The sequence below is a fragment of the Streptomyces sp. NPDC093109 genome (genome assembly GCF_040701725.1).
Lineage (GTDB): Bacteria > Actinomycetota > Actinomycetes > Streptomycetales > Streptomycetaceae > Streptomyces.
Window position 1 is genome coordinate 57672 of the sequence record NZ_JBFBEZ010000024.1, and the last position, 82213, is coordinate 139884.

An 82213-nucleotide genomic window follows, 5' to 3' on the forward strand; every position below is an offset into this window, starting at 1 on the left:
ACGCGAAGGCGAGCTGCGCCGCGTCGAAGCACAGGTTCTGGACGAGCACCTGCACCGGGAGCATCGGCAGGAAGGGCAGCAGCAGCCCGGCGACGAGCATCGCTATGACGTTGCCGAGGTTTGAGGAGAGAGTGATCCGCAAATAGGTGGCGATATTGCCGCCGGCGTGCCGTCCCGCGGTGATCGCGTGGTCGATCGCGGTCAGATCCTTCTTCGCGAGCACCACATCGGTGGACTCCCGGACGACATCGACGGCGTCCCTCGGGCAGATCCCGACATCGGCCGCGTACAGCGCGGGCAGATCGTTGACGCCGTCCCCGAGGAACCCGGTGGTGTGCCCGGTGGCCCGCACCACGGCGACGATACGGGCCTTGTGCTCGGGGGCGCAGCGCGCGAAGACGGTGGTCCGCGCGGCGAGTTCGGCGAGTTCGGTGTCGGTGAGGGCGTCGATACGGTCCGCGGTGACGACCTCGCCGGGGCCGAGCCCCAGGTCCAGACAGGCGCGGGCCGCCGTGCCGGGGTGATCGCCCGTGAGGATCTTGACGGTCACCCCCCGGTCCGCGAAGACCTTCAGCGCGTCGGCGGCGGTCGGGGCGAGCGCGTCGTGCAGGGCGACGAAGCCGAGGAAGTCGAGCCCGTACTCGTCGGCCGGCGTGTAGTCGCGGTGCCTGGCCGGCCGCTCGGCGCGCGCGACCGCGAGCAGCCGCAGCCCGCTGTCCGCCTCGCGCGCGGCCAGCGCGGCCAGCCGCGCGCGCTCGTCGTCGTCGAGCGCGCACCGCTGGAGTACGTCGGCGACGGCGCCCTTGACGACCAGCGTGTGGGTGCCGAGGCGGCCCGGCCCGCGTACGACGGCGGTGGACAGCCGCCGTACCGGATCGAAGGGCAGCGCCGCGACCCCGTCCGCGCCCTCGGCGGCGGCGTCCTCACCGACCGCGCCGAGAATCGCCTCGTCAAGAGCGTCGGGAACGGGCAGATCAGCGAGTTGCAGCGTCCACCAGGCGTTGACCGCGGCCCAGCGCAGCACCTCGGGATCGGCCGCGCCGTGCGCGTCCATCGCGCGGGCGACCACGGGCCGGTCCTGGGTGAGCGTGCCCGTCTTGTCGAGGAAGAGCACATCGACCGCGCCCAGATCGTGCAGCGCGGGCAGCCGTTTGACGATGACGCTGTGGGCGCGGGCGAGCCGCGCCGCGCCCCTGGCCAGCGCGGTGGTGACGATGACGGGGAGCATCTCGGGGGTCAGCCCGACGGCGACCGCCACCGCGAACGGCAGCGTCTCCAGACCCCGGCCGCGCAGGGCGGCGTTGGCCATGAGGACGAGCGGCGGGGTCAGCAGCATGAAGCGGATGAGGACCCACGAGATCCCGTTCACCGAGCGGTCGAACGCGCTGGGCGAGCGCCGTCCCGGCCGCCGGCGCGCGGCGCCGAAGCGCGTGCGCGCCCCGGTCGCGACGACGACGGCGGTGCCGCTGCCGGAGGCCACGGAGCTGCCCTGGAAGCACAGATGCGGCTGCGCGAACGCCCCGGCGAAATCCCCCACGGCACGGACGGCTTTCACGACACCCACTACGTGGGTGTCGGGCCCCGGCCCCGGGCCGTCCACCGCGTACTTGACGACCGGCGCCGACTCCCCCGTGAGCGGCGCCTGATGCACGGTCAGCCCGCTCGCGCGCAGCAGCCGTACATCGGCCGGTACGAGATCCCCGGGCCCGAGACGGATCACATCCCCCGGTACGAGGCCGTCCACCGGGATGTCCCGGGGCTCCGGCGCGTCCCCGGCCTCCTCCCGGCGCAGTACGGTCGCGGTCGTCGCCACCAGCTCGCGCAGCCCGGCCATGGACCGGTCGGCCCGGTGCTCGCCGAACGAGCGCAGCAGACAGCTGACGGCCACCAGCGACAGGATGACGAGGGCCGTGCCCCAGGCGGCGACGGTGGCGGACACCAGCCCGAGGCAGAGCAGTACGGCGGTGAACGGGTCCCGCAGGCTCCACAGGAACCGGCGCGGCCACGACGCCGTCCGCCACTCGGGCACCGCGTTCTCGCCGTACCGGAGCAGCCGCTCCTCGGCCTGTGCCTCGGTGAGGCCGCGCGGTCCGCTGTCCAGGTACCGCAGCAGCTGGAGCGTGGTGAGCGCGCCCGGATCCGGGTGACCGCCGGAGGACGGAGCACCGGAGGACGGAACACCGGACGCCCGGACGCCCGCATCGGCCCCCGGTACCGCGGGTTCGGGCACGGCGGACTCGCGCACGGCAGACTCAGGCGCCGACGTCGCTGATGCTGATACGGCGTGGTCCCGGGGTGCGCGCGGCGACGGCCGCGGGCCCCACGGCGTGCGCGGCGCGGTCGGTGAGCTGCCCCACCATCAGCCGGACCACGGTCACCACATCGGGATCGTCCACGAAGTAGACCTGCCGCCGGCCCTCGCGCCGCGACCGTACGAGTCCGGCCAGCTTGAGCTTGGTCAGATGCTGGCTCACCGCGGGCAGCGCGCCGCCCACCCGCTCCGCGAGCCCGGTCACATCGCTCTCGCCCTGGGCCAGCACCCATACGATGTGCAGCCGCGCGGACGACGCCAGCAGCCCGAACGCGGCAGCCGCCTCCGCCAGCACCTCGGCGGGAGGATCCCCGAAGCCGCCGACATCTGCCGTCACATCGCTCTCCTCGTCCCGCGATCGTCCCGCGAAAATACGTTCGCCCAGCCGCCCTCAGCGGCTCAGTGTAGGCGCAGCATCACGGGCCGCAGTAGCGAGCGGCGGGGGCGGCCGACGAGGTCAGAAGGCCGGGAGGTCGGAGAGTCAGGAGGTCGCGGGCGGCTCGTCCCGGTTGATGATCGTGCCGGTGACGACACGGCCTCCGCTCCCCGGCGCGGCGCTCGGCGCGCCCGGCTCGTCGCGCCCCTCCTCCTTGAGCGCCCGCTTCTCACTCTTGAGGATGCGCGAGGCCTTGCCCGCCGAGCGGGTCAGCTCGGGCAGTTTCTTCACCCCGACGATCACGGCGATGACCAGAAGGATCAGGGCCAGCTCACTCATGCCGAACATCGGGTCTGCTCTCTGCCGGGGGCGGGCGGTCTACAGCGCTGTAGAAGTATCCAGTACGGCACGACCGGCCAACAAGCCCCCGCTATGGACTGCCCCGCTTCGGACAGCCGGTCCTGCCTGGCCTGCCTGGGCCTACCTGGCCTACCTGGCCCCCTCCAGCACGGAGACCCCGAGCGCCCGCTTGACCGAGCGGTAGCGCGCCAGCAGCACCGGGCGCAGCCAGCGCACCGACGGCGGGAAGTTGTTCATGAGGGCCGTGTGCCCCGGCAGCCGCTCCGGGTCCTCCATGAGCCCGAACACCAGATGCGGAGCGGCACGCGGGGCGGCTTGGCCGATCGCGCCGCGCAGCCGTGCGACATCGCGGTCGGGGACGCGCGGGAACAGCTCCAGCAGAACCGGTTCCTCCGTGTCGAAGTGCTTGTTCAGCAGGGACTGGACGCGTTGCGCGGACGGCAGCCCCGACATCGCCGCCTCGCCGACGACCTCCAGCGTCGCGGCGGGTCCCCCGCCGAGCTGCCTGGCGGCGAGCGCGTCGACCGATCTGCCGAGCGCGTGCAGCTCGGCGTCGAGCGCCTCGTGCTCGGCCGCGCCGCGGTCGAGGCCGGCGACCGCGGTGGGGAAGAGGTCGCGCATCACCGGCCAGAAGAGCTGGACCTCGTTCGTGTGCTGGCCGCCGACGAAGGCGATCAGCCAGCGCGCCGTGCCGATCAGTGTCCGGACGTCGACGGGCTCGCCGTCGACGAGCCGGGTGAATCCGGCGACGACCAGGGCGGCGCCGCGACGCATGATCGCGTGCTCGACCAGCAGCTCCTCGTACATCCGGGAGCGCTCGGCTCGAAGCGCGGGGGAAACAGCCATCTGAGTCCACCTCTCCTGGAACGATGCCCGGTGGGCGATCACCTCACACCTCCGGGAACCTCACGGCCCGAACCGGGCGCAGGTCGGAAGCCTGATCGCCGAAGTTATCCACAGGCTGTGGCCGACTCCGACGCGATGTCAGGAGTGGGGCGCAGAATGGGGCCATGACGCAGACCACCGATGCCACCACGACGCCTGATCCGACGCCCGAATGGGAGAAGCGCTTCCGCGCGCCGCGGGTCTCCCTGCCCGACTGGGCGGAGGACGCCCCGCAGCGGTCGCTCTTCGTGTCCAACGCGACGGGGACGTACGAGCTGTACGCGTGGGACAGGACGACCGGCGAGCAGCGCCAGGTGACGGACCGGCCGAACGGGACGACGGACGGGGTGCTGTCCCTGGACGGTGCGTGGATCTGGTGGTTCTCCGACACGGACGGGGACGAGTTCGGGGTCTGGATGCGGCAGCCCTTCGCGGCGGGCGGCCGGGACGAGCCGGCGGCCCCCGGTCTCGACGCCTCCTACCCGGCCGGGCTGGCGCTCGGGCGGGACGGCACGGCGGTGGTCGGCCGGTCGACCGACGAGGACGGGTCGACGATCCATGTCGTACGGCCCGGGGAGACCCCCGTCGAGATCTACCGGCACCGGGAGTCGGCCGGGGTCGGCGATCTGTCCCACGACGGCACCCTGCTGGCGATCGAGCACACCGAGCACGGGGACGCGATGCACTCGGCGGTCCGGGTGCTGCGGCTGGACGGCTCGCTGGTGGCGCAGCTCGACGACACCGAGGGCGGCACCCGCGAGCTGGGCCTTGAGGTGCTCGGTTTCGCGCCGGTGGCCGGTGACGGCCGGCTGCTCATCGGCCACCAGCGCCGGGGCCGCTGGGAGCCCGTCGTCTGGAATCCGCTGACCGGGGAGGAGACCGACCTCGCGATCGAGCTGCCCGGCGATGTCAACGCCGAGTGGTATCCGGACGGGTCGGGGCTGCTGATCGCGCACAGCTTCGAGGCCCGCAGCGAGCTGTGGCGGTACGACTTCGCCAAGAGCGCGCTGATCCAGGTGGACACCCCGGTGGGGACGGTGTCGGGGGCGACGGCCCGGCCGGACGGCAGCGTCGAGTACCTGTGGTCGTCGGCGGCGACCCCACCGGAGGTCCGGTCCACGGCGGGCGGCGTCGTCCTCGACCCGCCGGGCATGAAGGCGCCCGCCTCGGTGCCGGTGACGGACGCCTGGGCCGAGGGTCCCGGCGGCCGGGTGCACGCGCTGGTGCAGCGGCCCGCGGGCGAGGGCCCCTTCCCCACCGTCTTCGAGATCCACGGCGGCCCGACGTGGCACGACAGCGACGCGTTCGCCGCAGGACCGGCCGCCTGGGTCGACCACGGGTTCGCGGTCGTCCGGGTCAACTACCGCGGCTCGACCGGGTACGGCCGGGAGTGGACGGACGCGCTCAAGCACCGGGTCGGGCTGATCGAGCTGGAGGACATCGCTGCCGTCCGTGACTGGGCGGTCGAATCCGGTCTCGCGGACCCGTCGAAGCTGGTCCTCGCGGGCGGCTCGTGGGGCGGCTATCTCACCCTCCTCGGCCTCGGCACCCAGCCGGACGCCTGGGCCCTGGGCCTCGCGGCGGTCCCCGTCGCCGACTATGTGACGGCGTACCACGACGAGATGGAGGCCCTCAAGGCGATGGACCGGACGCTGCTGGGCGGCACCCCGGAGGAGGTGCCGGAGCGCTTCGAGGCATCGTCCCCGCTGACGTACGTGGACGCGGTGAAGGCCCCGGTCTACATCTCGGCGGGGGTGAACGATCCCCGCTGCCCCATCCGCCAGGTGGAGAACTACGTGGACCGGCTGGCCGCCAGGGACGCGGTCCACGAGGTGTACCGGTACGACGCGGGGCACGGCTCGCTGGTGGTGGAGGAGCGGATCAAGCAGGTCAGGCTGGAGCTGGACTTCGCGAGGAGGCACCTGGGCATGGCGTAGGGGCACCGCGCGGCGGCACGGCACAGGGGCGGAAAGGCGCCCCCGGGACCGGGCGCCGGGTCGGCGTTCCGTACCGTGGAGGGGTGTACCGGTTTCTGGTGACTCCGCGTTGGTGGGGGATCAACCTCTTCGTCCTGCTGGCGATCCCCTTCTGCATCTTCATGGGGACATGGCAGCTCGGGCGTTTCGAGGACCGTGTCGCCACCCATGAGGCGGCCAAGACACGTCCCGACCCCGGGGAACAGGCCACCGTCGCGCTGACGAAGCTGCTGCCGGTCGACCAGGAGACCTCGGGCCGCCACGCCACGGCGAGCGGGCGGTACGAGGACCAGTTCCTGGTGCCCGGCCGAAAGCTGGACGGCAGGACCGGTTCGTATGTGCTGACCATGCTGCGTACCGACGGCGGCAAGGCGCTGCCCGTGGTGCGCGGCTGGCTCGCCGAGGGCGAGCGGGCCCCGGCGCCGCCCAAGGGCGAGGTGAGCGTGACCGGATCGCTCCAGGCGTCCGAGTCCGTCGGCTCGAACGGGGTACAGGCCGGCGGCGGCCTGCCCGAGGGGCAGCTCGCCATGATCAGCGCGGCGTCCCTGGTCAATGTCGTGCCGTACGGCGTGTACGACGCCTGGGTGACGCTCACCCAGGCGTCGGACGGGCTGCGCGCGGTGCCGGCGACGGCACCGCAGAACACCGGTCTTGACCTGAAGGCGTTCCAGAACCTCGGCTACACCGGCGAGTGGTTCGTCTTCGCCGGCTTCGTGGTCTTCATGTGGTTCCGGCTGGTCCGCCGCGAGGCGGAGACGCTGAAGGACCGTGCCCTGGGCCTGGAGACGGCGGCGTAGAGCCGGTCGCCACGGCCGATCGCCACAGCCGGTCGCCACGGCCGGGTGACGGCCGGTCCCCCGGAGCCGGTCCCGGGAGCCCACTGACGCCCGGCCCCCGCCCGCCCCTGCACCCGCCCGACCGGCTACGACGCGCTGAGAAGCCCGGTCCTGTAGACCGTGCCCGCGCAGGCGTTGGAAATGGTCGCCGACGCCGTGGTCCCCGCCGGGGCCGCGTAGAACACCGAGACGCTGCCGTCCTGCGTACCCTCGTCGCCGCCGAGCTGCGGGTCAGCGACCGAGCCGCCGTCCTGGCCGGTGCCGGCGCTCGTTCCGGTGCCGCTCGACGTACCGGCCGAGCTGTCCTCGGAGGGGCTCGGATCCGGCGAGGGGCCGGAGGTCGGACAGGTGTCGGAGGGCACCCAGGCGAACTTGACCTCGTACGAACCGTTCGGGGCGAGCACGAGCGACGCCACCGCCAGCGAGGGATCGGGCAGCCCGCCCGCCGCGTCACCCGCCATGTGGGTCGCCACGGCGACCCGGCTGCCGTCCGCCGCTCCGGCGGTGGAGAAGTTGAAAGAGCCGCTGCCGTTGACCGTGCAGCTCGTACCGGAGATGTTGGTGACGCGGAAGGTGCCGTACACCTTGCCCGAGGTGTCCGGGGCGCCGGTCTGGCCGGTGGCCGTGAGCTGGCCGGACGAACAGTTCGTCGAGACCGGGGCGGTCTGGAAGTTCTTGCCGGTGTCCGAGCCGGAGCCGCTGTCTGAGCCGGAGCCGCTCGTGGCACCGCCGCCGCCCGTGGGGCCGGACGGCTTGCCGGAGGGCTTCGGCGCCTTCGCGGGGTCGTCGTCCTCGGCGGCTGAGACCTTGTCCGAGGGCCGGTCGGCGTCCTTCTTGCCGCCCTCGGCCCCCTTGTCGGTCCCCGTACCCCCCTGTGCCTCCTCGCCGTGACCGGCGGCGACGGACTGCTGGTCGGCCGTACTCGTCGAGTTCGCGACATGGATGAAGGCGGGCACGGCCGTACCGCAGAGAAGCGCGGCGGCGGCCATACCCACGACGGCCTGGCGCTTGCGCGCCTTGCGGGTCGGCACGGCCCTGCGCAGATGGTCGAGCGCGCCGTCGGATGGCCGCAGCTCGCTCACGGCGCCGTGCATCAGACGGCGCAGCGCCAACTCGTCCTCGCCGAGAGCGCCGTTCAGATCGCTGCCCGCGTCGTCATGGGCGTCGCCGTGCACCGCGCCGCGCGGGCCGCCGAAGAGGGCCGCGGTCAGCGCGCTGGTCACGTCGCCGTCGGGCACCCGCGTCTCAGCGGCGCCACCCTCGGCGGCCCTGCCCTCACCGCCACCCTTGCCGACGTCCTTGCCGCCGCCCTCACCGCCGCCCTTGCCGGCGTCGTCCTTGCCCGCGCCACCGAGGCCGTTCAGCTCATTCTCCGGCCCGTTGTTCACAATTCCGTTCCCAGTCACGTCACGCGACGGCCCGGTATCCGGTCCGTCCTGCTGCTCGTCCTCGCGGTTCTCGGGTTGCCGCGCGTCGTTCGCCTCGTTTGCCCCGTTCACCCCGTTCACCTCGTGCGCGTCCTCGGGCCGGCTCATGCGGTGGCCTCCATGGCGACACGCAGCGCCGCGATGCCCCGAGACCCGTACGCCTTCACCGAGCCCAGGGATATCCCCAGTGTCTCGGCGACCTGCGCCTCGGTCATGTCCGCGAAGTACCGCAGCGACAGCACCTCGCGCTGCCTGCGCTGCAATCCGCGCATCGCCTTGATCAGCGCGTCCCGCTCCAGCAGGTCGTACGCGCCCTCCTCGGCGCTCGCCATGTCGGGCATCGGCTTCGAGAGCAGCTTGAGCCCGAGGATGCGGCGGCGCAGCGCGGACCGGGACAGATTCACCACGGTCTGCCGCAGATACGCCAGCGTCTTCTCCGGCTCGCGCACCCTGTTGCGCGCGGAGTGCACCCGGATGAACGCCTCCTGGACGACGTCCTCGCACGAGGCCGTGTCGTCCAGCAGGAGCGCCGCGAGACCCAGCAGCGACCGGTAGTGCGCCTGGTAGGTCTCGGTGAGGTGGTCAACGGTGGTACCCGCCGCCACCGTGTCCTCAACGCCTTCGCGCTGGGACGGTATACGGGTGGGTCTGGCCGCAGGCATGGGAGCGATCACCGGCATCCCACCGCCGCCGGACGCACGAGGACGCCGCACGGGGCGTACCGCCGTGCCGCGCACCGGGCCAATCGCTGTGATGTCGAGAACCTCTGCCACGCCTGTTGGACACGCTTCCCCCCATCAGGGTTGTACGCGCACGCCACCCCATTTGACGCTGCACTAATTACCCTCATGCGTACCCGATCTCCCCCTATGCCCCATTCATGCGGCACCGCACAGGGGCGACCGCAGAGACGCTTCCCGGCCGGCCGGCGGTTGCAGTGCTGTCACAGAAAGGCGCACATGCATCGTCGAACAAGACAACGCCCCAGTTCAAGTGGCATAGACAGCTGACTTGCTCACAGGGCGTTCACAGGATCCTACAAACATTTGAGGTGCCGCGGTTTTCGATTTCCGCCGACAGCCGTGCCACGGACCGGAGTTACGGAACGAGGACGGGTTACGGCCCCGCCGGCCCGGACGGTCCCGCAGGCCCCGCGGGCCCCGCAGGCCCCGTAGGCCCGGACAGCTCGGCGGCGACGGCCTCGGCGATCTGCACGGCGTTCAGCGCGCCGCCCTTGCGGAGATCGTCACCGCAGACGAACAGCTCCAGCGCCCGGGGATCGTCGGGAGACCGCCGTACGCGCCCGACCCAGGTCGGATCCGTGCCCACCACATCGGCGGGCGTGGGGAATTCGCCCGCCTCCGGATCGTCGAACAGCACCACGCCCGGCGAGGTCGCCAGCACCTCGTGCGCCCGCTCGACGGTGACCTCCTGCTCGAAGCACGCGTGCACGGACATCGAGTGCGCGGTGATCACCGGAACCTGCACGCAGGTCGCCACGATCCGCAGCTCGGGCCGGCCGAGAACCTTGCGGGTCTCGGCGCGGATCGCCAGTTCCTCGGCGGACCAGCCGTCGCGCTGCCCCTGGAGCGGTCCGGTCCACGGCACGACATTGAGCGCCAGCGGCGCGGGGAAGGGCCCGGTGGCATCGCCGACCGCGCGGCGCACATCGCCCGGACGCGTACCCAGATCCGTACCGGCGACCAGGGAGAGCTGCTCGCGCAACGCGAAGACGCCGCCCTGGTCCACCCCGTCGAGCCCGTCCACCGCGCTCGCCGCCTGGTACGAGGAGACCACCAGCTCGCGCAGACCGAACGCACCGTCCAGCGCGCCCACCGCCACGATCATCGACAGCGTGGCGCAGCCAGGACTGGCGAGGATGGAGCGCGGCCGTACCCGTACGGCCTCGGGATTCAGCTCGGGAACCACCAGGGGTACGTCCGGATCCAGCCGGAACGCGGCCGACCGGTCGACGACGACCGCGCCCTGTTCGACGGCGACGGGTGCCCACTGGGCGGACACCTCGTCCGGTACGAGAAACAGCGCGACGTCGACCCCGTCGAAAGCGGACCTGGTGAGCGGGGTGACGGGGGTCGCTTCACCCCGCACGACCAACGCGCTGTCGCCCTCACCCTCGCCCTCGGCCGGAACCCGACCGGCCTCAATCCGACCGGCGTCAATCCGACCGGCCTCAACCCGACCGGGCGCGGCGCCGAGCAGCCGGATCTCACCCCAGACATCCGCGTGCTGGGACAGCAGCTGGAGCGCGACAGAGCCGACGGCCCCGGTCGCACCTACGACCGCGAGCGTCGGCCTGTCGCCCATAACTGCTCTCCCTGCTGCTCTCCCTCTACCGACTACCGCCTACCGGCGACTACCGCCTATCGGCCGGTGCCCCCATAGACGACAGCCTCGTCGGAGTCGCTGTCGAGCCCGAAGGCGGTGTGCACGGCGCGCACGGCCTCGGTGACTTCGTCCGCGCGGGTGACAACCGAGATACGGATCTCGGATGTCGAGATCAGCTCGATGTTCACACCCGCGTTCGCCAGCGCCTCGAAGAATCCGGCCGTAACGCCCGGGTTGGTCTTCATCCCAGCGCCGACCAGCGAGATCTTGCCGATCTGGTCGTCGTACCTGAGCGAGTGGAACCCTATCGACGGCTTCAGCTTCTCCAGCGCGTCGATCGCCTTGCGGCCCTCGGTCTTCGGCAGCGTGAACGAGATGTCGGTCAGACCGGTCGACGCCGCGGAGACGTTCTGCACGATCATGTCGATGTTGATCTCGTTGTCCGCGATGGCGCGGAAGATCGTGGCGGCCTCGCCCGGCTTGTCGGGAACCCCGACAACCGTGATCTTCGCCTCGGAGGTGTCATGGGCGACACCGGAGATGATGGCCTGCTCCACCTTGCGGTCCCCTCGCGGTTCGTTGCTGACCCATGTGCCGGGAAGCCCCGAGAAGGAGGACCGTACATGGATCGGGATGTTGTATCGGCGTGCGTACTCCACGCACCGGTGCAGCAGCACCTTGGAGCCGGAACTGGCCAGCTCCAGCATGTCCCCGAAGGAGATCCAGTCGATCTTCCGGGCCTTCGTCACGACCCGGGGGTCGGCGGTGAAGACACCGTCCACATCGGTATAGATCTCACACACCTCGGCATCCAGCGCCGCCGCGAGCGCGACGGCGGTGGTGTCCGAACCGCCACGCCCCAGGGTGGTGATGTCCTTCTTGTCCTGGGACACGCCCTGGAACCCGGCGACGATGGCGATATTGCCCTCGTCGAGGGCGGTACGGATCCGGCCCGGCGTGACATCGATGATGCGCGCTTTGTTGTGGACCGAGTCGGTGATGACGCCCGCCTGGCTGCCGGTGAACGACTGGGCGTTGTGCCCCAGGTTTTTGATCGCCATCGCCAGCAGGGCCATGGAGATCCGCTCTCCGGCGGTCAGCAGCATGTCGAACTCACGCCCGGCGGGAATCGGGGATACCTGCCCGGCGAGATCGATCAACTCGTCCGTCGTGTCGCCCATCGCCGAAACCACGACGACCACCTGGTGGCCGTTCTTCTTGGCGTCGACGATTCGCTTGGCGACCCGCTTGATGCCTTCGGCATCGGCTACGGATGAGCCTCCGTACTTCTGCACGACAAGGCCCACGTGCGCTCCTCGCTCAGTCCATAGTCACTGTCGGCTCAGTTTAACGAGCGGTCGCGAAACACCCGCTTAATACCACATCGTGAGATGTCCCGCTCACTCCGTGATCATCACGTACGTCCGCGCGACCACCCGAAGACCATGCATGCCCCACCCGGCCCGGCGCACGCAGAAACGTGGCCCACGTCACGACATCCGCCCGTACGGTACGAGCCGAATCACGCCTCGGCGCTACGCGCCGGCGCCGGTTGCGCCGGTTTCCACGTCCCCGTCGGAGAAGACGTCCTCGACTTCGGCCACGACGATCGCCCGGTCCAGCCAGCGGCTGAGGGTGTCGGGGTCGGAGCACCCGTTGACGCGCTCACGGACGTCCTCCGACACGGGCCCCAGGCGCAATTCGAGAACACGCAGGATGAACGCGGTTCGCTCTTCGACTTGGCCCTCCACCTTGCCTTCCAGATACGCCTCCTCACGGAACGTTCCCCGGCCCGGAAAATAGGTGATGGGTTTCATCAGGTCTGCTCCACAACTCTTGAGTGGAATGAAGAGCCGGAGCCCCGCCCCGCTCCGGCTGGCGGTCAGCTCTGGCCAAGCTCGGGGGCGCCGGTGAAGACGGCCTCGGCTTCGGTCACGACGAACGCGCGGTCCAGCCAGCGGCTGAGGGTGTCGAGGTCCGAGCACCCGACGACGCGCTCGCGGACTTCCCCCGACACAGGACCCAGGCGCGATTCGAGAACACGCAGGATGACCGCGGCTCGCTCCTTGACTTGGCCCTCCAGATACGCCTCCTCACGGAACGTTCCCCGGCCCGGAAAATAAGTAATGGGTTTCATCAGGTCCCTCCACGTGTCGTGAGCCTGACCTTGTCCCAGGCCCATGTCCAGCAACTCGGCGTAGTACAAGCCGGTTTCTTCATCTGTTGCCCGCAAGGCTCCGGCCAGCGCCTCCAGTATGGCCGGAGCGTGACGGCTGTCGCTGTGTGTCATGGCCGAGAAAGCGGCCATTCCGAGATCCCGCGCCGCCTCCGCGACATCGGTGATCATGGGCACGTTGTCCGGCCCCAGCACCAGCGGATGCGTGCTGAGCGCCGTCCACCCCCTGGCCCCGCACCGGAACGGACCTGCCGCCCACTCGGCGGTCGTCCGGTTCCGGCAGACCACGAGCAGCAGCACCGGAAGCTTGTACTTCGCCTGTAAGTACGCGACGTAGTACGACCAGCTCGCGGCCTTGTCCTCGTCCCGTCGCCCCTGCGCCTCGATGGCGAGCATGAAGCTGTCACCGTCCGACGGCTCGACGCGCAGCACACTGTCCACCCGGCGCTCCAGCGGCCGTATCTCCGTGCTGTCACCGCCGACCACTTCGATGATCGCCTTCGTCGGCATGGGTACACCCAGGAGGTCGAAGACAGGGCTGAGGATCTCGGGCCGCTCCTGGAAGATCCGGTGAGAGACCTCGTGAACTGATGTGACCATGCGTCACAATCTAGGGAGTGCCTGTGGCAAATACCAAGCCAAATGGGTGAAGATCACCCGTTCGAGCGTCGGGATTATGTCTGGTTGACCGGCCCCGAAACCTGCCCCACCCCGGCACGCCCCCCGCCCCGCCCCGGCCCCGCCCCGGCACCACCCGCTCAGACGTAGTCCTTGAGCTTCTCCGTCTCCAGCGTGATCCCAACCGGATCGGGAAGTTCGACCACAGCGCCGAACGGACGGGTGGTCATGCTCCGGTACGCCACACCGTCGGAATCGGCCCACTCCCCGGCGCCGACGAAGTGCTCCTCCGGCGCGAGAACCCCGTCGGGACGAGCCCGCCCCCTGCGGTACGAATGGATCTTCAACCCCTGCCCCGGAAAGAACGACAGTTCCGGACGCCACCGCATGCACTGCTTGAGCAGCCACATGACGATCTGCCCGTGGTTACCATCCGGCACCGCTTTGACCTGGACCTTTCCATTGAGGAACTCAAGCCGCACCATCTCGGGCGCACGACGCTCAAGCTCTTCGAACTCCTCGATCGACATCTGGGGCTGGGGCCGGTCAGCGGTCCTGGGGGTCATGGCATTGCCTCCTCATCTCCAGGGTGCCCCGGCCGGGGCTTCCCGCACGCTCACTCGCCCCGCCGCGAGCGCAGCCCACCCGCCGCGCGGACCTCGGCAGCTCGGGCGGCGACATCGACGCCGGCAGACAGGGCGTCAGCCGGGGCAGCGGCAGGGGCCGCACGGAAGGTGTCGGGGATGAAGCCGGGGACAACGCCGACGGCCGAAGACGACGGCGGATCGTCGCTCGCCTCGTACGTCTCCATGTCCTCGCGGCACTCGACGCACACACCCCGGATGATCTCCGTGGTCCGCTCGTCGGACTCGCAGCTGATGCAGACCATCCACGCCTCGTCGGTGCACGCGGGCGGCGGGCTGATCGGTTCGGGCGGCATCTTGGTCTCCAGTCGTTTACGGGCGAGCGCTCCCGGACTGTGCAGCGGATGCGGCAGCCCGTCGGTGAGCGTGCGGATGAGCTGTTCCGGTACGACGCCACGCGCCAGCCACTCGGCGGCCAGCGCTTCGAGGGCCCCGCACTCGGCGGCGGACAGGGTCATACGGGGTGCGGTACGGCCGAGGCCGGCGAGCAGGCGGTACGCGGGGGAGGGCGCGGCGGTGGGCGCGGGCGCGAGGTCGGGGGCGAGGTCGGGCGCGAGGCCCGGCTCCGGCTCGGGTCCGAGCCCAGGTCCGGACCCGGCGTCGGGCGTCGCCTCCGTACGCGCGGCACTCGCGGCACTCGCCGCACCCGCTGCGCCCACGGCACCCGCCGCACCCGCCGCACCCGCCGCACCCACGGCCGCTCGCTGCGCGCGCTCGCGCGCGGTGAGGTCGATCCCCAGCAGCCCGTCCACGAACTTCTTCCACCAGGCGTCGTCCCGCGCCGTACGGGAGAAGTAAGTCCGCGTCACCCAGCGGAAACTGTTGTCCTCCACCATCAAGTGCTGCTTCACATGCCGCAGATGCCCAGCATCGGAGAGGAAGCGCAGCGCCTTGGCACACGCCTGCTGCCCGTACGCGGCGATGTGCGCGGCCAGCGGCTTGTAACCGATCGCAGCCCCCTCGGGCAGACGATCGATATACGCGGCGATCGCCGCTTCCCTGGGGCGCAGATGTACGAAGTCGGCCTCGCCACGCGGCTGCTGGCCGGAGGCGGAGCGTTTTCCGTACCCCGGTTTGGCGTGGGGGTGAGCGGAAGCGGACAGGGCGGGACTAGAATCCGTGGAAACCACGATCGACCTTTCTTCGATTCGCTGGTGAGGCCCCGGAGTTGGTGTTGTCGCACCGCCGGGGCCGCTTTATGCGGCAAGTGATGCGAAGGCTAGAGCTTCGCCACGCTGTGCAGCAAGTCGACCACGGATAGTCATACTGTCAGGTCGCGAGGGGGCCAGAGGGGGACGGTAGGGGGGTTGGTTTCACCACCCACCAACCAAACCCAAGGAAGAACTCGAAGCCCGAAACCCGGCCCCCGAAACCCGGAACCCGGAACTCAAGCCCCGGGCCCACCAGCGACGACCGGCCAATCCGCAGCGCCCCCACGGCATACTCGCGCCATGCCCGACAGCGCATTCGTCATCGTCTCCGGACTGCCCGCCAGCGGAAAGAGCACCCTGGCCCGCAGCCTCGCCGCCAAACTGAACCTGCCGGTCATCGACAAGGACGCGATCCTCGAATCGCTCTACGACTCAATGGGAGTTGGCGACCACGCCTGGCGCCACCGCCTCAGCCGCGCGAGCGACGACGTTCTCTTCACGCTCGCCGCGCACGCCCATCGCGCCGTACTCGACAACTGGTGGCACCACGACACGGCGCCGGACCGCCTGCGCGAACTGAGCCCCCGCCTGATCGAGGTCTTCTGCGACTACGACCCCGCGTTGGCCGTCAAGCGCTTCCAGTCCCGCACCCGACACCCCGGCCACCTGGACGCCCAACTCCCCCCGGCCCGGCTCGCGGAACGCGTACGCACGATCCGGGAAACCTACCCGGCCCCGCGCTCAGCAGCCCTCCGCCGGGAACAGGTGTCGGCATCCGCCGCTTCCAGCAGCTTCGGCGTCGGCATCCGCACGCCCTGCTCCATCGACTTGATCGTGTCCGGCGCGTACCCGGTGGCGGAGGCCGTTGGGCGTGGGGCCGCCCCTCCAGCTGTGAGTATCGCGCCTCCAGGACAGGAGTAAAGGGCGCTCCTGCGTCGCGTCGGCTGCGCCGATTACGCTTCGCTACACCCTTGACACCTGCCCTTCCGGCGCAAGTGCGGCTTTTCGGGAGGGGCGGCCGGGGGGAGGGGGTTGCCCGGGGGGTCTGCTGTTCTGGCGGTCTGTTCAGGGGGCGGCGGGCCGGTGGGCCCTGCGGGGCTGCGCGGTAGTGGCATGGGGTGACTCGGCACCGGCTCGGCGACCGACCGTCCGTTGCTGGTTGCTACTCATGCCCCGCTGGTCACCGTTGCGCTGTGGTGCCCGGAAGGTGGGCGGCGACTGCTGTCCGGCCGGGGCCTCGAGTCGATCGGGGGCCGGGGATCTTCGGGCGGTGTCCGAGAGCGGGGAGTGCGACGTTAGAGCCACATCCGGCCCGACAGGGCCGCAGCGTCACCCTCGTCGGGATCAAGCACCCCACCACCCGCCGACCTGTCCCATATATGGCGATTTGGAAGGCAGTTAAGGGGCTCCCCGGGCGGCACATGTGTCCTGAGGTGCGTTAGACGCACTCCTCGGCGCGAAGACGGCCTTCGGGAGCCCACTTGGCGCCACACACGTCCCACCAGCCCCTCCCCCACCCAGAGTGACCGGCGGGGCATGAGTGCCGGCCAACCGGCGGCCGTCGGCCGCCGAGACGAGCCCCGCTGCCCCACTCCTCTGCCGCGCAGCCCCGCAGGGTCCACCGGCCCGCCGGACCCTGAACCGAGTGGCAGAACAGCAGACCTCTCGGGCCCCCCTCACCCCCCGGCCGCCCCTCCCACACCCGCACTTGCGACTCCGGGACAGGAGTCAAGGGTGAGCGAAGCGAAATCGGCGCAGCCGACGCGACGACAGGAGCGCCCTTTACACCTGGCACGGAGACGCGACACTCACACCAGGAGGGGCGGCCCCCATCCCAACAACCCCCGCCACGGAACCACACCACTCAGCGTTGCTCTGACGCGTAAATAGCAGCAGTTCAGGGTGAGTGGGGGCAGGGTTGGGTTGGGGAGAGTCTTTCCTTCGGGTTCTTTGAATACTTTCGCGTCGAGCCGTGTACGACGGGCAATGACGATGTAGCGCGCGGCAGCGCTCAAATCGCCGGCCCCTCGGTGCGCGAGGGCATGTTTCTGATGAGCCACCGACCAGTCGTCCGGCTCGGGCAGCTCCTCGAACTCCCGTGTAGCCGCCGCTCAGTCGGTCTGCTTCACCTTGATGACCTTGACTTCCTTGCCGTTGATGACACGCGTCTCCACGCTGGTCATCGTGAACTTTCCGTCGCGCGGAATGAGCACCTCCGACTCCTTCCCCCGGTAGCGGGACAGCGGGTCGATATTGCGGCCGTTGCTCGTTTCGACTTCCAGCAGCACGTTCTCGCCCTTCATGTCCCCGCCGTTGGCCCGGCCCAGAGCGGATTCCGCCTTGCCGAGGTCCGTGGACGTACTCAGGTACTCGGGGAAGGTGACTTCCTGGCCCCCCAGGAACTGCTGGAGGATGGTGTCCGGCATGAACGTTCCCCGGTAGACGGTGAGGTTGGGTACCGGAGGAAGATGGCTCAGCGCCTTGTCCATCAACTCCACCTTGCCGGCGGGGTTCTTGAACGATCCGGGCACCTTTCCGCCCCGCAGGTACTTGTTGAGGTCGGCGGCCCAGCTGCCGGTGTAGTTGGCGATGACCCAGGCGTCCTCCGCGGTGAGGTCCTTGGTCAGGGGATTGCTCTTGGCGATCTCCTCGACCTTCCTCGCCCAGTCCTTGCTCGCTTGGAGGCCCGGTGTGTAGTCCGGGATGCCGTCCAGAGCGTGCATGGCGTCGTATGTCTTTTTGTTCGTCCCGTCGTTGGGGGTGCCGCCCTGGTGGCAGTTGCTGCCCGTGCTCGGGTTCTGGCCGAGGTCGCGGCCGGCGCTCGGGTCCAGGTCGGTTTTGTCGCCGGCCTTCGAGTCCAAAGCGTTCCTGGCGGCCTCTTCGGCCTCCTTGTACGTGTCATAGCCGGGGACCGCGGTCCCACTGGCGGACAGTGCGGCGGCGGCAAGCTCGGCCATGGCGGCCTGCACCTGCTGCGTGGTGGAGCCGACGCCTCCACCGGGGCCGGCGGCCAGGGTGACCCGACCGTCGGAGTACGGCACCGATGAGGGGAGACCGATGTGGTGGCTTCCGATCTTGCCGGGCTGACCGCAATCATCGTCCGGGTCGTCGGGGTCGTCGTCTTCCTTGTCGTCCGGGTCGGGGTCTCCGTCGGTCTTGCCACTGGCGCTGGAACCGCCCGAGGATCCGCCCGAGGATCCGCCGGACGAGCCGCCGGAAGAACCGCCCGAAGAACCGCCGGATGAACCACCGCTGCTGCCACCCGAGCTGGAACCGCCCGACACGCCTCCTACGGCACCGCCCACCGAGCCGCCCGAGTCGGAACCGCCGGACGAGCCACCGGACGAACCGCCGCTACTGCCGCCGCTGGAACCTCCGGAACTGGACCCCCCGGAGCTGCCGCCCGACACGCCACCGGAGCTCGAACCGCCGGACGAGCCACCGCTGCTGCCGCCGCTGGACCCACCGGAACTGGAACCGCCGGAGCTGGAACCGCCGGAGCTGGACCCACCGCTGCTACCGCCCGACGAGCCGCCCGAGCTCGATCCGCCGGACGAGCCGCCCGAAGCACCACCGCTACTGCCACCCGAGCTGGAACCGCCCGATGCGCCGCCGGACGAACCACCGGACGAACCACCGGACGCACCACCCGACGCGCCGCCGCTGCTGCTACCGCCGGAGCTGGAACCTCCGGAGGCCCCGCCCGCCGCCGCACCGCCGCCGTTGTCGCTCCCGCCGCTATTCCCGCCGGAGCTGCTCCCACCAGAGCTGGAACCACCGCCCGAGCTGGAGCCGCTGCTGCCGCCGCCCGAGCTGGAGCCGCCGGAAGTGGAGCCGCCTACAGCGGCAGCGCCTCCGTCGTCGTCATCGTCATCGTCGTTTCCACCGCTGCTGCCACCGGAGTTGCCGCCAGAGTTGCCGCCGGTGTTGTTACCTCCCGTGTTGTTACCTCCGGTGTTGTTACCTCCGGTACTGCTGCTTCCGCCGTTGCTCCCACCGTTGCTGGAGCCACCCGAAGCGCCACCGGACGCCCCACCGCTACTGCTGCCCCCGGAGCTGGAACCTCCGGAGGTTCCGCCCACGACGGCACCTCCGCCGTTGTCATCACCGTCGTCGTTACCGCCGTTACTCCCGCCGTTACTCCCGCTACTACCACCTGAGTTCGAGCCGCCCGAGTTCGAGCCGCCCGAAGCAGCCCCGCCGGAGTCGTTTCCGCCGGAGTCGTTTCCACCGGAGCTGCCGCCGCCCGAGTTGGTGCCGCCGGAGGCCGTGCCCTCGTCGTCACCGTCACCGCCGCCGCCCGAGTTGTTGCCACCGGAGGCCGTGCCCTCGTCGCTGCCGCCGTTGGAGCCGCCGCCCCCATCCGTGCCGCCGCCCCCATCGGTGCCACCCCCGCCATTGGCGCCCCCGCCGTTGTCGCCCCCGCCCGTACCGCCGCCACCCGCACCACCGCCACCACCGCCGTCTCCTCCACCGCCCGTACCGCACTCGGCGTCGACGATGTTGCAGACCACCGTCCTGAGCCCGTCCCCGACGCGGTTCGACACGCCGCCGGTGACCAGGGCAGCGATGATCAGCGCGACGAGCACGATCAGCCCCACGTACTCCACGGCCGCCTGCCCCCGCTCGCGTCGCCAGACGCGCAGGCGGGAGAGGGATCGCCGGGTGAACATCTCGCGGAGGGTCGCCTTCTCCACCGGCACCCCGAACCACTGAAGGCTCTCGGGCCGGGAGAGGAACGTCAGGATCATCACCGGCAGCAGCAGCTGGCTGAGGCCCAGATACGAACCGGCGGCGAGATTGAGCAGGCTGCTGACAACCAGCCATATCTGGAGGGCGCCCAGAACGCCCCAGACTCGTCGGCCACGCCCCGGGATACGCCACGTGAGCAGCCAGGACAGCACCCCCGGCGCAGCCGCGTACGCCGCGATACCGGCGAGCCCCGGAGACATCACCCCACCCGCGACCGCCCCGGCGATCACACCGAATCCGCCCAGGCAGGTGAGCGCGAACAGTACGTGCAACAGCACCCGCGCGGCCTTGAGCGACGTCGGCAGCGCGCGCCGATCGCCCTCGTACGGCGCCTGGTTGCCGGTGTACGCGGCACCGCCGGCATGCGTATGGAGACCGAGTCCGGACAAGTGCCCCACCCAACGTGGCTCGCCTGCAACTGAATTGATCAGCACACACGGCACTCGCGCGTCGGGCCTGCGGCGGTCGAGTCCGTTCGCCCAGGCCGCCGCACTGCTTCTCGAACCGCTCGTGCCTTGCATGTTCGCTCGTGTTCGCTCACATACGTTCCGGCACGTTAGGGCCTGCCCGGCTCCGAAGACAGGGCCCGTGGGCCCATGTGTGGGCCCAAAACACCAACCCGGCACGCCAAAGCGGGGCCGGACACATTCATGTCCGGCCCCGCGCACGACAGTTCAGCCTTTCAGGCCGTGGCTCAGGCCGTGGCTCAGGCCGTAGCCCAGCCCGCGGCTCAGGCCGTAGCTCACGCCACCGGCTGCTCGGCCGATGCGGTCTCGTCCGACTTCGGCTCCGCCGCCGCCTTCGCCGCCTCCCGGCGCGTGGTGATCGCGCTGCCCGCGACCACCGCCACCAGCGAGGCCAGGATCAGGACGATGACCGCCGTGTGACCCCAGCGGACCGCGCTGCCCAGGAGGAAGCCGGAGACCCCGAAGTCGGCGTCGGAGAAGGTGGAGTTGGCGAGGCCGACGTCGCCCAGGAAGGGGAGGACGAGGAGCGGGAGGAAGGTGATCATCAGGCCGTTGGTCATGGCGCCCAGGACCGCGCCGCGCCGGCCGCCCGTCGCGTTGCCGATGACACCGGAGGCGGCGCCCGTCATGAAGTGGGCGACGATGCCCGGGATGATGATCGTGCCGCCGACCGCGACCAGGATGCCCATCCCGATCAGGCCGCCGACGAAGCTGGCGAGGAAGCCGATCAGGACCGCGTTCGGGGCGAAGGTGAAGACGATCGGGACGTCGAGGGCGGGCTTGGCGTTCGGGACCAGCTTCTCGGAGATGCCCTTGAAGGCGGGGATGATCTCGGCCAGGACGACACGCACACCGGCCAGGATGATGAACACACCGGCGGAGAACTTGCCGGCCTGCATGACCGCCCACAGCAGGTACCACTGGCCGCCGCTCAGCTTGGACTCGACGTAACCCGGGCCCGCCACCAGCGTCACCAGCAGGTAGATGATGCCCATCGACACCGCGATGACGACCGTGGTGTCACGGAGGAAGCCGAGGTTCTTGGGGATCTTGAGGTCCTCGGTGGACTTCTTCGTGTCACCGACCAGCTTGCCGACCAGACCACTGGTCGCGATGCCGAAGTTGCCGGTGTGACCGAGCGCCACGTTGTCCTGCTTGGTGACCTTGCGCATCCAGGGCTGTACGAGGGCCGGGGAGAGCGTGGTGACCAGGCCCTGCGCCAGGGCGCCCCAGAGGATCGCCTGCCAGGTGCTGAAGCCGTTGGCGATGAGGATGACGGCGATCATCGCGGAGAGGTAGAGCGCGACATGGCCGGACATGTAGATGAACTTGAAGCGGGTGAACCGCGCCAGCAGCACATTGACGACCATGCCGAAGAAGAAGATCAGCGCGGCCTGCGAGCCGTAGTCCGTCAGCACCTTGCCGACGATCGCCTCGTTGTTCGGTACGACGCCCTGCACCCCGAAGGCGTGCTGGAACATGTCGCCGAACGGCGTCAGCGCGTCGGACACGACCCCCGCGCCGGCGGCCAGCACCAGGAAGCCGACGAACGCCTTGATCGTGCCCTTGAGGGTGTCCGACAGGGACTTGCGCTGGAGCACGAGCCCCAGCAGCGCGATCAGTCCGATGATCACGGATGGCTCGCGGAAGATGTCCACGAAGGTATTCAGAACGCTGTTCACGGGGATACGCCTCTCTGCGGGCACGACTGCGCCCGGCGGGACGCGGGCGTGGGCGTGTGTCTACGGGCACGACTGGGGGCAGGACGTCGGCGGGCAGGGGGATCCGCGCTCCCGCCCCCCGTCTCCGTCGGCCTCGTACAGCGGGTGCTGGCGAGAGGGTCGGACGCTGGGGCGGGTCAGGACGTTCCTTGAAAGTGGTGGTGCGGTGGGGACGGGGACGTACGTAATAAGGGGGGATCGGGAGGGCCGGGGAGCGCTTCTCGCGCCGGGCGCGCGTTCAGAGCGCTCCGTGCCGCACGGCCGCGGCCTTCACCGCTTCGCGCAGCTCGTCCTTGTCGATGATGCTGTTCAGTACGACGACATCGCCGAGCCCGGCCGCCGCCTCCTCCAGGTCCTTCGCGACGAAGAAGACGTCGGCGCTGTCCGGGCCTGCCGAGCTGATGTCGCAGTGCTCCACCGTGACATCCGGGAGCTGAAGCTCACGGACGATGTCCTCGATGTTCATCCGCACCATAAAGCTGCTGCCGAGCCCGGTGCTGCACATGGCCAGGAACCTCATCGGTCCTCCTCGAATCGCTTGATCAACGTGGTGACTTCGGCCGCCGAGCCCGCGGCGCGCAGGGCCTCGCGGGTCTCCGTGTCCGAAAGAATGCGGGCGAGCGACGACATCGCCTCGGTGTGCGCCGTGGCGTCGACCGCCGCGAAGCAGAAGTAGAGGTCGACGGAGTGCTCCGGCAGGTCCAGCAGCGGGGCGGGGCCCGCGGTGAGCCGCAGCATCGAGAGGGACGTCCGTACGGCACCGGACTCGGGCCGCGCGTGGGCCAGCGCGATCCCGTAACCGAGGTGGATGTACGTGCCGCCCGCGGCGATCGACTCGATCATCGCGTCGACGTAGCCGGCGGTGATGTCACCGGCCGCGAGGAGGGGTTCCGCGACCTGGGTCACGGCCTGCCGCCAGGTCAGGTCCTCGCTGGAGAAACGTATCTTCTCCTCGGTCAGCAGTTCGCTGAGCATGTCTCTGTACTCCGTACGTTTACGTTGAAGAGGTCCGCTGAACCCGCTGGACGGTTACTCCGCGTCCGCGATGATGTCGAACGACAGCTCCGCCGTCTCCGGCAGAAACTTCGACGTCCCGTGGATCACCGGTTTCCGGTTGAGGTCGAACACCCGCGACGTCGCCAGCAGCAGGGGCGAGCCCCCCTCCACCCCCAGCAGCTCCGCCTCGCGCCGGTCGCACGCGTGCAGCCCGACGACGATCTCGTTCCGCGCGAGGAGCACATCGTGGTGCGCGCGCAGATACGCGTAGAGGGAGGTGGAGGAGAAGTCCGCGGTCAGGACGGACTCGAACCGCTCCGCCTCCACATACGACTCGGCGAGGTGGTGCACCGCCCCGTTCACCCGGCGCAGCCGCTCCAGCCGGATGACGTACGCGGCCGGGCTGATGTCGAGCGCGGCGCCGAGCCGCGCGCCGGCCCGTACCCGCTTCTGGGCGAGCACCTCGGAGGTGACGGTGTGCCCCTGCCGGCTCATCTGGGTGAAGAAGCCGGTGACCTCGCTGACGAACCGCTCCCGGTGCTTCAGCGCGTAACGGGGGCGGGTGACGAACGTACCCCGGCCGTGCTCGCGGATGAGGTGGCCGTCGTTGACCAGCTCCTCCACCGCGCGGCGCAGTGTGATGCGGCTCACCGCGTACTCCTCGCAGAGCGCCGCCTCCGGAGGGAGCCGGCCACCCACGGGGATATCACTGACCCGGCGCAGCAGATGGTCGCGCACCTGGGCGTACTTGTGCTCGGCCATCCGGGGTCTCCTCGTCGAGTCCTTGTGTCGTCAAGACGTCATAATGACCACAACCCCAGAAGACGTCAATAGGCAATTTGCTCGTAACACTCCGGACGCCCGAAAGGGCCCGGAACCCCTGTGAGATCAGCCCCCAAGCACCCCCGCACGCGGAATCAGCGGTGAGTTACGTTGTCCTGAGTCATCATGACGACATGATCTCTTAGGAGCCGCCGTGACCCGCCCCGCCCCCGGTACGACCGTCCCCGCGCCCGGTACGAGCACCCCCGCGCCCGGTACGAGCACCCCCGCGCTCGGTACGAGCACCCCGGCGCTCGGTGCGCTCGACCGCCGCGCCATCGCCACCGCCCGCGCCCTCGCCATGGACGCCGTCGAGACGGCCGGCTCCGGCCACCCCGGCACCGCGCTGGCGCTCGCGCCCGTCGCGCATCTGCTCTTCCAGCGGCACATACGGCACGATCCGGCGGACGCAGCGTGGGAGGGGCGCGACCGGTTCGTGCTCTCCTGCGGGCACGCGAGCATCCTCCAGTACACCCAGCTCTACTTCACGGGGTACGGGCTCGGCCTCGACGACCTGCGACGCTTCAGGCAGCTCGGCTCCCTGACGCCCGGTCACCCCGAACTCGGGCACACCACCGGCGTCGAGATGACGACCGGGCCGCTCGGGCAGGGCGTGGCCACCGCCGTGGGCATGGCCATGGCGCTCAAGCGGGACGAGGGCCGGTTCACGGGCGGCAGCGACAGCGGTAACGGCAACAGCAACAGCAACAGCACCGGGATTCCCGGCCGTACCGTCTGGGTCGTCTGCTCCGACGGCGACCTCCAGGAAGGCATCTCGTACGAGGCCGGCGCGCTCGCCGGGCGGCACCGCCTCGACAACCTCGTCGTCGTCTGGGACGACAACAGCATCCAGATCGAGGGCCCCACCGATCTGACCACCCGTGAGGACACGGCCGCCCGCTTCGCCGCGCAGGGCTGGTACGTCCAGACCGTCGGCCTCGGCGCGGACGGCGACATCGACACCGACGCGCTCGACGCCGCGCTGTCCACCGCGCGCGCCACCGAGGGCCGGCCCAGCCTGATCGTGCTGAAGTCGCAGATCGCCTGGCCCGCGCCGAGCGCCGTCAACACGCCCGCCTCGCACGGCGCGCCGCTGGGTGCGGCCGAAGTCGCCGCCACGAAGGCGCTGTTGGGGGTGGCGGCCGAGCCGTTCACCGTACCGGCCGACGTCCTGGAGCACACCAGGGCCGCGCTGGGGCGCGGTGCCGAGCTGCACCGCGCCTGGGACAAGGCGCTGGCCGAGTGGACGGCGGCGCACCCGGAGCGGGCCGCCGCGCGCGAGCGCGCGATCCGGCCGCTCGACGCGGCGGAGGTGGCCGGCGCCGAAGCCGCGCTGCCCGTCTTCGAGGAGGGCGCCTCGATCGCTCCCCGCGACGCGTCCGGCCAGGTCATCCAGGCACTCGCCGCGCGGCTGCCGCGCCTGTGGGGCGGCAGCGCCGACCTGGGCGACTCCAACCGTACGACGATCAAGGCCGGCGGCTCCTTCCTCCCCGCGAGCGAGCACGGTCTCGACGGGCGCAACATCCACTGGGGCGTACGCGAGCACGCCATGGCCGCCGCGCTCAACGGCATCGCCATCGTCGGCTACGACACCCCCTTCGCCGGTACGTTCCTCGTCTTCAGCGACTACGAGCGCCCGTCGCTCCGCCTCGCGGCCCTGATGCGGCTGCCCGTCGTGCACGTCTGGTCGCACGACTCGGTGGCGCTCGGCGCCGACGGTCCGACCCACCAGCCGATCGAACACCTCGCGTCGCTGCGCGCGATGCCGGGCCTGTCCGTGGTCCGTCCCGCCGACGCCGCCGAGACCGCCGCCGCCTGGCTGAGCGCGCTGGCGCGGCCGGGCGCGGGCAGGCCGGGGCCGGTCGGGCTGGTGCTGGCGCGCCAGGGGCTGCCGGTGCTGCCGACACCCGTCGAGGCGGTACGGGAGGGTGTGGCGCGCGGGGCGTACATGGTGGCCGAGGCTGATGTGACAGCCGAGCAGACGGCCGGGCAGACGGCCGGGCAGACGGCCGGGCAGACGGCCGATGTCATTCTGCTGGCCAGCGGCAGCGAGGTGGCGCTGGCGCTCGCCGGGCGGGCGGTGCTCGCGGAGCGCGGGATCGGGGCGCGCGTCGTCTCCGTACCGTGCAAGGACTGGTTCGCCGAGCAGGACGCGGCGTACCGGGACGCGGTGCTTCCGCCTTCGGTCCGCGCTCGCGTGGTCGTCGAGGCGGCGTCGGTGTTCGGCTGGCACGACCTGATCGGCGACGCGGGACGTGCCGTGACGATCGACGGGTTCGGTCTTTCGGCGTCGGCGTCGGACGCGATGACGGCGATGGGGATGACGGCGGACGCGGTGGTCGCGGCGGCTCTGGAGTCACTGGAGTCACTGGAATCGCAGAAGTCGGCGTAGTTGGCGTAGTCGCGGGTCTTCTCGGTCGCTGTCGCGGGTCTTCTCGGTCGCTTTGGCCGCCGGCACCGTCGCTAACCGGACAGCCGACCCCGGCAGCCGGGCGGGCCCCGGTCCGCCATGGGTTACGTTCGGCGGGACCGGTCCGACCAGGGGCCGGCGACCAGCGACCGGGGGCATACGCGTGACAGTCGGAACCGGCAGCGGCGGCGCCGGCGCGGGGGACACGGACGGCGGCTCGGGTAACGGAGCGGGGACCGCCGCCCCCGGCGAGCACGGCATACCCGGCGAGTATCTGGAGGGGTACGCCTCGATCCTCATGGCCGCCTCGCTCACGGGACGCCGGCTCACCCGCGCGGAGATCCTCTCCCGCCGCACCCTGGGCGAGCAGGCCGCCGAGGCCGGCCTCCAGCTCCGCGCGCTGGTCGGCGCCCACCTCGCCGCCGCCCGCGCCGACTGGCCCGAGGCGGGCGACCCCGACAGCGTCCTCGCCGCCGTGGAACAGGCCGTCGACGCGTTCGCCGAGGGGTACGAACGCGCGCAGCGGCTGGCCGTACGGCAGGAGACCGCCGCGCGCCGGGAGTTCATCGACGACCTGCTGTACGGGCGCAGCGACCTCGGGCGGCTGGCCGAGCGCGCCGAGCGGTTCGGGCTGCGCCTCTCGTACGAGCACGCCGTCGCCGTGGCCGAGGGCTTCGTCGCGTACGACGAGGAGGACGCCGTGCCGCGCGCGGTGGAACAGGCGCTGCTCGGGCGGTTCGGTGATCGCAGCGTGCTGCTCACCACGAAGGCCGGCCGCATGGTGTGCGTCGCGCCGGGCGACCAGGCCGAGGTGCTCTCGTACTTCGCGAAGCGGGCGTACGCGGCGACGGACGGCGGCCGGGTCGCGGTGGGCCGCCCGCAGCCCGGCGTGGGCGGGGTCGTCCAGTCGTACGAGGAGGCGCTGAACGTGCTCGACCTCGCCGACCGGCTGGACATGGACGAACCGGTGCTGCGCGCCGCCGACCTGCTGGTCTATCCGGTGCTCACCCGGGACCGGCACGCCATGACGGAGCTCGTCCTCAACACCCTGGGCCCGCTGGAGTCCGCCCGGGGCGGTGCGCAGCCGCTGCTCGAAACCCTCACGGTCTACTTCGACGCGGGGTGCGTGTCGGCGGAGGCGGCGCGGCGGCTGGCGCTGAGTGTGCGGGCCCTGACGTACCGCCTGGAGCGGATCCACAAGCTGACCGGCGCGGATCCGGCGGATCCCACACACCGCTACACCTTGCAGACGGCCGTCATCGGGGCGAGGCTGATGGGCTGGCCGGAAAAAACGTTCTGACAACGGATGACGCGGGATATTTGGCTTCCGTGCCGGGTCGGCATCAAGAGCGCGTTAAGACTGCCGGGAATCGGCAGTGCCGAATGTCAGACCGGGATGTCACTATGGAGTCCTGGCCGAGGAAGCTGCGGCGTAGGGGGAGGTGGATCCGATGACCTTGTTTCTGGGAATCGGCATCGCGGGGCTTGTCCTGCTCGTCCTGTCACTGATTTTCGACGGGGTGATCGAGGGGCTCTTCGGTGGCGTCAATGTGCTGGACGGCCTGTTCGACGGCTTGTTTTCGCTGCCGGTGATCGCCGGTTTCATGTCGATGCTCGGCTTCGGTGGCGCGATAGTCCTCGGGACCACGGATCTCGGCACCGCACCGGCCACCGCCGCGGGGGTGGCGGCAGGTGTCGTAGCCGGGTGGCTGACCTGGAAGTTCAGCAAGATCCTGATGCGCGACCAGACGGCGACGACCCCGCGCGGGTCCGACCTGGTGGGCAGCGCGGGGACCGTGGTCACGGCGATTCCGGCCACCGGGTACGGCGAGGTGCTGCTGCGGCTGGGCGGCCAGCCGATGAAGTTCTCGGCGAAGAGCGCGGAGGCCGTGCCGTACGGCGCGGAGATCTGGGTCGAGGAGACGCTGTCGGCGAGCTCCGTCAAGGTGCGCAAGGTAGAACGCTGACGGACGCGCCGACGGATGCGCCGACCGGCGCACTGGCCGGCGCACTGGCCGGCGCACTGGCCGACGCACTCGCTGACGGTCGTGTCTCCGGGAGCGTATGTCCCCCTCCTTACTCGTTAGCTGCGACTCGGTAGCTCCGACTCGGTAGCTCCGACATATCGACCTGCACGTTGCGCGGGGGATCCCGCGCGAACCGTTCCAACTGCCATCCCCCCGGGAGGCAAGGGAGAGAGCCCCATGAGTCCAGTTGTCATCGCAGTGCTGGGGGTCGTCGTACTCGTCGTCCTGCTGGCTCTTGTCGTCATCACGCGCTACAAGGTCGCGGGGCCCAGCGAGGCGTTCATCGTCACCGGGCGACGCGGCAAGAAGTCGACCGACCCGACCACCGGTCAGGTCTCCGTCGACAACAGCGGCCAGAAGGTCGTCGTGGGCGGCGGCGTCTTCGTCGTCCCGTTCGTCCAGCAGAAGTTCACGCTGGACCTGTCCAGCCGGCACATCCCGATCGCCGTGCGCGGCGCGGTGACGCTGCGCGGGGTGAAGGCCAACCTCGAAGGCGTCGCCATCGTCAAGGTCGGCGGCACGGACGACTCCATCCGCGCGGCGGCCCAGCGCTTCCTCCAGCAGCAGGGCGGCATCGTCGGCTTCACGCAGGAAGTGCTCTCGGGCGCGCTGCGTTCCATCGTCGGCCGGATGTCGGTCGAGGACATCATCCGTGACCGTGCCGCGTTCGCCGGGCAGGTCGCCGAGGAGGCCGAGGCGAGCCTCTCCGGGCAGGGCCTGGTGCTCGACGCGTTCCAGATCCAGGACATCACCACCGAGGGTTCTTACCTGGAGGACCTCGGCCGCCCCGAGGCCGCCCGGGCCAAGCAGGAGGCCGACATCGCGGAGGCCGTCTCGCGGCGGGCCGCCGAGCAGGCGCGCCTCAAGGCCGAGGAAGAGATCGCGATCGCGCAGCGGACCTTCCAGCTCAAGCAGGCCGAGATCAAGGCCGAGACGGACGAGGCGTCGGCCCGCGCCGCCGCCGCGGGACCGCTGGCGCAGGCCGCGCGTGAGCAGGACGTCCTCATCGAGCGGGAGAAGGTCGCCGAGCGCCAGGCCGCGCTGACCGACCGCGAGCTGGACACGAAGGTCCGTAAGCCCGCCGACGCCGCGCGCTACCAGGCCGAGCAGGAGGCCGAGGCGCGCCGTGTCGCCCTGGTCAAGGAGGCCGAGGCGGACGCCGAGCGCTCGCGTCTGACCGGTGAGGGCGAGAAGGCGCACCGCGCCGCGCTCGCCGCCGCCGTGCAGATCGAGGGTGAGGCGGAGGCCGCCGCGATCGGCGCCAAGGGCGCGGCCGAGGCGGAGGCCATGCACAAGAAGGCGGACGCCTTCGCCCGTTACGGCGACGCGGCCGTCCTCCAGATGCTGGTCGAGGTGCTCCCTTCGGTCGTCGCGAAGGCCTCGGAGCCGCTGAGCGCCATCGACAAGATGACGGTCATCTCCACGGACGGCGCGTCCCAGCTGTCCCGTACGGTCGCCGACAACGTCGCGCAGGGCGTCGAGCTGCTCAGCTCGACCACCGGCGTCGACCTGGCGGAGCTGCTGAAGGGCATCACCGCGGGCAAGGGCACGGCGGTCGTCCCGTCGGCGGCGTCCGCGCCTGCGGCCGAGACGACGAGCGGCGCGGCCGTGAACAACGGCCGGGTCGAGGTCACGGACTGACCTGCACGTGTACGGCGGAGGGCCCGCTCGGTGACACTGGTGTCACCGATCGGGCCCTCTCCCCGTTTCACCACGGGTGCTTCCCCGCGATCGTCGGCCCGACCCACGGCCAGGACTCAGGTGGAACACAGGATTCACCCAGCCGGCCGGGCCACGATCGGTCCATGGACCGGTATACGGATCGCGACACGCACAGCTCCGTCGGGACGGCGACGCGCCCCCGTACCCGCGACCGGGTGCGCGTGCTGATCGTCGACGACGAGCCCGGACTCACCGAGCTGCTGTCCGTGGCCGTCACCGAGGCGGGCTGGCGCCCGTACCCGGCCGGTGACGGCGAGAGCGCGCTGCGGACCGCGCGCGGCTGCGCACCGCATGTCGTCGTCCTCGACGGAATGCTGCCCGATCTGGACGGACTCCAGGTGCTGCGGCGGCTGCGGTCCGAGAACCCGAAGCTGCCCGTCCTCATGCTCACCGCCCGCGACGCGCTGGAGCACCGCATCGACGGGCTCTCGGCGGGCGCGGACGACTACGTGACCAAGCCGTTCTCCCTGGAGGAGGTGGTGCTGCGGCTGCGCGGGCTGCTGCGGCGGACCGGCGCCGAGGAGGTACGGGCGGACGATCCGGTGCGGGTGCTCGGCGGACTCGTACTGACCGAGCGGACCCGCGAGGTGCACCGCGACGGCGCCCGCGTCGGGCTCACCGCGAAGGAGTTCGACCTGCTCAGCCTCTTGCTGAGCCATCCGCGCCAGGTGCTGAGCAAGGCGCAGATCCTCGACCGGGTGTGGAGCAGCTCGTTCGACGGCGGCGGCAATCTCGTCGAGGTCTACATCTCCAGCCTCCGCCGGAAGATCGACAAGGGCCGGGCGCCGATGATCCACACCGTGCGCGGGGTGGGGTACGCGATCCACGCGGCGGAGGACGGGAGATGAGGGCCCCCGGCGGCGGTCCGACCCGGCCCCCGAGCCGTCCGGGACCCCGCCCCCGGCCAGGGCCCCGGACCCGGCCCCGCGCCCTGCCCCGGCCCCTGACCCGCGCCCTCACCCGAACCCGCGCTCTCGCCCTCACGCAGACCCGGACCCGGCCGCGTAAACACTCGCCACGCGGACGCTCGCCACGCGGACGCTCGCTGCGCGTCCGGCTGGTGCTCTCCATCGGCGCCACCCTCGTCGCCGTGTGCGCGGCGATGGCGCTCACCACCGTCTGCGTACAGCGCGCCTATCTGCTCGGGAATCTGGACGAGCGCGTCACCAACGCCGCCGCGCGCGGTCTCGGCGGCGTCAAGGTGGGGCCGCGTACCGCCACCGACCTGGCGTTCCTCAACGAGCAGGGACAGGCAGCCGGTACGCTCGCCGCCCGGCTCGACGCCACCGACGGGACCGTCACCGCCGCCGAGGTCATCGGCCACGACGGCAGGCCGTCGCCCGTCACCGCCGCCCAGCGGGCCGCCCTCGCCGGCATCGCCGCCGACGGCTCCCTGCACACCCGGTACGTCCCGGGCCTCGGCACGTACCGGATCGCCGTCCTCGGCGGCGACGGGCTCTACGTCCTCACCGGGCTCCCCATGGACGACGTACAGGCCATGCTCAACGGTCTGGTCGTGGTCGAGGCTGCGGTCGCCGCCGCCGGGCTCACCCTCGCCTGCTGCGTCAGCGCCGTCGTCGTCCGCCGCCAACTGCGCCCGCTGGGCCGGGTCGCCGCCACCGCCGTCGCGGTGTCCCGCTCGCCGCTCGGCAGCGGCGAGGTCACCGGCCTCATCCGGGTCCCCGAGCGCGACACCGACCCCGGCAGCGAGGCCGGCCAGGTCGGCGCCGCGCTCAACCGGATGATCGGCCACGTCGAGTCCTCGCTCGCCCGGCGCCAGCGCAGCGAGGAGCGGATGCGCCGGTTCCTCGCCGACGCCAGCCATGAACTCCGTACCCCGCTCGCGTCGATCGCCGGCTACGCGGAACTCATGAACCGCGGCACCCGCAAGATCGAACCCGACCTCGCCTGGCGCCGCGTCTCCGCCGAGTCCGCCCGCATGACCGGGCTCGTCGAGGACCTGCTGCTGCTCGCCCGGCTGGACGACGGACGGCCGCTGGAGTCCGCCGAGGTGGATCTCGCCGCCCTGGTCGCCGAGGCGGTGTGGGACGCGCGGGCGGCGGGCGACGGGCACGACTGGCAGCTCGTACTGCTCCTCGACGGCCCGGCCCTCGTCACCGGCGACGAGGCGCGCCTGCACCAGGTGGTGGCCAATCTGCTGGCCAACGCCCGCGCGCACACGCCCGCAGGGACGACAGTCGTCGCCTCCGTGGAGACCGCGGTGGCGACCGCACCGGAATCCACGCCGGAGTCCACACCGGAGTCCACGCCGGAGTCCACGCCGGACCGCTGCGTCATCCGCGTACGGGACAACGGCCCCGGCATCCCGCCGCAGTTGCTCCCCACCGTCTTCGAACGCTTCACCCGCGCCGACGCCTCCCGCTCCCGTACCTCCGGCAGCGCGGGCGGCGCCGGCCTCGGTCTCGCCATCGCCTCGGCCATCACGACAGCGCACGGTGGCCGGATCAGCGCGGAGAGCGAACCGGGCCGTACGGAGTTCACCATCGAACTTCCCTGCGCCGAAAGCGCGTTGACAACCACTGCCGCTCATGGCCACCCCGAGCCTCTGAACGACGCCCCGCCTGAGCTTTAATCTCGCTGAGGGGGGTGCCAACAGAGAGTGGGCGCGATGATCGGGACCGTGTTCCGGACCGAGGACATGCCGGCGGAGGACAGGTTCGACTACTGGCGGGAACTGCTCGGCCGAACGCGCACGAGCGACACCATCAGTGCCCACCACTCCGACTTCCGGGCGGAGATACGGGTGATGGAGCTGGGGGCGACGACCGTGTGGCCGGCCTCGTTCCCGCCGACCCGCTACCGGCGCAGCCCGAGAATGGTGCGCCAGTCGGACCCCGGGCTGTACCACCTGACACTGCTGCTCGACGGCGGACTGGCCATCGACAGCGCCGGGCGGACCGGCACGATCGGCCCCGGTGACCTGCATATGACCGACAGCTCGCATCCGTACGACGTCCGGTCGGCGGACCACGAGGAGTGCGGTGCGGTCAGGGGGGTGGGCGTCGACTTCCCACAGGCGCTGCTGCCCCTGCCACCGCACCGGATACGGGAACTGCTGGGGCGGAGGCTGTCGGGACGGGAGGGCATGGGCGCCGTGCTCGCCGACTTCCTGATCGGTCTGGAACGGCAGGCCGACGCCCTCCAGCCGTCCGACGCGCCCCGCCTGGGTACGGTCGTACTCGACCTGGTGTCGGCCTGGCTGGCCCACGCGCTGGAGGCCGAGGCCGCCCTGCCGCCGGAGACCCGCCAGCAGGCCCTGGCGGAATGCATCCGGGCGTTCATCCGGCAGAACCTGCACGATCCCGAGCTGAAGCCGCCCATGATCGCCGCCGCGCACCACATCTCGCTCAGCTATCTGCACCGGATCTTCGAGCAGCGGTCGCCGGGCGAGACGGTGGCGGCCCGGATCCGCCGCCAGCGACTGGAGGGCATCCACCGCGACCTGGAGAACCCCGCGCTGCGTACCACCCCGATCCACGCGATCGCCGCCCGCTGGGGCATCGTCGACGCCTCCGTCCTGACGCACGCCTTCCGGGCCGCGTACGGGCTCTCGCCGAAGGAACACCGGCTGCGGGCACTGTCCGAACCGAGCTGACCCCCGCGCTCCCGCGCGCCCCTTGATCCCCCTCTCCCCCCTCTCCCCCCATCGGCTTCAGGTGGGACTCAGGTTCCTGCCGCACAGTCGTCTCGCACGGCCGTCCACGATGGACGTGCCCATGACGAGAGGGAGCCGGCCACGATGACCGAACTCGACACCGGGGACGCTGGGGACACCGCCGAGTCCACCGCGACCGCCGCCGCGCACACACCCGCCGAGACCGGACGCCGCGCCCACGCGAGCCGCCGCGGCTTCATGCGGAAGGTGTTCCTCGCCGGTGGCGCCACGGCCGTCGCGACCATGGGCGGCGCCGGCGCGTGGACCGCGCTCGCCGACGACGACACCACCACGGCCGACCCCGACCCGTCGGCCACGGCCACCACCGACCCGAGCGGCGCCCCCAGCGGCGGCCCGGGCGGTCCTGGCGGCGGCGCCGGCGGCCCCGGCAGCGAGGAGATCACCGAGGAGTTCTTCGGCGTCACCACCGACGGCAAGCGGATCGACGACCTCTACACCGTCCACTCCCAGGGCGTGAAGACCGCCCCGGTGATCGCCGCCGCCACGGCGTTCCTGGCCGGACTCAGCGACACCGAGCGGTCCGACGTCCAGTTCTCCCTGCACTCCACCGAGTGGCGGCTGTGGAGCAACATCGACGGGTACACCCGCCAGGGCGTGTCGATCGAGGACCTCTCCGACGAGAAGAACGCGCTCGGCGAGGCCCTGCTGACGGCCGCGCTCAGCGCGCAGGGCCTGGAGACCACCCAGCTCACCCGCCGGATCAACAAGGCGGCGTGCGAGGCGATCAACCAGACCCAGTACGCGGAGGCCTACTACTGGACGGTGATGGGCACTCCGTCCGCCACCGAGCCCTGGGGCTTCCAGTTCGACGGCCACCACCTGGTCATCAACTACTTCGTCCTCGGCGACCAGGTCGTGATGAGCCCGTGCTTCTGGGGCTGCGAGCCGACGTCCATGGAGATCGACAACAAGACCGTCGACGTCATGCAGGACGAGATCAAGGCGGCGCTCGCCGCCATCAACGCCCTCGACACCACCCAGCGCTCCGCCGCCATCCTCAAGTCGACCAAGGACAACGAGGAACTCATCGCGGGCGCGTTCTCGGACAACGCCGTACAGGCGTACACGGGCATCCAGGCGAGCAAGCTGACGTCGGCGCAGCGGACCAAACTGCTGGCGCTCATCGAGCTCTTCGTGGGCAAGGCCAAGAACGACGTGGCCAAGGTCCAGATGTCCGAGATCCGCAAGCACATCCAGGACACCCACTTCGCGTGGATGGGCGGCACCGCCGCCAAGTCGGCGTTCTACTGCCGCGTCCAGAGCCCGGTCATCTGGATCGAGGTGGACTGCCAGTCCCCGTTCGCGTTCGGGTCCCTCTACGGCGAAGAGAACGGCGGCGCGCCCACGCAGCAGCACCTCCACTGCGTGGTCCGCACGCCCAACGGCAACGACTACGGAAAGGAGCTTCTTCGACAGCACCTGCTGACGTCGCCTCACCACCGCTGAGGTACTGAGGCACACAACTCACCTTCACCACACACTCTTTCTCTGTCATAGCGAAGGCCGCACCCACCCGGGCGCGGCCTTCGCGCTGCCCGCGCTGCCCGGTCGGTCTCAGGCGGCCCCGGCCTCGACCCTGGCTGTTGTGGCCAGCCGCAGGCCGACCTCCACGAGCCTCCAGCCCAGCCGGGCGCGGAGGCCGCGGGGCCGCTGGGCCGCGGTGGTGGCGGTGGCGGTGACAGCGGCGGCGGCGGCGAGGTGACGCGCGCTCGCTTCGGCCTGGAGTCCGGCGGCGTGGACATGGTGCAGGGCCAAGTAACTCTCGGCATGCATGGACGGGGCCTCTCACTCCGTAACGAGGGGGAACGCTCGGGTATGAAGGCGCACCTGCGCGGCGTCGGCACTGTCCTCGTCCAGCGCCCGATCGCGGTACGTCTCGACGAGCGCGTGCATTTTCCCGACGAGTTCCTGGGTGAGCTCGGGAGTCAGCCGTAGCGTCTCGCTGCTCATGTCCCAGGCGCTGTTCCACTCCGGCCGCGACTGGCGGTTGCCCAGCCAGGTCGACAGGTCCCGGGTCTGGGTGGTCGCGATCTGATGGAGGTACAGGTCGGCGGCTCCGCGCACTTCCGGGTTGGCGTCCGTGAGCAGGGCGTCGTCGAAGCGCATGCCCCGGTGGACCGCCTTCCACCACCGCTCACGGCCCTTGCCCTGCTCGGGGGCGTCCTCGATGAAGCCATGGGCGGCGAGCTGCCGCAGGTGGTAGCTGGTGGCACCGCTCGACTCGCCCAGCTTTTCGGCGAGTCGGGACGCGGTGGCCGGACCGCCGAAGCGCAGGGCGTCCAGCAGCTGCATACGCAGCGGGTGCGCGAGCCCGCGCAGGGAGCGGGCGTCGAGACTGTGGACCCGTGGGTCCTGGTCCGGGCCCGGCTCCTGGTCTTGTTCCTGGTGCTGGGGCTGGGGCGCGTTCATGCACACAAGAGTAGCTATCCAAAGAACCCTTTGCAACGCTCTGTTTGCAACGACTTCTTTGCGGAACGCCCGCCCGCCTCCGCCCGCAGGGCGCGCCCCCGCCCGCCTCCGCTCACAGGGCGTCGCGGAAGTCCGCCAGGATCTCCTTCGTACGGCGCGCCGACTCCGCGTGGGCCACCATGCGGTCCATGGCCTCGGCGTGTGCCGCAACCTCCGCCGGCCGGTCGAGGTAGAGCGCGCCGGTCAGGTGCTCCACGTAGACCATGTCGGGGAGTTCGGGCACGGCGAAGCGGAAGAGGACGAAGGGGCCGTAGGTGCCGGGGTGGTGGCCGGCGGCGAACTCGGCTATCTGGAGCGTCACATGGGGCAGGTCGGCCGCGGTCAGCAGCCGGTCCAGTTGGGCCCGCATGACGGCCGGCGTACCGACGCGGCGGCGCAGAACCGTTTCGTCAAGGACCGCCCAGAAGTGAGGCGCGTCCGCCCCCGTCAGCAGCGACTGACGCGCCATCCGCAGCGCGACCAGGCGCTCGATCCGCTGCGGGTCGTGCGCGCCGATCTCGCCGTACGTGAGAATCGCGCGCGCGTAGTCCTCGGTCTGGAGCAGCCCCGGCACGAAGTGCGGCTCGTACCCCCGGATGGTCCTGGCCGCCTCCTCCAGGCTGACGTGGCCGCCGAACCACTCCGGCAGCACATCGTGGAACCGCTGCCACCAGCCCGGCTTGTTCGCCTCGTCGGCGAGCCGCAGGAAGACGGCCGCCTCGTCCTCGGGCAGACCGTACGCCCGGAGCAGCACCCCCACGTACGGGATCTTCAGGCCGACCTCGGCGGTCTCCATCCTCCGTACGGTCGCGGGCGCCACCCGGAGCAGCTTCGCGGCCTGGCCGCGGCTGAACCCGGCGCGCTCGCGCAGCGCCTGGAGCTGCCTGCTCAGGACCAGTTGGCCAATCGTCGCGGCAGGCCGCGGTTCACTCACACCTGCCCCCGAGCACCAGCATGTGCCGCAGTGTGTCACAGGGAACACGGAGCCGGACATAGCTCTCGGTCGCGGACCGATCACGGAATCGTGCGGGCTTGGCAAAGATCGTGAGGTACGGGCAGAGACCGTGACGTACGGGCAGCGACACCCGGGCCCAGATGAACCACGGACGTCACCCCGGACATCTTCCGATGACAGGAGGGCGACAACCGCCGGATAGCATCGATTTCCCGCTGAGGCACCGCTCTCCGCTCTGCCGACAGCGCCCTACTGATTGCTGGAGTGATCTGGACGTGTCCCGACCGCGTGTGGGTGTGGCCGTGCTGACCATGGGGAACCGGCCCGTGGAGCTGCGGGCCCTGCTGGATTCCGTGGCCAAGCAGCAGGAGGCCGCGACGCGTGTCGTGGTGGTCGGCAACGGCGCGCCGCTGCCCGAACTGCCCGAGGGCGTCATCGGCGTGGACCTCCCGGAGAACCTGGGCGTCTCCGGCGGGCGCAACGTCGCCATGGAGAAGCTCCGGGAGACCGGCGACGTGGACGTGCTCGTCGACCTCGACGACGACGGGCTGCTCATCGAGGCCGACGTGATCACCCGTATCGCCGACCTGTACGAGGCCGACCCCCGGCTCGGCATCGTCAGCTTCCGGATCGCGGACGAGACCGGGCTGACCCAGCGCCGGCACGTACCCCGGCTCCGCGTCGGCGACCCCATGCGGGGCGGCGAGGTGACCACCTTCCTCGGCGGCGGGCACGCGCTGTCCATGCGGATGCTGGCGGGCACCGGCGGCTGGCCCGACGCGTTCTTCTTCACACACGAGGAGACCGACCTCGCGTGGCGCGCGCTGGACGCCGACTGGCGGATCCTCTACACGCCGGAGCTGGTCCTCCAGCACCCGAGGACCTCACCCGCCCGGCACGCCGAGTACTACCGCATGACCGCCCGCAACCGGGTCTGGCTGGCCCGCCGCCACCTCCCGGCGCCGCTCGTTCCCGCGTACCTCGGTACGTGGATCCTGCTCACCCTGGCCCGTACGCGCTCGGCGAGCGGGCTCAAGGCGTGGTTCGGCGGGTTCTTCGAGGGCGTACGGAAGCCGTGCGGGCCGCGGCGGCCGATGCGGTGGCGGACGGTGTGGAGGATGACGAGGCTGGGCAGGCCGCCGGTCATCTGACCCGCTGCCGCCCTGCCACCTGCACGTGCCGCCTGCCGACCAACCGACCGCCTGACAGCGCCTGAGCCGGAGCCGGTGCCTACGTCGATATCGACGTGGGCACCGGCTTTTTCGATGTCCAGTTAGAGGCTCTAGCGAAACGTATTGACACTCACCCTGCCCGTACGTTAGAACTTATAACGAACACGAGGGCACGTAACGAAGCGGAACCAAGCGGAATCAAGCGGAGGTCGTCATGAACGCCGAGGGACTCGTCGAGGTCGTCCTGCCGGGCAAGGTCGAGCCGGAAGGGCTTCAGCTCCGGCACGGATCCGTCCCCACCCCGGGCCCCGGGCAGGTCGTGATCCGGATGGAGGCGACCGGCGTCTCCTTCGCCGAGCAGCAGATGCGCCGCGGCCGGTACTACGACCAGCCGGCGTTCCCCTTCGTGCCCGGTTACGACCTGGTCGGCCAGGTGGCGGCGGTCGGCACGGGCGTCGAGCCCGGACTGGCCGGCACCCGGGTGGCCGCGGTGGTCAAGGTCGGCGGCTGGGCCAGCCACGTGGTCGTCGACGCGGCGGACGCGGTGCCGGTGCCCGACGGGATCGGCGCGGCGGAGGCGGAGACCATGGTGGTCAACGGCATCACCGCCTGGCAGATGCTGCACCGCAAGGCCCGGATCCGCGCCGGACAGACGATCCTGGTGCACGGAGCCAACGGCGGCGTCGGCTCGGTCCTGGTCCAGCTCGCCCACCTCGCGGGCGTCAAGGTGATCGGCACGGCGTCCGCACGCCACCACGACGCCCTCCGCGCCCAGGGCGTCACCCCCATCGACTACCGCAACGACGACATCCCGGCCCGCGTCCGCGAACTCGCCCCCGACGGGGTGGACGCCGTCTTCGACCACGTCGGCGGCAAGAGCACCGCCGACTCCTGGCGCCTCCTCGCCCCCGGCGGCACGCTCGTCTCGTACGGCAGCGCGTCCACCAGGGACGACGAGGGTTCGAAGCAGCTGCCCGTGATGAAGATCCTCGGCCAGGTGTGGCTGTGGAACACGCTGCCCAACGGCCGGCGGGCCTACTTCTACAACTTCTGGGCCGGCCGCGGCCTGGCCAAGAACGGCTTCCGGGCCCGGCTGCGCGCCGACCTGACCGAGGTCTTCGGCGCCGTCCAGCGCGGTGAGATCACCGCCAGGATCGCCGCCCAACTGCCGCTCAGCCGCGTGGTCGAGGCCATGAAGCTGGCCGAGTCCGGCACGGCCGCCGGAAAGATCGTGCTCAACCCGTAAAGAGCACCCCTCCTCCTGCCCTTCCCCTCTGCCCTTTCTCTCTCCCCACTCCCACGAAACGCGAGGATCCACCATGACCGACAACAAGACCGCCATCGCCGCCGCCACTGCCGCCACCGCCACGGCCACCACCCGCCGCCGCCGGGCACGGCTGCTGATCCCCGCCGCGCTCGCCGTCCTGGCGCTGACGGCCACGGCCACCGTCACGGCCAACGCCGCGAGCAACGCCGCGAGCAGCTCGTCGAAGACCACGCACGTGGCCACGGCCCAGCAGATGGCCGGCGCGCAGGAACACCGAGGCGGCGCGAAGCAGCTGAAGCCGAAGGCGATGCTCGACTCGTGGCTCCGGCTCTGGAACGGCGACTACACCCAGGCCCAGCGCATCGTCTCCCCCGACTTCCGGATCCACGCCGCGATGATGGACGGCAGCGACAGCGGTGCCATCCGGGGACCCGAAGGCGTGGTGGGCTGGATAGCCCAGACCCGCGCGGCCTTCCCCGACATGCGGTTCAGCATGGAGGTGCGCCCGCTGATCGACGGCGCGTACGCGTCCGTACGGTGGACGGTGACCGGCACCTACGCGGGCGGCTTCCCGGGCGCGAAGGCGGAGCCCGGGACCGTGGTGACCTTCACCGGCACCGACACACTGCGCATGAAGAACGGCAAGTTCGTGGAGTACTGGGTCAACAGCGACACGCTGGACCTGCTCACCCAGCTCAAGGTTGGCTGAGCGGCGGGCCTCCGGCCCGGAAGACCTCGCCGTTCGCCGGAACGCCGATGCCACGCCAGCTGAAGGGGATCCCGGCCGCAACGTCCAGGTCGGGATCGTCCATCAGCTGGAAGTGGAGATGGGGTTCGGAGGAGTTGCCGGAGTTCCCGCAGCGGGCCAGAAGCTGCCCCTCCCGCACCCGGTCCCCCGCCCGCACCTGGAGAGAGCCGCGCTGGAGATGGGCGTACATCGCGTACGTACCGTCACCGAGATCGAGGACGACATGGTTGCCGACGATGAGACCGGCCCCTCCCATCTCGCGCACGGCGCTCTCCAGGAGCAGCAGATAGGCAACGGCGGGAAGGGAGTTACGGCTGAGATGGTCACGCCGGTGGTCGGCCGCGCGAACGACGGTCGCGTCGGCCACCGCGTACAGCGGCTCCCCGAAGGCGGGAAAGTCCTCACTGCGCCGGGCGACCGGCCAGAACCGGGCGAAGGCCGGACGGGCGCCGGGGGCCGGCTCGGCGATGATGTCGATGGCGTACGTCTGGCCGTAACCGTGCGTACCGTGGCTGGGCACCTTGTCCGCCGGGCTGTTGAGCACCGACCACCGCCCGGCAACCGGCACGGCCACCTCGACGGCCGGAACCGGATTCGCCCGCAGAGCCCGACTCCGGCGGCTCACACCGCTCTGACCGAGGCCCAGGGCGAGCAGAACGGCCAGGGGCGCGAGAACCACCCACCAGGCGAGGGGCAACCCGGCCAGCCGGCCCACGATCAGCCCGGCGTAAACCACCCAGGTCACCCGGAGAGCCACCATCATCACCTTGCGCACGGACATCGTCGCCGCCTTCCCCCGCTCCGACCTTACGTAGGTACGGAATTCCCCTTCAAGGAGTGGGGGTGGGAGCGGGAGTGCGAGGGTGCGGGTCAGAGCGGTGTTGAGTGGGGTGTGTGGGTGGCGCGGGTTGTGGGGGAAAGGGGCCGCCCCTCCTGCTGTGAGTGTCGCGCCTCCAGGACAGGTGTAAAGGGCGCTCCTGCGTCGCGTCGGCTGCGCCGATTACGCTTCGCTCACCCTTGACACCTGTCCCGGAGTCGCAAGTGCGGGTGTGGGAGGGGCGGCCGGGGGGTGAGGGGTTGCCCGGGGGGTCTGCTGGACTGCCGGTCGGTTCAGGGTCCGGCGGGCGGGTGGGCCCTGCGGGGCTGCGCGGCAGAGGAGAGGGGCGGTCCGACACCGGCTCAGCGGCCAACGGTCCGCTGCTGGTTGCGACACATGCCCCGCCGGTCACCGTGGAGTGGGAGCAGAGGCTGCTGGGACGTGTGTGGCGGTAAGTGGGCTCCCGGAGGCGGTCTTCGCGTCCAGAAGGGCGTCTAACGCACCTCAGGACACATGTGCCGCCCGGAGAGACCCCCAACCACCTTCTAAACCATCCCATATGGGACAGATCGGTGGGGGTGTGGGAGCTTGATCCCAACAACTGCGACGCTGTAGCCATCTGACGGGCCGGAGGCGGCTCTAACGTCGCACTCCCCGCCCCCGGACACCGCCCGGAGACCCCGGACCGGCCCGAAGACCCCGGCCGGACAGTAAACCCCGCCCGCCTTCCGGGCACCACGACGCAACGGTGAACAGCGGGGCATGAGTCTCAGCCAGCAACGGACGGCCGGCCGCTGAGCCGGGGCCGAGTCCCCCCATACAACTGCCGCGCAGCCCCGCAGGGCCCACCCGCCCGCCGGACCCTGAACCGAGCGGCAAAACAGCAGGCCCCTCGGGCAACCCCTCACCCCCCGGCCGCCCCTCCCGCACCTGCACTTGCGACTCCGGGACAGGTGTCAAGGGCGGAACGCAGCGCAGTCGGCGCAGCCGACGCGACGCAGGAGCGCCCTTTACACCTGTTCCGGAGTCGCGACACTCACAGCAGGAGGGGCGGCCCCTTTCCCAACAACCTCCGCCACCCACCCACACCACTCAACACCGCCCTGACCCGCACGCACCCCACAACGGCGACAACCAACAACGCCCCCCAACACAACGCAAAAGCGCGGGCCCCCGAACCTCCGGGGACCCGCGCCCTCACACCCGCGTGGTCACATCCACACCCGCGCGTTCACACCCACACCCGCTACACCCGCTACGCCAGCAGCGCCGGGATCGTTCCCTCGTGGGCTTCCTTCAGTTCGGTCAGCGGGATCGAGAACTCGCCCTGCACCTCGACCTCGTCGCCGTCCACCACGCCAACCCGCGTCGCCGGCAGTCCGCGTGCGCCGCACATGTCCGTGAAGCGGAGCTCCTCGCTGCGCGGTACGGAGACGATCGCGCGGCCCGCCGACTCGCTCAGCAGGAAGGTGAACGCGTCGAGCCCGTCCGGGACGACCAGGCGGGCGCCGTGTCCGCCGCGCAGGCAGGACTCCGTCACCGCCTGGATCAGACCGCCGTCGCTCAGGTCGTGCGCCGCGTCGATCATGCCGTCGCGGGAGGCCGAGATCAGGATCTCGCCGAGCAGCTTCTCCCGGTCGAGGTCCACGGCCGGCGGCAGCCCGCCGAGGTGGTCGTGGACGACCTGCGACCAGGCCGAGCCGCCGAACTCCTCGCGCGTGTCGCCCAGCAGGTAGAGGAGCTGGCCCTCTTCCGCGAAGGCGATCGGCGTACGACGGGTGACGTCGTCGATCACGCCAAGCACGGCCACGACCGGCGTCGGGTGGATCGCCGTCTCGCCCGTCTGGTTGTACAGGGAGACGTTGCCGCCGGTGACCGGGGTGCCCAACTGGAGGCAGCCGTCGGCCAGTCCGCGCGTCGCCTCGGCGAACTGCCACATGACCGCAGGGTCTTCGGGCGAGCCGAAGTTCAGGCAGTTCGAGATGGCGAGCGGCGTGGCGCCGGAGGCGGCGACATTACGGTAGGACTCGGCCAGCGCGAGCTGCGCGCCCGTGTACGGGTCGAGCTTGGCGAACCGGCCGTTGCCGTCCGTCGCCATGGCCACGCCGAGGTTGGTGTTCTCGTCGATGCGGACCATGCCCGCGTCCTCGGGCTGCGCGAGCACCGTGTTGCCCTGTACGAACCGGTCGTACTGGTCGGTGATCCACGCCTTCGACGCCTGGTTCGGCGACGAGACCAGCGCCAGCACCTGCTCACGCAGCTCGGCCGCCGTCGCCGGGCGCGGCAGCTTGCCCGCGTCGTCCGCCTGGAGCGCGTCCTGCCACTCCGGGCGGGCGTAGGGCCGCTCGTACACCGGGCCGTCGTGCGCCACCGAACGCGGCGGTACGTCCACGATCTGCTCGCCGTGCCAGAAGATCTCCAGCCGCTCGCCCTCGGTCACCTCACCGATGACGGTGGCGATGACGTCCCACTTCTCGCAGATCTCCATGAAGCGCTCGACGTGCTGCGGCTCGACGACCGCGCACATGCGTTCCTGCGACTCGCTCATGAGGATTTCCTCGGGCGAGAGGGTCGCGTCCCGCAGCGGTACGGTCTCCAGCTCGACCCGCATGCCGCCAGAACCGGCGGACGCCAGCTCGCTCGTCGCGCAGGAGAGGCCCGCGCCACCGAGGTCCTGGATGCCCGCGACAAGCTTCTCGGCGAAGATCTCCAGGGTGCACTCGATGAGGAGCTTCTCCTGGAACGGGTCACCGACCTGGACGGCGGGCCGCTTGGCCGGGCCCGTCGACTCGAAGGTCTCGCTCGCCAGCACGGAGACGCCGCCGATGCCGTCGCCGCCCGTGCGGGCGCCGTACAGGATCACCTTGTTGCCGGGGCCCGACGCCTGCGCGAGGTGGATGTCCTCGTGCCGCATGACGCCGATACAGCCGGCGTTGACCAGCGGGTTGCCCTGGTAGCAGGGGTCGAAGACGACCTCGCCGCCGATGTTCGGCAGGCCCAGGCAGTTGCCGTAGCCGCCGACGCCCGCGACGACGCCCGGCAGGACGCGCTTGGTGTCGGGGTGGTCGGCCGCGCCGAAGCGCAGCGGGTCCACGACTGCGACCGGGCGGGCGCCCATCGCGAGGATGTCGCGGACGATGCCGCCGACGCCGGTGGCCGCGCCCTGGTAGGGCTCGATGTACGAGGGGTGGTTGTGCGACTCGACCTTGAAGGTGACCGCGTACCCCTGGCCGACGTCCACGACGCCCGCGTTCTCGCCGATGCCGACGAGCATGGCGTCGTTGGCCGGGACCTTCTCGCCGAACTGCTTCAGATGCACCTTGCTGCTCTTGTACGAGCAGTGCTCGGACCACATGACCGAGTACATCGCCAGCTCGGCGCCGGTGGGACGGCGGCCCAGGATCTCGCGGATCCGCGCGTACTCGTCCTCCTTGAGGCCGAGTTCCTTCCAGGGCTGGTCGGTGTCCGGGGTACCGGCCGCGTGCTTGACCGTGTCGAGGTTCTTGATGGTCATGAGGCGCTTACCAGCTTCTTCAGGATCGAGGTGAAGAATCCGAGGCCGTCGGTACGGCCCGTACCGATCAGCGGCTCCACGGCGTGTTCGGGGTGCGGCATCAGGCCGACGACATTGCCGGCCGCGTTGGTGACACCGGCGATGTCGCGCAGCGAGCCGTTGGGGTTGCCGTCCAGATAACGGAAGGCGACCCGGCCCTCGGCCTCCAGCTCGTCGAGCGTGCGCTCGTCGGCCACGTACCGGCCGTCGATGTTCTTGAGGGGGACGGAGATTTCCTGGCCCGCCGAGTAATCGGCCGTCCAGGCGGTGTCCGCCGTCTCCACCCGGAGTTTCTGATCGCGGCAGACGAAGTGCAGATGGTTGTTCCGCAGCATCGCGCCGGGCAGGAGATGCGACTCGGTGAGGATCTGGAAACCGTTGCAGATGCCGAGGACCGGCAGACCGGCCTTCGCCTGCTCGATGATCGTTTCCATCACCGGCGAGAAGCGCGAGATGGCGCCGGCCCGCAGATAATCCCCATAACTGAAACCACCGGCCAGGACCACCGCGTCGACCTGCTTGAGGTCCTTGTCGCGGTGCCACAGCGATACAGGCTCGGCGCCGGCGATGCGAACCGCCCGCAGACTGTCCTGATCATCGAGTGTGCCGGGGAAGGTGACGACTCCGATACGAGAGGTCACTTCGACTCCTCGGCCTGGAACTCCTCGGCCTTGGACTCCTCGGTCTTCGACTCCTCGACCTTGATCACGAAGTCTTCGATCACGGTGTTGGCGAGAAAAGTTTCGGCCATCTCATGGATACGGGCGAGAGCGGCCTCGTCGACCGGCTCCGCCACCTCCAGCTCGAAGCGCTTTCCCTGACGGACGTCGGCGATGCCCTCGAAGCCCAGGCGAGGCAGCGCGCGCTGCACGGCCTGGCCCTGCGGGTCGAGGATCTCCGGCTTGAGCATGACGTCGACTACGACGCGTGCCACTGGCACTCCCGGTGGTGTGGTGCGGCTGGTTCTCGCTGCTGCGATCGGGGAATCCCCCAGACCCCCCGAGGTACCTCAGCGTACCCGCCCGGAAAATCTACGCGAGTAGATATCTTCCGGCGCACACCAGGGAAAATCCAGGAAAAAATTCGCGCACCCCATTGCCGCGTGACACGCTGGCGCAATTGACTGGGCTTCACAATATGCGGTCCACCGCTGTACAAAGGAATACAGCGGAAAACAGTATTGCCCCATAACAGCCGGAAGGCCGGTATCCCGCACGCCGCCAGTGCGGTACCAGGAAAGGACCGACATCCGTGGCGCAGCGCGTAGTGGTCACGCTCTCCGACGACATCGAGGGCGGAGAGGCGTCGGAAACGGTCATCTTCGGCCTGGACGGGAAGTCGTACGAGATCGACCTCAATCCCTCCAACGCGAAGAAACTGCGCAAGGCCCTGGCGCCCTTCATGGCGGCCGGCCGTAAGCAGACAAATGCCAGCAAGAACGGCAAAACCCGCATCACCTACCGGCACACCGCCCTCGCCCCCGACGCGGCGGCGGTCCGCGCCTGGGCCCAGGCGCACAAGCTGGAGGTGCCGGCCAGGGGGCGGATTCCCAAGAGGGTCTACGAGGCGTTCCACGCGGCGAGTTGAGCGGCGCGGAGCCCCGGGGGGTGCCACACGCACCGAGTTGCCAAGCACCCCCCTGGATCCGCTAGAGTTTGGATCACGCCGAGGGGCTAGGCCGAAAAGCCGGAACCCCGGCAGCGTGCGGGTGTAGTTCAGTAGTAGAACGCCCCCTTTCCAAGGGGGAGGCGCAGTGTGCAATTCCTGTCACCCGCTCTACATCGCTCTTCCTCCGATCGTCTTGATGGTCGATCGCCGTGGTCATTCCGGCCCGGTGGATCAGGTAGAGTGGTGGCCGCACCGGTCGCCCGGTGCAATGCGGACGTAGCTCAGTTGGTAGAGCGCAACCTTGCCAAGGTTGAGGTCGCCAGTTCGAACCTGGTCGTCCGCTCAGTGTGAGAAGCCCCCGGTCTTTGCGACCGGGGGCTTCTTCGTGTGCGCCTCCCTGCCCCTGGCCCCGCCCCATCTCCGTCGCCGTCGATGACATTTGTCATCGGGAGCCGTGACAGCCCGCACTGCCCGGCGGCCCCGACCGGCGGGAAGCTGAGGGCATGACGGAATCAACGGGCGGAACGGCACCAACGGGCGGACACGTCCTCGACGTCGCTGACCTGCGACGTACCTACGCGGGTGGCTATACGGCGGTCGACGGCATCTCCTTCTCCGTGGCGCGCGGCGAGCTGTTCGCGCTCCTCGGCACGAACGGCGCGGGCAAAACCTCCACCATGGAGCTGCTGGAGGGCCTCGCCCGGCCCGACGGCGGCACGGTGCGGGTGCTGGGCCACGACCCGTACACCGAGCGGGCCGCCGTACGGCCCCGGGTCGGCGTGATGCTCCAGGAGGGCGGCTTCCCGTCCGACCTGACGGTCGCCGAGACGGTACGGATGTGCGCGGGGTGCACCAGCGGCGCCCGGCCGACCGACGAGGCGCTGGCCCTGGTCGGGCTCGCCAAGCGGGCCGACGTACGGGTCAAGCAGCTCTCCGGCGGCGAGCGGCGGCGCCTCGACCTGGCGCTCGCGCTCCTCGGCCGGCCCGAGGTGCTCTTCCTCGACGAGCCGTCGACCGGGCTGGACGCCGAAGGGCGGCGCGACACCTGGGAGTTGGTGCGCGAACTACGGAACGAGGGGACCACGGTGCTGCTGACCACGCACTATCTGGAGGAGGCCGAGTCGCTGGCCGACCGGCTCGCGATCATGCACCAGGGCCGGATCGTGGTCACGGGGACCCCGGCCGAGGTGACGGCGGCACGGCCGGGACGCATCCGCTTCACCCTGCCCGAGGAGGTCCCCGCCGGCCGGCTGCCGCTGTCGCTGGAGGCGGCGGCTGACGGCCGGCGCGTCGAGATCCGGACCCGGCGGATCCAGCACGACCTGGGTGAACTCCTGCGCTGGGCCGAGGAGTCGAACGTACGGCTGGAGGCGCTGGACGCGCGGGCGGCCACGCTCGAAGAGGCGTTCCTGGACATCGCGGCGCAGGGCGAAGAGACGGTCCGCGACCAGAAGACGGTAGGTGCCCGATGAGTACGACGCCGACACACACCACCAGGACAACCGGCGGTACCACCGGCGGGACAACCGGCGGTACCACCGGCGGGACCACCACCCCGGTCGGACGCCTCAAGGCGCTCGGGCGGGCCGAGTACACGCTGCTCATCAGGAACAGGACCGCGCTCTTCGCCGCGCTGGTCGTGCCCGTCGCGATGATCGCCGCCATCAAGGCGTCGATCCAGCAGGTCGACCTCGCCGGCACCGGGCTCAGCGGCATCGAGGTGGCGATGGTCGGCAGCATCGGCATGGTGCTGGTCATGGCCGTCTACGCCAACCTCACCGCCGCGTACACCTCCCGGCGCGAGGACCTCGTCCTCAAGCGGCTCCGTACGGTCGAGGCCGCCGACCACGAGATCCTCGCCGGCACCGCGCTGCCGGCGGTCGGGCTCGCCTTCGTACAGTCCGTGGTCATGATCGCGGGCGGGGTCGTGCTCCTCGACGTCCGCGCGCCCCGGCAGCCGCTGCTGCTGCTCGTCGGGCTGCTGGCCGGGCTGGTCCTGCTCGCCACGCTGGCGGCGGCGACCTCGGCGGTCACCCGTACCGTGGAGAGCGCGCAGCTCACCACCATGCCGCTGTTCCTGCTCTCGGTGATGGGCTCGGGCCTCTTCGTCCCGCTGGACGTCTTCCCCGACAACCTCGCCAGGGTCTGCGAGCTGCTGCCGATGACCGGGGTGATGACCCTGATCAGGGCGGGCTGGCTGGGCGGGATCGACAGCGGCGACGTACTGCGCGGGGGCCTGACGGCCCTGGTCTGGATCGGGCTCTCCCTGTTTGCTGTACGGAAGTGGTTCCGCTGGGAGCCTCGGCGGTAGCCGTTCCCCGTACCCGGACGCAAACGGCCCACGAGAGGAGTGAGATGTCCGGACTGACGGACTGGTGGCGGCGCAGGAGCCGGCTGGCCATGGCCAAGGTGCCGAAGACCAACACGGCGAAGGTCCATGTCTACACCCGCTGGACGTTCTCCGCCCTGGGCGGCGCCGAGGTCGGTATGAACATCGGCACCCTGCTGCCCCTCGACCCGCGGTCGGTGAAGGCGGCGCTGTTCCTGATGGTCGTCGTCCACGCCTGGCTCTGCGTACAGCTGTCGAACCGGGCGCTGGACTGGCGGCTCGGCCGGGCCGAGCGGCCCGTACGGATGCTGCTGACCGTGGCCGGCTACTCCGCCGCCGGGCTCGCCACCCTGCTGGCGCTGCGCGGGACCCTCGTACGTGACGAGGACTTCGGTGTGCTGCTGATGGCCGTCTCCGGCTTCGGTCTGGGCTCCGTCGCGCTGGGGCTGCGCACCTCGCGGCACGGGGTGCGCGCCGTGCTCGGCACCGCCGGCGGGACGGTGGCCGTGGCCCTGCTGGCCGGGAAGGGCTGGGGTGTGGCCCTGCTCTGCGCCGCCGGGGTCACCGCCATGGGCTCCCTGTTCACCTGCGCGTATCTCTTCTCGGCCTGGCTGGTCTCCGTCGTCTGGCAGCTCGACGCGGCGCGCGAGACACAGACCCGGCTCGCGGTCGCCGAGGAGCGGCTGCGCTTCGGCCGCGACATGCACGACGTCATGGGCCGCAACCTCGCGGTGATCGCGCTGAAGAGCGAGCTGGCGGTCCAGCTCGCCGAGCGCGGCAGGCCGGAGGCGATCGCGCAGATGACCGAGGTGCAGCGGATCGCCCGCGAGTCCCAGCGGGAGGTACGGGACGTCGTACGCGGCTACCGCGAGGCGAACCTGCACACGGAGCTGGACGGCGCCAGGAGCGTGCTGGCGGCGGCCGACATCGACTGCCGGATCGAGGAGGAGGAGACCGGCGCCGCGCTCCCCGCCGAGGTGCAGTCGGCCCTGGGCTGGGTGGTGCGCGAGGCGACGACGAACGTGCTGCGGCACGGGGACGCGCGGCGGTGCACCGTACGGCTGTCGGTCCTGGGGCACGCGCCGGAGGGCGGTGCCGAGGCGGTACTGACCGTGGAGAACGACGGCGTGCCGGACCCCGCAGAAGGAGAGTCGGCCCGCCACGGCTCCGGTCTCGCCGGGCTGCGGGAGCGGCTGGCGGCGCTGGACGGGACGCTGGAGGCGGGGGCCGTGGCGGACGGCTGCTTCCGGCTGACGGTACGGGTGCCGCTGCCGGTACGGGTGCCGCTGCCGGGGCCGGTCGCCTCGTCGGCCCCGGGGCCGGCGTCCGGGTCCGCGTCCGGGTCCGGGGCCGCGCCTCTTCTGTCCCCCTCCGTCTCCCCTTCCATCTCCCCCTCCGTATCCGCGCTCCACGACGAGATGACGCCATGACCACACCACCCGTTCGGGTCCTGCTCGCCGACGACGAGCATCTGATCCGGGGCGCGCTCGCCGCGCTGCTCGCGCTCGAAGACGATCTGCTCGTCGTCGCAGAGGCGGCCTCAGGACCCGAGGCCCTCGCGATGGCCCTGGCGCATCGGCCGGACGTAGCCGTACTCGATCTCCAGATGCCGGGCGCCGATGGTGTGAAAGTCGCCACATCGCTCCGTAACGAACTGCCCGGCTGCCGGACGATGATCGTGACGAGCCACGGCCGGCCAGGCCATCTGAAGCGGGCGCTGGCGGCGGGCGTGCGGGGCTTCGTGCCCAAGACGGTCTCCGCGCGGCGGCTCGCGGAGATCATCCGTACCGTGCACGCCGGAAGCCGTTTCATCGACCCCGAGTTGGCGGCCGACGCGATCTCCGCCGGGGACTCGCCGCTCACCGCGCGCGAGGCCGAGGTGCTGGAGCTGGCGGCGGACGGCGCGCCGATCGCGGAGATCGCGGAGCGCGCGTCGCTGTCGCAGGGGACCGTACGGAACTACCTGTCGTCCGCCGCCGCCAAGCTGGGGGCCGAGAACCGGCATACGGCGGTGCGTCTCGCGCAGCGGCGGGGTTGGGTATAGTTGGCCTCGCGCCACGGCGCAGCGCGGACGTAGCTCAGTTGGTAGAGCGCAACCTTGCCAAGGTTGAGGTCGCCAGTTCGAACCTGGTCGTCCGCTCAGAGCAAGAAGCCCCCGGTCGGAAGACCGGGGGCTTCTTCGTCGTGCGATGTGCGTTACCGCCAGGTGGTGCCGGTGAGGAGTTCGTACGCCTCCACGTACTTCGCGCGCGTCGCGTCCACGATCTCCTGCGGCAGCGCGGGCGGCGGCTGCTCGCTGCGGCGGTCCCAGCCGGAGGCAGGGGAGGTCAGCCAGTCGCGTACGAACTGCTTGTCGTACGACGGCTGCGCGTGGCCGGGCTCCCAGGTGGCGGCGGGCCAGAAGCGCGAGGAGTCGGGCGTCAGCACCTCGTCGGCGATCACCAGCCGGTCGGTGCCGTCCGCATCGCGGTCGAAGCCGAACTCGAACTTCGTGTCGGCGAGGATGATCCCGCGCTCGCGGGCGATGTCGCGGGCCCTGGCGTACACGTCGAGGGTCGTCCGGCGCAGCAGTGCTGCCTCCTCCGCGCCGACCTGGCGGGCCACTTCCTCGTACGACACGTTCTCGTCGTGCTCGCCGACGGCCGCCTTGGTGGCGGGGGTGAAGATCGGTCCTGGCAGCTCGGAGCCGTCCGTGAGGCCCTCGGGGAGCGCGAGCCCGCAGACGGTGCGGGACTTCTCGTACTCCACGAGCCCCGAGCCCGTGAGGTAGCCGCGGGCGACGCACTCGACCGGGACCATCCGGAGCGAGCGGCAGACGAGCGTACGGCCCGCCCAGTCGGCGGGGGCGCCGGCGGGGACTTCGGTGGAGATGACGTGGTTCGGTACGAGGTCGGTGAGCTGGTCGAACCACCAGAGCGAGAGCTGGGTGAGGACCCGGCCCTTGTCGGGGATTTCGCTGGGCAGCACCCAGTCGTACGCGGACATGCGGTCGCTGGCGACCATCACGAGGTCGCCCGCCTCGTCGCGGTACAGATCGCGCACCTTGCCGGTGTGGATGTGCACCAGACCCGGCACCTGAAGGGGCTCGGGCTTTTCTACGAATCCGGACACGGTTCCTCCCCGTGGTTCTGTCCGATCTGAGAGATCGCGTTGATTCTCCCGTATGCCGGAAGTACCGGTCGCCAGGGGGCGCCAGTGGGGGCCGGTGCTGGCCGGTGCTGGCCGGTCAGTCGCGTTTGCAGATCCGGTCGAGGAGGTTGGCGGTGGCGCGCTGGATCCGGGCGTCCACATGGCCGGGGCGGTCCAGCGCCGGGGACCAGGCGAAGGTGCCGGACGCGAAGACGAGCGCGCCGGAGGGGGCGCGGTAGAGGGAGGTCTCCTGGTGGCGCCGTACGCCCTCGCCGTCGCGGTACGGGGAGTGGGCGAGGAGGATGCGGTCCTGGTGCTCGGGCAGCGCCGTACGCGGGAAGTAACGGTCCGCCTCCCCGGCGACCAGCCCCTCGATCTCGTCGCCCTCGGCGGCGCCGGTGGCCTCCCAGAGCCAGTGGCCGACGTTCCGTACGACCATCGGGCGGGGCTCGGGGACGCGGCCCGCGTACTGGATGCCGAGGAGATGCTGCTCGGGCCGGTCGACCTCGCGCCAGAGGGCGGGGCGGCTGCTGCTGCCGTACGTACCGCTGCGGGCGCGGGGTGCCCGGGGCGCGCCGCGGGGTGCCCGGGGCGGGGGGCGGCGCTTGCGGCAGGTGAGGAGCCGGTCGGGGACGCCGGAGGCCGAGGGGCCCAACTCCACTTGCCAGTACATGGTGTTGGCGGAGAGGAAGACGAGGGAGGTGCCGTGGTCGCGCGCCTGCTCGACCGTACGGCGCATGGGAACGGACCAGTACTCGTCGTGGCCGGGGAAGATCAGGCCCCGGTAGCGGGTGGGGTCGACGCGGCCGGCGTGCAGATCGCGGGCGTCGGCGTAGGCGAGGTCGTAGCCGTACCGCTCGGCCCAGCGGATGAAGTCGTAGGCGTGGCCGACGTGGAGGGGCAGCCCCGCGCCCGCGTAGGGGCGATCGAAGGAGACGGTCGACGCGGCGTCCTGCTCGCCGAGGAGCCGGCCCTCGTCGTCCCAGGCGTGGTAGAGGCTGGCGCCGGTGTGGCCGTCCTCGGGGTAGAGGTTGTACGCCTGCCAGGTGATGTCGGGGAGCAGGAGGAGCAGATCGGCGGGGCGGCTGTCGCGGATGGTGAAGGGGACGTGGGAGCGGTAGCCGTCGGCGGTGGTGAGGACGGCGACATGGGCGCCGAGCGCCCAGTGCTCGGGGATCTGGAGCCGCCAGGACTGCCACCAGTTGTGGCACGAGACCGTACGGTCGGCGGTGAGCGGCGGGGGCTGCACGATGCCGGAGATCCGGGGGCCGGTGCTGATCTTGCGTGCGCCCTCGCCGCCGTAGTGGCCGATCCGGTAGATGTCGACGGAGAACTGCTGGGGCGGGTCGACGGTGATGTGGAAGTCGATGGCCTCGCCGGGGGCGGCGGCGCCTGTGGAGGAGAAGCCCTTGATCTGCCGGCGCACGTCGTCGGCGTTACGGAGACCACCGCCGGTGCCGCTGACGCTGCTGATGCCGGTGCTGATGCCGGTGCCGGTGACGCCGTGACCGGTACCGCCGTGACCGGTGCCAAGGTGGTAGGGGTCGGCGTACCAGGGCACGAGATGGCCGGTGTCGTCGAAGTAGTTCTCGTTGCCGCGCAGCCAGGGCAGCGGCCCCTGCCCGAAGGGATCGCTCACCGCGTGGGCGAGTGCGCCCGACTCCCACCGCCGGATCTGGTCCGCCCCCATGTGCGCCCCTCCTCCGAGCCCCCGCGCCCTCGGGTGGCACGGCCATTGATGCAACGGTCGATTCACGCGCCGACGCGCCGCTGATACGACCGTTTGGCCGCCCGCCGACGCGCCCTGATCCCGGCGCCGAACTCCAGCACATCACACAACGCGCGCGATCGGTCACCGTTCGTCGCGAATTGAAGTAAACGGAAGACACGCGATCCGGATGCCGGGCGTCATACCGGGCGGCGGGGACTGGCGAGGAGGCGCGGGAGGAGGGGTGGGGTGTGGCGGGACTCACACGGCGGGGCGGTCCTGGCGGGGGCCGGGCGGGGCACGGCCGGACGGTCCCCACCGGGACGGCCTGCCCGCCCAACTCGGCGGCGGGGGCCGGGCGGGGGTGGCCGGGCGGGGCCCGGCGGGGGCACCTCGCGGCGGCCCGGCGGCGGGCTGCTCCCTGCCACCTGGCTGTTCCCGGGCCGCCCCGGTTGGCCGGGGTGCGGCCAGGTACGGATGGCCGGTGGCCGGGTTTGCTGCCGGTACGGGCGGCGGGACGCGGCCCGGGGCACCTCGCCGGACCCGGCGCGCTGGTCGGCGTCCGGCCGGCGTCCGGCCGGCGTCCGGCCGAGGTGTGGCTCGGGAGCACGGCCGGAGTGCGGTTGGTGCAGGCGAACGAGCTGCCCTGGCGAGGCAGCCGGGCCCGACAGGAGCCGACCGAGGGCCGAGGCCGCGGGCGACCGGGGGTGGTCAGACCAGGCGTACGGGCTTCTCCGGGCGGACGCCCAGCGTGGTGAGCCAGGCGCGGAGCGGTTCGGCGTCGCCGTCCTCGACCAGGCTGAGGACCCGGCCGCTCAGCTCGGCGCGGCGTTCGCCGTCGACCAGGAGCGCGGGGCCGTCGAGCCAGTCGAGGCCGGGCGCGGCGCCCGCCGTGTCCACGGCGGAGCAGCAGACCATGGCCGTGACGTGGTCCGCGAGCAGCTCGCGGCCGGTGCGGGGCGGCTGGAGCGGGAAGAGAGGCAGCGGGTCGCCGCCCCAGAGCGCGCGGGCGTCGCCCGTCGCCTCCGCCGGGGGCTGCGGGGCCGCCGCCGCCTCGCGGGCCAGCTCGGCGCTGATCCCGGCGGCCAGCGCGTCACCGATCTCGCCGATCTCACCGGCGCCACCACCACCGCCACCCCCACCACTGCCGGCGCCGGTGCCGTCGACGCCACCGCCGGGTCCGGCGAGGTGGTCCAGGACACGGGCCAGGTTCGGCCCGGGGTCGGGACCGGGGTCGGGGTCGGGGTGCCCGTTAGGGTCGGCGGCGGCGCCGGGGCCCGCTCCTCGTCGTACCCCCATGCCGTCCAGGACGCGGTGCAGCCGGGCCGCTTCCGTACGCCACTTGCGGTCCACGACCTCCTCCGGATACTGCTGCCAGTCCACCGGGGACCAGTCGGGGCCCGCGTCGGCCGGACCGCCGTGGAAAAGCCGGGCGGCCAGCAGGGAGGCCGCCTCGTCGACCGCTCCGGGCTCTTCGAGCAGATCGCAGGCGGGGCGCTCGCCGAGCCGGGTGGCGAAGCCCTCGGCGAGGCGGTCGCGGCGGGACAGCTCGGTGAGGGCGGAGACCACCCCGGCGTCCAGCCGGGCGGGCCAGCGCCCCATCCGCCAGGCGGGCAGCGCGACCCGCGTGAGCAGCCGGTCCCAGCCCGCGAACGCCAGGCCCACCTGCTCCTGCGCGACGATCCGCAGGCCGTAGTCCACCGTCTGCGCGCGCTCGGACGCGGCCGCCGCCACCCCGCGCTCCATCAGCGCGGCGTGCTCACCGCACGCGCGCAGTATGACGCGGGCCACCCGGCCGATCACGCCGAGCGCGGCGGCCCGTATCCACCGCTGCCCGGGGCGGGCCGCGACGGCGACCGCCGCGTCGAGCCCGCGGACAAAGCGGCGGGCCGCGGCTATGTCCGGGTGCGCGGCGGCCCCCGTACCGGCCACGACCGGGGCGAGCACGGCGCGCAGTTCCGCGACGCGCATCCACCACAGAAAGGGCGACCCGATCACGAGGACGGGCGCGGTCGCGGCGGCGCCGGGCCCCGGCATCCGGCGGCCCGAGCCCAGGGGCCGGCCACGTCGCCCAATGCCCTGGCTCTGGCCCTGGCTCTGACTCTGCCCATCGTCCTGGGCGTGCGCCGGGTGGGTGCGGTCCTCCAGCCAGCTGTCGCAGTCCGGCGTCAGGGCTATCGCGGAGGGCGCGGGCACATCGAGCCGGTCCGCGAGGTCGCGCACCAGCCGGTAGAGATCCGGCGCGGACTTCTCCACCACAGGAACGGTCGGGCTGAGGGCGGGCTTGGCGCGGGTCACCACGGCGGCCACGGCAGCCGCCAGCAGCAGCACGACCACCGCGAGGGCCGTCACCCCCCAGCGCGCCGCGTCCCAGCCCGCGCCCCGGAGATGGCCGGTGACGCCCCCGGCCAGGAGCACGACGGCGACAGCGGCGGGCAGCAGGGCCACGGCCAGCGCCCTGCTCCGTACGCGCAGCACGGCGAGAGCCCGGACGCGGGCGCCCCGGGCCCCCAGCCCGTCGCCCATGCCGGGACCGGGGCCCGTGCCCGAGCCGGAATCCGGGCCGACGCCCGAGCCGAAACCGGTGCTGGAGCTGGAACCCATACTGGAACCCGTACTGGAACCAGAGCTGGAACCGGACATGTGGACCTCACCCCCTCCGCCGTGCGGCTGTGTTGCTCACTCCCCCACTGTGGCACCCACCACTGACATCGCAATGCCGGTGGGCCAAGTGCCGGAACGCTTGCGCCGCACCCTAGTTGGGCCCCGGAGACCCGTCATCCGGATGGCCCAACCGTCACTCGATGGAATGGCTCTGGTCAAAGCTGCTGACGCGGCGGGCCCGGATGGTCCACCCGGAACCGGACATGGCACTGGGCCGGGCGATCAACGCCCGGCCCAGTGCCATGCAGTGCGCATGTGCCGTCAGACCCCGGCGGCCTCCGCCGCTTCCGCCGCCGCCAGGGCGATGTCCGTACGGTGCTGGGAGCCGGCCAGCCGGATGCGGCCGAGCGCGGTGTAGGCGCGTTCGCGGGCCTGCGTGAGGTCCTCGCCGGTCGCCGTCACGGACAGCACGCGCCCGCCCGCGCTCAGGACCGTACCGCCGCCGTCAGCACCATCGTCAGCGCCACCGCCTTCGGCGGCGCCGTCCAGGCGGGTGCCGGCGTGCAGGACGTACGCGTCGGGTCCATCCTGTGCGGCGACCTCGTCGAGACCCTCGATCGGGTCGCCGGTACGCGGGGTGTCCGGGTAGTTGTACGAGGCGATGACGACCGTGACCGCGGCGTCGTCGCGCCAGGTCAGCGGCGGCAGCGCGGCGAGGTCGCCCTCGGCGGCGGCCAGCAGGACGCCGGCCAGCGGGGTCTTCAGCCGGGCCAGGACGACCTGGGTCTCGGGGTCGCCGAAGCGCGCGTTGAACTCGATGACCCGTACGCCCCGGCTCGTGATCGCGAGGCCCGCGTACAGCAGCCCGGAGAAGGGCGTGCCGCGGCGCCGGAGTTCGTCGACGGTCGGCTGGAGGACGGTCTCCATGACCTCGTCGACCAGCTTGGGGTCCGCCCAGGGCAGCGGGGAGTACGCGCCCATGCCGCCGGTGTTGGGGCCCTCGTCGTTGTCGAGCGCGCGCTTGAAGTCCTGCGCGGGCTGGAGCGGGAGGACGGTCTCGCCGTCGGTGATGGCGAAGAGGGAGACCTCGGGGCCGTCGAGGAACTCCTCGATGACGACACGGCCGCCGCAGGCGAGGGCGTGCGCGCGGGCGGCGGCGAGGTCGGGGGTCACGACGACGCCCTTGCCGGCGGCGAGCCCGTCGTCCTTGACGACGTAGGGCGGGCCGAAGGCGTCGAGCGCGTCGTCGATCTGCTCGGGCGTGGTGCAGACGTAACTGCGGGCCGTCGGGACGTTCGCCCCGGCCATCACGTCCTTCGCGAACGCCTTGGAGCCCTCCAGCTCGGCCGCCTCACGGGACGGGCCGAAGCAGGGGATGCCCACGTCCCGTACGGCGTCGGCGACCCCGGCCACCAGCGGCGCCTCGGGTCCGACGATGACGAGGCCGGCTTCCAGCTCGGTGGCGAGCCGGGCCACGGCCGCGCCGTCCAGCGCGTCCACCGGGTGCAGCTCGGCCACCTCGGCGATCCCGGCGTTGCCGGGGGCGCAGTGCAGAGCGGTGACCTGGGGGTCGAGGGACAGAGAGCGGCACAGGGCGTGTTCGCGGGCGCCGCCGCCGATGACAAGGACCTTCACGGGAGGCAGCCTAGCCCGGACGGGCGGGCGGTCCGCCTACGGGCCTTGGACGCGCCTTGTACGGGACGCCGAAAAGCCGCCGGCTACTCGTTCGTATATTCCTCCACAATCGTGGCTCCCAGCTCGCGGACGATCAGTTCGTGGCCGGAGAGCGCGGAGTCGACGAGATCCGGATCGTCCTCCTCCGGGGTGTCGTCCTCCGGGGCCACGGTGTGCGGCGGTGGGGCGGTCGCGTCCGCCCTGCCGCCGCCTCCGGGCCCCTGCCCCTCGGGCCGGCCGCCGGAGCCCGCGGGAGGGGACGACGGGCGCGAACCGGCTCCGGCTCCAGCTCCGGTTCCGGAGGCGCCACCCGGGCCGGTCCGGGCCTGGGCGGGGGCCGGAGCGGAGTTCGACGCGTAGCTCGGGGCGTTCGGAGCGGGAGCGGCGGGAGCGCCGCCGTAGCCTCCTCCGCCACCGCCACCGCCACCACCGTTCCCGTATCCGCCGCTGCCGCCGCCGTACCCGCCCCCGCCGTACCCACCACCGCCGGGGCCGCCGTTTCCGGGGCCGCCGGGGGTGGCGGGCGGCGGGGTGCCGCCCGACGGGTCGACGATCGCCTCGATCTTCCACTGCACCTGGAACTGCTCGGAGAGCGCCTGCTTGAGCACCGCTTCGCTGCCGCTGCTCGTGAAGTTGTCGCGGGCGCCGGCGTTGATGAAGCCGACCTGGAGCGTCGTGCCGTCGAACCCGGCGACCTGCGCGTTCTGGCTGAGCAGGATCCAGGTGAAGCGCCTGCGGTTCTTGACGGCCTCCAGGATGTCGGGCCACATGTGCCGCACCTGCCCGGCGCCCTGTGTCATCGCGGGACCGGCCGCGGCGGGGGCGGCGGGAGCGGGGGACGAGGCGGGCGCGGCAGGGCCCGGTGCGGCAGGGCCCGGTGCGGCCGGACCGGGAGCGGACGCCGGTACGGGCGCGGGCGCGGCTCCCTGGCCGGGCGCCACCGCGGTCGGCCAGCCACCGGGGCGGCGGGCCCCTTCGCCGGGCGCCACGGCACCGGGCCAGGCGCCGGGCCGCTGGGGCTCGGCGGGCACGGCAGCAGGCGCGGGAGCAGGAGCAGGAGCAGGAGCGGAAGGAGCAACGGGCTCATGCGCAGGCCCAGCCACGGGCCCAGGCCCAGGCACATGTACGGGCCCATGCGCTCCGGGCTCGGGTACGTAAGCCATGGCGATCCCAGGCGCAGGCGCAGGCATATGACCACCCCCAGCCCCCACCCCGGCCCCCACTCCACCCGCGGGCCCGGGACCGCCGGAGAACACGGCCCCGGCGGTCGTGGCGGCTGCCGCCGCGCCCCGCTCCAGCCGGTCGAGCCGCGCTTGGACGGAGCGTTCGTCGTCGAAGGCGGCGGGCAGCAGCACGCGCGCGCAGATCAGCTCCAGCTGGAGCCGGGGCGAGGTGGCGCCGCGCATCTCCGTCAGCCCGGTGTTGACGAGATCGGCCGCCCGGCTGAGCTCGGCCGCGCCGAAGACCGAGGCCTGGGCGGTCATCCGCTCGACGACGTCGGTGGGCGCGTCGATCAGCCCCTTCTCCCCTGCGTCCGGTACGGCGGCGAGGATGACCAGGTCGCGCAGCCGCTCCAGCAGGTCGGCGACGAACCGCCGTGGGTCGTTCCCGCCCTCGATGACCTGGTCCACCACGTCGAACGCCGCGGCCCCGTCGCCCGCCGCGAACGCGTCCACCACGGCGTCGAGCAGCGATCCGTCCGTATAACCGAGCAGGGACGTCGCCATGGCGTACGTCACACCGTCACCGGCCGTACTGGCGAGCAGCTGGTCCATCACGGACATCGAGTCACGCACGGACCCCGCCCCGGCCCGTACGACCAGCGGCAGCACCCCGTCCTCGACGCCGGTGCCCTCCTTCGCGCACACCTCGGCGAGGTACTCCCGCAGCGTCCCTGGCGGGACGAGCCGGAACGGATAGTGGTGCGTACGCGACCGGATCGTGCCGATGACCTTCTCGGGCTCGGTCGTCGCGAAGATGAACTTCAGATGCTCCGGCGGCTCCTCGACCACCTTCAGCAGCGCGTTGAACCCCGCCGAGGTGACCATGTGCGCCTCGTCGATGATGTAGATCTTGTAACGACTGCTCGCCGGCCCGAAGAACGCCTTCTCGCGCAGATCACGCGCGTCGTCCACGCCACCGTGCGAAGCGGCGTCGATCTCGATGACGTCGATCGACCCCGGCCCGTTCCGCGCCAGGTCCTGGCAGGACTGACACGTCCCGCACGGCGTCGGCGTCGGCCCCTGCTCACAGTTCAGGCAGCGGGCCAGGATGCGCGCGCTGGTCGTCTTCCCGCAGCCGCGCGGCCCGCTGAACAGGTACGCGTGATTGACCCGGTTGTTCCGCAGGGCCTGCTGCAGCGGGTCAGTGACATGCTCCTGCCCGATGACCTCGGCGAATGACTCGGGGCGATAACGGCGGTACAGCGCAAGGGACGACACACCTACGACGATATCGGCCCCCTCGGACATCGCGCCCGTAAGACCACCCCCAACGCAAGCGCCCCCCACGCACCCGCCAGAGCCAACCTACCCTTGCTGCCTTCCGGCCCTGGGGGAGTTCAGTCAGATAGCGCCACGTGAGGGGCTCCGCACACAGTACCCGATCCCCACCCCCGCGAACGAGTTCGCGAGCACTCCCCAGCGTCTTGTATTGTTTGCCGCGGAGGATTCGCCTAGTGGCCTAGGGCGCACGCTTGGAAAGCGTGTTGGGGGCAACCCCTCACGAGTTCGAATCTCGTATCCTCCGCCATTGCTCTCACCGGGCAATACGTCGAAGGCCCCCGCAGCTCGCTGCGGGGGCCTTCGACGTTGGTGGTCACACGCCGATGGCCGCAGCGATCAGGCCAAGACTGAGAATCACGCTGCCTGCGAACGCCGAGCCTGCCACGAAGGCAGCGTCGGCTGCTCGTGTCCCGGTGCGCGTCTTCAAGATGAAGGCCGCTAACGCGACGACGACAGAGAACAGCAGGACGACGAGGAGCCACGCGAACCTCGCGGCGGGGGGCAGGCCACTCATCGAGAGGTCCTTTCGGGGAAGGTGTCGACCGAGGAAGGCGCAGTCGGGCCTTGGAGGGCGACAAGCCCGACCAGTTGCTCAGCCAGCTCCTTGTGCACCTGGGTGGCTGCCCGCGCGACCTCCAAGTGCCTGGCGATCTGCTCGTCGAGCGCCCCGAGTGCCCCGGCAATGCGCTTCTGCTCGGACCATGCGGGCAGATGCACCGGCAGCGCCTGGAGGTCGGCTTTGCTGATTGAAGGGACTGTGGTCTTCTCGGAGCGGCTCTTGATCCACTCGGTGGTCCGAGAGAGCGAGAGGTAGACCAGAAGGTAAGCGGGGCAGACCTCGGGCGCGAACCGGTGAAGACGGATCAGGGTGCGGTATCGATCAGCACACCGCGCCCGCCGTCGCCGTGCCGGAACTGCGCATTGCAGTGCTCATAGATGCACAGCAACCCCTCGATGCAATCCAGCACGGAGGACATCGATGGATCAGTCCCATGTATCGGTGAATAAACCTACATAACAGCCACGATCACCTCCCTCGCATCTCGAACCTATGACTCGTCTTGTGAAGCCCATCAACATAGATCGGTCACTGCCCCGCCAGGGCCCTCGGTCTGGCATCACGCAGCGATACCTCACCTGCGATATACTCAATGCCATAGTTGATATCTCAGGAGGTCACCGATGAGTCGTACAGTGATCGATCTCGACGACGAACTGCTGGCCGACGTGGCTCAGGCGCTGGGGACAGGCACCAAGAAGGAGACGGTCAACACTGCCCTACGCGAGGTGCTCGATAACCGCCGACGGGCTCTCGCTCTCACTCGGCTGCGGGCCGCAGCTGGCGAGGGCGCGTTCGATCTGAACGCCTTCGAGGACAAAAAGGACTACCGGCGGTGAGCGCGGCACAGTTCCTGATCGACACCAGTGCGCTCGCCCGGTTCTTCCGCAACGACGCCGAACAGTACGGATGGGATCAGGCCGCCACAGCGGGGCTCATCGCGACCTGCCCTGTTACCGAGCTGGAGTTCTTCTACAGCGCCCGCTCCGCCGCGGACCGTGCGCGCGGCATCGAGGACATGCGACTGCTGTTCGGCTGGGCGCCCGTCGATGACCGCGCTTACGACCGCGCCTGGCAGGTTCAGGAACGGCTGACCCAACGCGGTCAGCACCGTAGTGCGGGAGCGGTTGACCTCGTCGTCGCCGCCACAGCGGAACTCCAGGGACTGACCCTCCTGCACCGCGACCACGACTTCGAATGTGTCGCCGCAATCACCGGTCAAGCTATGCAGTGGTACGGCCCGGTGTCTGGTAAGTGAACGAGCGCCTGGTCTCAGTTCCGGTCTCATTCGCAGGTGTTCACCACAGTTCACCGAGCCTGTAACCGCCGGCTCCGCCGCAGGTCCAGACGCACGCGACTGTTCCCGAACGGCCAAGCGAAGACTTGGAAAGCGTGTTGGGGGCAACCCCTCACGAGTTCGAATCTCGTATCCTCCGCCATTGCTCTCACCGGGCAATACGTCGATGGGTCCCGAGAACCGGCCACGGGAGTGGCCGAGTCGCGTTCTGGCTGTGCACTTGCCTTCCTGTTCCCATAGCAAGGAAACGCCATCAAGCCGAAGGGGTTGGTTGGCATGGGCACATCTACGCGTTGGCGGGGCCCGGGCGGCCGGTCGGGCATTGCCGCCGACTGGAGCCGCGCGAGCAGACGGCTCTCCCTATGGGACAGCGAAGGTCCGCGGGCCGAGCGACTGCTCGATGAGATCTTCGATGACTACCTGGATGTGCTGCACCGGACCATGCGCCAGGAGCAGTCCGCCTTCGGCCTCGTCGACGCCGCGACCGAGGCCGGCTACCGCCTCGCCGACGCGATGGCCTCGCTGGCTGACGACGGCCTTGACAGCCTGAAGGACGCGGACGGCTTTCTGACCCGTTTCACCAACGAAGTGGGTGGGAACGGCGCCACGATCACCGACGCGGCGATACGACGGGCCGCGACGGACTCTGCCGAGCGGTTCCTGAAGCGGCGGAGCGAAGAACCGGGAGGCGGGGAGGGCACGGGAGGCGGTCTCGCCGGGGACCTGCTGTGCCTGCTGTACCAGTGGTTCTTCGCGGACATCGTGAGCGAGTTCCTGCGGTCGATCATTGCCGAGAAGGTCAAGCTCGTTGCCCCGGTCCTGTCTGTTCTCGACCCTGGTGATCACATCGCCGACTGGGCCGCCTGCAAGGTCCTCTCACTCGTGCCGAATCCCTGCGAGGAGGCGGCCGAACTCGTGGAAAGGGCCAAGTCCGCGGAGTCGGCGATCGGGGACCCGGTCGGTTCCCTGCCCGAGATCGCCAGGAGTCTGGTCCCCGGCACCGTGGGCAAGGTGCTGGGCCTGGCCGTCGGTGACGTACGGGAACGCCAGGAAGGTGCCGAGGGGGAATCCGCATGACAACCGCCCATCGCCCCTTCTTCTGGCTTGAGTCCGCCGGGGTGAAGCCGCCGCCCGGATGGCAGCCTCTGAGCGACCGGAACTACTGGGAGGCGAAGCCCCGCGCCCCGCAATGGCAGTCGCTCATGGGCTCTGCCCCTCCCTGGGCGGACGACCTGCACCGGATCGGGCGTGCGGTCTTCGCCGCGGACAAGCACGCCCGCCGAGATGCCGCCTTCGACCGCTGGACCCGCCACATGCGGCTCTCCGTGCCGGTCGCCGCGTACGAGCGCTGGCCGGCCGCCCGCCCGCTCCTCACCTCTCTGCTGCGGACCCTCACCGGTGACCACTGGGAGGTGGAATTCCGCGGCCCCGGCCTGGCCACCAACGTGCCTTTCACCTTCGACCGCGGCTCCCGTGCCGCAGAGGTGTGCCTGTTCTCCGGGGGCCTGGACTCACTGAGCTGGGCGGCTCGGCGAGCGACTTTCCGTACATCCGAAGAGCTGCTGCTCATCACCTTCGGTGAACAGAACTTCGGGCACCTTCAGGAGTCCGCGTATGCCGCCGTCCACCGGCGTCGGTCCCGTCCGGTCCGGCGTATCACGCTGAGCCAGACCGTACGCGTCCAAGACAGGGGACAGGCTGCCCCTGAGCGCTCCACCCGGTCCCGCGGCTTCCTCTACGCAGCCACCGCCGTCCGCGCCGCAGCCGCCGAGGGCGCCCCCGTCGCACACATCCCCGAGAACGGCCAGCTCTCCATCAATCCGCCCCTGACCCCTGCCCGTGCCGGAGCGTGCTCCACGCGCTCCGTCCACCCCTGGACACTGCACCTGCTGAACCGGCTGATCGCCGCTGTGGCCGACGGCCCCGTCGTACACGTCCACAACCCGCTGGCCCACCTCACCAAGCGGCAGGTCTGCCACTCCGCCCTCGATGCCGGCCTCACACCCGCCGACCTCGCCGCCACCCTCACCTGCGGCACCCCTCCACAGCACCGTCCGCACGGTTCCGACCTCGCCAACTGCGGCCTGTGCTACCCCTGCTTGGTGCGTCGCGCGGGCCTGCTCGGCATGGACGACACCCCTTACGAGTCCGACCCCTGGGATCCACGTCTCAACAGGGGCCAAGCGGAGCACTGGCGTGCCCTGCTGAACTGGCTCGACGTCCCCTACACCCTCCGAGATCTGATCGCCGACACCCCGCTCCCTCCGGGGGTGGATCCGCAAGCAACGCTGGCCGTCATCATGAAGGGACGCGAGGAGCTGTCCGGGTTGAGACCTACGCAATCCAGTGCTCTGTGGCAGTAGTTGATCGCTGCTTGCGGTACGGCTTTGCCACTGGCCCGTCAGTTCCAGCTCGGGGTATGAGACTGGCGCGTCGCTGCTCTCTCCGTACGGACACGGTCCGCCGGCGAAGACGGCGACCGAGTCCGGCCCTCTGTTCGTCGGGCACGCTTGGTGATCGGCGTTGTTGCTCGTCGGGTCGGCGGTCAACAGGTTCCTTGACGTGGGGATATGATGCTGCGTTGCACACAAGTCGCTGTCCAGCCAGGTGCGTTGACGCGTCATCTTCGAAAGTTGTCGGACTGACGGGAACTGTCGGGGTGCTACGGGACGCGCTTCGCGGCGTGGGCCGCCGGTGTCGGTGTACCGCCTCGGGGCGGAGAGACAGCGCGGCGATCCGGCGGATGTATTGACGGTCCAAGGGCGACATCCGCGCTTCGACGAGCGGCTCGCACGACGAAAGGAAGAACCGCCCCGATGACCAGTGAGGACACCGTGTCCGAAGAGCCGGGCCAACCGCGTGTGATCGCCGGGCGCTACACCCTGGTGTCGGCCCTCGGTGAAGGCGGCATGGGCACCGTGTGGCGCGCCCGCGACAAGGTGTTGCACCGCGAGGTCGCCGTCAAGGAGGTCCGGGCGCCTGTTGGGCTGGCCGCCGCTGCCGTCGAGCGGATGTATACGCGGCTGGAGCGTGAGGCGTGGGCCGCGGCCCGGGTGTCGCACGGGAATGTGGTGACCGTCTATGACGTGGCCATGGAGGAGGGCCGACCGTGGATCGTCATGGAGCTGGTACGGGGAAGGTCGCTGGCCGATCTGCTCAAGGCCGAGGGCCCGCTCACCGCGCGGCGCGCAGCGTCCATCGGTGGTGAGGTGCTCGCCGCGCTCCGCGCCGCCCACGAGGCCGGCGTGCTGCACCGCGACGTCAAGCCGGCCAACGTACTGATGGCCGCGGACGGCCGGGTGATACTCACCGATTTCGGTATCGCCGTGGTCGAGGGCAGCACCGCGCTCACCTTGACCGGCGAGGTCGTCGGATCGCCCGAATTCCTTTCCCCGGAACGTGCGTTGGGCAAGGACTTCGGGTTCGCCTCGGACCTCTGGTCGCTCGGGGTGCTGCTGTACGCGGCAGTCGAGGGCAGCTCGCCCTTCCGCCAGAACACCCCGCTGAGTACCCTGCGGGCCATCGTGGACACCGAATTGCCGCCCCCTCGCCGGGCCGGTGCCCTCGCCCCCGTCATCGAAGGACTGCTGCTCAAGGATCCGGACGTACGCCTCGGTGCCGAACAGGCCGCGCGCGAGCTGCGGTTGGTCAGCGAGGGTGGCGCCAGCAGTGCCGAAGGTACTGGAGATACTGGAAGTGCCGGAAGTGCCGGAAGTGCCGGAGGTACTGGAGGCGCCGGAGGTCTCGGCGGCGCTCCCGATGCGTCCACCGTCCAGCAGGCTCCTCACTCACCCGGCACCGCGGCCGAGCCCGAAACGCAGCTCACGACGCAGCCGACCACACAGGCACAGCCGCCTCTCACCCAGACCGAGACCCAGCCAGCGGCCACGCTTCCCTCTGCTCCCTCCGCTCCTTCTGCTCCCTCTGCTCCCTCTGCGCCACCGACCGTCGCTCAGCCCCCGGCTCCCCCTCTTTCCCCGGTTCCTCCACGCCGCGACCGGCGCAACACCGCCTTCATAGCGGCGGGCGTGACAGTGTGCGCTCTCGTTCTCTCGGGGACCGGCTACGCCCTCCTGAGTAGCGGGAGCGACGAGGGCGACGACGGTGGGGCGGGTGGGCAGGGCGCCTCTGCCTCCGAAGGCGTCCAGATGAAGGTCACCGGTGCGCGGACGGTGTATTCCGGGCAGTGTCCGCCCCCCGCTGGGCAGGCGCCCACCTTCACCGCGACGTTCACGGTGGACCGGCTCCCGGCGCAGTTCTCCTACCGGTGGGTGTCCAGGGACGGTTCGGTCACCGACGACGCGTGGCGGACCTTGTCGTTCCCCAACGGCGGGAGCCTCACCAAGCAGGTCAGCGTCAGTCTGACCACGTGGGCGAAGGCCGGCACGTTCGAGAGCGCGATCGGCGTGGAGCTCAACGCCCCTCTTCAGGGCACGTCCAACCTGGTGCCCCTGTCGCTCACGTGCGCTGCGGAGACCGGCTGACCTGCTGCCACCCCCCTGACCGGCACACCGCCTGAGGCTCCTCGTTCGGTCCGGATGCCCGGTCACCGCATGCCCGGCCGGCCGCATCACGCGGCTGCTTCCCCCCTGTTGTTCTTCCGTGTTGTGAGTGTCGTCCGCTAGGAGTAGCACAGTGCCATCGGTCATCGTGGGGCAGACAGGTCCCTTCACCGGTCAGAGTGTGGTGCTGAGCGCCGCTCCCCTGACGTTCGGCCGCAACAGCGACAACGGGGTCGTGATCGTCAGCGTCGTCGCCTCCCGTCTGCACGCCGAAATCGTCGAGGAGGACGCCGGCTTCGTCCTGTACGACCGCAGCCGCAACGGCACCTTCGTCAACAACGAGCGCATCGCACAGCGACACGTACTGCGCGCCAACGACTGCATCCGGATCGGCGAGGAAACCTTCCTCTTCGAGTCGCAGGACGCCATGGAGACGGTCATGGACCTCTCCCTCCTCGACATGCCCCGGGCCAAGGCGTCCGCGGATCCCGGTCTGCTCCGCGTCACGATCACCGGCGGAGGGCCGGTCGGCCTCGCCTTCGCGCTGATGCTGGAGAACATGCTGCGCGGACGCGTCGCCATCAAGATCTACGAAGGCCGGTGGATCAAGAACGGCCCCTCCGTGGTCTGGAAGGACGAGAGCCACGGAAACACCCGCCGCCAGCAGGTCGTGACCGTCCAGAGCCGGCAGTACCTCGCCCTGCCCGAGGACGTGCAGTCGGCGCTCTTCGGCTCGGGCGACTTCGCGGAGATGTGGCCCGTAGGACCGGACTCGGTGGAGGGCCGGCCGCCGCGCAACATCCGCATCGCCCACATCGAGGACCGCCTGCTGGAACTCGCGAACAAGAACACCGCGATCCGGCTGGTCCCCCAGCGCTTCGACCCGGCGGACCACCAGGGCCGCCTCTCGCAGGAACACATCCTCGTGGTCTGCGAAGGCGGACGCTCCCGCACCCGGGAGCACTACAACGACCGCTTCGGCGCCGCCGACGCCTCGATCTACTCCCTCGAAGGCGACCACCTTCAGGACGTCGTCCTGGGACTGCGGGTCAAGTCCCCGCTGCCGGACCCGATGAGCGTCCTGCTGACCGTCTCGCAGAACAGATTCCTCCTCAACTCGCTGAACGGCGAGGGCTTCCTGAACATGCGCCTCACCCGCGAAGAGGCCAAGAACGTCGTCGGTATCGACCCGGTCCGCCAGGTCTTCGAGGAGTGCATCGCCGCCCGCCCCTGCGTCATGAGCCGTGAGGAGGACAACGAGTTCCGCTGTCCGTCGCACGGCACACTCTTCCTCCCCGCCCTCCTGCGCAGCTCACCCCTGTGGAAGCGGATCCTCGAAGGCCTGAAGCTGTACGGCATGACCGAGGACGCCCTCACCGCGGTCACCTCGTTCCGCCTCGACATGGTGCAGCGCCCGCGGTTCACGGCGCAGCTGACCCGCCCGACCTCGACCAGCCCAGGCACGTACGGCTTCCTGCTGGGCGACGCGGCCAACGCCATCCACTTCTGGCCCGGCCGCGGCCTCAACAGCGGCTTCGCCTCCGCGACTTCGCTGGCCCGCTCCCTCAGCCGCGCCTGGCAGGGCAAGCCGCTGCGCGACGCCGACTTCATCCGGCACGAGGCGGCGATGTCCATGCTTCAGTACCGGCACAAGAGCCGGGCCTGGAACGCCATGGTGACCACCGACGAACGCGGCGCCACCCGCGCCATCAAGGACGTCATCGCCCACAGCATGGAACCCGCCCCCGGCGACGACCGCACCGAAGCCCCGCAGGCCCACCTCGACGCCCTGCTGGAGAAGATGCGCGCGATACGCGACCGCCTCGCGCCACGCCTCCCCGGTCTGCCCACCGACGAGGAACTGCGCCACCACCTCTCAGCCCTGGCCCCCGCCACACTGCGCACACTCCAGGAGAGCGGTGCGTGGGACACCCTGATCGTCGGCGGCGAAGAGGCCGACATCGACCTCTTCTACCAGACGGACTCCCCCGTCTACGTTCCCCGCCCCACCGACCCACGAGCCGTCCCGGCCGGCCTCGCACCGCAGGGGGCGGCCGGGCCGCGTCCATGAATCACGCCCGCCCGAGCGGGGACGAGCCGACGTGCCGGCCTCAGCCGATGGCCACGGTACGGGCCCAGGCCGGCGGTGTGTCCGGGACATAGCTGGGGTCGTCCTCGTCCACCGGCCTCGCCGGACGGGGGAAGAGGCCGACGACGGTACGGCAGGGAGGCGGCGCGGAGGGCCAGGGCGTCTGGCCGTCCGTCAGCGCCACGATGACGTCCGGGCGCGGCCGGGAGCGGAGCGCCCGGGCGAAGCCGGAGCGCAGATCCGTCCCCCCGCCGCCGACCAGTTCGATATTCTCGGCGCGGCAGAGCGGGACGGCGACCCCGGCCGCCGCGTCGCAGGAGATCACCGACACCAGGTCGCGCCGCCCGCCCACCGCCCGCGAGATCGCCGCCACCTCCAGCAGCGCGATACCCAGCTCGGCATCGCTCACCGACCCCGAGGTGTCGATCACCACACAGACCCGCGGCGGCATACGGCGCAGGCTCGGCAGCAGCACCCCGGGCACGGCGGCCGACCGGCGGGACGGACGCCGGTAGGTGTGGTCCTCGCCCGGCCCGGACGCACCCACCGCGGAACGCACCGCCGCCCCGAGCAACTGCCGCCACGGCTGCGGCGGTTGGAACGCCTCGTCCGCCCACCGGCGCCATCCCTCCGGGGCGTCGCCCGGCCTGCCCCTGATCCCCTCGGCGACCCGGAAGCGGACCGCGTCCCGCTGCTGCCTGCTCAGCCCGTTCGCCCCCTCGGGCCCCAGTTCCCACGGCCGGTGGTGTCCGTCGGCCCCACTGCCGCAGTCCAGCCAGGCCAGGTCCGCGGCGAGCCCGTACATCGACGCCTTCCGCAGGTACTCCTCCATCAGCAGCCCGGCGTCCAGCCGCAGCAGTGACGGCAGCACCGCCCCGGCGGGCAGGGGCAGGCCGTCGCCGTAGATGTCGTCGTTGATCTCGAAGTCGGCGGCGATGTTCCGTCGCAGCCGCTCGCCCGGCCCGTACTCCTCGTGCTCCCGCGCGTACCGCTCACCCCGCCCGTGGTGATCCCTGAGCAGGTGGGACACCTCGTGCACCCAGACGCCCGCCAGCTCCTCCACCGGGGTGCGCGCCACAAAACCGGGGGAGACGTAGCAGCGCCAGTGCGCGTCCACCGCCATCGTCAGCACCGACCGGTCCTCCACCACATGCAGCGCGAAAAGCGCGCCGGCCAGGTAGGGGCGGACCTTCACCGCGTACAGCCGGGCGGCCAGCAACTTCTCTAGGTCCAGAGTGAGTTGGGGCGTGGGGTACGGACCCCCCGAGCCGGCCGAGCCGGCCGGGGGCCCCGGTACGGTGGCCCGCACCGGGCGCGGCGGCGCGGGCCGGGGCACCGGGCGGGGCACCGGGCCCGTCATCGGCGCGCTTCCCTCTTACGCCTGGCGTCGACCGCCTCCGCGGCCCGCTCCACCGACTGATCCGCCAGCCGGGCCAGACCGATCACCCCGGCGAGCCGCTCCAGCGCCTCCGGCACCTCCCAGTCGTCGCGCCGCAGCGCGGCCAGCGCCGTCGCCGGGGCGACCAGCAGGTCGGGAACGCCGGTCTCCAGCGCCCGGACGAGCACCGCCCAGCCCGCCTCCCACCTCGCCCGCTCCGGCCGCGCCCCCACAGCGGCCACCACCGCCTCCAGCGCGGCCTGCCGCAGATCGCCCCGCTCAGGCAGCTCGGCGGAGGCCGGTTCCGCCAGCAACGACTCCGGGTCCGGCAGCTCCATCCGGTCCAGATGGGCGAGGAGTTCGAGCCCCGGCCCGTCCCCCACCGCGCCCCGTACCAGCAGCGCCAGCACCTCCCTGGAGGCGGACGCCGCCGTGCCGAAGGCCAGCAGGGTCAACGCGGCCTCCCAGCTCCGGGGCGACGGCCACGCGCCGCCGCGCCGCGTCTCGGTGTTCGGCAGCCGGTGGATCAGCGTCGGCCGGGCCGCCAGGAAACCGCAGACCGCGCGCCGGGCGTAGGCCGCCGCCTCCGCCAGCCGCTCCGGCGCCAGCCGGGGCAGCTCCGCCCGGGGCCAGACCCCGCCCAGCCCGCGTACCACCACCTCCTGGTCGTGCACCCAGTACAGATGGACGAACCGGTTCGCCAGCGGCGGGCTCAGCTCCCACCCGTCCGCCGCCGACGCGCGCGGATTGGCGGCGGCCACGATCCTTACTCCCGGCGGCAGTTGAAGTGCGCCGACCCTCCGCTCCAGGACGACCCTGAGCAGCGCGGCCTGAACGGCCGGGGTGGCGGTGGAGAGTTCGTCCAGGAAGAGCAGTCCCCGCCCGGCCCTGACGAGTTCCACGGCCCACTGCGGCGGCGCCATCGGCACCCCACGTACGGCCGGGTCCTCGCCGACAATCGGCAGCCCGGAGAAGTCGGTGGGCTCGTGGACGCTGGCGATCACGGTCGTCAGCGGCAGGTCGAGTGAAGCGGCGAGCTGTGTCAGGGCCGCGGTCTTGCCGATACCCGGCTCGCCCCACAGCAGCACGGGCAGATCGGCCGCGACAGCCAGGGTGAGCGCTTCAAGCTGCTCGTCGGGGCGCGGCTCGGTGGTGGTCGTCCGCAGGAGAGCCAGGAGGTCCTGGGCGACGGCGAGTTGGGGGCCGGTCACGGATGTGCGGACGGGACTGGGGGCGGGACTGAGGACAGAGGGCATGGGCATCACCTGGGGGGAGTAGGAGAACGGAACGGAACGGAACGGAAGGGAACTGGACGGTTCGGGACGGGGTGGAGCTGGACAGGGCAGCCCGTTCCTGGGGCAGTGGGGTCGTGCGGTACGGGCGCGGGGCGCGGTGGGGCGGCCGGTCAGGCCATGCCTGTACGGGGCCGTGCCCGGGTGCTCAGCTTGAGGAGCATCGCAGCGGGCGTACGGCGGTCGAGCCTGGGCCGGTGGCCCGGCTTCGCGTACCCCTTGCCGGAGGCGTTCCCGCCCCCGTTCCCGCCCCCGCCCCCGCCCGTACCGGCGGCAGGGTGCACGGCGACCAGCCCCGAGCGGAAGAGTCCGTGGTCGACGCGGCGGGCCGCGGCCGACTCCAGCGCCTCGCGGAGCGGCCCGTCACGCAGGACCGCGTCGGGACCGAGCAACTCCTCGACCACGTTCAGCGCGCCGGTGACATCACCGTGCCCGAGCCGCTCCCGGACCGCGGGCAGCGCCTCCGGGTCGCGGTGCACCGCGTCGATCGCCCGCAGGCAGGGCAGCGGGGGCCCGCCGAGCGCCACCAGCAGTTCCTCCCGGCGCAGTTGGGCCGGATCGTGGTCGACCGCCGCCAGTACGCCGTCCCGCGGCGCGATCCGGTGGACCTCGCCGCGGCACTCCACACGGTGCGGGTCGCTGGGGCGGGGCGCGGAGCCGACCACTGCCACTGAATGCCCGGCCGCAGTCGGAGAGCCGCCCGCCCTCGGCCCTGTGGCCTGCGGCGAAAGCGCTGTGGCGACGAGCGGATGCAGCCGCTCGGACGCGACCAACCCGGCCCGCAGCAGCTCCAGATCCGGCAGCGCCCGTGCCGCCGCTTCCGGCAGCACCGGCAGCGCCGCGACCTCCTGCGGCGGCAGCGCCTCCCGGAGCGGCCGTACCGTCGGGGCGTGGCTGTCGTCGGGGGCGACGAGTTCGAGCACGGCGCGGCTCCGCGCGCCGAGCCGCACGGTGAAGGCCCCGCGCGAGCGCCCCTCGGCCCTCAGCAGCAGCTCGGCCTCGGCGGCCCACCGCGCAGACGCCCACGAGCTGTCGTACGCCGCGGACCGATGGGACACGTCCGGCACGTCCGGCACGTCGCGTACGGCCGGCGCATCCAGACCGGCCGGCACGTCCGCGCCGCACCGCCACGCCAGATCGCCGCACCGCTCCGCGTCCCAGAGGTGCCGGTGCAGGTCGAGCCGGAAACGCCGGTCGGGATACGGGTGCGGATGGTGCAGGTGCGGATGGTGCCCCGGACCTCCGATCCCGGACTTCTCCCACAGCGCCAGGGACATCCGCTGTCCGGCGTCCGCCCAGGCCGGCGGTGTCCGCACCACCAACCGCAACGGCGTCATACCGGAACCGCGGTAACGGGCCAGGGACACCGTCAGGCCGGGCCTGAGCCGTCCGTCGGGGGCGCTCCTGGGCATGTGCCAGCGGAGCAGATCCGGCGCCAGCCGACGCAGATCCGCGCGGAGGCGGGTGACGAGATCAGTGCCGTGGCGGTCGCGCACGGCGCGCAGATCGAGATCGACATCGACCCGGGCGGCGGCACAGGCCCCCGCCCAGTCGCCGACCGCACGCCGTGCGGTCGCGGTCTCGATCATGGACGGTGGCACGGCGTACTGACGTACGCGCTGCCACATCAGCAGGTGGGCCGGAATCGTGTGCGCGAAGTGTGGTGCCATCAGCACTCACCTTGCGCGGACGATTCCCCCGATCCGAACGAGGAGTTCATCTTCATCGCCAGGATCATAAACACCGCGCCGGGGATCTGTCAGGCCCTTTAGGCCGATTCCGTGGGGCGGCTGCGACACTGGGGAGTGTCGATGATGCGTGACGCCGATGCGGGTGGAGGGGTTCTGCGGTGCCTGATTTCAAGCCGTTGCGGAAGCTGGGCTTTCTGACCATTGGGCTGTTCGACGAGGCCGATCCGGCGCGCGGGCACGAGTCGACGCTCTCGATCATCGAGCTGGGTGAGCGGCTGGGGTTCGACAGCGCCTGGGTGCGCCATCGGCACCTGCAGTACGGGATCTCCTCCCCCGTCGTCGTCCTGGCGGCGGCGTCCCAGCGCACCAGCCGGATCCAGCTGGGCACCGCGGTCACCCCGCTGGGCTGGGAGAACCCGCTGCGGCTGGCCGAGGATCTGGCGACCGTGGACATCCTCTCCGGCGGCCGTCTCAACCCCGGCGTCAGCGTCGGGCGGCCGATGCAGTACGAGCGCGTGCGGCACGCGCTGTACCCCGACACCGCCGACGCCGAGGACTTCAGCTACGAGCGCGTACGCCGGCTCATGGCGTTCGTGCGCGGGGAGCCGGCCAGCGGCTTCAGTGGTACGGAGGGGTTCGAGGCGTTCTCCGAGCGCGTCCAGCCGCACTCCCCCGGGCTGGCCGGCCGTATGTGGTACGGCGGCGGCAGCCTGCGCTCGGCGCGCTGGGCCGGTGAGCAGGGCATGAACTTCCTGACCAGCAGCGTCGTCAAGGCGGAGGAGACGGGGGAGACGGGGGAGACGGGGGACGCGGGCGCTAGCGGGCAAGCTCCCGACTTCGCCTCGATCCAGCGCTCCCACATCCGCGCCTTCCGCGCCCACCACCCCGACGGCGACCGCGCCCGCGTCTCCCACGGGCTCGTCGTCATCCCCACCGACTCCGCCACCCCGAGCCAGCGCGCCAAGTACGAGGCGTACGCCCGCGAGCGGCTGCCGCGTACCGCCTCCCCGCAGGGACCGGCCCGGCTGATGTTCGCGCCCGACCTCGTCGGCACCTCCGCCGAACTCGCCGAACGGCTGCACGCCCACGCCGCGTTCCGGGAGATCGACGAGGTCGCGTTCGCGCTGCCGTTCACCTTCGACCACGAGGACTACGTACAGATCCTCACCGACATCGCCACCGGGCTCGGACCGGCGCTCGGCTGGCGGCCGGCGGCCGGCGCGGTGAGCCCGGACTGAGCCCGGACTGAGCCCGGTGGCATGTGGGTTCGGCGGAACTGTGCTCACCACACGTTCTTGTACTTCTGCCAACCCGTGTCGATCTTCGTGGCCGCCCCGAACGCCCCCTTCCCGTTCCCGTCGTGCCGCCGCAGTGTGCCGGAGGTGTCGCGGGAGACCAGGTCCGCCTTCCCGTCGCCGGTGATGTCACCGACGCCGACCACGTTCGCGTACGTACCGCCCCACTTGGTGAAGACCTTCGTACGCGTGGCCTTGAAGGTGCCCTTGCCTGTGCCGTCGAAGCGCCACAGTGTGTTCGACTTGTCCTGGACCAGCAGATCACCGTGGCCGTCGCCGTTGAGGTCGCCCGCGCCGATGATCTTCTTGTAGCCAGTCCACTTCGAGAAGAGCTTCACCCGCGCCGACAGCTTGCCGCCGCTGGTCCCCTTGAAGAGGTACACATCGCCCGTCTTCGCGTGCCGCGCGAGGAGATCCGGCCGCCCGTCGCCCGTCAGGTCGCCGGGGTACGTCAGCTGGTCGTACTGCGTCCAGCCGGTCCCGAGGGAGGTGTACGGCGTCGAGGGCTTCGCCTGCTGGGAGCACTTCGGTGTGTAGGCGCGCAGCGCGCCGTTGTCGAGGCGGACCAGGAGGTCGTTGCACCGGTCGCCGTTGAGGTCGCCGAACGGGACCACCGTCGCCGCCTTCGGCCAGCCGGTGGTGGTCGAGCCCTTGCGGAACGCTCCCTTGCCGTCGCCGAAGTGGTACGTCAGCCCGCCCGACGCGGTGGAGGTCAGCAGGTCGCCGATGCCGTCGGGACGGCCGATGCTGAGGCTGCTGAAGTCACGCAGTACGGCCGCCCCGCCACCGAGCCGGGACACCCCCGTACCGATCCGCGCCGAGGTGCCACCGGCCGTGCCACTGGCCGTGCCACTGGCCGTGCCACTGGCCGGCACCACATCAAGCGTCCAGCGGAACTTCCCGTTGGGGGCGTACGCGCCCGAGGCCGTCCGGCCGTTCCACCGGAGCGACACGAGCGTACGGGTGTCGTCGCCCTTGAACGTGCGCAGCGTCCGGCCCTGGGCGTCCGCGATCGTCACCGTCCAGGACGAGACCGGACGGCTGAGCCGCCACCACGGGTCCCAGGTCTTGTAGCCGGCGTCCGTGAGCCAGATGTCGTCCTTGGCCTCGGACGCGTCGACGGTCACGGCGGAGGCCGCCGCACCCGTACCGGCCCCGGTCCGCACCACACGCACCTGGCCGTCGTCCCCCACGTACGCGACGAGGTCGGACTGACGGTCGACCGTCCAGCGCAGGCGGCGGTCGTCGGCCGCCCCCGTGGACGCGACGGGGAGAGCGGCGATCGTACGGGTCACCGCCTTGCCCGAGGTGACATCGGTCAGGCGCAGTTCCCCGGCGCCCCCGGCCTCTCCGGCGTTCCCGGTGTTCCCGGCGGTGTGGTCGTGCCTGACCGTGAATCCGTCGCCCAGAAGTACGTCGCCGCCGGTCACCGCCACCGACTTCTTCTTGACGGTGTCGTACACCCCGGCGGGACCGGTGCTGCCGCAGCTCCAGTAGACGTGCCGGCCGGCCGCCTGGAGCTCCGACGGCACGCAGGGGGCGCCGACGGAGACCGTGCTCAGCGTCTTGGCGGTGGTCAGGTCGTACGAGGTGAGCTGCCCCTTGGTGGTTGTGGCGCTCCACAGGGTGTGGCCGCGCAGGGCGGCGGCGGTCACCGGGCGCTCCAGCAGCTTCTTGCCCTCCTCGAACCCGCCCACGTACTGGCGGGGTTGGGCGCCACCGGAGTTGTAGACGGCATAACCGTCGGCGGCATCGACGATACGGCCGCCCGTCGTGCCGAACTCCAGGAACATCGACGGGCCGGTCTCGCCGCTCCTCAGTGTCCTGAGCCGGTCGGTGCGGTTCTTGCCGTTGGTGTCGAGTTGCACGTCACCGCCAGTGCCGGTGTTGCCCCACAGCTCGGCGCAGGCCCGCGTGGTGCCGGCGCAGCCCTTCGCCGCGTTCACCGGATCCCCGTCCGCCCGCGCTCCGGCGACCGGGGCGCCCGAGGTGGACAGCTTCCAGACACCGGTCCTGACCGCGCTGCCGCTGTGCTCGGCAACGCGCAGCTGGCCCCGGCTCAGGACGAGGCCCGCCTTGGGGTTCTCGTACGGTGTGATCCTGACGAGCTTGGTCAGTACGGGAACGCCACCGGCGCCTGCGGAGACCCGCTGGAACCACCAGTCGGTGGCCCCGCCGCCGCCCGCGACCAGCGCGCCGCCCTGCGGGGTGGCCCGCATGTCACCGTACGACCGGGAAAGCAGGGTGCGCGGGGTGCCGCCCTTGAGGGGGACGGCCTCGACGATCGTGGTGTCGCTCGACGCCGTGCCCGTTTTCGTCTGTCCCGACAGGATGAGCCAGTCGCCGACGAGGGCCGTCTGCGGGTTCTCCACCCGGGTGGGGATGGCGGTGGCCGTCTCCGGGCCGGTGAGGCGGGAGCGCGGCTTGAGGTGGAGACCGGCGTTCGGTGTGTACCAGCCGATGCGGTCGGGGGTGAGGATCAGGTGGGCGGCGGCGTACTCGTCACCGTCGGGGATGTCGGGGACATCGACACCGGTGAACACCTCGGTGAGGGTCGCGGTCGCGAAGTCGATGTACCCGATCCGCTGGTCTCCGTCGACCACGTACAGCACGGCTGTGCCGGCGGCGTCGCCGGGACTGCCCGTCACGACGTCGGCACCCCTGACACCGGCCGGGAAGCCGGTCACGTCGCGGCCGGGGTAGGGGTCACCCGTCCCGGTCCCGTCCCCGGTCCCGGTCCCGTCCCCGTCGCCGCCGTCGTCGTCGGGGGGTGCGGGGCGTTCGACCGTGTCCAGCAGTTGGAGGGGCGAGCGGTCGCCGGCGGCCAGGACCGTACTGCCGTACGTGGCGGCGTATCCGTACATGCCGGGGTACACGACGCCGACCGTACCGGTGGCCATGTCCCGGAGTGTGACCCCGCCCCGATCACGCCACGAGGACGTCGCGACGGTGTCGGAGCCCTGGCCGTAATAGCCGGTGGGGCACGAGATGCCCAGGTCGCCGCAGCCGGACGGGTCGTCCCACACGTCGTAGGAGCGGCCTCGGTCGTCCCGCAGGGTCGTGGTGACGCCGTCGGCGTAGCGCGTCCAGAGGAGTTCGTCCCGCCCGCCGTCCCGGTGCAGGAATCCCGTCGTCCCTGCCGAGAGGATCCGTACGTGCCTCGGTGTGGTGGAGCGCGGGCTGTCGACCACGATCTCGCCGACCGTGGCCGCGGCGGTGGCCGCGGCGGTGGCGGTGGCGGTGGCGGTAGCGGTGTTGCCCACGGTGTCGACGGCCGCGGCGGTCGGTGCGGCGAGGGACGGGCCGAGGCCCGTCGCCATCGCCAGCACCGTCACAGCGGTGACACCGCCGCGAATAAGGGTGCGTTCAGCCACCCGGGTCCCCCCAATGAGGTGAAGAGAGCATGGGGGTCCCGGCGCCCTGCCCCGTATCCCCGGCCCCCGGCCCCGGCCCCGGCCCCCCAGGCGTGAATCCCGGGATCGTAGCAGGGGAGTTGCGGCCGGCTGCGCGCAGTGGCGGGCGGGCGTGTGCTCGGTCGGTGAACCGGCGGGTGTGCCAGGTGCGGGTCAGATCACCACGCCGTCGATCTGGAACGTCTGCACCGACGCCGCCGCGAACGGCGCGCTGAGCTGCTTGCCGTTGAGGTACGTGTCGGCGCGCTCGGTGTACAGGTCGCCGGTGCCGGAGGTCAGGGTGTTCCAGCGGCGTACGAGGCCGCCCGTGCCGCCGGTGACGGTGGTGAAGCGGGAGAGGTCGAAGGTGAGGGTCTGGGCGGCGCCGGAGTTGACGGCCACGACCACCAGGCGCCTGAGCGCCGGGTCGTACGCCGCCGCCGCGTAGTCGACGCCGGTGTCCAGGATGGTCATCCCGGGGCGGATGTGCCGGCTGAACTGGGCCATCACGTAGTACTTGGTCTGCACGGCACCGGCCTGGAGGGTGTTCGCGTCGTACGCGATCATCGCCCAGCCGGCGGACGGGTCCATCACTTGCCAGTAGCAGTAGGCGGTGGGGTGCAGCCAGCGGAAGTCGAGGCAGAGATTGGTGGCGAGGGAGAGGCCGGTCGCGTCGTTCTGGCCGGTCTCGGAGTTCCAGAGCTTCTTGCCGGCCGTGGTCACGACATCCGTGTAGAGGAGGTCGCGACGGCCTCCGGAGCCCTGGTAGCCGTGCACATTGACCTGGCTGACCAGCGCCTTCGTCGCCGATCCGAAGGAGTTCCAGGTGGTACGGGCCAGGTCGTAGCTCGTCTCGTCGGAGGCGGAGATCCGGGTGCCGGTCAGCCCGCGCCGGTCGAGTTCGCTGCGCATGTACGGGAGGACGGCGGCCTGGACGGACGCGTCGAAGTGGCAGCCCTCCTGGGTGCCGGTGGCCGTCCACCAACTGGACGCCGGTTCGTTGAACGGGTCCACGGTCGCGAAGTTCACGCCCCAGTTGTTCTTCGCGTAGAGGGCGACTGCGGCGAGGTGGGAGGCGTGCTGGCGGTAGTTCCAGGACTGGAGGTTGTTGCCGCCGCCGGCCGCACCGGACGGGTTGTGGTTGAGGCACATCCACCACATCGGCGAGTTCGCGAACAGCTCGCTCACCGCGCCCCGTTGGGTGGCCTTGACCAGCGCGGCGCGCTGGGCGGCGTCCACACTCCAGTTCCACGCGGAGGACGTGGGGTCCTCGTTGTTCCAGTCCTGCCAGTACCCCTCGATCTGCTTGAACGCGGGGATGTTGGGGGAGGCCGCCATCGTCTCCCCGTTGACACTGTTCCAGCTGCACGCGCCCAGGTTGTAACGGGCGATGTTCAGCCCGAGGCCCGGCAGGGTGCGGCCGTTGTACGTGACGGACTTGGTGGTGAAGAAGAGGTCGGCGAAGTCGTCACGCTCGCCGAAGACATGGGCCCACCATGCCAGGGACGTACCCCAGCCCTCCCAACTGCCGTACGTGGTCGCTGGGTTCACGGCTACGGTGGCGTCCGCGCGCGCGGTGCCCGTGGCCAGAGCGCCCCCGAGCAGTGTGCCGCCCGCCGCCGCGGCGAGCAGCGTTCTGCGTCTGATCATCGGACTCCTCACGTGGCACCCGGCAAGAGTGGAAGTCGCGTCCATGACAAGACGCGAGCACTTCGAGAATCGGGGGCCGTCGCGGGATTGTCGAGAGCTGTGACAGCGCATTCCCTTCGGCCGGCGGGGACTGGTGAAGGAAAAGGGTGCTTTGCCACGCAATACGTGATCGCTCAGTGCCGACTGACGCGACCGCCCCGGCGCGGGCTGGTGCGCATCCTGAGTGACGCCGTCAGACGATCGGGACCGCCGTCCCTGTGACCGTCACCCCGCTGCCCGCCTCCGCCGGCACCGTGACACCGATCGTGCTCGGCCGCCCCATGTCGTACCCCTGGAACACGGTGAACCGCCCAGCCCCGGGCGCCTTCACCAGCCCCTGTTCCCGCAGATAGCCCCCCAGCGCGGCGGCTGCCGCCCCGGTGGCCGGGTCCTCCACCACTCCGCCCGGCGGGAAGGGGTTGCGCGCGTGGTAGCGGGTCGCCGACTCGCGCCACACCAGGTCGACCGTCGTCCAGCCGTGCTCGGACATGAGCCCGCCGAGCGCGTCCATGTCGTAATCCAGGTCGGCCAGCCGCTCCCGGCTCGCGGCGGCCAGCACGGGATGCCACGCTCCGGCGTACGCGACGCGCGGCGGCAGGGCCGGATCGAGGTCGTCGCACGACCACCCCAATACCCGCAGGAGCGCGTCGAGTTGGGCATCGGTGATCGGTACGGTACGAGGCGCCACGCTGACCAGCGCCGCGACGACGGACCCGTCCGGGGCGATCCGGGTGGAGACGGGCACCTCGCCGGCGGCCGTGTGGAACGTCAGATCCCCGACGCCGTGCACGCGCGCGTAGGCGACCGCCGTCGCGATGGTCGCGTGACCGCAGAACGGCACCTCGGCGAGCGGGCTGAAGTACCGGACGTCCAGATGTCCGCCATCCGCGCCACTGTCCCCGGCGTCTCCGCGCGGTACGACGAAAGCGGTTTCCGAGTAGCCCACCTCGGCGGCGGTACGCGCCATGGCCGCCTCGTCCGCACCGGTGGCGTCGAGCACAACGCCGGCCGGATTTCCGCCGGCCGGGTCGGTGGTGAAAGCCGCATAACGCAGTACGCCCATCGTCATCGCCCCACATTAAGCGCGGGGAAGTGGAGACGAAAAGCAATATGCGGCGGGAGGGGGCACGGGGTGACTGTGCGTGTGTGTGCGTGTGTGTGGGGGGGCGCGGCCGGCGTGGTGTAGCGGGCTACACCACGGTTTTGGGAGGGCGCTCCCTCGTGGTGGCAGGCGCGCGACGGGATCGTTGTCGGCGGATACAGCAACCGATCCACGGGTCCGATGGCTCGCGGGTCCCGCCGGTGCCGCCACGCCACCTCCCAGAAAGTCACTGCCATGAAGTCACTGCACACCACCGCCGCAGCCGCCGCGACCGCCACCGCCACCGCCACCGCGACCGCCACCGCGAAGTCCTTCGCCGCCAACGCTCTCCTCTGGTCGCTCTTCGCCTGCGGCATCGCCGCAGGCACCGCCTCCGGCGCCGTCCTCGACGGCACGGCGAAGAGCGTGGCCACCTACGCGGGCCTCGGTGTCTCGATGCTGGCGGGCTCGCGGATCGCGAAGAAGCCGAAGATCAAGGCGTTCCTGTCGACGCCGCCGGTGCTCTGGTTCCTGTTCCTGTTCAACGGCGGCGTGGCCGCGATCTGCTACTTCACCATGGACGGCGCGCAGGGGATCATGGCCGCCGCCGGCATGGGCCTGGTCTCGCTGGGCGCGGCGGGCGGCCTCGTAGCGGGCCGCCGGAAGCAGGCGGCGGCGCCGGCTGCCCCGGCCCCGGCCCCGGCCCCGGCCCCGGCCCCGGCCCCGGTTGCAGCCTCCCGCCACGCTTTCGACCGCGATCTGTCGATCAGCGGTCTGTGAGAGCCGGGCCGGTTCGCAGGCCCTCGCCCGTACGCGACCGATCACGCTCGACCGACGACTCGACCGACGAAGGGCCCCGCCCCATGACCACGAACACGAACCGCACGACCCGCCGCCCCGGCCGCCGTGGCCGCCCCGGACGCCCCAGCCGCCGCACCATCGCCGTCGCCACCAGCGTGGCCGCCGTCACCCTGACGGCCGGACTCGTCACCGGCTGCGACGATACCGACAACGTCGGCCACCCCGATCGCATCAGCCGCATCGGTGACTCTCTGGACTGCCTCCGCAACGCCGGCAGCATCACCGACAGCCTCAAGGCGATCCACGACGCCGGCCTGGACGCGGTGAGGGACCCCGCACGGACCGACGAGTCCATCGACACCATCGACAAGAACCTCGACAAGATCGGTGGCACGACGGACAACGCCAAGGTCAACAAGGCACTCGAAGACCTGAGCGACGCAATCGCGGACTACAACAAGGCCATCCTGAACGGCAACACCCACCCGGACCCCGGCGCGATCAACGACGCAACCGACGCCCTGACAAACGTCTGCACGTCGTAGGCGGTGGGGTGGGGTGGGTGAGCGCGGGGTGAGCGCGGGGTGGGTACGGGGTGGGTACGGGGTGGGTACGGGGTGGGTACGGGGTGGGTACGGGGTGGGTACGGGGGTACGGAAAGGTGCGGGTCAGAGCAACGCCGAGTGGGGTGGGTCGGTGGCGGAGGTTGTTGGACGTGGGGCCGCCCCTCCAGCTGTGAGTGTCGCGCCTCCAGGACAGGAGTAAAGGGCGCTCCTCCGTCGCGTCGGCTGCGCCGATTACGCTTCGCTACACCCTTGACACAAGGCCGTCAAGTTAAGGGTTTGTGCTGGTGGTTACGGGTGGTGGGGGTGTGTAGACGCCGAGGGCGATTTTGCGGAGGAAGCCTTTGG

General features: G+C 71.1%; 65 protein-coding genes, 4 tRNA genes and 1 other RNA gene (1 of these 70 running past the window's edge). 32 read left to right on the forward strand and 38 right to left on the reverse strand.

From position 1 onward, the window contains the following. From mgtA to AB0389_RS22945, 4 genes are all read right to left on the reverse strand, one after another. On the reverse strand, positions 1 to 2230 hold the 5' portion of the coding sequence (gene mgtA, locus AB0389_RS22930; protein ID WP_366397314.1) for a magnesium-translocating P-type ATPase. The gene continues 656 nt to the left of window position 1, outside the view; only the first 2230 of its 2886 coding nucleotides appear in the window; the start codon lies at positions 2228 to 2230; the stop codon falls past the left edge of the window. A gap of 22 nt (positions 2231 to 2252) precedes the next feature. Continuing rightward, on the reverse strand, positions 2253 to 2648 hold the full coding sequence (locus AB0389_RS22935; RefSeq protein WP_366397315.1) for a metalloregulator ArsR/SmtB family transcription factor: 396 nt from the start codon (positions 2646 to 2648) through the stop codon (positions 2253 to 2255). 144 nt (positions 2649 to 2792) lie between these two features. Next, positions 2793 to 3035, reverse strand: a complete 243-nt coding sequence (locus AB0389_RS22940; protein WP_366397316.1) for a twin-arginine translocase TatA/TatE family subunit — start codon at positions 3033 to 3035, stop codon at positions 2793 to 2795. Between the two features lie 141 nt (positions 3036 to 3176). Continuing rightward, the gene (locus tag AB0389_RS22945) at positions 3177 to 3893 is read right to left on the reverse strand and encodes a hemerythrin domain-containing protein (protein ID WP_366397317.1); all 717 of its coding nucleotides are present in this window, start codon (positions 3891 to 3893) and stop codon (positions 3177 to 3179) included. Positions 3894 to 4057: 164 nt separating this feature from the next. Here AB0389_RS22945 and AB0389_RS22950 point away from each other — a divergent pair, with 164 nt between their 5' ends. Both AB0389_RS22950 and AB0389_RS22955 read left to right on the forward strand, forming a co-directional pair. Next, a complete protein-coding gene (locus AB0389_RS22950) occupies positions 4058 to 5869 on the forward strand; it encodes a prolyl oligopeptidase family serine peptidase (protein ID WP_366397318.1) in 1812 nt (603 codons plus the stop codon). Between the two features lie 83 nt (positions 5870 to 5952). After that, positions 5953 to 6705 carry an SURF1 family protein gene (locus AB0389_RS22955; RefSeq protein ID WP_366397319.1) on the forward strand — a complete coding sequence of 251 codons (753 nt, stop codon included), beginning with the start codon at positions 5953 to 5955 and terminating at the stop codon, positions 6703 to 6705. Between the two features lie 125 nt (positions 6706 to 6830). Here AB0389_RS22955 and AB0389_RS22960 read toward each other — a convergent pair whose 3' ends face one another. The 8 genes from AB0389_RS22960 to AB0389_RS22995 form a co-directional block, all read right to left on the reverse strand. Continuing rightward, positions 6831 to 8279 (reverse strand): hypothetical protein, encoded by a 1449-nt coding sequence (locus AB0389_RS22960; RefSeq protein WP_366397320.1) that lies wholly within the window; start codon positions 8277 to 8279, stop codon positions 6831 to 6833. Next, positions 8276 to 8851: a SigE family RNA polymerase sigma factor gene (locus AB0389_RS22965; protein WP_366397376.1), complete on the reverse strand. Its 576-nt coding sequence runs from the start codon at positions 8849 to 8851 to the stop codon at positions 8276 to 8278. Before AB0389_RS22965 ends, AB0389_RS22960 begins: the two co-directional genes overlap by 4 nt. Positions 8852 to 9287: 436 nt before the next feature. Continuing rightward, a complete protein-coding gene (locus AB0389_RS22970) occupies positions 9288 to 10496 on the reverse strand; it encodes an aspartate-semialdehyde dehydrogenase (protein WP_366397321.1) in 1209 nt (402 codons plus the stop codon). A 56-nt stretch (positions 10497 to 10552) separates the two neighbouring features. Continuing rightward, a complete protein-coding gene (locus tag AB0389_RS22975; RefSeq protein WP_366397322.1) occupies positions 10553 to 11824 on the reverse strand; it encodes an aspartate kinase in 1272 nt (423 codons plus the stop codon). A gap of 228 nt (positions 11825 to 12052) precedes the next feature. Beyond that, entirely contained in the window at positions 12053 to 12334 is a 282-nt protein-coding gene (locus AB0389_RS22980) for a hypothetical protein (protein ID WP_366397323.1), read from the reverse strand. Between the two features lie 65 nt (positions 12335 to 12399). After that, positions 12400 to 13293, reverse strand: a complete 894-nt coding sequence (locus AB0389_RS22985) for a hypothetical protein (RefSeq protein WP_366397324.1) — start codon at positions 13291 to 13293, stop codon at positions 12400 to 12402. 158 nt (positions 13294 to 13451) lie between these two features. After that, entirely contained in the window at positions 13452 to 13877 is a 426-nt protein-coding gene (locus AB0389_RS22990; protein WP_366397325.1) for a Uma2 family endonuclease, read from the reverse strand. Positions 13878 to 13927: 50 nt separating this feature from the next. Further along, positions 13928 to 15085, reverse strand: a complete 1158-nt coding sequence (locus AB0389_RS22995; RefSeq protein WP_366397326.1) for a hypothetical protein — start codon at positions 15083 to 15085, stop codon at positions 13928 to 13930. A gap of 321 nt (positions 15086 to 15406) precedes the next feature. Here AB0389_RS22995 and AB0389_RS23000 point away from each other — a divergent pair, with 321 nt between their 5' ends. Further along, on the forward strand, positions 15407 to 16027 hold the full coding sequence (locus AB0389_RS23000) for an AAA family ATPase (RefSeq protein WP_366397327.1): 621 nt from the start codon (positions 15407 to 15409) through the stop codon (positions 16025 to 16027). A 1190-nt stretch (positions 16028 to 17217) separates the two neighbouring features. Here the strand turns inward: AB0389_RS23000 and AB0389_RS23005 are convergent. The 5 genes from AB0389_RS23005 to AB0389_RS23025 form a co-directional block, all read right to left on the reverse strand. Then, positions 17218 to 20247, reverse strand: a complete 3030-nt coding sequence (locus tag AB0389_RS23005) for an ADP-ribosyltransferase (RefSeq protein ID WP_366397328.1) — start codon at positions 20245 to 20247, stop codon at positions 17218 to 17220. Between the two features lie 353 nt (positions 20248 to 20600). Next, entirely contained in the window at positions 20601 to 22007 is a 1407-nt protein-coding gene (locus AB0389_RS23010) for a PTS ascorbate transporter subunit IIC (protein WP_366397329.1), read from the reverse strand. A gap of 277 nt (positions 22008 to 22284) precedes the next feature. Further along, complete coding sequence (locus AB0389_RS23015; RefSeq protein ID WP_366397330.1) at positions 22285 to 22566, reverse strand: PTS sugar transporter subunit IIB; 282 nt, start codon at positions 22564 to 22566, stop codon at positions 22285 to 22287. Beyond that, positions 22563 to 23021 carry a PTS sugar transporter subunit IIA gene (locus tag AB0389_RS23020; RefSeq protein ID WP_366397331.1) on the reverse strand — a complete coding sequence of 153 codons (459 nt, stop codon included), beginning with the start codon at positions 23019 to 23021 and terminating at the stop codon, positions 22563 to 22565. The genes AB0389_RS23015 and AB0389_RS23020 overlap by 4 nt, the downstream gene beginning before the upstream one ends. Positions 23022 to 23075: 54 nt before the next feature. Then, positions 23076 to 23804, reverse strand: coding sequence for a GntR family transcriptional regulator (locus AB0389_RS23025; protein ID WP_366397332.1), 729 nt, complete (start codon positions 23802 to 23804; stop codon positions 23076 to 23078). A 337-nt stretch (positions 23805 to 24141) separates the two neighbouring features. Between AB0389_RS23025 and AB0389_RS23030 the strand changes: the two genes are divergently transcribed. From AB0389_RS23030 to AB0389_RS23065, 8 genes are all read left to right on the forward strand, one after another. Then, on the forward strand, positions 24142 to 26256 hold the full coding sequence (locus AB0389_RS23030) for a transketolase (RefSeq protein ID WP_366397377.1): 2115 nt from the start codon (positions 24142 to 24144) through the stop codon (positions 26254 to 26256). A gap of 316 nt (positions 26257 to 26572) precedes the next feature. Beyond that, a complete protein-coding gene (locus AB0389_RS23035; RefSeq protein WP_366397378.1) occupies positions 26573 to 27574 on the forward strand; it encodes a helix-turn-helix domain-containing protein in 1002 nt (333 codons plus the stop codon). A 151-nt stretch (positions 27575 to 27725) separates the two neighbouring features. Further along, positions 27726 to 28241: a hypothetical protein gene (locus AB0389_RS23040; RefSeq protein WP_366397333.1), complete on the forward strand. Its 516-nt coding sequence runs from the start codon at positions 27726 to 27728 to the stop codon at positions 28239 to 28241. Positions 28242 to 28478: 237 nt separating this feature from the next. After that, positions 28479 to 29942 (forward strand): SPFH domain-containing protein, encoded by a 1464-nt coding sequence (locus AB0389_RS23045; protein WP_366397334.1) that lies wholly within the window; start codon positions 28479 to 28481, stop codon positions 29940 to 29942. A gap of 164 nt (positions 29943 to 30106) precedes the next feature. Beyond that, positions 30107 to 30871, forward strand: a complete 765-nt coding sequence (locus AB0389_RS23050) for a response regulator transcription factor (protein WP_366397335.1) — start codon at positions 30107 to 30109, stop codon at positions 30869 to 30871. A gap of 254 nt (positions 30872 to 31125) precedes the next feature. Beyond that, entirely contained in the window at positions 31126 to 32616 is a 1491-nt protein-coding gene (locus tag AB0389_RS23055; RefSeq protein WP_366397379.1) for an ATP-binding protein, read from the forward strand. 36 nt (positions 32617 to 32652) lie between these two features. After that, positions 32653 to 33639: a helix-turn-helix domain-containing protein gene (locus AB0389_RS23060; RefSeq protein WP_366397336.1), complete on the forward strand. Its 987-nt coding sequence runs from the start codon at positions 32653 to 32655 to the stop codon at positions 33637 to 33639. Between the two features lie 144 nt (positions 33640 to 33783). Next, positions 33784 to 35166 carry a DUF3500 domain-containing protein gene (locus tag AB0389_RS23065; RefSeq protein WP_366397337.1) on the forward strand — a complete coding sequence of 461 codons (1383 nt, stop codon included), beginning with the start codon at positions 33784 to 33786 and terminating at the stop codon, positions 35164 to 35166. 108 nt (positions 35167 to 35274) lie between these two features. On the opposite strand, the gene AB0389_RS23070 is transcribed toward AB0389_RS23065, so the two are convergent. From AB0389_RS23070 to AB0389_RS23080, 3 genes are all read right to left on the reverse strand, one after another. Further along, the gene (locus AB0389_RS23070; RefSeq protein ID WP_366397338.1) at positions 35275 to 35493 is read right to left on the reverse strand and encodes a hypothetical protein; all 219 of its coding nucleotides are present in this window, start codon (positions 35491 to 35493) and stop codon (positions 35275 to 35277) included. A gap of 12 nt (positions 35494 to 35505) precedes the next feature. Beyond that, entirely contained in the window at positions 35506 to 36129 is a 624-nt protein-coding gene (locus AB0389_RS23075; RefSeq protein WP_366397339.1) for a helix-turn-helix domain-containing protein, read from the reverse strand. 112 nt (positions 36130 to 36241) lie between these two features. Next, a complete protein-coding gene (locus AB0389_RS23080) occupies positions 36242 to 37102 on the reverse strand; it encodes a helix-turn-helix transcriptional regulator (RefSeq protein ID WP_366397340.1) in 861 nt (286 codons plus the stop codon). Between the two features lie 296 nt (positions 37103 to 37398). Here AB0389_RS23080 and AB0389_RS23085 point away from each other — a divergent pair, with 296 nt between their 5' ends. The 3 genes from AB0389_RS23085 to AB0389_RS23095 all read left to right on the forward strand — a co-directional run bounded on the left by AB0389_RS23085 (position 37399) and on the right by AB0389_RS23095 (position 40271). Next, positions 37399 to 38274, forward strand: coding sequence for a glycosyltransferase (locus AB0389_RS23085; protein WP_366397341.1), 876 nt, complete (start codon positions 37399 to 37401; stop codon positions 38272 to 38274). Between the two features lie 235 nt (positions 38275 to 38509). After that, positions 38510 to 39541: a medium chain dehydrogenase/reductase family protein gene (locus AB0389_RS23090; RefSeq protein WP_366397342.1), complete on the forward strand. Its 1032-nt coding sequence runs from the start codon at positions 38510 to 38512 to the stop codon at positions 39539 to 39541. Between the two features lie 73 nt (positions 39542 to 39614). Further along, positions 39615 to 40271, forward strand: coding sequence for an ester cyclase (locus tag AB0389_RS23095; RefSeq protein WP_366397343.1), 657 nt, complete (start codon positions 39615 to 39617; stop codon positions 40269 to 40271). On the opposite strand, the gene AB0389_RS23100 is transcribed toward AB0389_RS23095, so the two are convergent. From AB0389_RS23100 to purS, 4 genes are all read right to left on the reverse strand, one after another. Continuing rightward, positions 40258 to 41091, reverse strand: coding sequence for a M23 family metallopeptidase (locus tag AB0389_RS23100; RefSeq protein WP_366397344.1), 834 nt, complete (start codon positions 41089 to 41091; stop codon positions 40258 to 40260). The genes AB0389_RS23095 and AB0389_RS23100 overlap by 14 nt on opposite strands. A gap of 1291 nt (positions 41092 to 42382) precedes the next feature. Then, entirely contained in the window at positions 42383 to 44641 is a 2259-nt protein-coding gene (purL, locus tag AB0389_RS23105; protein ID WP_366397345.1) for a phosphoribosylformylglycinamidine synthase subunit PurL, read from the reverse strand. Beyond that, the gene (gene purQ / locus AB0389_RS23110; RefSeq protein WP_366397346.1) at positions 44638 to 45321 is read right to left on the reverse strand and encodes a phosphoribosylformylglycinamidine synthase subunit PurQ; all 684 of its coding nucleotides are present in this window, start codon (positions 45319 to 45321) and stop codon (positions 44638 to 44640) included. Before purQ ends, purL begins: the two co-directional genes overlap by 4 nt. Beyond that, entirely contained in the window at positions 45318 to 45614 is a 297-nt protein-coding gene (gene purS / locus AB0389_RS23115; RefSeq protein ID WP_366397347.1) for a phosphoribosylformylglycinamidine synthase subunit PurS, read from the reverse strand. The genes purQ and purS overlap by 4 nt, the downstream gene beginning before the upstream one ends. Positions 45615 to 45931: 317 nt before the next feature. Between purS and AB0389_RS23120 the strand changes: the two genes are divergently transcribed. From AB0389_RS23120 to AB0389_RS23155, 8 genes are all read left to right on the forward strand, one after another. Continuing rightward, a complete protein-coding gene (locus AB0389_RS23120; RefSeq protein ID WP_366397348.1) occupies positions 45932 to 46267 on the forward strand; it encodes an Lsr2 family protein in 336 nt (111 codons plus the stop codon). Between the two features lie 117 nt (positions 46268 to 46384). Next, positions 46385 to 46456: transfer RNA gene (locus tag AB0389_RS23125), tRNA-Gly, on the forward strand. 102 nt (positions 46457 to 46558) lie between these two features. Then, a tRNA-Gly gene (locus tag AB0389_RS23130) sits at positions 46559 to 46631 on the forward strand. Between the two features lie 160 nt (positions 46632 to 46791). Next, complete coding sequence (locus AB0389_RS23135; protein WP_366397349.1) at positions 46792 to 47760, forward strand: ABC transporter ATP-binding protein; 969 nt, start codon at positions 46792 to 46794, stop codon at positions 47758 to 47760. Then, complete coding sequence (locus AB0389_RS23140) at positions 47757 to 48599, forward strand: ABC transporter permease (RefSeq protein ID WP_366397350.1); 843 nt, start codon at positions 47757 to 47759, stop codon at positions 48597 to 48599. The genes AB0389_RS23135 and AB0389_RS23140 overlap by 4 nt, the downstream gene beginning before the upstream one ends. A 44-nt stretch (positions 48600 to 48643) precedes the next feature. Then, on the forward strand, positions 48644 to 50047 hold the full coding sequence (locus AB0389_RS23145; RefSeq protein WP_366397351.1) for a histidine kinase: 1404 nt from the start codon (positions 48644 to 48646) through the stop codon (positions 50045 to 50047). Then, a complete protein-coding gene (locus AB0389_RS23150) occupies positions 50044 to 50661 on the forward strand; it encodes a response regulator transcription factor (RefSeq protein ID WP_366397352.1) in 618 nt (205 codons plus the stop codon). The genes AB0389_RS23145 and AB0389_RS23150 overlap by 4 nt, the downstream gene beginning before the upstream one ends. Before the next feature lie 23 nt (positions 50662 to 50684). Next, a tRNA-Gly gene (locus AB0389_RS23155) sits at positions 50685 to 50757 on the forward strand. A gap of 56 nt (positions 50758 to 50813) precedes the next feature. Here the strand turns inward: AB0389_RS23155 and AB0389_RS23160 are convergent. The 6 genes from AB0389_RS23160 to ffs form a co-directional block, all read right to left on the reverse strand. After that, on the reverse strand, positions 50814 to 51728 hold the full coding sequence (locus AB0389_RS23160; protein ID WP_366397353.1) for a phosphoribosylaminoimidazolesuccinocarboxamide synthase: 915 nt from the start codon (positions 51726 to 51728) through the stop codon (positions 50814 to 50816). A gap of 115 nt (positions 51729 to 51843) precedes the next feature. After that, positions 51844 to 53436 (reverse strand): N,N-dimethylformamidase beta subunit family domain-containing protein, encoded by a 1593-nt coding sequence (locus AB0389_RS23165; RefSeq protein ID WP_366397354.1) that lies wholly within the window; start codon positions 53434 to 53436, stop codon positions 51844 to 51846. Positions 53437 to 54165: 729 nt separating this feature from the next. After that, on the reverse strand, positions 54166 to 55980 hold the full coding sequence (locus AB0389_RS23170; protein ID WP_366397380.1) for a hypothetical protein: 1815 nt from the start codon (positions 55978 to 55980) through the stop codon (positions 54166 to 54168). Between the two features lie 399 nt (positions 55981 to 56379). After that, positions 56380 to 57693: a phosphoribosylamine--glycine ligase gene (purD, locus tag AB0389_RS23175; protein WP_366397355.1), complete on the reverse strand. Its 1314-nt coding sequence runs from the start codon at positions 57691 to 57693 to the stop codon at positions 56380 to 56382. A gap of 83 nt (positions 57694 to 57776) precedes the next feature. Beyond that, complete coding sequence (locus AB0389_RS23180; RefSeq protein WP_366397356.1) at positions 57777 to 60173, reverse strand: DNA polymerase III subunit gamma and tau; 2397 nt, start codon at positions 60171 to 60173, stop codon at positions 57777 to 57779. 51 nt (positions 60174 to 60224) lie between these two features. Next, positions 60225 to 60323: signal recognition particle sRNA small type (gene ffs / locus AB0389_RS23185), an RNA gene on the reverse strand. Positions 60324 to 60395: 72 nt separating this feature from the next. Between ffs and AB0389_RS23190 the strand changes: the two genes are divergently transcribed. After that, positions 60396 to 60483: transfer RNA gene (locus AB0389_RS23190), tRNA-Ser, on the forward strand. Positions 60484 to 60549: 66 nt separating this feature from the next. Here the strand turns inward: AB0389_RS23190 and AB0389_RS23195 are convergent. Together AB0389_RS23195 and AB0389_RS23200 are read right to left on the reverse strand one after the other, a co-directional pair. Further along, positions 60550 to 60750, reverse strand: coding sequence for a hypothetical protein (locus tag AB0389_RS23195; protein ID WP_366397357.1), 201 nt, complete (start codon positions 60748 to 60750; stop codon positions 60550 to 60552). Continuing rightward, positions 60747 to 61103, reverse strand: coding sequence for a restriction endonuclease subunit S (locus AB0389_RS23200; protein WP_366397381.1), 357 nt, complete (start codon positions 61101 to 61103; stop codon positions 60747 to 60749). The genes AB0389_RS23195 and AB0389_RS23200 overlap by 4 nt, the downstream gene beginning before the upstream one ends. A gap of 315 nt (positions 61104 to 61418) precedes the next feature. Here AB0389_RS23200 and AB0389_RS23205 point away from each other — a divergent pair, with 315 nt between their 5' ends. The 6 genes from AB0389_RS23205 (at position 61419) to AB0389_RS23230 (ending at position 68665) form a co-directional block, all read left to right on the forward strand. Beyond that, on the forward strand, positions 61419 to 61634 hold the full coding sequence (locus AB0389_RS23205; RefSeq protein WP_366397358.1) for a type II toxin-antitoxin system VapB family antitoxin: 216 nt from the start codon (positions 61419 to 61421) through the stop codon (positions 61632 to 61634). Then, positions 61631 to 62053 carry a PIN domain nuclease gene (locus tag AB0389_RS23210; protein ID WP_366397359.1) on the forward strand — a complete coding sequence of 141 codons (423 nt, stop codon included), beginning with the start codon at positions 61631 to 61633 and terminating at the stop codon, positions 62051 to 62053. The genes AB0389_RS23205 and AB0389_RS23210 overlap by 4 nt, the downstream gene beginning before the upstream one ends. Before the next feature lie 315 nt (positions 62054 to 62368). Further along, a complete protein-coding gene (locus AB0389_RS23215; protein WP_366397360.1) occupies positions 62369 to 63169 on the forward strand; it encodes a hypothetical protein in 801 nt (266 codons plus the stop codon). Next, positions 63166 to 64455, forward strand: coding sequence for a 7-cyano-7-deazaguanine synthase (locus AB0389_RS23220; RefSeq protein ID WP_366397361.1), 1290 nt, complete (start codon positions 63166 to 63168; stop codon positions 64453 to 64455). The genes AB0389_RS23215 and AB0389_RS23220 overlap by 4 nt, the downstream gene beginning before the upstream one ends. A 453-nt stretch (positions 64456 to 64908) precedes the next feature. Next, positions 64909 to 66576, forward strand: coding sequence for a serine/threonine-protein kinase (locus AB0389_RS23225; protein ID WP_366397362.1), 1668 nt, complete (start codon positions 64909 to 64911; stop codon positions 66574 to 66576). A 151-nt stretch (positions 66577 to 66727) separates the two neighbouring features. Further along, complete coding sequence (locus tag AB0389_RS23230) at positions 66728 to 68665, forward strand: FHA domain-containing protein (protein WP_366397363.1); 1938 nt, start codon at positions 66728 to 66730, stop codon at positions 68663 to 68665. 40 nt (positions 68666 to 68705) lie between these two features. Here the strand turns inward: AB0389_RS23230 and AB0389_RS23235 are convergent, their stop codons facing one another. The 3 genes from AB0389_RS23235 to AB0389_RS23245 all read right to left on the reverse strand — a co-directional run bounded on the left by AB0389_RS23235 (position 68706) and on the right by AB0389_RS23245 (position 73023). Next, complete coding sequence (locus tag AB0389_RS23235) at positions 68706 to 70043, reverse strand: VWA-like domain-containing protein (RefSeq protein ID WP_366397364.1); 1338 nt, start codon at positions 70041 to 70043, stop codon at positions 68706 to 68708. Then, complete coding sequence (locus AB0389_RS23240; RefSeq protein WP_366397365.1) at positions 70040 to 71317, reverse strand: MoxR family ATPase; 1278 nt, start codon at positions 71315 to 71317, stop codon at positions 70040 to 70042. Before AB0389_RS23240 ends, AB0389_RS23235 begins: the two co-directional genes overlap by 4 nt. A 149-nt stretch (positions 71318 to 71466) precedes the next feature. Further along, positions 71467 to 73023, reverse strand: a complete 1557-nt coding sequence (locus tag AB0389_RS23245) for a hypothetical protein (protein WP_366397366.1) — start codon at positions 73021 to 73023, stop codon at positions 71467 to 71469. A 179-nt stretch (positions 73024 to 73202) separates the two neighbouring features. Between AB0389_RS23245 and AB0389_RS23250 the strand changes: the two genes are divergently transcribed. Continuing rightward, entirely contained in the window at positions 73203 to 74282 is a 1080-nt protein-coding gene (locus AB0389_RS23250; RefSeq protein WP_366397367.1) for an LLM class flavin-dependent oxidoreductase, read from the forward strand. A 44-nt stretch (positions 74283 to 74326) separates the two neighbouring features. On the opposite strand, the gene AB0389_RS23255 is transcribed toward AB0389_RS23250, so the two are convergent. The 3 genes from AB0389_RS23255 to AB0389_RS23265 form a co-directional block, all read right to left on the reverse strand. Beyond that, the gene (locus AB0389_RS23255) at positions 74327 to 77713 is read right to left on the reverse strand and encodes an FG-GAP-like repeat-containing protein (RefSeq protein WP_366397368.1); all 3387 of its coding nucleotides are present in this window, start codon (positions 77711 to 77713) and stop codon (positions 74327 to 74329) included. A gap of 192 nt (positions 77714 to 77905) precedes the next feature. Beyond that, positions 77906 to 79381 (reverse strand): glycoside hydrolase, encoded by a 1476-nt coding sequence (locus tag AB0389_RS23260; RefSeq protein ID WP_366397369.1) that lies wholly within the window; start codon positions 79379 to 79381, stop codon positions 77906 to 77908. Positions 79382 to 79613: 232 nt separating this feature from the next. Then, positions 79614 to 80483, reverse strand: coding sequence for a PhzF family phenazine biosynthesis isomerase (locus AB0389_RS23265; RefSeq protein ID WP_366397382.1), 870 nt, complete (start codon positions 80481 to 80483; stop codon positions 79614 to 79616). 273 nt (positions 80484 to 80756) lie between these two features. Here AB0389_RS23265 and AB0389_RS23270 point away from each other — a divergent pair, with 273 nt between their 5' ends. After that, a complete protein-coding gene (locus AB0389_RS23270) occupies positions 80757 to 81281 on the forward strand; it encodes a hypothetical protein (protein ID WP_366397370.1) in 525 nt (174 codons plus the stop codon). 83 nt (positions 81282 to 81364) lie between these two features. Further along, positions 81365 to 81847, forward strand: a complete 483-nt coding sequence (locus AB0389_RS23275) for a hypothetical protein (RefSeq protein ID WP_366397371.1) — start codon at positions 81365 to 81367, stop codon at positions 81845 to 81847. Positions 81848 to 82213 lie beyond the last annotated feature (366 nt).

Coding starts and splice junctions, on each gene's coding strand:
- AB0389_RS22940 (WP_366397316.1), bottom strand. CDS start 3,035: ATGTTCGGCATGAGTGAGCTGGCCCTGATCCTTCTGGTCATCGCCGTG.
- AB0389_RS22945 (WP_366397317.1), bottom strand. CDS start 3,893: ATGGCTGTTTCCCCCGCGCTTCGAGCCGAGCGCTCCCGGATGTACGAG.
- AB0389_RS22950 (WP_366397318.1), top strand. CDS start 4,058: ATGACGCAGACCACCGATGCCACCACGACGCCTGATCCGACGCCCGAA.
- AB0389_RS22960 (WP_366397320.1), bottom strand. CDS start 8,279: ATGAGCCGGCCCGAGGACGCGCACGAGGTGAACGGGGTGAACGGGGCA.
- AB0389_RS22965 (WP_366397376.1), bottom strand. CDS start 8,851: ATGCCGGTGATCGCTCCCATGCCTGCGGCCAGACCCACCCGTATACCG.
- AB0389_RS22970 (WP_366397321.1), bottom strand. CDS start 10,496: ATGGGCGACAGGCCGACGCTCGCGGTCGTAGGTGCGACCGGGGCCGTC.
- AB0389_RS22980 (WP_366397323.1), bottom strand. CDS start 12,334: ATGAAACCCATCACCTATTTTCCGGGCCGGGGAACGTTCCGTGAGGAG.
- AB0389_RS22985 (WP_366397324.1), bottom strand. CDS start 13,293: ATGGTCACATCAGTTCACGAGGTCTCTCACCGGATCTTCCAGGAGCGG.
- AB0389_RS22990 (WP_366397325.1), bottom strand. CDS start 13,877: ATGACCCCCAGGACCGCTGACCGGCCCCAGCCCCAGATGTCGATCGAG.
- AB0389_RS23000 (WP_366397327.1), top strand. CDS start 15,407: ATGCCCGACAGCGCATTCGTCATCGTCTCCGGACTGCCCGCCAGCGGA.
- AB0389_RS23015 (WP_366397330.1), bottom strand. CDS start 22,566: ATGAGGTTCCTGGCCATGTGCAGCACCGGGCTCGGCAGCAGCTTTATG.
- AB0389_RS23020 (WP_366397331.1), bottom strand. CDS start 23,021: ATGCTCAGCGAACTGCTGACCGAGGAGAAGATACGTTTCTCCAGCGAG.
- AB0389_RS23025 (WP_366397332.1), bottom strand. CDS start 23,804: ATGGCCGAGCACAAGTACGCCCAGGTGCGCGACCATCTGCTGCGCCGG.
- AB0389_RS23035 (WP_366397378.1), top strand. CDS start 26,573: ATGGCCGCCTCGCTCACGGGACGCCGGCTCACCCGCGCGGAGATCCTC.
- AB0389_RS23040 (WP_366397333.1), top strand. CDS start 27,726: ATGACCTTGTTTCTGGGAATCGGCATCGCGGGGCTTGTCCTGCTCGTC.
- AB0389_RS23045 (WP_366397334.1), top strand. CDS start 28,479: ATGAGTCCAGTTGTCATCGCAGTGCTGGGGGTCGTCGTACTCGTCGTC.
- AB0389_RS23050 (WP_366397335.1), top strand. CDS start 30,107: ATGGACCGGTATACGGATCGCGACACGCACAGCTCCGTCGGGACGGCG.
- AB0389_RS23055 (WP_366397379.1), top strand. CDS start 31,126: ATGGCGCTCACCACCGTCTGCGTACAGCGCGCCTATCTGCTCGGGAAT.
- AB0389_RS23060 (WP_366397336.1), top strand. CDS start 32,653: ATGATCGGGACCGTGTTCCGGACCGAGGACATGCCGGCGGAGGACAGG.
- AB0389_RS23065 (WP_366397337.1), top strand. CDS start 33,784: ATGACCGAACTCGACACCGGGGACGCTGGGGACACCGCCGAGTCCACC.
- AB0389_RS23070 (WP_366397338.1), bottom strand. CDS start 35,493: ATGCATGCCGAGAGTTACTTGGCCCTGCACCATGTCCACGCCGCCGGA.
- AB0389_RS23075 (WP_366397339.1), bottom strand. CDS start 36,129: ATGAACGCGCCCCAGCCCCAGCACCAGGAACAAGACCAGGAGCCGGGC.
- AB0389_RS23090 (WP_366397342.1), top strand. CDS start 38,510: ATGAACGCCGAGGGACTCGTCGAGGTCGTCCTGCCGGGCAAGGTCGAG.
- AB0389_RS23095 (WP_366397343.1), top strand. CDS start 39,615: ATGACCGACAACAAGACCGCCATCGCCGCCGCCACTGCCGCCACCGCC.
- AB0389_RS23100 (WP_366397344.1), bottom strand. CDS start 41,091: ATGTCCGTGCGCAAGGTGATGATGGTGGCTCTCCGGGTGACCTGGGTG.
- purL (WP_366397345.1), bottom strand. CDS start 44,641: ATGACCATCAAGAACCTCGACACGGTCAAGCACGCGGCCGGTACCCCG.
- AB0389_RS23135 (WP_366397349.1), top strand. CDS start 46,792: ATGACGGAATCAACGGGCGGAACGGCACCAACGGGCGGACACGTCCTC.
- AB0389_RS23140 (WP_366397350.1), top strand. CDS start 47,757: ATGAGTACGACGCCGACACACACCACCAGGACAACCGGCGGTACCACC.
- AB0389_RS23145 (WP_366397351.1), top strand. CDS start 48,644: ATGTCCGGACTGACGGACTGGTGGCGGCGCAGGAGCCGGCTGGCCATG.
- AB0389_RS23150 (WP_366397352.1), top strand. CDS start 50,044: ATGACCACACCACCCGTTCGGGTCCTGCTCGCCGACGACGAGCATCTG.
- AB0389_RS23165 (WP_366397354.1), bottom strand. CDS start 53,436: ATGGGGGCGGACCAGATCCGGCGGTGGGAGTCGGGCGCACTCGCCCAC.
- AB0389_RS23170 (WP_366397380.1), bottom strand. CDS start 55,980: ATGGGCGACGGGCTGGGGGCCCGGGGCGCCCGCGTCCGGGCTCTCGCC.
- AB0389_RS23195 (WP_366397357.1), bottom strand. CDS start 60,750: ATGAGTGGCCTGCCCCCCGCCGCGAGGTTCGCGTGGCTCCTCGTCGTC.
- AB0389_RS23205 (WP_366397358.1), top strand. CDS start 61,419: ATGAGTCGTACAGTGATCGATCTCGACGACGAACTGCTGGCCGACGTG.
- AB0389_RS23215 (WP_366397360.1), top strand. CDS start 62,369: ATGGGCACATCTACGCGTTGGCGGGGCCCGGGCGGCCGGTCGGGCATT.
- AB0389_RS23220 (WP_366397361.1), top strand. CDS start 63,166: ATGACAACCGCCCATCGCCCCTTCTTCTGGCTTGAGTCCGCCGGGGTG.
- AB0389_RS23225 (WP_366397362.1), top strand. CDS start 64,909: ATGACCAGTGAGGACACCGTGTCCGAAGAGCCGGGCCAACCGCGTGTG.
- AB0389_RS23235 (WP_366397364.1), bottom strand. CDS start 70,043: ATGACGGGCCCGGTGCCCCGCCCGGTGCCCCGGCCCGCGCCGCCGCGC.
- AB0389_RS23240 (WP_366397365.1), bottom strand. CDS start 71,317: ATGCCCTCTGTCCTCAGTCCCGCCCCCAGTCCCGTCCGCACATCCGTG.
- AB0389_RS23245 (WP_366397366.1), bottom strand. CDS start 73,023: ATGGCACCACACTTCGCGCACACGATTCCGGCCCACCTGCTGATGTGG.
- AB0389_RS23260 (WP_366397369.1), bottom strand. CDS start 79,381: ATGATCAGACGCAGAACGCTGCTCGCCGCGGCGGCGGGCGGCACACTG.
- AB0389_RS23265 (WP_366397382.1), bottom strand. CDS start 80,483: ATGGGCGTACTGCGTTATGCGGCTTTCACCACCGACCCGGCCGGCGGA.
- AB0389_RS23270 (WP_366397370.1), top strand. CDS start 80,757: ATGAAGTCACTGCACACCACCGCCGCAGCCGCCGCGACCGCCACCGCC.
- AB0389_RS23275 (WP_366397371.1), top strand. CDS start 81,365: ATGACCACGAACACGAACCGCACGACCCGCCGCCCCGGCCGCCGTGGC.